General features: G+C 71.8%; 98 protein-coding genes, 1 pseudogene and 1 riboswitch (1 of these 100 running past the window's edge). Of the genes and pseudogenes, 36 read left to right on the forward strand and 63 right to left on the reverse strand.

Features of this window, described 5'->3' with window-relative positions; genetic code table 11:
- The first annotated feature begins 178 nt into the window (after positions 1-178).
- Positions 179-394: an RNA-binding S4 domain-containing protein gene (locus V6N00_RS10715; protein ID WP_334232262.1), complete on the forward strand. Its 216-nt coding sequence runs from the start codon at positions 179-181 to the stop codon at positions 392-394.
- 24 nt (positions 395-418) lie between these two features.
- Here the strand turns inward: V6N00_RS10715 and V6N00_RS10720 are convergent, their stop codons facing one another.
- Positions 419-1,090 (reverse strand): alpha/beta hydrolase, encoded by a 672-nt coding sequence (locus V6N00_RS10720; RefSeq protein ID WP_334232265.1) that lies wholly within the window; start codon positions 1,088-1,090, stop codon positions 419-421.
- A gap of 61 nt (positions 1,091-1,151) precedes the next feature.
- Between V6N00_RS10720 and V6N00_RS10725 the strand changes: the two genes are divergently transcribed.
- Together V6N00_RS10725 and V6N00_RS10730 are read left to right on the forward strand one after the other, a co-directional pair.
- Positions 1,152-1,973 carry an SGNH/GDSL hydrolase family protein gene (locus V6N00_RS10725; protein WP_334232267.1) on the forward strand — a complete coding sequence of 274 codons (822 nt, stop codon included), beginning with the start codon at positions 1,152-1,154 and terminating at the stop codon, positions 1,971-1,973.
- A gap of 99 nt (positions 1,974-2,072) precedes the next feature.
- Positions 2,073-2,366, forward strand: a complete 294-nt coding sequence (locus V6N00_RS10730; RefSeq protein WP_334232268.1) for a hypothetical protein — start codon at positions 2,073-2,075, stop codon at positions 2,364-2,366.
- Positions 2,367-2,545: 179 nt separating this feature from the next.
- Here V6N00_RS10730 and metX read toward each other — a convergent pair whose 3' ends face one another.
- Positions 2,546-3,682, reverse strand: a complete 1,137-nt coding sequence (gene metX / locus V6N00_RS10735; protein ID WP_334232269.1) for a homoserine O-acetyltransferase MetX — start codon at positions 3,680-3,682, stop codon at positions 2,546-2,548.
- Complete coding sequence (locus tag V6N00_RS10740) at positions 3,679-5,004, reverse strand: bifunctional o-acetylhomoserine/o-acetylserine sulfhydrylase (RefSeq protein ID WP_334232270.1); 1,326 nt, start codon at positions 5,002-5,004, stop codon at positions 3,679-3,681. The genes metX and V6N00_RS10740 overlap by 4 nt, the downstream gene beginning before the upstream one ends.
- A 62-nt stretch (positions 5,005-5,066) precedes the next feature.
- Positions 5,067-5,183, reverse strand: a riboswitch (SAM riboswitch).
- Between the two features lie 121 nt (positions 5,184-5,304).
- Here V6N00_RS10740 and V6N00_RS10745 point away from each other — a divergent pair.
- The gene (locus V6N00_RS10745) at positions 5,305-5,943 is read left to right on the forward strand and encodes a VOC family protein (protein ID WP_334232272.1); all 639 of its coding nucleotides are present in this window, start codon (positions 5,305-5,307) and stop codon (positions 5,941-5,943) included.
- Positions 5,944-5,967: 24 nt separating this feature from the next.
- On the opposite strand, the gene V6N00_RS10750 is transcribed toward V6N00_RS10745, so the two are convergent.
- The 3 genes from V6N00_RS10750 to V6N00_RS10760 all read right to left on the reverse strand — a co-directional run bounded on the left by V6N00_RS10750 (position 5,968) and on the right by V6N00_RS10760 (position 8,454).
- On the reverse strand, positions 5,968-6,684 hold the full coding sequence (locus V6N00_RS10750) for a C40 family peptidase (RefSeq protein WP_334232274.1): 717 nt from the start codon (positions 6,682-6,684) through the stop codon (positions 5,968-5,970).
- 157 nt (positions 6,685-6,841) lie between these two features.
- Complete coding sequence (locus tag V6N00_RS10755) at positions 6,842-7,624, reverse strand: zinc-binding dehydrogenase (RefSeq protein WP_334232729.1); 783 nt, start codon at positions 7,622-7,624, stop codon at positions 6,842-6,844.
- On the reverse strand, positions 7,621-8,454 hold the full coding sequence (locus tag V6N00_RS10760; RefSeq protein ID WP_416385073.1) for a CPBP family intramembrane glutamic endopeptidase: 834 nt from the start codon (positions 8,452-8,454) through the stop codon (positions 7,621-7,623). Before V6N00_RS10760 ends, V6N00_RS10755 begins: the two co-directional genes overlap by 4 nt.
- Positions 8,455-8,575: 121 nt before the next feature.
- Between V6N00_RS10760 and V6N00_RS10765 the strand changes: the two genes are divergently transcribed.
- Positions 8,576-10,882: a S9 family peptidase gene (locus V6N00_RS10765; RefSeq protein ID WP_334232276.1), complete on the forward strand. Its 2,307-nt coding sequence runs from the start codon at positions 8,576-8,578 to the stop codon at positions 10,880-10,882.
- A gap of 79 nt (positions 10,883-10,961) precedes the next feature.
- Here the strand turns inward: V6N00_RS10765 and V6N00_RS10770 are convergent, their stop codons facing one another.
- A complete protein-coding gene (locus V6N00_RS10770) occupies positions 10,962-12,131 on the reverse strand; it encodes an NAD(P)/FAD-dependent oxidoreductase (protein ID WP_334232277.1) in 1,170 nt (389 codons plus the stop codon).
- Positions 12,132-12,270: 139 nt separating this feature from the next.
- Positions 12,271-13,008: a hypothetical protein gene (locus tag V6N00_RS10775; protein ID WP_334232279.1), complete on the reverse strand. Its 738-nt coding sequence runs from the start codon at positions 13,006-13,008 to the stop codon at positions 12,271-12,273.
- A 243-nt stretch (positions 13,009-13,251) separates the two neighbouring features.
- On the opposite strand from V6N00_RS10775, the gene V6N00_RS10780 reads away from it, so the two are divergent.
- On the forward strand, positions 13,252-14,238 hold the full coding sequence (locus V6N00_RS10780; RefSeq protein ID WP_334232281.1) for an SDR family NAD(P)-dependent oxidoreductase: 987 nt from the start codon (positions 13,252-13,254) through the stop codon (positions 14,236-14,238).
- A 542-nt stretch (positions 14,239-14,780) separates the two neighbouring features.
- Here V6N00_RS10780 and V6N00_RS10785 read toward each other — a convergent pair.
- The 5 genes from V6N00_RS10785 to gatC form a co-directional block, all read right to left on the reverse strand.
- Positions 14,781-17,609 (reverse strand): MMPL family transporter, encoded by a 2,829-nt coding sequence (locus tag V6N00_RS10785; RefSeq protein ID WP_334232283.1) that lies wholly within the window; start codon positions 17,607-17,609, stop codon positions 14,781-14,783.
- 80 nt (positions 17,610-17,689) lie between these two features.
- Positions 17,690-18,334, reverse strand: coding sequence for a TetR/AcrR family transcriptional regulator (locus tag V6N00_RS10790; RefSeq protein WP_334232285.1), 645 nt, complete (start codon positions 18,332-18,334; stop codon positions 17,690-17,692).
- A 111-nt stretch (positions 18,335-18,445) separates the two neighbouring features.
- On the reverse strand, positions 18,446-19,948 hold the full coding sequence (gatB, locus tag V6N00_RS10795) for an Asp-tRNA(Asn)/Glu-tRNA(Gln) amidotransferase subunit GatB (protein ID WP_334232286.1): 1,503 nt from the start codon (positions 19,946-19,948) through the stop codon (positions 18,446-18,448).
- Positions 19,945-21,450, reverse strand: a complete 1,506-nt coding sequence (gatA, locus tag V6N00_RS10800; protein ID WP_334232731.1) for an Asp-tRNA(Asn)/Glu-tRNA(Gln) amidotransferase subunit GatA — start codon at positions 21,448-21,450, stop codon at positions 19,945-19,947. Before gatA ends, gatB begins: the two co-directional genes overlap by 4 nt.
- A gap of 38 nt (positions 21,451-21,488) precedes the next feature.
- A complete protein-coding gene (gene gatC, locus V6N00_RS10805) occupies positions 21,489-21,788 on the reverse strand; it encodes an Asp-tRNA(Asn)/Glu-tRNA(Gln) amidotransferase subunit GatC (protein WP_334232288.1) in 300 nt (99 codons plus the stop codon).
- Between the two features lie 150 nt (positions 21,789-21,938).
- On the opposite strand from gatC, the gene V6N00_RS10810 reads away from it, so the two are divergent.
- Complete coding sequence (locus V6N00_RS10810; RefSeq protein ID WP_334232289.1) at positions 21,939-22,835, forward strand: cytochrome c oxidase assembly protein; 897 nt, start codon at positions 21,939-21,941, stop codon at positions 22,833-22,835.
- 29 nt (positions 22,836-22,864) lie between these two features.
- Here the strand turns inward: V6N00_RS10810 and V6N00_RS10815 are convergent, their stop codons facing one another.
- Both V6N00_RS10815 and V6N00_RS10820 read right to left on the reverse strand, forming a co-directional pair.
- Complete coding sequence (locus tag V6N00_RS10815) at positions 22,865-23,485, reverse strand: hypothetical protein (protein WP_334232291.1); 621 nt, start codon at positions 23,483-23,485, stop codon at positions 22,865-22,867.
- Positions 23,486-23,733: 248 nt separating this feature from the next.
- Complete coding sequence (locus V6N00_RS10820; protein WP_334232292.1) at positions 23,734-23,946, reverse strand: hypervirulence associated TUDOR domain-containing protein; 213 nt, start codon at positions 23,944-23,946, stop codon at positions 23,734-23,736.
- Between the two features lie 139 nt (positions 23,947-24,085).
- Here V6N00_RS10820 and V6N00_RS10825 point away from each other — a divergent pair, with 139 nt between their 5' ends.
- Entirely contained in the window at positions 24,086-24,709 is a 624-nt protein-coding gene (locus V6N00_RS10825; RefSeq protein WP_334232293.1) for an NAD(P)-dependent oxidoreductase, read from the forward strand.
- Between the two features lie 148 nt (positions 24,710-24,857).
- Here the strand turns inward: V6N00_RS10825 and V6N00_RS10830 are convergent, their stop codons facing one another.
- Positions 24,858-25,484, reverse strand: coding sequence for a GlxA family transcriptional regulator (locus V6N00_RS10830; protein WP_334232294.1), 627 nt, complete (start codon positions 25,482-25,484; stop codon positions 24,858-24,860).
- Between the two features lie 138 nt (positions 25,485-25,622).
- Between V6N00_RS10830 and V6N00_RS10835 the strand changes: the two genes are divergently transcribed.
- Entirely contained in the window at positions 25,623-26,285 is a 663-nt protein-coding gene (locus V6N00_RS10835; RefSeq protein WP_334232295.1) for an MBL fold metallo-hydrolase, read from the forward strand.
- Here V6N00_RS10835 and V6N00_RS10840 read toward each other — a convergent pair.
- The 3 genes from V6N00_RS10840 to V6N00_RS10850 are packed head-to-tail and all read right to left on the reverse strand — an operon-like array spanning position 26,251 to position 28,754.
- A complete protein-coding gene (locus tag V6N00_RS10840; protein ID WP_334232296.1) occupies positions 26,251-27,051 on the reverse strand; it encodes a type 1 glutamine amidotransferase in 801 nt (266 codons plus the stop codon). The genes V6N00_RS10835 and V6N00_RS10840 overlap by 35 nt on opposite strands.
- A complete protein-coding gene (locus V6N00_RS10845) occupies positions 27,048-27,539 on the reverse strand; it encodes a DUF2087 domain-containing protein (RefSeq protein WP_334232297.1) in 492 nt (163 codons plus the stop codon). The genes V6N00_RS10840 and V6N00_RS10845 overlap by 4 nt, the downstream gene beginning before the upstream one ends.
- 9 nt (positions 27,540-27,548) lie before the next feature.
- Complete coding sequence (locus V6N00_RS10850; protein ID WP_334232298.1) at positions 27,549-28,754, reverse strand: DUF6226 family protein; 1,206 nt, start codon at positions 28,752-28,754, stop codon at positions 27,549-27,551.
- A gap of 153 nt (positions 28,755-28,907) precedes the next feature.
- Here V6N00_RS10850 and V6N00_RS10855 point away from each other — a divergent pair, with 153 nt between their 5' ends.
- Both V6N00_RS10855 and V6N00_RS10860 read left to right on the forward strand, forming a co-directional pair.
- Positions 28,908-29,051, forward strand: a complete 144-nt coding sequence (locus V6N00_RS10855; protein ID WP_334232300.1) for a hypothetical protein — start codon at positions 28,908-28,910, stop codon at positions 29,049-29,051.
- 27 nt (positions 29,052-29,078) lie between these two features.
- Complete coding sequence (locus V6N00_RS10860; protein ID WP_334232302.1) at positions 29,079-29,501, forward strand: hypothetical protein; 423 nt, start codon at positions 29,079-29,081, stop codon at positions 29,499-29,501.
- A gap of 3 nt (positions 29,502-29,504) precedes the next feature.
- Here the strand turns inward: V6N00_RS10860 and V6N00_RS10865 are convergent, their stop codons facing one another.
- The 11 genes from V6N00_RS10865 to V6N00_RS10915 all read right to left on the reverse strand — a co-directional run bounded on the left by V6N00_RS10865 (position 29,505) and on the right by V6N00_RS10915 (position 39,664).
- Positions 29,505-30,386 (reverse strand): inositol monophosphatase family protein, encoded by an 882-nt coding sequence (locus V6N00_RS10865; RefSeq protein ID WP_334232304.1) that lies wholly within the window; start codon positions 30,384-30,386, stop codon positions 29,505-29,507.
- The gene (gene ligA / locus V6N00_RS10870) at positions 30,386-32,578 is read right to left on the reverse strand and encodes an NAD-dependent DNA ligase LigA (RefSeq protein ID WP_416385074.1); all 2,193 of its coding nucleotides are present in this window, start codon (positions 32,576-32,578) and stop codon (positions 30,386-30,388) included. The genes V6N00_RS10865 and ligA overlap by 1 nt, the downstream gene beginning before the upstream one ends.
- A gap of 42 nt (positions 32,579-32,620) precedes the next feature.
- Entirely contained in the window at positions 32,621-33,514 is an 894-nt protein-coding gene (locus V6N00_RS10875; RefSeq protein WP_334232308.1) for a hypothetical protein, read from the reverse strand.
- Positions 33,515-33,555: 41 nt separating this feature from the next.
- Positions 33,556-33,843 carry a hypothetical protein gene (locus V6N00_RS10880; RefSeq protein ID WP_334232310.1) on the reverse strand — a complete coding sequence of 96 codons (288 nt, stop codon included), beginning with the start codon at positions 33,841-33,843 and terminating at the stop codon, positions 33,556-33,558.
- A 209-nt stretch (positions 33,844-34,052) separates the two neighbouring features.
- Entirely contained in the window at positions 34,053-34,550 is a 498-nt protein-coding gene (locus tag V6N00_RS10885; RefSeq protein WP_334232312.1) for a hypothetical protein, read from the reverse strand.
- Positions 34,543-34,986: a hypothetical protein gene (locus tag V6N00_RS10890; RefSeq protein WP_334232313.1), complete on the reverse strand. Its 444-nt coding sequence runs from the start codon at positions 34,984-34,986 to the stop codon at positions 34,543-34,545. The genes V6N00_RS10885 and V6N00_RS10890 overlap by 8 nt, the downstream gene beginning before the upstream one ends.
- Before the next feature lie 47 nt (positions 34,987-35,033).
- Positions 35,034-35,516, reverse strand: a complete 483-nt coding sequence (locus V6N00_RS10895; protein ID WP_334232315.1) for a hypothetical protein — start codon at positions 35,514-35,516, stop codon at positions 35,034-35,036.
- Positions 35,513-36,049 (reverse strand): hypothetical protein, encoded by a 537-nt coding sequence (locus V6N00_RS10900; protein ID WP_334232317.1) that lies wholly within the window; start codon positions 36,047-36,049, stop codon positions 35,513-35,515. The genes V6N00_RS10895 and V6N00_RS10900 overlap by 4 nt, the downstream gene beginning before the upstream one ends.
- Positions 36,033-36,323, reverse strand: a complete 291-nt coding sequence (locus V6N00_RS10905; protein ID WP_334232318.1) for a hypothetical protein — start codon at positions 36,321-36,323, stop codon at positions 36,033-36,035. The genes V6N00_RS10900 and V6N00_RS10905 overlap by 17 nt, the downstream gene beginning before the upstream one ends.
- A gap of 218 nt (positions 36,324-36,541) precedes the next feature.
- Complete coding sequence (locus V6N00_RS10910) at positions 36,542-36,988, reverse strand: hypothetical protein (RefSeq protein ID WP_334232320.1); 447 nt, start codon at positions 36,986-36,988, stop codon at positions 36,542-36,544.
- A gap of 72 nt (positions 36,989-37,060) precedes the next feature.
- The gene (locus V6N00_RS10915; protein WP_334232322.1) at positions 37,061-39,664 is read right to left on the reverse strand and encodes a hypothetical protein; all 2,604 of its coding nucleotides are present in this window, start codon (positions 39,662-39,664) and stop codon (positions 37,061-37,063) included.
- A gap of 344 nt (positions 39,665-40,008) precedes the next feature.
- Between V6N00_RS10915 and V6N00_RS10920 the strand changes: the two genes are divergently transcribed.
- Positions 40,009-40,596 carry a hypothetical protein gene (locus V6N00_RS10920; protein WP_334232324.1) on the forward strand — a complete coding sequence of 196 codons (588 nt, stop codon included), beginning with the start codon at positions 40,009-40,011 and terminating at the stop codon, positions 40,594-40,596.
- 549 nt (positions 40,597-41,145) lie between these two features.
- Here V6N00_RS10920 and V6N00_RS10925 read toward each other — a convergent pair.
- The 8 genes from V6N00_RS10925 to V6N00_RS10960 all read right to left on the reverse strand — a co-directional run bounded on the left by V6N00_RS10925 (position 41,146) and on the right by V6N00_RS10960 (position 47,623).
- Positions 41,146-41,667 (reverse strand): DNA/RNA non-specific endonuclease, encoded by a 522-nt coding sequence (locus V6N00_RS10925; RefSeq protein ID WP_334232326.1) that lies wholly within the window; start codon positions 41,665-41,667, stop codon positions 41,146-41,148.
- A gap of 378 nt (positions 41,668-42,045) precedes the next feature.
- A complete protein-coding gene (locus tag V6N00_RS10930; RefSeq protein ID WP_334232328.1) occupies positions 42,046-42,345 on the reverse strand; it encodes an antitoxin YezG family protein in 300 nt (99 codons plus the stop codon).
- Between the two features lie 166 nt (positions 42,346-42,511).
- Positions 42,512-43,027 carry a hypothetical protein gene (locus V6N00_RS10935; protein WP_334232330.1) on the reverse strand — a complete coding sequence of 172 codons (516 nt, stop codon included), beginning with the start codon at positions 43,025-43,027 and terminating at the stop codon, positions 42,512-42,514.
- A 328-nt stretch (positions 43,028-43,355) separates the two neighbouring features.
- Complete coding sequence (locus V6N00_RS10940) at positions 43,356-43,763, reverse strand: hypothetical protein (RefSeq protein WP_334232332.1); 408 nt, start codon at positions 43,761-43,763, stop codon at positions 43,356-43,358.
- A gap of 40 nt (positions 43,764-43,803) precedes the next feature.
- Positions 43,804-46,323 carry a DNA/RNA non-specific endonuclease gene (locus tag V6N00_RS10945; protein WP_334232334.1) on the reverse strand — a complete coding sequence of 840 codons (2,520 nt, stop codon included), beginning with the start codon at positions 46,321-46,323 and terminating at the stop codon, positions 43,804-43,806.
- A 15-nt stretch (positions 46,324-46,338) separates the two neighbouring features.
- Positions 46,339-46,746: a DUF6507 family protein gene (locus tag V6N00_RS10950; protein WP_334232336.1), complete on the reverse strand. Its 408-nt coding sequence runs from the start codon at positions 46,744-46,746 to the stop codon at positions 46,339-46,341.
- Between the two features lie 174 nt (positions 46,747-46,920).
- Positions 46,921-47,223 (reverse strand): pore-forming ESAT-6 family protein, encoded by a 303-nt coding sequence (locus V6N00_RS10955; RefSeq protein WP_334232337.1) that lies wholly within the window; start codon positions 47,221-47,223, stop codon positions 46,921-46,923.
- A gap of 61 nt (positions 47,224-47,284) precedes the next feature.
- Entirely contained in the window at positions 47,285-47,623 is a 339-nt protein-coding gene (locus V6N00_RS10960) for a hypothetical protein (protein WP_334232338.1), read from the reverse strand.
- 200 nt (positions 47,624-47,823) lie between these two features.
- On the opposite strand from V6N00_RS10960, the gene V6N00_RS10965 reads away from it, so the two are divergent.
- Genes V6N00_RS10965 through V6N00_RS10990 form a run of 6 tightly spaced genes read left to right on the forward strand, consistent with a single transcriptional unit; the run spans position 47,824 to position 56,183 of the window.
- A complete protein-coding gene (locus V6N00_RS10965; RefSeq protein WP_334232339.1) occupies positions 47,824-48,183 on the forward strand; it encodes a hypothetical protein in 360 nt (119 codons plus the stop codon).
- Between the two features lie 2 nt (positions 48,184-48,185).
- Positions 48,186-49,508: a type VII secretion integral membrane protein EccD gene (gene eccD / locus V6N00_RS10970; protein ID WP_334232340.1), complete on the forward strand. Its 1,323-nt coding sequence runs from the start codon at positions 48,186-48,188 to the stop codon at positions 49,506-49,508.
- Between the two features lie 12 nt (positions 49,509-49,520).
- Complete coding sequence (locus V6N00_RS10975) at positions 49,521-50,513, forward strand: hypothetical protein (RefSeq protein ID WP_334232341.1); 993 nt, start codon at positions 49,521-49,523, stop codon at positions 50,511-50,513.
- On the forward strand, positions 50,510-54,697 hold the full coding sequence (gene eccCa, locus V6N00_RS10980) for a type VII secretion protein EccCa (RefSeq protein WP_334232342.1): 4,188 nt from the start codon (positions 50,510-50,512) through the stop codon (positions 54,695-54,697). Before V6N00_RS10975 ends, eccCa begins: the two co-directional genes overlap by 4 nt.
- Positions 54,694-55,215 (forward strand): hypothetical protein, encoded by a 522-nt coding sequence (locus V6N00_RS10985; protein ID WP_334232343.1) that lies wholly within the window; start codon positions 54,694-54,696, stop codon positions 55,213-55,215. The genes eccCa and V6N00_RS10985 overlap by 4 nt, the downstream gene beginning before the upstream one ends.
- Positions 55,212-56,183 (forward strand): DUF6177 family protein, encoded by a 972-nt coding sequence (locus tag V6N00_RS10990; protein WP_334232344.1) that lies wholly within the window; start codon positions 55,212-55,214, stop codon positions 56,181-56,183. Before V6N00_RS10985 ends, V6N00_RS10990 begins: the two co-directional genes overlap by 4 nt.
- A 563-nt stretch (positions 56,184-56,746) precedes the next feature.
- Here V6N00_RS10990 and V6N00_RS10995 read toward each other — a convergent pair.
- From V6N00_RS10995 to V6N00_RS11065, 15 genes are all read right to left on the reverse strand, one after another.
- Positions 56,747-57,442 (reverse strand): FHA domain-containing protein, encoded by a 696-nt coding sequence (locus V6N00_RS10995; protein WP_334232345.1) that lies wholly within the window; start codon positions 57,440-57,442, stop codon positions 56,747-56,749.
- A 127-nt stretch (positions 57,443-57,569) separates the two neighbouring features.
- The gene (locus V6N00_RS11000) at positions 57,570-59,315 is read right to left on the reverse strand and encodes an FHA domain-containing protein (protein WP_334232346.1); all 1,746 of its coding nucleotides are present in this window, start codon (positions 59,313-59,315) and stop codon (positions 57,570-57,572) included.
- On the reverse strand, positions 59,312-60,535 hold the full coding sequence (locus tag V6N00_RS11005) for an RDD family protein (protein WP_334232347.1): 1,224 nt from the start codon (positions 60,533-60,535) through the stop codon (positions 59,312-59,314). Before V6N00_RS11005 ends, V6N00_RS11000 begins: the two co-directional genes overlap by 4 nt.
- Complete coding sequence (locus tag V6N00_RS11010) at positions 60,532-60,672, reverse strand: hypothetical protein (protein ID WP_334232348.1); 141 nt, start codon at positions 60,670-60,672, stop codon at positions 60,532-60,534. The genes V6N00_RS11005 and V6N00_RS11010 overlap by 4 nt, the downstream gene beginning before the upstream one ends.
- Complete coding sequence (locus tag V6N00_RS11015; protein WP_334232349.1) at positions 60,669-62,477, reverse strand: serine/threonine-protein kinase; 1,809 nt, start codon at positions 62,475-62,477, stop codon at positions 60,669-60,671. The genes V6N00_RS11010 and V6N00_RS11015 overlap by 4 nt, the downstream gene beginning before the upstream one ends.
- On the reverse strand, positions 62,474-63,760 hold the full coding sequence (locus tag V6N00_RS11020; RefSeq protein WP_334232350.1) for an FHA domain-containing protein: 1,287 nt from the start codon (positions 63,758-63,760) through the stop codon (positions 62,474-62,476). Before V6N00_RS11020 ends, V6N00_RS11015 begins: the two co-directional genes overlap by 4 nt.
- Positions 63,757-64,683 carry a PP2C family protein-serine/threonine phosphatase gene (locus tag V6N00_RS11025; protein WP_334232351.1) on the reverse strand — a complete coding sequence of 309 codons (927 nt, stop codon included), beginning with the start codon at positions 64,681-64,683 and terminating at the stop codon, positions 63,757-63,759. The genes V6N00_RS11020 and V6N00_RS11025 overlap by 4 nt, the downstream gene beginning before the upstream one ends.
- Complete coding sequence (locus V6N00_RS11030; protein ID WP_334232352.1) at positions 64,676-67,285, reverse strand: transglutaminase domain-containing protein; 2,610 nt, start codon at positions 67,283-67,285, stop codon at positions 64,676-64,678. The genes V6N00_RS11025 and V6N00_RS11030 overlap by 8 nt, the downstream gene beginning before the upstream one ends.
- Positions 67,282-68,670, reverse strand: a complete 1,389-nt coding sequence (locus V6N00_RS11035; RefSeq protein WP_334232353.1) for a DUF58 domain-containing protein — start codon at positions 68,668-68,670, stop codon at positions 67,282-67,284. Before V6N00_RS11035 ends, V6N00_RS11030 begins: the two co-directional genes overlap by 4 nt.
- Positions 68,667-69,644, reverse strand: a complete 978-nt coding sequence (locus V6N00_RS11040; RefSeq protein ID WP_334232354.1) for an AAA family ATPase — start codon at positions 69,642-69,644, stop codon at positions 68,667-68,669. The genes V6N00_RS11035 and V6N00_RS11040 overlap by 4 nt, the downstream gene beginning before the upstream one ends.
- A gap of 84 nt (positions 69,645-69,728) precedes the next feature.
- On the reverse strand, positions 69,729-75,941 hold the full coding sequence (locus tag V6N00_RS11045) for an Ig-like domain-containing protein (protein WP_334232355.1): 6,213 nt from the start codon (positions 75,939-75,941) through the stop codon (positions 69,729-69,731).
- Between the two features lie 253 nt (positions 75,942-76,194).
- On the reverse strand, positions 76,195-77,694 hold the full coding sequence (locus tag V6N00_RS11050) for an adenylate/guanylate cyclase domain-containing protein (RefSeq protein WP_334232356.1): 1,500 nt from the start codon (positions 77,692-77,694) through the stop codon (positions 76,195-76,197).
- Entirely contained in the window at positions 77,684-78,382 is a 699-nt protein-coding gene (locus V6N00_RS11055) for a PH domain-containing protein (protein ID WP_334232358.1), read from the reverse strand. Before V6N00_RS11055 ends, V6N00_RS11050 begins: the two co-directional genes overlap by 11 nt.
- Positions 78,379-79,263: a biotin--[acetyl-CoA-carboxylase] ligase gene (locus V6N00_RS11060; RefSeq protein ID WP_334232359.1), complete on the reverse strand. Its 885-nt coding sequence runs from the start codon at positions 79,261-79,263 to the stop codon at positions 78,379-78,381. Before V6N00_RS11060 ends, V6N00_RS11055 begins: the two co-directional genes overlap by 4 nt.
- Before the next feature lie 250 nt (positions 79,264-79,513).
- A complete protein-coding gene (locus V6N00_RS11065) occupies positions 79,514-80,386 on the reverse strand; it encodes an SDR family oxidoreductase (protein WP_334232360.1) in 873 nt (290 codons plus the stop codon).
- Positions 80,387-81,243: 857 nt separating this feature from the next.
- On the opposite strand from V6N00_RS11065, the gene V6N00_RS11070 reads away from it, so the two are divergent.
- Positions 81,244-82,827: an acyl-CoA carboxylase subunit beta gene (locus tag V6N00_RS11070; protein WP_334232362.1), complete on the forward strand. Its 1,584-nt coding sequence runs from the start codon at positions 81,244-81,246 to the stop codon at positions 82,825-82,827.
- Between the two features lie 58 nt (positions 82,828-82,885).
- Positions 82,886-83,119 carry an acyl-CoA carboxylase epsilon subunit gene (locus V6N00_RS11075; RefSeq protein WP_334232364.1) on the forward strand — a complete coding sequence of 78 codons (234 nt, stop codon included), beginning with the start codon at positions 82,886-82,888 and terminating at the stop codon, positions 83,117-83,119.
- Positions 83,120-83,261: 142 nt separating this feature from the next.
- Here V6N00_RS11075 and V6N00_RS11080 read toward each other — a convergent pair whose 3' ends face one another.
- Positions 83,262-83,888: a sunset domain-containing protein gene (locus tag V6N00_RS11080; RefSeq protein WP_334232366.1), complete on the reverse strand. Its 627-nt coding sequence runs from the start codon at positions 83,886-83,888 to the stop codon at positions 83,262-83,264.
- Positions 83,889-84,053: 165 nt separating this feature from the next.
- Between V6N00_RS11080 and V6N00_RS11085 the strand changes: the two genes are divergently transcribed.
- The 5 genes from V6N00_RS11085 (at position 84,054) to V6N00_RS11105 (ending at position 91,776) form a co-directional block, all read left to right on the forward strand.
- On the forward strand, positions 84,054-85,754 hold the full coding sequence (locus tag V6N00_RS11085; protein WP_334232368.1) for a DUF885 domain-containing protein: 1,701 nt from the start codon (positions 84,054-84,056) through the stop codon (positions 85,752-85,754).
- 230 nt (positions 85,755-85,984) lie between these two features.
- Positions 85,985-87,370 (forward strand): dicarboxylate/amino acid:cation symporter, encoded by a 1,386-nt coding sequence (locus tag V6N00_RS11090; RefSeq protein ID WP_334232732.1) that lies wholly within the window; start codon positions 85,985-85,987, stop codon positions 87,368-87,370.
- Between the two features lie 124 nt (positions 87,371-87,494).
- Positions 87,495-88,226 carry a Maf family protein gene (locus V6N00_RS11095; RefSeq protein ID WP_334232369.1) on the forward strand — a complete coding sequence of 244 codons (732 nt, stop codon included), beginning with the start codon at positions 87,495-87,497 and terminating at the stop codon, positions 88,224-88,226.
- Positions 88,227-88,360: 134 nt separating this feature from the next.
- The gene (locus V6N00_RS11100; RefSeq protein ID WP_334232371.1) at positions 88,361-90,133 is read left to right on the forward strand and encodes an acetyl/propionyl/methylcrotonyl-CoA carboxylase subunit alpha; all 1,773 of its coding nucleotides are present in this window, start codon (positions 88,361-88,363) and stop codon (positions 90,131-90,133) included.
- Between the two features lie 209 nt (positions 90,134-90,342).
- Positions 90,343-91,776: an MFS transporter gene (locus V6N00_RS11105; protein WP_416385075.1), complete on the forward strand. Its 1,434-nt coding sequence runs from the start codon at positions 90,343-90,345 to the stop codon at positions 91,774-91,776.
- A 121-nt stretch (positions 91,777-91,897) separates the two neighbouring features.
- On the opposite strand, the gene V6N00_RS11110 is transcribed toward V6N00_RS11105, so the two are convergent.
- The gene (locus V6N00_RS11110) at positions 91,898-93,355 is read right to left on the reverse strand and encodes an NAD(P)H-quinone dehydrogenase (protein WP_416385076.1); all 1,458 of its coding nucleotides are present in this window, start codon (positions 93,353-93,355) and stop codon (positions 91,898-91,900) included.
- Between the two features lie 116 nt (positions 93,356-93,471).
- On the opposite strand from V6N00_RS11110, the gene V6N00_RS11115 reads away from it, so the two are divergent.
- The 4 genes from V6N00_RS11115 (at position 93,472) to V6N00_RS11130 (ending at position 97,401) form a co-directional block, all read left to right on the forward strand.
- Positions 93,472-94,281, forward strand: a complete 810-nt coding sequence (locus tag V6N00_RS11115; protein ID WP_334232374.1) for a purine-nucleoside phosphorylase — start codon at positions 93,472-93,474, stop codon at positions 94,279-94,281.
- A 60-nt stretch (positions 94,282-94,341) separates the two neighbouring features.
- Positions 94,342-96,201 (forward strand): phospho-sugar mutase, encoded by a 1,860-nt coding sequence (locus V6N00_RS11120; protein WP_334232376.1) that lies wholly within the window; start codon positions 94,342-94,344, stop codon positions 96,199-96,201.
- 137 nt (positions 96,202-96,338) lie between these two features.
- Positions 96,339-97,043 carry a deoxyribose-phosphate aldolase gene (gene deoC / locus V6N00_RS11125; RefSeq protein ID WP_334232377.1) on the forward strand — a complete coding sequence of 235 codons (705 nt, stop codon included), beginning with the start codon at positions 96,339-96,341 and terminating at the stop codon, positions 97,041-97,043.
- Positions 97,044-97,113: 70 nt separating this feature from the next.
- A complete protein-coding gene (locus V6N00_RS11130; RefSeq protein ID WP_334232379.1) occupies positions 97,114-97,401 on the forward strand; it encodes a hypothetical protein in 288 nt (95 codons plus the stop codon).
- 189 nt (positions 97,402-97,590) lie between these two features.
- On the opposite strand, the gene mfd is transcribed toward V6N00_RS11130, so the two are convergent.
- Positions 97,591-101,250 (reverse strand): transcription-repair coupling factor, encoded by a 3,660-nt coding sequence (gene mfd, locus V6N00_RS11135; protein ID WP_334232380.1) that lies wholly within the window; start codon positions 101,248-101,250, stop codon positions 97,591-97,593.
- A gap of 326 nt (positions 101,251-101,576) precedes the next feature.
- Here mfd and V6N00_RS11140 point away from each other — a divergent pair, with 326 nt between their 5' ends.
- Both V6N00_RS11140 and V6N00_RS11145 read left to right on the forward strand, forming a co-directional pair.
- A complete protein-coding gene (locus V6N00_RS11140; RefSeq protein WP_334232382.1) occupies positions 101,577-102,074 on the forward strand; it encodes a DUF2505 domain-containing protein in 498 nt (165 codons plus the stop codon).
- A 2-nt stretch (positions 102,075-102,076) separates the two neighbouring features.
- Entirely contained in the window at positions 102,077-102,403 is a 327-nt protein-coding gene (locus V6N00_RS11145) for a hypothetical protein (protein WP_334232383.1), read from the forward strand.
- 95 nt (positions 102,404-102,498) lie between these two features.
- Here V6N00_RS11145 and mmsB read toward each other — a convergent pair whose 3' ends face one another.
- The 3 genes from mmsB to chvE form a co-directional block, all read right to left on the reverse strand.
- Positions 102,499-103,800 (reverse strand): multiple monosaccharide ABC transporter permease, encoded by a 1,302-nt coding sequence (mmsB, locus tag V6N00_RS11150; RefSeq protein WP_334232384.1) that lies wholly within the window; start codon positions 103,798-103,800, stop codon positions 102,499-102,501.
- Positions 103,801-103,804: 4 nt separating this feature from the next.
- Positions 103,805-105,331 carry a multiple monosaccharide ABC transporter ATP-binding protein gene (gene mmsA, locus V6N00_RS11155; RefSeq protein WP_334232385.1) on the reverse strand — a complete coding sequence of 509 codons (1,527 nt, stop codon included), beginning with the start codon at positions 105,329-105,331 and terminating at the stop codon, positions 103,805-103,807.
- An 85-nt stretch (positions 105,332-105,416) separates the two neighbouring features.
- A complete protein-coding gene (gene chvE / locus V6N00_RS11160) occupies positions 105,417-106,550 on the reverse strand; it encodes a multiple monosaccharide ABC transporter substrate-binding protein (RefSeq protein ID WP_416385084.1) in 1,134 nt (377 codons plus the stop codon).
- A gap of 438 nt (positions 106,551-106,988) precedes the next feature.
- On the opposite strand from chvE, the gene V6N00_RS11165 reads away from it, so the two are divergent.
- The 5 genes and pseudogenes from V6N00_RS11165 to V6N00_RS11185 all read left to right on the forward strand — a co-directional run bounded on the left by V6N00_RS11165 (position 106,989) and on the right by V6N00_RS11185 (position 111,524).
- Complete coding sequence (locus V6N00_RS11165; protein WP_334232387.1) at positions 106,989-108,011, forward strand: LacI family DNA-binding transcriptional regulator; 1,023 nt, start codon at positions 106,989-106,991, stop codon at positions 108,009-108,011.
- A 220-nt stretch (positions 108,012-108,231) separates the two neighbouring features.
- Positions 108,232-108,765, forward strand: a pseudogene (locus V6N00_RS11170) (Na+/H+ antiporter NhaA); the annotation flags it as partial.
- Positions 108,766-108,946: 181 nt separating this feature from the next.
- Entirely contained in the window at positions 108,947-109,507 is a 561-nt protein-coding gene (locus V6N00_RS11175; protein ID WP_334232388.1) for a Na+/H+ antiporter NhaA, read from the forward strand.
- Between the two features lie 62 nt (positions 109,508-109,569).
- Complete coding sequence (locus V6N00_RS11180) at positions 109,570-110,079, forward strand: VanZ family protein (protein WP_334232734.1); 510 nt, start codon at positions 109,570-109,572, stop codon at positions 110,077-110,079.
- 95 nt (positions 110,080-110,174) lie between these two features.
- The gene (locus V6N00_RS11185) at positions 110,175-111,524 is read left to right on the forward strand and encodes a UDP-glucose dehydrogenase family protein (protein WP_334232389.1); all 1,350 of its coding nucleotides are present in this window, start codon (positions 110,175-110,177) and stop codon (positions 111,522-111,524) included.
- Between the two features lie 33 nt (positions 111,525-111,557).
- Here V6N00_RS11185 and V6N00_RS11190 read toward each other — a convergent pair whose 3' ends face one another.
- The 4 genes in view from V6N00_RS11190 to rfbA are tightly spaced (at most 34 nt apart) and all read right to left on the reverse strand, a layout consistent with a single transcriptional unit that may run on beyond the window.
- On the reverse strand, positions 111,558-112,034 hold the full coding sequence (locus tag V6N00_RS11190; RefSeq protein WP_334232390.1) for a hypothetical protein: 477 nt from the start codon (positions 112,032-112,034) through the stop codon (positions 111,558-111,560).
- Positions 112,031-113,155: a glycosyltransferase family 4 protein gene (locus tag V6N00_RS11195; RefSeq protein ID WP_334232392.1), complete on the reverse strand. Its 1,125-nt coding sequence runs from the start codon at positions 113,153-113,155 to the stop codon at positions 112,031-112,033. Before V6N00_RS11195 ends, V6N00_RS11190 begins: the two co-directional genes overlap by 4 nt.
- A gap of 34 nt (positions 113,156-113,189) precedes the next feature.
- Positions 113,190-114,647 carry a glycerophosphodiester phosphodiesterase gene (locus V6N00_RS11200; RefSeq protein ID WP_334232394.1) on the reverse strand — a complete coding sequence of 486 codons (1,458 nt, stop codon included), beginning with the start codon at positions 114,645-114,647 and terminating at the stop codon, positions 113,190-113,192.
- Positions 114,648-114,651: 4 nt separating this feature from the next.
- A protein-coding gene (rfbA, locus tag V6N00_RS11205) for a glucose-1-phosphate thymidylyltransferase RfbA (RefSeq protein WP_334232395.1) crosses the window boundary here: on the reverse strand, positions 114,652-115,343 show its 3' portion. The gene runs 175 nt beyond the window's last position; 692 of the gene's 867 nt are visible here — the last part of the coding sequence; the start codon falls outside the window, past its right edge — the gene reads right to left on this strand; the stop codon is at positions 114,652-114,654.

Here is a 115,343-nt window from a genome sequence, read left to right on the forward strand (position 1 = left end):
CCTGCGCCGACCAGCCACCCGCCTCCCGCGTCCCAACCCGCGTCGCCAACGTCATGACCTCCTACACCTAGGCGCGGGACGGGGGCGCCCGGCCGCGTGACGTCACGCCGGGTCGCGCTCGGCCGGGGTCCCGGCGGCGTCATCCGAGCCGGGCACGCGTGCGTGGGACACTGGGCCGGTGAGTGACTACGAGGAGATCGGCCTGCGCGATACGACCATCCGGCTCGGTCAACTGTTGAAGCTGGCGAACCTCGCCGAGGACGGCATCGACGCCAAGCGCCTGATCGAGGAGGGCCTCGTCAAGGTCAACGGGGACATCGAGACCCGCCGCGGCCGGCAGGTGCGCTCCGGCGACGTCGTCGAGGTCAACGGCACCGGCGTCCGCGTCGCCTGACGCTGCGAGCACTCACCCGGGCCTTCAGCGCAGCAGGTGGTGGGTGAGGAACTCGCTCACGTGCCGCAGTTCCTGCTCGTTGATGCCGTGGCCCATCCCGGCGTAGAGCACCTTCATCAGGTCCACCCGGTCCCGCAGCCACGCCGCGGTCTGCTCGGCGAGCTCGGCGGGGATCACCTGATCCTCCTGGTCGCGGCCCCAGAACAGCGGGGAGCGGCGGGCGGCCAGGGCGGCGTCGTCGAAGAACCCGTCGGTGGAGGCGTCGAGGTCCCCGGCCTGGACGAGCACGAAGCCGGAGCAGCCGACGACGACGGCGAAGTCGTCCGGCGCGTGCCGCATCATCGACGTGGCGATCGCCATGCCCTGCGAGAACCCGAACAGGCTGACGCTGCTGAAGTCGCCGCGCACGCCGTCGAGCCAGCCCGCAACGGCGCGGGTCGCCTCGATGGCGCCGTCGATCGAGTAGCCGACCGCGCTGCCGGTGGCGTCGAACTGGAGGTCGAACCACGAGAAGCCCGGCTCCATCGGGTGCGGGGCGCGGACGGACGCGTAGGTGATGCCGGCGGGCAGGAACGGGACGAGGGCGGCGAGGTCGCGCTCGTCGGCGCCGTAGCCGTGGAGCAGGACGACGAGCGGCGTTCCGGCGCGTTCGGACTCGAGCGCGGACCACCACACGGACAGATCAGGGGACGTCACCGCGCCATTGTGCCATGGCCCCGGTGACCCGATTCGCCGGCGCCGGTGGCACCATGAGCGGGTGAGTGAGAACGCGACCGACCCGATCCAGCCCGCGCACCCGTGGACCCGTTACGTCGCCGTCGGCGACTCGTTCACCGAGGGCATCGGCGACCCGGAGCCCTCCGCGCAGGGCGGCAATCGCGGGTGGGCGGACCGCCTGGCCGAGGAGCTGGCCCGCACGTCGAGCGACTTCGCGTACGCGAACCTGGCGATCCGCGGCCGGCTGCTGGACCAGATCATCGCCGAGCAGATCGACCCGGCGTTGGAGCTGAAGCCTGACCTGGTGACCATCTCGGCCGGCGGCAACGACATCATCCGCCGGGCCGACCCGGACGCGGTCGCGGCCCGGCTCGACGGCGCGATCGGCCGTCTCGCGGACTCGGGCGCGACCGTGCTGCTGTTCACCGGCCCGGACATCCGCGACACCCCGGTGCTCGGGGCGATCCGCGGCCGCGTGGCGATCTTCAACGAGAACCTACACACGGTGGCGAAGCGGCACGACGCCGTGATCGCCGACATGTGGTCCCTGCGCGAGCTGGTGCAGCCGCAGATGTGGGCGCCGGACCGACTGCACTTCTCCGCACTCGGGCACCACACGATCGCGATGATGGCGCTCGACGCCCTGAACGTGCCGCACGACCTCCACCCGATGCAGGCGAGCCCGCTGCCGTCCCGTACCTGGCGGCAGGCGCGCAGCGAGGACCTCGTCTGGGCCCGAGAGTACCTGGCGCCGTGGGTGCTGCGCCGCATCCGGCGGGTCTCCTCCGGCGACCACATCTCGGCCAAGCGGCCCGTTCCCGGGCCGGTGTTCGGCCCGGGCATGCCGCCGGGTTCGGAGTAGGCCGGCCGGGTCCCCGGGGGGTGTGCCGGATGAGGTCGGACGGCGGACAGCCTCCGTCACGATTCGGTCGATACGCGCCTGACGTGGGACGATACTCCGATGCCCACCAACGATCCGTCGCAACTGGTTGCGCTGATGAGACTGATCCTGGAACGCGCCGACACCCCGGTCGGTGACCGTGATGCGGTCGTGGACGAGATCCGGAAGGCGGCGGGCGGCCGCTCCGACCTCCTCGGTGAGGCCGCCGGCCGCTATCGAGCCGCCATGGTCGACCCGCCGTCTATCGAGTGCCTGTCGGCCACCCGAGCACTGTGGCTCTGCGTCGATGCCGGCGCCGACATCGACGTGGCTCGCGCCGCGACCCCCGTGCACGCGGCCCGGTTGGCCGCCTGACGGTCACTCCGGACGCCGGTGCCCCGGCCGTCCGCTGACGGACCGGTTTGACGAACCGCAGGCGGAGCGTTCGCTACACCGAGTGTGACGGATGTGGCTGGTGTGACGCCGGACGCGCCTCATCCGTCCCACCGGTCACACTCGCTGTAGCCGTTGCACCGGTCCCGCGAAGCAACCCGTCAGCGGCCGAAGACGTGCGCATCCAGCAGCGCACCGAGCTGGTCCATCTCGGTGAGGAACCCGTCGTGCCCGATGGCGGCGTCGATCAGGTGCACCGGCACATCCCCGGGCAGCGCGGCGGCCAGCTCGAAGGACTGCTCGGGCAGGTAGAGCCGGTCCGAGGTGACGGCGGCGACGAGGAACTCGGCGCTCACGCCGGCGAGCGCCTGCTCGAGGCCGCCGCGGCCGCGGGCGACGTCGTGGCTCATCAGCGCGTCGGAGAGCACGATGTAGCTGTTCGCGTCGAACCGGGCGGCCAGCGACGTGGCCTTGTGGTCCAGGTAGCTCTCGACGGCGTACCGGCCGCGGGCGGCGTTGGTGCCGCTGAAGGGGTCCTCCCCCGCCTGTGCCTTGCGGCCGAACCGGGCACCCAGTTCCGCCTCGCTCCGGTAGGTGATGTGCGCGATCCGGCGGGCGATGCCGAGCCCCGCCGAGGGCGCCGGCCCGTCGTAGTAGTTCCCGTCCGCGAAGTCGGGGTCGTTGCGGATCGCGAGGAGCTGCGGCTGCGCCCACGCGATCTGCTCCGCGGTCGAGGACGCGCCGATGGCCAGCACCGCACACCGCTGCACCGCCTCGGGGTGTGTGACCGCCCACTCGAGCGCCCGCGCCCCGCCCATGGACCCGCCCATCACGAGCGAGAACACGTCGATGCCGAGCGCCTCGGCGAGCCGCTTCTCGGCGTTCGCCGCGTCCCGCAGCGTGATCTGCGGGAACCGTGAGCCCCAGGGTCGGCCGTCCGGGGCGAGCGAGGACGGCCCCGTCGACCCGTAGCAACCGCCCACCATGTTGATCGAGACGACGAAGACCTCGTCGGTGTCCAACGGCCGTCCCGGCCCCACCAACGTGTCCCACCAACCCGCCACGTCGGTATCCCCCCGGGCGACGTGCGAGGAGCCGGTCAGCGCGTGGTGGACCAGGACGGCGTTGGACGCGTCCGCGTTCAGGGTGCCCCACGTCTCGTACGCGAGCACGACGTCGGGCAGCACGCCACCGTTCTCCAGCGGCAGGTCGCCCACGGACGCGAAGCGCACGGCGCCCGCCGCCCCGCCCAGGGAGGCGAGGGCGGAGCGGGCGACGTGCTGCGGGAGCACACTCATGCGGCGCGGGCCTCCCGGAGGGCCGCGAAACCGGTCTCGAGGTCGGCGAGGATGTCGTCGATGTGCTCGAGGCCCACCGACAGGCGCACCAGCCCCGGGCTGACGCCGGCGGTCGCCTGGTTGACGTCGGAGAGCTGGCTGTGCGTCGTGGAGGCGGGGTGGATGACGAGCGAGCGCACGTCCCCGATGTTGGCCACGTTCGAGTGGAGGGTCAGCGCGTCGACGAACCGGCGGCCGGCGTCGGCGCCGCCGTCGAGCTCGAACGCGATGACCGCACCGGCACCCTTCGGCGCGTACTTGCGGCCGAGCTCGTACCACCGACTGGACGGCAGGCCGGCGTAGGCGACGGAGAGCACGTCGTCGCGCTCCTCCAGCCAAGCCGCCACCTTCTCGGCGTTGGCGACGTGCCGCTCGATGCGCAGGCTCAGCGTCTCGAGGCCCTGCGCGATGAGGAACGCGTTGAACGGGCTCGCGGCGGCGCCGGTGTCGCGGAGCCACTGGACCCGCGCCTTGAGGATGTAGGAGAGATTCGCGCCGAGCGCGCCGCCCTCCCCCAGGTCCCGCCCGAACACGAGCCCGTGGTAGGACTCGTCCGGCTCGGTGAAGCCCGGGAAGCGGCCCGGCTCGGCCGTGTAGTCGAACCGGCCGGCGTCGACGATCACGCCGGCGATCGCGTTGCCGTGCCCGCCCAGGTACTTGGTCGCGGAGTGGACGACGACGTCGGCGCCGTGCTCGATCGGGCGGATCAACCACGGGGTGGCCACCGTGTTGTCGACGATCAGGGGCACCCCGGCGGCGTGCGCGGCGTCGGCGACCGGGCCGATGTCGAGGACGTCCTGCCGCGGGTTGGAGATGCTCTCCCCGAAGAACGCCTTGGTGGTGGGCTTGACGGCGGCGGCCCAGGAGGCCGGGTCGTCGGGGTTCTCGACGAAGTCGACGCTGATGCCGAGCTTGGGCAGCGTGTAGTGGAACAGGTTGTGGGTGCCGCCGTACAGGGAGGGGCTGGCGACGATGTGGTCACCGGCCTCGGCGACGTTGAGGATCGCGTACGTGACGGCGGCCGACCCGGAGGCGAGCAGCAGAGCGCCGACGCCGCCCTCCAGGGAGGCGACCCGGTTCTCCACCGCCTCGTTGGTCGGGTTGCCGATACGGGTGTAGATCGGGCCCAGCTCGGCCAGGGCGAAGCGGGAGGCCGCCTGGTCCGCGTCGTCGAAGACGAACGAGCTGGTCTGGTAGATCGGCAGCGCCCGCGCCCCGGTGGCGGGGTCGGGCTGCTGACCGGCGTGGATCTGGCGGGTCTCGAAGGACCAGGAGTCGGACATGCCATGCCTCTCGGACAGGAGCCGGCGAGTCCGGGCCGGTCGAGCCGTCCCCGGGGCACACCGGCCCGCGCTTGCGACGCGCGTGTGCGCGGCGCCAGGTCTTCACCCGGGGCACCCCACCGCGGTAGGAGGGTTGCCGGTCAGCGAGCCGGGGCTGCATGTCGCTGACACTCATGACCTCGCACCAGTGTTCGGTGCACCGGCCCCAGCGCGCAAGTCGATGACTCTCGACGTCACCACCGGGACGTGATTAGGGTCACCTAACCAGCGTCGGCGGGGCGCCGGTGCAAGGATGTCGGCATGCGCCTGGATCACGTCTCGTTCGCCTGCGGACCCGCCGGACTGAGCGCCTGCGCCGACGAGATCGGCCAGGCCCTCGGCATGCGGCCGGTGACCGGTGGCATCCACCCCCGGTTCGGTACCCGCAACGCGATCTTCCCGCTCAAGAACGAGCGCTACATCGAGGTCGTCGAGGTGCTCGACCACCCCTCGGCCGACAGCGCCCCGTTCGGTCAGGCGGTCCGCGCCCGGTCCGAGCTCGGCGGCGGCTGGCTCGGCTGGGTGGTCAGCGTCGCGGACCTCGCCCTGTTCGAGAAGCGGCTCGGGCGGGATGCGGTGCCGGGCAACCGGAAGTTCCCCGACGGCCGTGAGCTGCAGTGGCGGCAGATCGGCGTCAAGGGCCTCATCGCGGACCCGCAGGTGCCGTTCCTGCTGTCCTGGATCAGCCCGCCGGATCTGCACCCCTCCAACGCGGCTCCGACCGACATCACGCTCGCGCGGCTGCAGATCGCCGGGTCCCCCTCGCGGGTCACGGACTGGCTGGGCCGGGACGTCCGGGACGCGCTGGAGGACCTCGACGTCGACTGGGTCGCCCCCAATGGCACCCCCGGCGTCCTGTCGGTCACCTTCGAGACCCCGCGCGGCACCGTCACCATCTGACGCCGCCGCTCGTCGCTCAGGAAGTCAGCTGTCCTTGACGGGCAGCCGGATCAGCAGTCCCCCGTGGTACGGCACGTGCATCGTGCCCTGCACCGGGTTGAGCGCCTCGTACACCCCGCCGTTGCCGTCGTAGATGCCGATGTGGTGACCGGGAATCCAGATGATGTCCCCGGGCCGGCCCTCCGCGAGCGGGATCTGCTGCGCCCCGAGCGCGGTGGCCATGGCGTCGCCGCCGAGCACGGGCAGATCGAAGCCGTGCTGGCGGAGCACCCAGCTGACGTAGCCGCCGCAGTCCCATCCGGTGACCGGCGACGTGCCGCCCCACAGGTAGCGATGGCCCACGCCGGTCTGGGCCGTGGCGATGATGGCGTTGCGCAGGGCCCCGGCGTTCCCGGTGGCGACCGCGGCCGTCGGCGTACGCCACGTGGTCACCGGCCCGAGCGTCGTCGGCAGGGTGGCGCGGATGCCGGTGTCCGGGATGGGCCACGCCTCCCCCGTGACCGGGGTCGTGGTGGTGGCGGATGCCGGTGCCGTCACGGGTGGCGGTGTCACCAGCCAGTGCGCCTGCGCGGGGGCCGCGAGCCCCAGGGTGGCGGCTCCGGTGACGGCCCCGACGACGACAACCGTGGCGGCGCGGCGGCCGTACCGGGTGAGGGCAGTGCGTCCCGAACGCGTGCTGCTGGAACCCGTGCTGCCGGAACGGATGGTGTCGGCGCGGTGCCGGGCGTGCTTCGTGCTCATGGATCCCCCGTCGGATTCCGCGATCCTGCATGCCCGGTTCGTTCCAGGGGACGGCTCGCGTGGCGGTCGACGACGTCGGCCGGTGATCCTCACCCTAGGACAGGCGATGTGCTCCTGACCATGGGCCGGCCCTGCGATCCTGCTGGGAATCCTCAGGTCACGGCGTGTCGCCCGGCATGTCGACGATGATATTGCCGACGTGCTGGTCCGGGTCCCGCATCGTCGTGAACGCCGCCACGAGGTCGGCCACCGCGAACCGGTGGGTGATGAGCCGGCGCACGGCGTCCTGGTGGCGGGCGATCAAGTCCAGCGCCTGCGGCATGAGGCCCTGGCTGTTGCGGCTGCCGAGCAGGTCGACCTCCTTGAACGGCGGCACGCTCAACGGGAAGGACGTGGGCCGCACCGAGATGCCGATCTGCACGACGCGGCCGACGGGGGCGACGACGTCGAGCGCGTCCGCCAGCACGGCGGGCACCCCCGTGGCCTCGAGCACGAGGGGCGGGCCGTCCGGAGCCGTGTCGCCCAGCGCGGCGGCGAGCCGATCGGCGGGAAACGGCGCGGCCGGGTCGATCAGCAGGGTGTGATCGGCGCCGAGTTCCCGCGCCAGGCCCAGCCGGCCCGGGAGGGTGTCGGCGGCGACGGCGTCGGCCCTGTCCAGCCTGTCGGCCCCGACGATGTCGTCGGCCACCTCGACCACCGTGCCGGAGAGTTCGTGGCCCTGGACGATCGGCAGCTCGGAGGCGTAGTCGTCCTCGTAGATATGCAGGTCGGTGCCGCACGGGCGACGTACTCGATGCGCACGAGCGCCTCCCCCGCGGCGGGCACCGTCCGGGGCAGGTCGACGTGCTCGAGGGTCTGCGCGGCGACGGTTCGCACGGCCAGCATGGTGCTCTCCTGGGGAGTTCGGGGTCGAGGGGTGTCGGTGACGCGAGGTGCTCAGCCGAAGCCGGTGGCCTTGCCGAGCAGCGCGAACCCGACGAAGGCGCTGATGTCGAGCAGGGCGTGCGCGACGATCAACGGCAACACCCGGCGCACCCGGAGGAAGAAGGCCACGAACACGAGGCCCATGACGACGTTGCCGAGGAACGGGCCGAAGCCCTGGTACAGGTGGTAGCTGCCGCGCAGCACGGCGCTGGCGACGAGGACGGCCGGGGTCGCCCAGCCCAGTTGCCGCCACCGCAGGGTCAGGTAGCCGACGACGATGACCTCCTCGAGCACGGCGTGGCGCACCGCGGAGAGGGTGAGGACGGGCAGCGTCCACCAGTAGGTGCCCAGTGCGGCCGGTACGAGCGTCGTCGTGATGCCCAACGCGTGACCGGCGGCGTACAGCGCCAGGGTGCCTCCGCCCATGACGGCGAAGAGGGCGAGGCCCTGGCCGAGGTCCCGCCACGGACGGGTGCGGTCGATGCCGAGCCGGGCGAGCGGCCGGATGCCCGCGCCATGGAGACGTCCGGCGCCTCCCCCCGAGACCGAGCCCGCGAGCAGGAACAGCACGAGCAGCACCGGCACGAGCGAGAAGCCGATGTCGAGCACCTGGTAGGTCAGGTCGAGGTACTCGCGGCTGCTGCGCGCCTGGTTCAGGGTGCTGGTCTGCCCCTGGAGGGGCCCGGTGGTCAGCTTGTCGATGAGCTGGACGACGGCGTACACGGCCGATTCGCCCAGGGACAGGCCGAGGACGATGAGGATCTCGAACCGCAGACGGCGGCGGTCCGGGCCGGTGGCGACCGGGAACGCCTCGAGGCGGTCGGTCGCGGCGGAGTCAGCGGGCACGCCCACACCCTAGACGACCGACCTCGGCGGTCTCCCGGCACATCGCGGCGCCTGCGGCGGGTGTTGTCCGCGGTGGGCGGATCGCGCCCCGTCCCGGGACCCCGGCTCCTAGGATCGAGGCATGACCGACCACTCCGCTCCGACTCCCGCCGACGGCACCACCCCGCCTCACGGTTCGCCCTCTGCCACCGGCTCCGGCACCACGCGCACGGCACTGCCCCCGGCACCCGTGGCCCGGAAGATCCCGAAGGAGCGCACTCACCACGGCGACACCCTGGTCGACGACTACGAGTGGTTGCGGGAGAAGACGGATCCCGAGGTGCTGGCGCACCTGACCGCGGAGAACGCCTACACCGACGCCGTCACCGCGGGCCAGCAGCGGCTCCGCGACACGATCTTCGACGAGATCAAGGGCCGCACCCAGGAGACCGACCTGTCCGTCCCGTCCCGCCGGCACGGCTGGTGGTACTACAGCCGCACCGTCGAGGGCGGCCAGCACGCCGTCCACTGCCGGGTTGCGGCCGAGGGCGACGGCAGCGAGCTGGCCCACTGGGAGCCGCCCGTGATCGAGCCGGGCGTCCCGCTCGACGGCGAGCAGGTGCTCCTGGACGGCAACGCGGAGGCCGACGGCCTGCCGTTCTTCTCGCTCGGCAGCTTCGCCGTCAGTGAGGACGGCGGTCTGCTCGCCTACGGGGTCGACAGCGCCGGCGACGAGCGGTTCACCATCCGCGTCAAGGACCTGCGCACGGGTGAGGCCCTGCCCGACGTCATCGAGGACACCTTCTACGACGCCCAGTTCCACCCCGACGGGCGCAGCCTCTACTACACGGTGGTCGACGCCGCCTGGCGGCCCCACGAGCTGCGCCGGCACGTGCTCGGCACACCGTCGTCGCAGGACCAGGTCGTCGCCCGCGAGAACGACCCGGGCCTGTGGCTCGGCGCCGAGATCTCCGCCAACCGGCGCTGGCTCGTCGTCACCTCCGGCAACTCCGAGTACAGCGAGACGCGGCTGCAGCGCCTGGGCAGCGCCGAGGACCCCGCGGGGGCGGACGGGAGCGTCGACGGCGCCTTCCAGATCGTCATCGACCGCGCGGACCGGGTGCTGTACGACGTCGAGCCGGTGCTGCTGGACGGGAAGGACATGTTCGTCCTGCTCCACAACCGGCACGCGGTCAACTCCGCGATCGCCCTGATGGACCCGGCCGACGCCGGCAAGCCGGTGGCCGAGCAGACGTGGACGCCCGTCGTCGAGCACCGCACCACCGTACGGCTGAGCGGCATCGCCTCCAACCGCTCGCACCTGTTCGTCGCGGCGCGGAAGGACACGACCGAGCGGGTCCAGGTCATCGAGCTCGCCGGTCTCGGCACGCCCGAGCAGCGGCCCGAGACGGAGCCCCGGTTCGAGGAGGAGCTGTACTCGGCGTCCCTCGTCGGCGCCGAGTACGAGGCGCCCGTCGCGCGGCTGACGTACACGTCGTTCCTCACCCCGCCGCGGGTCTACGACTACTTCCCGGGCCTCGACGGAGTCGCCGGGACCTCCGACGGTCCCACCGACGGCTCTGCCGCGCTGGCGCTGGCGCTGCGGAAGGAGACGCCCGTCCTGGGCGGCTACGACCCGAGCGCCTACCGGGCCGAGCGGGCGTGGGCGACCGCGCGCGACGGCGTGCAGATCCCGGTGTCGATCGTGCGGCGCGCCGACGTCGAGCCGGACGGGAACAATCCCGTCATCCAGTACGGGTACGGCTCGTACGAGATCAGCATCGATCCGAGCTTCTCCGTGGCCCGGCTCTCCCTGCTGGACCGCGGCGTCGTGTTCGTCGTCGCGCACGTGCGCGGCGGCGGCGAGCTCGGCCGACCCTGGTACGAGGACGGCAAGAAGCTCGCCAAGCGCCACTCGTTCACCGACTTCGTCGACGTCACGGACTACCTCGTCGAGTCCGGGTGGGCCGATCCGGCGCGGATCGTCGCGACCGGCGGCTCGGCGGGCGGCCTGCTCATGGGCGCCGTCGCGAACCTCGCGCCGTCGCGGTACCGGGCGATCGTCGCCGTCGTGCCGTTCGTGGACGCGCTCACGACGATCCTCGACCCGGAACTGCCGCTCTCGGCGCTGGAGTGGGAGGAGTGGGGCAACCCCATCACCGACCCCGAGGTGTACGCCTACATGCGCGACTACTCCCCCTACGAGAACATCGCGCCGGTCGCGTACCCGCGGATCGCGGCGATCACGAGCCTGAACGACACCCGCGTGTTCTACGTCGAGCCGGCCAAGTGGGTCGCCCGTCTGCGGGAGGTCGGCACCGGCAGCGAGCCGATCGTGCTGAAGACCGAGATGGACGGCGGCCACGGCGGCGCCAGCGGGCGGTACGAGAAGTGGAAGGACACCGCGTTCCAGTACGCCTTCATGCTGGATGCGCTCGGCGTCGCCTGACGGGGGCGTCGCGGCGGCGCGATCAGGGCACCGGGGGCGCGTGGTCGCCTGACGGGTCCGGCCACGTCACGGACCTCGGTCAGTGCACGGGCGCGGTGCGACCGAGGTCGGACGACGGGCGGGTCGGCACCCGGCGCACCGGGGAGAGCGCGGCGAGGATCGCCTCGGCGGCGGGCTCGTCGATGGTTTCGTCGGCGACGTCGGTCCTGGTCTGCCCGGCGCCGCGGTCGATGCCGTGGCGGTCGAGGATGAGTCCCGCCGCGAGGTCGGCGAGCGCGGGAGCGGCGTGCACGACGGCGTCGCCCTGGCCGGCGAGCCAGAAGAAGCCGTCCGCCTCACCGTCGTACCCGACGACGGGCAGCCCGTCGCGGCCACGGGTGCGGACCGCGGTCCAGGCCCGGTCCAGGTCGCCGAGGGGGTGGTCGGTCAGCGCGAGCGCGGCCCGGCGCAGCTGCTCGACCGCCGCCGCACTCGGCGGGACGGCCCCAGCGTTGCCCGGAGACCCCGCGACCTGCGTGACCAGCAGCCCGTCCCCGTCGGGCCGGATCGCGACATCGTCGCTCACCAGCAGCGGGGTGTCCGGGTCGATCGGGGCGGTGAGGCCGAAGACGGCGGCGGTGTGCCGGTGCGGTTGGAGGCCCTGGATCTCGACCGCGGCGACGACGGCGATCGGGTCCGCCCACGCACCCGCCGCATTGACGACGGTGTGCGCCTCGAGCCCCTCCTGGCCGGCGCCGATCAGCCAGCCGCCGCCGATGCGCGCGGCCGTGTGGACGTCGGCGACGGGGACGATGTCTGCGCCGGCGTCCAGGGCGGCATTGCGGTAGTGCTCCTGGAGGGCACCGGCATCGATGTCAAGGGCGTCGTCGAAGGCCGCCGCCGCGGTCGTGTCGCTGGCCCCGGCCGAGGCCAGCAGGGCAGCGGGGTCGTCGGCGACGGTCAACCCGCCGGCGACGGCGACGTCGTCCAGCCGGCCGTCGGCAGCCCTGAACACGCGACGGCGGGGACGGGAGACGTCCACCGCGGCGTCACCGAGGGTCTGCCCGATCAGGGCCGCCGAGCGGCGCTGCAGGGCACGCAGCACAGGCGGGTCGACGGTCGGTTCGAGTGCCCGGACGGAGCGCGCGGTCTGCCGATAGGCCACCACAGGGTCGGCCTCGACGACGACGACGCTCGTGTGCGGAGCGAGCGCGGCCGCCAGCGACAGTCCCGTGATCCCGCTGCCGATGATCAAGACGTCGGTGTCCATGGCCCCGATCGTGTCACACGGCGCCAGTCGGGGATACGGTCACCACCCGTGCACCGACTCGCCGACCGATGCTCACCGGGTCCCTCGCGGGCTCCCGGTTCCCTGCATCCGTCGACGAGTCGGCGTCACGCTCGGTGGGTCAGGAACTCGACCCCGACGGCGCGGGCGTGGCCGAGTCGCTGGACGACGGGGCCGGGGCCGGGGTCGACGCCGCCGCGCGGGCCGGCAGGACCATCAGCCGCTCGACGGTGCCCGTCGTGCCGGACTTCGCGGCGCGCAGTGCCACGCGCTCGCCGACCTTGAGGTCGCCGGCCGTGATCGCGGTGCGCTTGTGGTCGCCCTTGGCCTGCGGGCTCGCACTCGGGCTGGGGCTGGCGCTCGGGCTGCTGGAACTCGGCGTGCGCACCGGTCGCGTCGGAGCGGCGAAGAGCTTCGAGGACGAGTCGAGAGCGTAGGTCGCCGTGTAGCCGTCCGTGGACTTGACCGTCACCGACGTCGACGAGACCGCGGTGATCTCACCGCGCTGCACGAGGACGGTGGCCGTGCTCTTGCCCTTCGGCACGACCAGTTCGCCGTGCAACGGCGTCCGGGCGGTCGAGAGGAGGCCCCACTCGCCGCGGTGCCCGCGCCCGTAGTGCCCGGCGTGGGCGTTCTGACCGGCCGACGCGCTGGGGCTCGCCGTCGCGGTGCTCGATGCCGTCGCGTCGGTGCCGTTGCCGGCCGCCATCACCGCGGCTCCTCCCGCCCCGGCCAGGCCGAGGGTCAGCACACCGGTCGTCACCCAGCGCACCGTCGTCCGCGTGCGACGCGTGGACCGGCGTGGCACCCGGTGCTGGGTCGGCTCGCCGCCGGGTGTCGGTGTCTCGAACTCCTGCATGCTCTCTCTCCTGTGAACGAGGCGTCGCGACGATCCGACGATTCCGGCGGGAGACCTGCCGGGTCGCGGCGCCCCAGGTGAGCGCCCGTTGTGCGATGCCTCGACCAGTGTGCGAGCCGACACTGATGATCCCCTGTACCTCATCTGCCAGTTCGACGGCACCATGTGACGCCCAGCATCAGCTGTGCGTTCCGCTCGTGGGCTGCGCTTGTGCCGGCCGGAGCCGCTGGGAAGACTGACCCCATGACCGTCGCAGCCTCCTCCCCCTCGTCCCCCGGCACGTCGACCCGCGTCGCCCTCGTCGTCGGCGCCTCCCGCGGCCTCGGCCTCCTGATGGCCCGCGAGCTGCTCGAGCAGGGATATCGGGTCGTCATCGCCGCGCGCAACGAGCTGACCCTGCGGGCCGCGGCCCGGGACCTGGACCCGTCCGGCGCCCGGGTGGTGCCGCGCGTGGCCGACGCCGGGGATCCCGACGCCGTCGCCGACCTCGTCGCGTTCGCCGAGCGGCAGGGCGTGCTCGACGTCGTCATCCACGTCGCCGGCATCATCCAGGTGGGCCCGCTCGCCGCGATGAACCGGGGTCACTTCCGCGAGGCCATCGACGTCATGACGTGGGGTCCGATCAACCTGGCACTGGCGGCCGTCCCCGGGATGCGGGCGCGCGGCCACGGCCGGATCGGCATCGTCACCTCCCTCGGCGGGAAGGTCAGCGCGCCGCACCTGGTGCCGTACTCGACCGCGAAGTTCGGTGCGGTCGGCTTCACGCAGGGGCTGGCGGCGGAGCTCGCGGGCACGGGGGTGACGGCGACGACGCTGGCACCCGGCCTGATGCGCACCGGCTCGCACCTGCAGGCGGCGTTCGTCGGCGACACGGCGAAGGAGTACCGGTGGTTCTCGCTCGGGGCGACGCTGCCGCTCGTCGCGATGCCGGCCGAGCGTGCCGCCCAGAAGATGGTCGCGGCGACGCTGGCGGGCAAGCCCGTGGCCGCCATCGGCATCGCCGCACAGGCCGCGACCCGGTTCGGCGGCCTCGCGCCGTCGATCACCGTGCACGGCATGGGCCTGTTCAATCGGTTCCTGCCGGGCACGTCGGCCTCCGGCCCGAACGTCCGGTCCGACGACGCGAGCACCGTCAAGGGCGAGGACGCCCGACGCCGGCTGTCCTCGCCCCTGGTCAACTTCCTCACCGGCCTCGGCCACCGCGCGGCGCGGAGGAACCTGGAGCGGTAGGCGGCCTCCGGGGGCTGCACGACGGATGGGACCGTTCTTGCCATTTGGGACGGCACAAGCCCGGCGCAACGGTAACAACGGTCCCACTCGCCGTGGGATCCCGATCGCGGGCAGCGGCAAATCTCGGTGGACCGCCATCGGGACCGTTCTTGCCATTCGGGACGGTTACAACCTTGCGCAACGGCAACAACGGTCCCACTCGCACTCCCCGGTCGCTCTACTGGTCGGCGGAGCGGTGTCGTCGGGAGAGCTGCTGCAGTGCGCGGGGTTGCCGATCGGACGCTGACACGAACTGAAGAGGCGGCGGGCCTCCTCGGTCGCCGCCTTCTTCGTAGATTGCCGCGATCAATGTGGCAATCAACGAACAGTGTGGCAGTCGCGGTGATGCCGACGAGAGGCGTCGAGCGGACGAAGTGGTGAACTGGCGCAGCTTAACGGCCGAAGTGTGGACCGGATCCGCGAAAGCAAACCCGAGAACGACGACGGCCGTGCCGCCCGCCGGAGCGGGACAGCACGGCCGTCGTCGAAGGCGCGCCCGAGAGCTAGGCGCGGTGGCGCGGAGCCCGGCGCGGCTGGGCGTCGTCCGAGGTCGCAGCCGCAGCGTCGTCGGACGGGCCCGACGGCGCGGTCGCGGTCCCGTCGGACGGCGTCGCGGGCCCGGACGGAGCGGTTCCCGCGGACACCGACTCGTTCGGCGACACGGCAGCCGCATGGCGCCCGCCGCTCGACGGCGCGCCCACCGACACGAGGTCGTCATCGGCACGGTTCTCGTCGTCGCGGGCGGAGCCGGTCGTGCCGGCCGAGCCGGTGGTGCCGGCCGAGTCGGCCGAAGCCGCACCGGACGAAGCCCCTCCTGCCACCACCGGCATCGGGCCGGTACCGGGGTGCTCCCGCTCGAGCTTGGCACCCTCGACGTCGACGTCCGGCAGGATCCGGTCCAGCCACCGCGGCAGCCACCAGGCCGATCGGCCGAGCAGGTGCATCACGGCCGGGATGAGCAGCATCCGCACCACGAACGCGTCGACGAGGACGCCGAAGGCGAGGCCGAAGCCGATCGGCCGGATGGTCGAGGACTCCGAGAAGATGAACCCCGAGAACACCGACGTCATGATGATCGCCGCCGCGGTCACCACGGCGCGGCCGGCGTGCAGGCCCCGCTGGACCGCGATCTTCGCCGGGAATCCGTGCGCGTACGCCTCCCGCATGCCGGAGACCAGGAACAGCTGGTAGTCCATCGCGAGGCCGAACAGGATTCCGATCTCGATGATGGGCAGGAAGCTCAGGATCGGCGCCGGGTCGTGCACGCCGAAGATCGCGCTCAGCCAGCCGAACTGGTAGATCGCCGTGATCCCGCCGAACGCCGCGAGCAGCGACAGGACGAACCCGATCGTCGCCGTCAGCGGCACGAGGATGGACCGGAACACGAGGATGAGGATCAGCAGCGACAGGCCGACCACCACGATCAGGTAGACCGGCAGCACGTCGGCGAGGTTGGACGAGACGTCGATGTTGGCGCTCGCGTTGCCGGCGACGCCGAACGTGGCCTTCCCGCCGTCGACGTCCACCGAGGTGCCTCGCAGGTCCCGGACGAGCTGCTCGGTGGACTCGCTGTCCGGGCCGCTGTTCGGCACCACCTGGAAGGCGATGACGGTGCGGTCCGCCGAGGCGCCGATGGGGGCCACCGCGGACACGTCCGCCTGGCCCGCGATCGCGCGGCCGAGCGTGACCTCCATCGCCGTCACGTCCGCCTGGGCCACCGGCTTCGGCAGTTCGGCGACGGCGAGCAGCGGGCCGTTCTGGCCGGCACCGAACTTCTGCTCGAGCGTCTTGTACGCCTTGTACTGGGTCGAGTCCGTGGCCTCGGAAGCGCCCGACGGCAGGCCGAGACGCATCTGCGCGGCCGGCAGCGCGACGACGACGAGCACGATGATGCCGGCCACCAGGGTGACGATCGCCCGCCACGTGGACATCGGGGTCCGGGGCAGGCGCGGCGCGGTGCCGTCCCGCCCGATCGCCGCGCGCTCCTTCTTCCGCAGGATCCGCATCCCGACGAGGGAGAGCAGGGCCGGGGTCAGCGTGATTGCGATGATGATGGCCACCAGCACCGCGCCGGCCCCGACCGTGCCCATCAGCCCGAGGAACGGGATGCCGGTGATGTTGAGGGCGAGCAGCGCCACGATGACGGTGGACCCGGCGAACACGACGGCGTTGCCGGACGTGCCGTTGGCCAGGCCGATCGACTCGTGCAGCGACATGCCGCGCTTGAGCTGGGACCGGTGCCGGTTGAGGATGAACAGCGAGTAGTCGATGCCGACGGCCAGGCCCAGCATGACGCCGAGCACCGGGGTCACCGAGATGAACTCGACGAGGCTGGAGAACGAGAGCGCCCCGAGCGAGGCGACCGCGACGCCGAGGATCGCACTGACCAGCGGCAGCGCCGCACCGATCACGGTGCCGAGCATCACGAGCAGCACGATGGCGGCGATGACGACGCCGATCACCTCACCGGGACCGAGCACGCTGGGCACGCCCTGGGCGATGTCGTGGGAGACCTCGACGTCGACGCCGGCGATCCCGGCCGCGGCGGCCTTGTCGCTGATCGCCTGCTTGTCCTCCTGCGGCGTCGCGAAGGTCGACTGGTCGAACCGGACGGTGCCGACCGCGGCGCTGCCGTCCGTCGAGACGAACCGGATGTTCTTCGTCAGGTCGAGGACACCGGCACCCTGCTCCAGCTTGGTCTGCTGGGTCTGCAGCGTGGCGCGCCCGTCGGTGATCTGTTTCTGTCCCGCGGCGAGCTGTTGCTGCTGCGCGTCGATCTGCGACTGCGCGCGGTCCAGCTGCGGCTTCACGAAGGCGTACTGGCCGGCGGCCTGCGCCTGCGACTTCTTCTGGTCCAGCTGCTGCTGCGCCTGGGCGATCTGCGTGCGTCCGGAGTCGATCTTCTGCTGCGCGGCGTCGAGCTTGGCGCGGGCGTCGGTGATCTGCCGGCGCCCGTCGACGACCTTCTGACGCGAGTCGTCCAGCTGCTTCTGCTGGGCGAACGGGTCGATGGTGTCCTTGACCCCGTTCATGCCCTTGATGTCCGCGAAGAGGGCGGTGATCCGGCTCTTCTGGGCGTCGGTGAACGCGGATCCGTTCTGGGTCGCGACGACGATGCTGCCCGAGCCGCCCGTGGCGGCCGGGAACTTCTCCTGGAGCCGATCCTGCACCTTCTCGGTGGCGGTACCGGGGATGGAGATCGCCGAGGAGATGGCGCCGGAGAACAGCGCGAAGGTTCCGCCGGAGATCGCGAGGACGAGGATCCAGCTGATGATCACCAGCCAGTGCCTGCTGGCGCAGAACCGCCCGAGGCGGTAGAGGAGACCGGCCATGCCGTCTCGCCCCTTTCGTTAGTGGATCGTGTGTGAGTCTGTCGTGAAGCGGGAGGCGGGCCGGACCCGCGCGGATGGGCTCAGGTGGTGGCCGGCAGGTACCCGTTGCGGACGCTGCCGAGCAACCGGGTGAGCAGGTCCTGCCAGTCGGCGCGGGCGTCGGCGTCGAGTCGGCCGCCCGTCCGCTCGACCCAGTGGCGGGCGATGACGATGACGCCGCTCATCAGGGACTCGACGAGCAGTTCGGCCTCGAGGGGGTCGGCGGTGGGGTGCCGGCGCAAGACCTCGGCGAGGAGCCGCTCGGTCACGCGGGAGAACGCGGCGTCGGTCAGCGGCGCCTTCCGGTCGTTCGCGTTGGCGGCTCCGCCGAGGATGCGCAGGATGGTGGCGATCGCGGCCGGCAGGTCGGCGTCGTGCATCGCGGTGGCGATCTCGTCGAACATCGCGGAGCGGCTGCCGTCCCCCAGCGGGGTGCGGGCGATGCGGGCGAGGAAGTCGTCGACGACGACGGCGAGCGCGTCCTCGCACACGGTGAGGAACAGGTCGTCCAGCGACGGGAAGTGGTTGAAGACGGTGCGGCGGGACACGTCGGCGCGAGCGGCGAGCTCGTCGACGCCGAAGAACGGGCCGCCACGCTCGTCGATGAGGTCGCGGGCGGCCTCGAGGAGGGCGGTCCGTCGCTCCGCCTTCTGGGCGGCGCGACGGTCGAGGGTGGACCGGGTCACGCTCACTACACTAGGTGCAAGGTTGCACTCAATGCAAATAGAGCGCATGCCGAGACGACACTGCCCCGCACCCGGGACCGGGTGCGGGGCAGTGAGGCACTCACACCGGCGTCAGACGCCGAGCTTCTCCAGCACGATCTCGCGGACGCGGCCGGCGTCGGCCTGGCCGCGGGTGGCCTTCATGACGGGGCCGATCAGCGCGCCGACGGCCTGCACCTTGCCGCTCTTGATCTTCGCGACGACATCGGGCATCGACGCGATCGCCTCGTCGACGGCCGCACCGAGCGCACCGTCGTCGGACACGACGGCCAGGCCGCGGGACTCGACGATCTGGGCGGGCGTGCCCTCACCGTTCAGGGCGTGCTCGAGCACCTGGCGGCCGATCTTGTCGTTGATCCGCCCCTCGGTGATGAGCGCGTCGAGCTCGACGATCAGCGTCGGGGTGGCGCCGACCTCGGTGGGCTCGACGTCGCGGGCCTTCGCGAGGCGGGAGATCTCCCCCATCCACCACTTGCGGGCGACCGCGGCGGAGGCGCCGACGGCGATGGTCTCCTCGATGACCTCGAGCACCCCGGCGTTGACGACGTCACGGAACTCGGCGTCGCTGTAGCCCCAGTCGGCCTTCAGGCGCTTGCGGCGCTCGGCCGGCGGCTCGGGCAGGGAGGCGCGCAGCTCCTCGATCCACTCGCGGCTCGTGACCACGGGGACGAGGTCCGGCTCCGGGAAGTACCGGTAGTCGTCGGCGTCGGACTTGGGCCGCCCGGACGTCGTGGACCGGGTGTCCTCGTGCCAGTGCCGGGTCTCCTGCACGACCTTCTGCCCGGCGTTCAGCACGCCCGCGTGGCGGGAGATCTCGTGCCGGACGGCGTGCTCGACGGCGCGCAGCGAGTTGACGTTCTTCGTCTCCGAGCGTGTGCCGAACACGGTGGCGCCCTTGGGCATGAGCGAGACGTTGGCGTCGCAGCGGACGTTGCCGCGCTCCATCCGCGCGTCGGAGATGCCGAGGCCCTTGACGATCTCGCGGACCGCGGCCACGTAGGCGCGGGCGAGCTCGGGGGCGCGGGAGCCGGCGCCGACGATCGGCTTGGTGACGATCTCGATCAGCGGCACGCCGGCCCGGTTGTAGTCGACCAGGGAGTAGTCGGCGCCCTGGATGCGGCCGGCCGCGCCACCGAGGTGCGTCAGCTTGCCGGCGTCCTCCTCCATGTGTGCCCGCTCGATCTCGACGCGGAACACCTCGCCGTCCTCGAGCTCGACGTCCAGGTACCCGTCATGGGCGATCGGCTCGTCGTACTGGGAGGTCTGGAAATTCTTCGGCGTGTCCGGGTAGAAGTAGTTCTTCCGGGCGAAGCGGCACGACGGCGCGATCGAGCAGTTCAGCGCGAGGCCGAGCTTGATCGCGGACTCCACGGCGATCTTGTTGACCACCGGCAGCACGCCGGGCAGGCCGAGGTCGACCGGCGAGACGTTGGTGTTCGGCGTGTCCCCGAAGGCGTTGGGGGCGGCGGAGAACATCTTCGTCTTCGTGTTCAGCTCGACGTGCACCTCGAACCCGAGGACCGGGTCGTAGGTCGCCAGCGCCTCGTCGAACGGAACCAGGGTCTCGGTGCTCACTTCTCGCCTCCGGTGGTGGTCAGGGATGCGTCGGTGCCGGCCAGGTCGGGAGCGCGGTCCAGCAGGGGCCCGCCCCAGCGGCGCACGAGCAGTCGCTCGAGGGCGGCACCGGCTTGGTAGAGCCGCTCGTCCTCACGGGCGGGGGCGAGCAGCTGGATGCCGGCGGGCAGCCCGTCCTCGGTGGCCAGGCCGCTCGGCAGGGACAGGCCCGGCACACCGGCGAGGTTCGCCGGGATCGTGGCGACGTCGTTGAGGTACATGGCCAGCGGGTCGTCCGTCTTCTCCCCCAGCCGGAACGCCGTCGTGGGCGCCGTCGGGGAGATGAGGATGTCGGCCTGCTCGAACGCGGCGTCGAAGTCGCGCTGGACGAGCGTGCGCACCTTCTGAGCGGACCCGTAGTACGCGTCGTAGTAGCCCGCGGAGAGGGCGTAGGTGCCGAGGATGATGCGGCGCTTCGCCTCGTCGCCGAAGCCGGCGGCACGGGTCGCGGCCATCACGCGCTCGATGGTGAGCGGGCCCTCCGTCGGCAGCGTCCGCAGGCCGTAGCGGACCCCGTCGAACTTGGCCAGGTTCGAGGAGACCTCGGACGGCATGATGAGGTAGTAGGCCCCGAGGGCGTACTGGAAGTGCGGGCAGGAGACCTCGACGATCTCGGCGCCCGCCTCGCGCAGCAGATCCAGCGACTCGTGGAAGCGGTCCAGCACGCCGGCCTGGTAGCCCTCGCCCTGCAGCTCGGTGACGACACCGATGCGCAGGCCCTTCACGTCGCCGTCGGCCGCGGCCGCGGCGAAGGCGGCGACCGGGTCGGCCAGCGAGGTGGAGTCGCGCGGGTCGTGGCCGCCGATCAGCTCGTGCAGCACGGCCGCATCCCCGACGGTGCGGGCGACGGGGCCGATCTGGTCCAGCGAGGACGCCATCGCGATCGCGCCGTACCGGGAGACGCCGCCGTAGGTCGGCTTGACGCCGACGGTGCCGGTGACCGACGCAGGCTGGCGGATGGAGCCGCCGGTGTCGGTGCCGAGCGCCAGGGGCGCCTCGAAGGCGGCGACGGCGGCTGCGGACCCGCCCCCGGAGCCACCCGGGATCCGGTCCAGGTCCCACGGGTTGTGGGTGTCGCCGAACGCCGAGTGCTCGGTCGAGGAGCCCATCGCGAACTCGTCGAGGTTGGTCTTGCCGAGGATCGGCAGCTTCGCGGCGCGGATCTTCTCGATCACGGTCGCGTCATAGGGGCTCATCCAGCCCTCGAGGATCCTCGAGCCCGCCGTCGTCGGCTGGCCGACGGTGACGATGAGGTCCTTGATCGCGATCGGGACGCCGGCGAGCCGGTGCAGGGTCTCCCCCGCCGCGCGAGCGGCGTCGACCTCGGCGGCGACGGCGAGCGCCTCCTCCGTGTTGACGTGCAGGAAGGCGTGGACGGCGCCGTCGACGGCGGCGATCCGGTCCAGGTGGGCCTGCGTCAGCTCGACGGAGGTGATCTCACCGGCGGCGAGCTTGTCCGCCATCTGCGTGGCGGTCAGGGTGATCAGGTCGGCGCTCACGCTCACTGCTCCTCGTCCAGGATGGCCGGGACCTTGAAGCGACCGTCCTCCTCGTCGGGGGCGCCGGAGAGCGCCTGCTCCTGGGTCAGGGTCTGCCCCACCACGTCCTCGCGGAACACGTTGGACAGCGGGAGCGGGTGGCTGGTGGCGGGAACGTCGTCGCCGGCCACCTGCGAGATGGAGGCGATCGAGTCGACGATCACCGCCAGCTCGCCGGTCATGGTCTCCAGCTCCGTCTCGGACATCTCGATGTGCGCGAGTCGCGCCAGGTGGGCGACGTCGTCACGACTGATCTGAGCCACAGTCCTCCTCATGGGACACGGGTGGGTTTTCCGCAGTCCATCCTACGGCGGCCCGCTGATGCCCGTCGCAGCCGGCGGTGGGAAGATGGCCCTCGGACCCGCCGACCCGTGGGCCCCTCCACGCCCGCGCTCCAGATCCGAGTTCCGCCCATGCCGCCGCTGCCCGTCCTCTTCTCCTCCTGGACCGTCGACCCGGTCGCCCTGATCCTGGTCGTCCTGGCCGCGGTCGGGTACGGGCTCGGGCTGCGGGGCGTCCACCGCGCGGGCGGCCGCTGGCCCCTCTGGCGCACGCTGGCGTTCGTCGTCCTCGGCCTCGGCTCCTTCGTCGTGCTCAGCTGCGGCTTCGTCGGCGTCTACGGCCCGACGCTGCGCTGGGCCTTCGCGGTCAAGCTCAGCCTCTACCTGTTCCTCGTGCCGATCCTCGTGAGCATCGGCCGGCCCCTCACGCTGGCCCGCGCGGCCCTCGGGCCCACCGGACGCGGACGACTCGAGCGCTGGGCCACGAGCAGGCCGATGCGCCTCGTCAGCAACCCGATCCTCGCGCCGCTCATCGGGTTCGTGCTGTTCATGTCCTTCGTGACGCCGTGGTCGTACACGATGCGCACGTCCCCGGCGATCGGCGCCGTGCTCACGGTGCTGGTACCCGTCGTCGGGCTGCTGATGATCCTGCCGAACACCGAGGAGGCCTTCTTCGCCCGCGTCGGCGGCCTGCTCATGCTCGAGTTCGTGTTCGTCTTCGCCGAACTGCTGCTCGACGCGATCCCCGGCGTCGTCGTGCGGTTGAGCGGCCAGGTCCTCGACCAGCACCTGAGCACCGGGGCGCCCCTGCCGTGGTTCCCGAATCCGCTGCGGGACCAGCAGATCGCCGGCGACAGCCTGTGGTTCATCGCCGAGATCATCGACCTGCCGCTGATCATCCTCATGTTCGTCCGCTTCTCCCGCACGGACGCGACGGAGGCGCGGTCCTGGGACGAGTTGTCCGACGACGAGTTCGCCGAGCTCTCGCAGGCGCACCTCGATCAGCGGTTCGCGCCGCCGGAGCGCTGACGCCGGCCACGGGCGGGTGGGGCACCGAGTCAGTCGCGGGCGTCGTCCGACGGCCCCGTCCGCTCGCCGTCCTCCCGGGGCGTATGCAGGCGCTTCTCCATCCGCTGCAACCCGAGAATCGCCGCCACCACCAGGCCGCCGACGAGGGTCCCGCGCAGCACCAGCAGCAGCACGTCGGACGCATCAGTCAGACTTCGTGCCGGCGAGAGCCAGTTGCCGAGCAGCGTCATCAGCAGCATCGCTCCCAGGCAGATCACGGCAGTGACGGCGGTGGGGATACCCTCGCGACGGCCCGCACGGCGAAGGCGGATGTCCTGACGCACAGCCCGCAGGAGTGGAGCCAGGAGGAACGCGGCCCAGACCATCAGCGCGAAGAGGAGAGCGAGGGCGGCCCTGAGCCGGAACCCGATGACGAACACCGCCACGAGCAACGGGACCACCACGATGCCGGCGACGAGCGTCAGCGACAGCCGCCGATCGATCCGCGTCTGACCGGCGAACAGGTCGTCGATGACGCCGCGGACGCCACCGCGAGGCGACGGCGGCCGTCGGAAGCTGCCGTCCGGTTGGAGGACAGGGTCATCCCCGTCGTCCGGGCCGTCGCCGTCCGCGCTCGCCCGGTCGCGCCTGTCTCCGTCGTCCCGCCCCATCGCGCACTCCCCCGTCAGCGGCCCCCGGCGACATCCAGTCACCCGTCGCGGTCACTGACCAGATGGCTCGAGCTCCTGACCAGCGGCGATGCGATGGGAGTGCACTCTCGTCGCCCGGCGGCATGTCCCGACCCGGTACGGACGGCCAGTTCTTCCGCGATTGCCTCGGTGCTCGTTGAATGCCGCGAAGAACGGGGCAATCAACGAGCAATGTGGCAATCGGCAAGTACTGAAGTGCGCGGTGCCCGTCAGGCCTTGTCGAGCGACTCCGGCTTGTGGACGGCGTCCTTCCCGGACTTCTCGCTCTCCACCAGGTACTGCGGATCGTCCTTGTCGGCGCGCACCGTGCGGCCGGCCGCCTCGGTGTCCTCGGTGATCTTCTTCTTCACCGTGCCCTCGACCGTCTGACCGTGGCTCTGCCACTCGACCTTCTCGCCCTTGCGCAGGTTCTTCTCGCTCATGACGCCACCCTAGTAGGTAGCTGTCTCGAATATCGAGAGGTTGCGGAGGCGATGGGCCCCTTCTCAGCGCCAGCGTCCGGCACGAGAATGACGAGGAGATTCGTCGATCGCGGAATCGGCTCGAGAACGGAGTGACGTCATGAAGGTTCTCGTCGTCGGAGCGGCCGGGAAGACGGGCCGGCCCACTGTTGCGCGAGCCCGGGAGGCCGGCCACGAGGTGACCGCGTTCGTCCATCGGCAGCCGGAGTCCTCTCCTGATGGAGCACGCCTGGTCGTGGGGGACGCACAGGACCGGGACGCCGTCGACGCGGCGGTGCAGGGTCAGGACGCGGTGATCGACACCGTCGGCTCGGCCGTCCCCTGGCGACGCACCACGCTCGAGACCGAGACGGCCGTCGCCATCATGGGGGCGATGGAGCGGCACGGCGTCCGACGACTCATCGTCACCTCGTCCGTCGGCGTGGATGACAGCATGGCCGCCGTCGCGCCCGTCCTGCGCGTGTTCCTGCCGACGTTCCTGCGCGGCGCCATGCGGGACAAGGCCGCGATGGAGGCGGCGGTGCGGCGTAGTGGCGTGGACTGGATCATCGCCCGGCCGGCCCTGCTGACCAACGGCCGCGCCACCGGGGACATCCGGGTCCACCCGGAGGGCTCGCAGAACCGCACCCGTTCGCTCACCCGCAGCGATCTGGCCGACTTCCTCGTCGCCGAGCTCACGCGGGACGAGCACCTGCGCACCGCCGTCACCGTCGCCAACGGCTGATACGGGAGTACCCGTCCCGCAGGGGGGGACAGGTACTCCCGGTGAGGCGGTGACGGTCCCACCACTCACGGCAGGAACGCCCCCCCCTGCAACGCGAGGCCGACGACCGGGTCGCCGCGCCGAACCCGGCGCGCCCGCTGTCCGCGCGTCAGCGCGGGGCGCCGAGCGCCGTGCGGTAGCGCGTCGGGCTCGTGCCCACGAGCGAGCCGAACCGGGCACGCAGATTCGCGGCGGAGCCGAAGCCGGATGCGTCCGCGACGCGGTCGACCGACCAGTCGGTGGTCTCGAGCAGGCGGTGCGCGCGACGGACCCGGGCGCGGGTGAGCCAGCCGCTCGGGGTCGTCCCGAGTTCATCGGCGAATCGGCGGTTGAGGGTGCGGGTGCTGACGGCGGCGGCGCGGGCGATGTCCGTCACCGTCACGGGCCCGGCCGCGTGATCCCCGATCCACGCCAGGGTCGCGGCCAGTCCGGCGGAGCCGAGCTCATCGTCCCGGATGTACTGCGCCTGGTCGGCGTCTCGGGTGAGGGGGACGACGGCGCCGCGGGCCGCCGCGGCCGCAACGGCCCGCCAGCGCGTCGTCGCCCGGAGACCGTCGAGCAGTCCGGTCACGGCGAGGTCGAGTGCCCCGACGCAGATCGACGCGATCCGCGCGCCGCGCTGCGCCGCGTCGTACAGGGCCCGGACGGCCCCCGGATCGAGGGGAAGGCTCGGGTCCGCCCGCCCGGGGACGATGACGGTGTCCGCCTCGACGAGCCGGCCGAGGCGGTGCGGCACGGACAGCGTGGTCGGCCCGGCCGTGGCCGTACGACGATGGTTCCGTAGCGTGAGACATCTCACGTCCGGATGGGGGTATGCGCCGTGTCACGCCGGCGTCCGCACGACCCTCACCGATACGGAAGCGAAAGGAACCCCATGACCACGTCCGACACCGCCCTCCTCGCCACCCCCGTCGACGGCCTCATGGCCACTCCGACCGCCCGCCTGCCCTACCAGGCCGACGTCGGCGTGCGCTCCTTCCTGCTCGAACGAGCCCACGACCTCGTCATCGTGTACAACTCTCCGGGCATCACGACGGCCGCGACGGCGATCCGCACGCTCGGGCAACCGAGTCGGCTGCTGATCAACCACGGCCACGAGGCCATGTACGGCCCGTCCGGCCTCGAGGTGCCCGTGTTCGTCCACGAGCGCGACCGGGCAGAGACCGCCCGGGCCCTGCCGGTGGCCGGCGTCTTCGACCGGCGACAGCTGATCGAGGACGACCTCGAGGTGATCCCCACCCCCGGTCACACCCCGGGCACCACGTGCTACCTCTGGACCCACGATGGCCGGCGGATACTCTTCACCGGCGACTTCGTCTGGATCGAGCACGGCGAGTGGAAGGCCGTGGTTCTCGACCGCGGGTTGCGCGCGGACTACCTCGCCAGTCTCGCGCTGATCCGTGAACTCGACGTCGATGTGCTGGTGCCGTGGGGCACCTCGGACGACGGTCCCGCGCTGGCAGTCACGACCCGGGAGGATTTCCGGTCCCGGATCAACCGGATCATCGGCCGGGTGCGGGCCGGGGGCGACCGGTGACGGTCCCTCCGGGCGGCGTATCAGCTGTCGCGGCCTCCTGACGGGCGTTCGCGCACCGGCGCGCGAACGACGCGAAGACCGGCGAGAACCGGGCGGCGATCGCCGGGTGCTCCTCGGCGAACGCGGTGTGCAGGGCAGCGGCAGCGACGTCGGCGTCCTCACCCGGGCCGGCAAGGTCGGCCCGCATCTCCGGCTCCTCCAGCCAGCGGTCGAGCATCGCCGGGGTCAGCTCGGGGTGGAACTGCAGTCCGAGGGCGGACCCGACGGCGAGCGCCTGCACCGGGCACCCCGCCGAGGCGCCGAGGACGACGGCGCCGTCGGGCGCGTCGACGTTGTCGCCGTGCCAGTGCAGCACGCGGACCTCCCCCGCCGGTAGACCGAGCTCCGGCCGCGACGCAGCGTCGGTGAAGCGCACCGACGCGAGCCCCACCTCGTGCGTGGCGCCGGCATGCAGGTCCGCGCCGAGGGCCGTCGCGATGATCTGGTGGCCGAGGCACACGCCGAGCACGGGCAGCCCACCGTCGACGGCCGCCCGGACGAGGTCGGCCTCGCGTACCAGCCCGGGATGAGCGTCGTGGTCGGTGGCGCCCATCGGGCCGCCCATGAGCACGACGCCGGCGAGCTCGGCGACGCCGGGAAGGTCGTCCTCGGGCCGGTCGATCAGGTTGCGGACCACCAGCGCCAGACCGGCGGCCTCGACGGCGTCGCCGATCAGGCCGGGGCCCTCCCAGGCGTTGTGCACCAGGACCAGGACGGGGGCAGTCATGCGCTGCGCCAGTAGAGGCTGCCGTCGGTCTCGCGGGTGAGGAACCCGAAGTCGACGAGGGCGCGACGCAGCGACGGCACGTCGCGGGTGACGGTGGCGAGCAGCCGGTTGACCTCGCCCTCGGTCAGGACGTCCTCCGCCCCGAACAGGCGCACGGCGAGGTGACCGAGCAGTTCGTCGCGGTCCTCCGTCCGCCGCGGGACGGTGGTGATGCGCCCCTCGTGGAAGAACCGGTCGACGCCGGTCGGCTGCGGTGTGGCGGCCGCCGCGAGGGCGGCGGCGAACACGGAGCCGTCGACGGCGGTCGCGCCGTCGGAACCCGTCGAGAGCAGCCCGGCGCCGGTCAACTTGCGGGTCTCCCGCTCGTCGAGCCGGTCCACCCCGTGCACCACGGCGAGTCCGTACGCGAGGCGCAGTTTGTCATTGGCCAGGGCGGCGAATACCCGTTGCCACGGCACAGGTGTCGCCTTGTCGTCGGACATGGTCATGGCGCCATGCTAACGGCGCGGCCACGTCCGCCAGCCCCCGGGCACCACGGCCAACCGCGCGAGGACCGCGTCGAGGTCGGCCGGGGGCACGTGGTCGAACGATGTTCCGCTGGACGACCGGTCCGCCCCGACCAGACGGGTCGTCCGCTCCGTGCCGTCCCGGCTCAACCGCTCGGTGAACCCCCCTCCGGCCACGGTCAGCACCGTCCACTCGAGCCCCTCGACCTCGTGCTCCAGTGACTCGTCACATGCGTCGCAGCCGCAGGTCGGTGCCGGGATCTCGGTGAACACTCCCGCTCTGAGGACGACGGACGGGTAATCGGTGAAGCGAAAGCGCAGCTCGGCGCGGTCGGACATGCCGGTGCTGACGATGACGTCGCGCAGGGTCGCGTGCGAGGTCGCGACACCGCGAGCGGTAGGTCCCAAGGGCTCGCCGCCTGCGTCGCGGACGGAGCAGGCGAACGTCGCGACGAGGTACGCGACCAACGCATCGGCGACGTCGTGCAGGGGGCGGTAACGCTCAACATGCGTCGCCACGGAATACTCGTCCTCCCGCGGCATCGCCCCCATCGCTCGCGGCGGGTAACGGCGGGCATCCTCGACGATGGCGACGTCCACGGCGGCGGGGCGTCGGTAACCGGCCGTCGCCGCGATGAGGTCCGGGGTCACGGCCGGCTGCGGCAGGGCCGCGATCGGGTCGACCCACGGCGGGTCGGTGGTCCAACCATGCAGCAGCTCGGTCGCCTTCTCGACGATCTGTTCCGGCGCGGGGAAGTCCTCCGCACTGACTCCGGCGTCCGCCGCGGTTCGGACGCCGACGAGTAGATCGATGAGCGTGGACGGGCTGATGCCGCGTCCACCGTCCCCCACCATCGATCCGTCGCCCGGCTGCGGCTGCCAGGCGGCATTCCCTCGGGTGGCAACCATCGCGTTGCCCCAGAAGATGGCGGCGCTGCGGCGCAGCACCGGGTCCGCCGCGAGGAGCCCGGCGAGGTCACGGACCACCGGAAGGAGCAGGTCGGGACGCCGGGCGAGCTCGCGAACGCCGTGACCGCGGCTTCTCAGCAGCTCGACGAATGCGTCGTAACCGACGGCGTGATGCACGGCCGTCGGACTCTCCGACTCCGGTCGGTATTCCGCCCATCGTCGAGGCATCTCATCGGCGCCCGGCAGCGGCAGGGGCGGGCCCGCGAACACGGCGCGTTCGGACATCATGACCGCAGCGTAGCGGTCAGCGTCCCGCGTCCTCAGCGCCGGCGGGAGCACACCCCACCGACGCGCGGTGGCGTAGATTCGCGACCGAGGCAGCACGCTGCGAGCGTCCTGCGAGCGCAGGCACGCCCGGCCAGGACAGTCGAGGAGGCACCGATGTCGATCACCGATGCGGATCAGCGGATTCCCGCCGTCCTGCGCACCAGCGAGTTCGTCCTGCGACCGATCACCGTCGACGACGCCGCCCGGGACCACGACGCCGTGATGGAGACGCGGGAGAACCTGCGGCGGTGGGAATAGTCCACCTGGCCGGCGGACGACTTCACCGTGGAGGCGAACCGGCAGGACCTCGAGGACCTCGCGCCTCGGCACGCCGAGCGTCGGGCCTTCACGTACACCGTGGTCGATCCCGAGGACGTCACGTGCCTCGGCTGCGTGTACATCTTCCCGACGACCGCCACGTTCCTCTTGAGGTCCACCGTGGCTGCCGTCGGCGAGGCCGCCTGGGGCGACGTGGACGCGGTGGTCTACTTCTGGGTCCGCCGGTCGCGGATGCAGACGCACCTCGACGAACGCCTGCTCACGTCGCTGCGTGCCTGGTTCGCCGACGACTGGCGGCTGTCGCGCATCGTGTTCGTCACGAGCCAGCGGTTCGACCAGCAGATGGCCCTGCTCGGCCGCACCGACCTGCGTCCCCTGTTCGAGGTCGCTGAGCCGGGCAAGGCCGGCCGGTATGTCGCGTTCGGCTGAGCCTCACGACAGGTCGAGGTCCAGGCGCTGGGCCTCGTGCCGGCTCGTCGCCGCCGTGATGCCCTCCTCGCGCCACTGGTCGTCGGGGTCGGCCTGTGCGGTGGAAGCTGTGGGCCGGTGCACCCAGCACCCGGCCTCCTGCGCGATCAGCGCGCCGGCGGCCCAGTCGTGCTCGTGCAGGCCGCTCTCCCGGAACGCGTCGAGCGTGCCGTCCGCCACGAGGCACAGGTCGAGGGCGGCCGAGCCCAGCCGCCGCACGTCGGCGAACGCACTCATCAGGCCCTCGAGTTCGTTGAACTGCCGGGTCCGTGAGGTGCCGTTGTAGGAGAACCCGGTGGCGAGCAACCGGCCGGGGCGTTCCGGGTCCGGTCCGCCGAGGCGCGCGGGTCGACCGCGTTCGGCGTCGTCGGTCAGCTGCCGCCGCCAGGCGCCCCGCCCGGCGGTAGCCCAGTACTCGACCCCGAGCGCCGGGGCGTGCACGACGCCGGCGAGCCACCGCCCGTCCGCCGCCACGACCGCCACCGACGTCGCGTAGTAGACGATGCCGCGGATGAAGTTGGTCGTCCCGTCGAGCGGGTCGACGGACCATCGCAGCCCCGTCGTGCTTGCCGGGGACGCCCCGGCGTCGGACCCGGACGTCCCGAGCTCCTCGCCGCTGACGACGTCGTCCGGCCGCTCGTCGGTCAACACCGCGCGCACGGCCCGCTCGGCGGCCAGGTCGAAGGACGTCACCCAGTCCGAATCAGAGGACTTGGTGGTGGCCTCCATCCGCCGCTCGTCGCGCCCGGCGAGCACCGCGGCGCCGGCCGCGGCGGCCCGCCGCGCCGTCGCCAGCAGCTCGTCGAGGTCGACGGACTCACGATCCGGGGAACGGTCCACGGCCATCAGGCCTCCCCGGTGGCGAGCAGCGTCTCGAATCCGGCCTCGTCGAGCACCTTCACGCCGAGCTGCTCCGCCTTGTCCGCCTTCGAGCCGGCGTTCTCCCCCACCACCACGTAGTCGGTCTTCTTCGACACCGAGCCGGCGGCCTTGCCACCGCGGCTGAGGATCGCCTCCTTCGCCTCGTCGCGGCTGAAGTTCTCCAGCGACCCGGTGACGACGACGGTGAGGCCCGTGAGGGTGCGTGGCACCGATTCGTCGGACTCGTCCGCCATCCGCACGCCGGCAGCCGCCCAGGTCTCGACGATCTCCCGATGCCAGTCCTCGGCGAACCACTCGGTCAGCGCCTCGGCGATGGTCGGTCCCACACCGTCGACGTGCGCCAGCTCCTCGACGCTCGCGGCCCGGATCGCGTCCATCGACCCGAATGCCCCGGCCAGAGCCCGCGCGGCGGTCGGCCCGACGTGCCGGATGCTCAGCGCCACGAGCACTCGCCACAGCGGCTGGGTCCTGGCCTTCTCCATCTCCTCGAACATGTGGCGGGTGTTCGCGGTCGGCTCCGGAGGCTTCTTCGCGGTGCCGCGCGTGAAGAAGTAGGGCACCAGCTCGGTCTCGCCCGTGGCCACGCCCTTGACCTTCTTCTCGCGTTCGATCCGCACGTCGGCGAGCTTCTCCGGCGTCAGATCGAAGAGGTCGGCCTCGGTGGTCAGCGGCGGGGTCGCCGGTTCGGCGGGAGCCGTCAGCGCGATGGCCGCCTCCCAGCCCAGCGCCTCGATGTCGAACGCCCCACGGCCGGCGACGTGGAACACGCGCTCGCGCAGCTGGGCGGGGCAGGACCGGGCGTTGGGGCAGCGGATGTCCGCGTCGCCCTCCTTGGCCGGGGCCAGCTCCGTGCCGCAGGACGGGCAGTGGGTGGGCATGACGAAGTCCCGCACGGGCGGGTCCTGCTGATCGCGCAGGGCGACGACGGGCCCGACGATCTCCGGGATGACGTCTCCGGCCTTGCGCAGGACGACGATGTCGCCGATCTTCACCCCCTTGGCCTTGACGACGTCCTGGTTGTGCAGGGTGGCCATCTCGACGGTGGAGCCGGACACCTTGACCGGGACCATGACGCCGTACGGGGTGACCCGGCCGGTGCGGCCCACGTTCACCTGGATGTCCAGAAGCTTGGTGTTGACCTCCTCCGGCGGGTACTTGTAGGCCACCGCCCAGCGGGGCACCCGGGAGGTGTGGCCGAGGCGGCGCTGGGTGTCCAGGTCGTCGACCTTGATCACGATGCCGTCGATCTCGTGCCACAGGTCGTGCCGGTGCTCCCCGTAGTGCTCGATGAAGCCGAGCACCTCGTCGTAGGTGGCGAACACCTTCGTGTAGGGCGAGACAGGCAGGCCCCACCCGGCGAGCAGGTCGTAGGTGGCCGACTGGGTGGTGGCGGTCAACCCCTCGCGGGCGCCGATGCCGTGCACGTAGACGTGCAGGGGCCGGGAGGCCGTGACCTTCGGGTCCTTCTGCCGCAACGACCCGGCAGCAGAGTTTCGCGGGTTGGCGAACGGCGCTTTCCCGTCGGCGACCATCTGCTCGTTGAGGACGAGGAAGTCCGCGCTGGGGATGAACACCTCGCCGCGGACCTCGAGCCGCTCGGGCCAGTCGGACCCGCTCAACCGACGCGGCACGTCCTCGATGGTGACGACGTTGGCGGTGATGTCCTCCCCGGTGACGCCGTCGCCGCGGGTCGCCGCCCGGACCAGCACGCCGTTCTCGTAGAGCAGGTTCACGGCCAGCCCGTCGATCTTGACCTCGGTCAGCCACGCGGGCGCGGGCAGGTGCAGCTGCTCCACCTGGGCCTCGGCGCGGGTGAACCAGGCCCTCAGCTCCTCGAGCGAGAAGACGTCGTCGAGGCTGTAGAGCCGCTGCAGGTGCGTCACCGGGCTGAAGGCGGCCGACACCTCACCGCCGACCTCCTGCGTCGGCGAGTCGTTGGTCTGCAGCTCGGGGTGCAACGCCTCGAGCTCCTCCAGCCGCCGGTACAGCCGGTCGTAGTCGGCGTCGGAGAGGGTCGGCGCGTCGTTCGTGTAGTACGCGACGCGGGCGCTGCGGATCGCGTCGACGGTCTCGTCGTACTCGCGCTGCAGTTCGTCTGCCGGGGCCTCGGACTCGGGGATCTCCGCCTCTGTGCTCACGGCTCCATCTTGCCCCACCCCACCGACCGAACAGCAGGCACGCGGTCGAGGATCAGCCGGTCAGGCGTCGGCGTGCGGCAGGTCCTCGAAGCGCTCCTGGATGCCCTGCAGGCCCTCGATCTCCTCCTGCCGGGCGGCGGTCCAGTACCAGCCGGCGTCGAGCTTGTGCAGACTCATGCCCTCGGCGAACTCGGCGTCGTGCCCGACGTACGCGAGGCGCAGCACGGTGCCGGTCTCGTCCTGCCCGCTGTCCGTGACGACGCACGGCAGGCCCCGGTAACGGCACTCGAGCCGCATCCGGAAGACGTCGGTGACCTCCTCGGCCGGCACGACGCGGCGCCAGGCCGGGCCACGGGTGGCCTCGAAGCCCTCGAGCTGCTCGGCGGCGAGCAGGACGATGCCGTCCCTCGTGACGTCGGCGACGAAGTCCTGGCCCTGCCAGATGGCGTGCCACGCGAGCGTGGACGGCAGGATCGGCACCCGCGGGACCTCCTCCCCGCCGGCGACCTGCAACCAACCGGTGGCCACGTCGGGGTGGATGGCGAGCAGGTCCTCGGAGCCGTCGGCGGACACGCGCCACATCTCCGCGCCGGCGGGCAGCGGCGTCTCGTCGAGAAGGTAGACGGGGGCGACGTGATCCGGCCAGGGCGCGAAACCGGTGCCGGTGTAGGGCGGGTGGTCGACGACGGCGGGGGTGACCGCGTCGTGGGCGACCGGGCCGCGCGGCGGCTGGAAGCGGATGACATCGACGAAGGGAGCGTTCGGGTCGTACGGCGAGCCGGGGTAGCCGAGCGCGAACGCCTCGTGGAGCTGGGCCGGGGTCTGCGCGGCGACGGCGTCCTGCGCACGCAGGACGAACCCGCCGATGCGCTGGAGTCGGCCGGACAGGAACTCGTCGCGGAGGGCGGGATAGAGCACCTTCTGCAGGACCACGGTGGTGTTTCCTCTCGTCATGCGGGCACGGTCGGTGGTTTCACCCTACGGGGCGGGCGGGGTCACGCGAGCGGTCCGTGTTCCCAGCGTTCCTCCGGTTCGCTGGAGCTCGAGCCCTCATACCGCTGCACGAACGACACGACGTCGGCGACGTCGGTCTTCGGCAGGACGCCCTCGACGACGTCGTACGGGTCGCCGTCGATACCCGGCTGGTGGTGAGCATGGTGCGCCCAAGCCTCCCGGGCGCTCGCGAATTGAACGCTCCAGCCGTCATCCTCCGCCTCGCCGCTGATGATGACGTCGCACTGGCGCCACCTTCCCACTACCTGGACGGTGACGATGTCGCTCACCTCGGTGGCCTCCACGCTCAACTGATGACGGAAGCGGATCGGAGCTTCTCCACCCAGACGTGCGGACTTCCACGGTGATGGCAACGGATCATGGCTCCATCGGAGCAGCCACAACTTCCCTCCATCGGGCTCAGGCCCGAGCAACGCGTGGCGTTCTCCCCGCCAGGCGCCATAGGCGCCCGTCAGAAGGCGGCCGTCCCGCGTCGTCCTCATCGATCCCGCTTCCGACGATCCTGGCTCTCCGATGCGAAGTCGCTCAGCTCTTCCAGAGGGACCTCACCGGTGAAGTAGGCGCCCCCTTCGTGGGATTGGAGATAGGGATGGTTGTACAGGTCGAACGCGGCTGCGGCGCCTCGGGGAGCGGTGTCCACGGGTACGCCACCACGCAACGCGACGGTGTCGTCCTCGGGATAGTACGGGCCGACCTCGAATCGATAGCCGTCGAGGCAGGCCCAGAGGGTGTGGCCGAAGAAGGCGTCGACCTCTCGTGCATCGACCGCCCGACGCCATGCTCGAAGCGCAGCACCGAAGGAATATCGTGACCACTCTGTACCTGGCGCCTCGTCGTCGTCGCCCCAGAGAATGATCGTGTCGTCGTCCCTGGCACGGACGGCCCGGAAGACCCGTCCTCCATACTCCGCGAACTGTTCGGTGGTCAGCTGCCCGTCCGGCAGGAAATATCGCCGCCGCCGGACCTGCTCAACCACGGATGGCCTCCCATCGCTCCTCCGGTTCGCCGGCGAAGGAACGGCCTGTGTACCGCTGGACGTGAGACGTGAACGGTGCGAGGTCGTCCGTCGACATCCATCCGGTGAGGCGATCGTGCGGATCGCCGTCGATGCCCGGGAGTCGCTGAGCACCCGCGGCCCACGCTCGCGCGCCATCGGTGAACTCCACCTCCCACCGGCCCTCTCCCAGGGCCTCGTGGACCAGTACCTCGCAACCGCGCCACGAACTGGTCACCCGGACGGAGAACACGTCGGTCACCTCGGACTCGTTCACCGTCACCGACTCAGCCCGGCCGTGCCCGTCCGCCACGACGACGTACTCGCCCTGTGACGGCGTCGCCTTGACCAGTCGGCGCCTTCGGCCGGAATACGTCCCGTACGCGCCGGTGAGCAGATGGCCACCGCTACTCGGCACTCGCCCTCCCGGGTACCGGCATCCGCCTGGTGCTGATGTTCTCCAACTCAGTGAAGGGGATTGACCCGGTGTAGTAGACCCCGCCGTCGTGCAGGGGTCAGGCCAGCGGGCACCTCGTCGCGTGACATGTCGTTCCCTTGAGAGAGATACGCGACGACGAGCCCGGTCTCGGGCTCGTAGTGAAGCAACGTGCTGTCCATCGACTTCCATCGTGCGGCGGTTTCGTTGCGGAAGTGGTCGTCCACCTCGTCCCGGCCCACCCGGAGATACCAATAGAGCGGCAAACCCTGGGCGTCCCGCAGGCGCGACGGATGCCACCGGTCGTCGGGCCGATCGGGAAAGTAGTGCAGAATCCAGAGGTCGTCCGTGGACGTTTGGCGTGCGGGTTCGCTCGCCCGGTAGATTCGGCCTTCGAAGAAGGCGAATTCGGACGACGTGAGGTGACCGTCGGGCAGCGTGTAGGCGACACGCGGCCATGGGTCGTCATCCCCACGCTGCTCACCTCCCTGGATGACCATCGATCCCGTCATCCGAGTGGACCGTACTCCCACCGCTCCTCCGGGCTGCCCACCGGCTTGCCGTTATCCCAGCGTTGCACGAAGGATCGGAATTCGCCCAGGTCATCCCCGTCGATCCAGCCGGACACCCGGTCGTACGGATCGCCGTCGATTCCCGGCAGTTGCTGCGCGCCGGCGGCCCATGCCTGCGCGCCGTCCCGAAAGGTCACCTTCCGCCTGTTCTCGGTCAGGGACTCGTCGACCAGCACCTCACAGTGCCGCCACTCCGAGCGAACGCTGACCGAGAACACCTCCGGCACATCCGCGACGGGGACTTCCCTCGTGTTCTCCCACCGCGTCGTCCGGCCGGACGTGAATTCACGGCTCTTCCAGCCTTCGCGTGGCTCATTCGAGATCGAGACCACCAGGTAGGTGCCGTGGCTCGGTGACACCCGTGAAAGGGCGTGGACGACGCCGTCCCACCGTCCGTAGTTTCCCGTGAGCAGACGCTCGCCGACTGATCCATTCACACCCGATACACCGTCCAGCTCAAGCGAGCGGACCATACTCCCACCGCTCCTCTGGATCCCCCACCGGCTTTCCGTCCTCGAATCGTTGCACATGGGAAACGACGCTCTCGACATCGGCCTTCGGCAGCGTTCCGCCGACCGAATCGTAGGGTTCGCCATCGATTCCCGGCTGGTCCTGGGCGTGATGGGCCCACGCGTCGCGCCCATTCACGAATCCGACCATCCAGGAGAGATCATCCGGCTCGTCGTCGATCACGAGGGCACAGTCGTTCCAGCTGCCGTCCACCTGAGCGTTGAACACGTCGCTCACCTCGCTGGACTCGACACTGAGCTTGTTGCGATAACGAGGCGATGACTCCCCGGGGAGTTGAGCGGACTTCCATGGTGGCGTCAAGGCAACATCGCCCCATCGGAGCAGGAGCAACCTACCTCCGTCAGGCACCGCCCCGAGCAACGCGTGACGTTCTCCCCGCCAGGTCCCGTACGAACCGGTCAGGAGGCGGCCGTCCTTGCTCTCGGTCATGGCGTTCAGACCGGCAGCTCGTACCGCTCGGAGACGAAGTCACTCAATTCCTCGAGCGGCACCTCACCCGTGAAGTACGAGCCGCCCTCCTGTGGTTCGACATAGGGGTGGTTGAGCAGATCGATCTGCGGATACATCCCCCGTCCGGCAGAGCCGGTAGGGGGGGACCCGCCCCGAAGATCCACCGTGCCTTCCGCGACGTAGAAGGCACTCACTTGGAACCGGTATCCGTCGAGGACAGCAGACAGGACGTGGGCGAAGTACGCTCCCACATCCTTCGCGTCAACGTCCCGCCGCCACACCGGAAGGGCACCCACCCCCGGCGTGAACGGCTCCCATCCTGGTCCGGGAGGTTGCTCGTCGTCCCACCACAAGACGAACTGCTCCTGCCTCTTGATGCGGATCGCTCGAAATGGTTGGCCATCGAGCTCGACGAAATTGTTGGTGGTCATGGTGCCGTCTGGGAGAAAGTACCGCAGACGGCGAGCCGGTTCAGTCACAACAAGACACCCGCGTCTTCACAATCATCCGACTCGTCGCCAGATCTCGGACCGGCCGTCGAACACGCCGACCAGTACTTCTTCTCCGGAGGCGTTGAGTTCCCACATCTCGGCCCCGTCGTTCAACCTCACCTCTTGAATCCTGGGATCGATGACGTTGTACTCGGGCATCACCCTGTGCTGCTGAACCTCGCTTCCAGCGAAGCCGTGGCCGGTGTTCGGGTACCAATCGGTATTCGTGTGCCCCGGCGCCATGATCCTTCCATCCGTCATGCGCAGCGACCCGTCGGGCAGGAGGTCTCCCCCACCGGGCCGACTCGCCAGTTCATTGAGGAGCCGCTGATCCGGCGTGAGGACACCTCCGACGTTGTCGGTGGTGAACCGCACGGCGTAGACGGGTCGACTGTTGTCGGGAAGGAACTTCGAGCCGGTGTAGTCAAGACGCAGGGCGTCGTGGATCTCGGCCGGCGTCGAGAGCCTGATGCTGTGACGGGCATCGGTGATGAAACCGCCGGCACTGAGTCGATACTTGTTGTTGGGGTCGAACATCTTCGGCCCGAGGTCATGGGGCAAGACCTTCTGCAGGACGGTGGTGTCAGTGATCGGCGGAAGCGATCGACGGACTTCGAGCAGCGCCTGCAGGTCCGGCGTGGAGAGGGTCTCCACCTGACGATCGACGACCGAGGACAGCCACCGATAGTCTTTGCCCTGGGCCTTCAACGCGGCGTCGAGATCCTTCATCGCGAGGTGATCGGACAGCTGTGCCCGCGACGTCGAGACCTCATGACGCGTCCCGTCGTGGAACACGACCTCCGTCGGGTTCCCTACCCCATCACGGATCAGGTGACCGGGCGGATCGGCCGGACCGCTGCCCCCGCTCCCGTGCTGAGAGGTCGGATCAGACGGTTCGTGGACCTCGTTGGGCTTGCCCGCGACATCCGCGTCGTGCGGGTGGGTGCCAGCCGGGTGAGTGTCAGCGCCCGGCGTGTGCGTCTCCGCGGTCGAGGGGCCGTTCCCGTGGTCCGCGACATCGTGCGCGGCGGCCGGCTTGGCCGAGCCCTCCGGCGCTTCCGGGTGCGTCGTCGAAGCAGCCGGCTTGGCGGTGCCCGACTCCGGCGCGTCCGGGTGCGTGCCCTGCGTGACGGGCTTGCCCGTGGGCGTCCCGTCCTCGGTGCGGACGCCAAATCGCGGCTCGCCCTCCGGCACCGCCCGCGAACCGCCGCCGGACGTGCCCGGGTGCGCACCGGTCGTGCCGGTCGGCCGCGACGGGGTGTCCGCGCCCAGGTGCATCACCGTCGGACGCATGGACGCGCCGCCGGCCGCGTCCGCCAGCCCGTGACCACCGGCCGTCGCGACCCGGGGGCCGCCCAGGCCCAGCTGGTCCGCCATCGCCGCCATGCGAGTGCTGAGCGTGCTCGTGCCGCCGGAGATCTTCACCGGCAGCTCGGCGATCTTCGTGCCCGCGACCTTGATGCCGTCCGTGGCGATGGTGATGCCCTTGATCTTGAGCAGGTTCACCAGGTCCACGCCCTTGATGGTCACGTTCGCCAGGGCGGAGATCTTGGTCGCGTTCAGCACGGTCGCCATCTTCCCGCCCGCACTGGAGACCTCCGCGATCTTGCCCGCGATCGACCCGGTCTTCGCCACCGCACCGCCACCGGCGGTCAGCAGGATCGTCGCCAGGTCGAACGTCGTCTCCCCCGCCGCATAGGCCGGGTCCCGCTTCCAGTCGTCCCAGTGGATCGCGGCCTTGCCCACCGCCAAGAGCTCCTTGCCGGCCCTGTCCACCACGTCCCCGTGCCCGGTCGCCCGCAAAGCCACCTGCGCCAACGGCGTCGACACGATCGCCACGTTCAGGGCGAGCTTGCCCATGCCCTTCCACGTGGCCTTGAACGTGTCCATGTCGGTGACGTTGACCATGTTCCAGAGGCCCTTGAGCGTGCCGGTGACCCCGGACCACACACCCTTGCCGAACGAGCACACCCCGTCCCACGCGTCCTTGTACCAGGGCTTGTCCCACTCGGTCGGCTTACCCCAGGGGATGTTCCCCTCGTTCGACGCCGCGTCCAACTGCTCGTTGGTGTAGCCGTAGGCGATCTGGCCCGCCTTCGCCCCGTCCTGCGTCACCATCACGTACGTCGGGCCACCGTAGAGCGCGTTGATGGAGTTCGCGCACGTCATCTGCGCGGTCTGCAACTCCGCATACAGCCCGTTCAGGCCGTGGATGATGTCCTGTTCCTTCTTGACCAGGCCCTCGTCGTCATCCCAGTCATCCCGCGACCGGCCCGCGATCTCGCTCTCGAACGACGCCGCGTCCGCCTTGATCCCGGCCAGCTTGGTCCTGATCGTGTCCACATCATCGGCGAACCCGTCCGTCGCGGTCTTGACCGTCCCGATGTCGGTGACCAGGTCCTCCGCCGCCGTCGTGACCGGCCCGAACGCCGAGAACACCACCTCATCCCCCGGCGCCGAATACACACCCTTGCCCTGCAACTTCGCCCACGACGTGGACGTCGACGACGCCTTCGACGAGAACGAGGCCGCCTTCGTCTTCAGCGTGGTCCCCGCCGTGCGGATCGTCTCCGGGTCCGGCAGATTCTTCTCGAACGCCCCGATGTCGTAACTCACGAGTACTCCCCCGTCGCTCGTCGATCACGTGTCGCGCATCTCTCGGTCGCTCTCGATTGTGCCATGCAGCCCGCTCACATCGTCCGTCCAGCCTGCTGGGCCGTTGTTCCGTCCTGCCTGCGTCGTTGTCGCGGACCTTTTTCCGCAACCAGTCCGGCATGTGGTCGTCGCCGTTATTCCTCCCAACACCCATCGACCCGTTGGCGTCCACCTTCTCAGGATGACGACGACGGCCCGGCTCCGTTCGGGTCTCGCCGCGCCTGGGGGCCGTCCGGTTTCCTCGCGAGACCGGGGCCACCGCGCCTACCATCGTCGGCGAGCCGTTCCGATGGAGAGGACAGGACATGGACCCCGCGGTGACCTTCGAGAAGGAGGACGGGCTGTGGGCCCAGTTCCCCTACTCGCCCTACGTCCCCGCAGGCATTCCCTCGACAGCCGATCCGGGCGACCGCCGCGTGGTGGGGCGCACCTCCGACGGCGCCGTCGTGTGCGTCACCGACTTCCCGCGCTACTTCAGCCTCGACGACAGCCCCAGCGCGTTGAACCACCCCCTGCAGTTCTTCCCCACCGCCCGCACGTATCTGGACTGGCTCGCCGAGACGTGCCGACGCACGCGGTTCCCCGCCGGGCTCGATAGCGCGGATCCGGCGCGCCGCTTCGATCTGGCCCTCCAGGCGATGCTCTTCGGGCTGGAATGTGATCTGGACGGACTGATCCAGGTGCACCCGCTGGCCGTCGTGCCCTTCGGTATTCCTCGGCGCAAGGAGGAGTTCGCCTTCCGGCCGGTCGACGTCGACACCTGGGAGGTGCTCGACGCCGACGGACGCGTGCTGTCCCCGGAAGAACGAGAAGCGGTCCTCGACCGCGGTCTGTGGGACGTCGCGTCCGGCGGGAATCTCCGCTTCATCACCGAGGAGTTGGGCCAGAGCTGATCGGGCGTGAGGGCGGCGCTGTTCCGTCCTGCCTGCGGCGTCGTCACGGACCTTCCGCTTCAGCCACTCCGGCATGTGCGCGTCGTCCCTCGGGTACGTCTCCAGGTCGGTGACGTAGGTCTTCGGATCAACCGGAAAGTCCCAGTAGGGCTCGTCATCATCGTTGTACTGAGCGTCGAGCTTCCGCCGACTCGTGACCGTCACCACCGCGCCGAACCACGTACCGGGGCCCTGCCGGTACATGACGTCCCGCAACTCCGACGAAAGGACCGTCACCTCATCGTCCACGAGAAGCGACTCCCGACGGCCGTCCTCCGACGTGGCTACCAACGTCTCCCGGTAGAAGGACAGGGTCTTCGAGGTTGTGTACGTGACGACGTCAAAACCGTCGGGGATGAGCGCGTGAAGCTGCCGCCCGAGATGCATCAACCGCTCTGGAACATCGGCAGGGTTCCGCTCGGTGCTGTCATGTGAAGTTCTGGAAACCACTCTTGATCCAGACCCCGCCGTTCAGGCGATAATACGCATCGATCCTTTCGGGCACCGAATTCACCGAGGATATGTCGGCACGACTCTCAGATCCACGGAAGAATTGCCTTCGAGTTCGAGCAATTCCTTCAAGCCCTTTTCCAGATCACCGTAATTGTGGCCGGAGCTGACCTCTCGGAACATCGCGACGAGGTTGATGTCCACTGTCCCCGCCACCGAACATCTTGGCGAGAAGGTGTCCGCCTCATAGCCGACGCCGCCTTCCTTGCCCACCCGCGCGGTGGTGTGCTTCGACCGGTAGGCATCGCCGCGCAACAGGTCGTCGACGTGAGCGACGACGGTTCTCGACGAACTGTCGGTCTGGAAGACGTGGTTGTCGCCGACGACGTACGTGGTGTCGGGCGCCGGTCTCATCAGGTCCGGATTGAGGTGTCCCTTGGTTCCGTACTCGGTCTCGACGTAGTGAATGCGGCCTTCGGCGTTCGTGTAGTACGTCCCACGGCCCGGCACCTCGTATGCCGTCGAGGGCTGCAGAATTCTGTCGGTTCCAAAGGGCTGCTCTAGCCTTCGGGAGGTCGACATCCGGGACCTGGACGGTGTGCTGCACCTCCGCCCGCGCGGATACCTCTCCGTCCGGCAGGACGGGCAGGCTCCGCGCCGTCGCGCGAAGCCGGGTGCTCACCGCTGGCGCTGAAGCCGCTCCACCTGTCGAGCGCGGATCCCGATCCGGGGCTCGCACTCAGGCAGCGCCCGAGTGCCGGTCCAATCGGTACTCGTGCCCCGGGTGGGAACCGGTCGGTCCGGTCCCCCGACTCCGGGCCAGGCCGTGCGCGCCCAGGCGCACCACCGACGCACGACGAACACGATGAGATCCAGGAGCGCAACCTCTGGGATCTCCTACGACGACGGATAGCTGAGCACCATCACCGGAATCCCCACGAACGACCGATAGCTAGCGAGTCACTCCGTCTTGCCCGCCTCGTGGTCGCGGACCTTCTGCCGCAACCACTCCGGCACGTGTGCATCATCGCGTGGGAAAGCCTGGAGGTCAGTGGCGTAGATCTGAGGGTCCGGAGGGAAGTCCCAACCAGGCTCATCGTCGTAGTTGTAGGACGCGTCTGCCTTCCCCTCCGCAGTCACAGTGAAACGAGCGCTGAACCAGGTGCCCGCCCCGTCGCGGTACATCAACTGACGAAGCTCGCCAATAGCATCTGAGAGCTCCCGGTCACCGCGTATCGATTGCTCGATTCCGTTCCCCATGACGGCGATGACCTGACGAGATCCCAGTGCGACCGTTCGACTCGTTGAACATGACACACTCGTAGCTCCTACGGGCAAAAGCGCATGAAGACAACGAGCGACGTTGACGAAGGCGTCTTGCTCCGTCAAGTCTTCGCGAGTGTCGTCTGCGCCCGACGCATCCACGCTATTCCGTCTTCCCTGCCTCGTGGTCGCGGACCTTCTGCCGCAACCACTCCGGCACGTGTGCATCATCGCGTGGGAAAGCCTGGAGGTCAGTGGCATAGATTTGCGGGTCCACCGGGAAAGGCCACGTCGGCTCGTCGTCGTAGTCGTAGGATGCGTCGGCCTTCCCGGCCGCGGTCACCGTCAGTGCGGCGCTGAACCACGTTCCGGATCCGGGATTGTACATCGCGGCTCTAAGGTCGTCGACTGCGTCGTCGACCTCATCACTGCCTTGAAGCGACTGTCTGTTGCCTTCCTGATCCTCAGCGGTGATGACCGAGGTTTGAACAGCGTGTGTTGCCGACACCCTCATGTCGATCTTCTCGGATGCCGGTGGGATCAAGGCGTGAAGTTGTCTTGCAACGGCGATGAACTTTTCCTGCTCCCCTGACCCATCAGACATTTTTGAACCTGGCACGCTGCCACTCCCTTCCGTTGATCCGATACCCCGCTCGAATGAGCTGCGGAACGTCTCCATCTCCGCTGAAACGCGGCCGAACGTTGATTTCGATCGTTGGTTTGGAGGTCTCGTCCAGGAGTCGCCTCAAGTCTCCTTCGAGGTTACCGAAGCTGTGGCCGCTACCCGGTTGACCTCACGGAGCATGGCCACGAGGTCGATGTCCTCAGTACCGCCACCGAATGCCTTACCCAGCAGAGGATGAGTTGGGCAAGAACTGATCGTGCGGGAGTGCCGCGCTCTGCCGGCCCGGTGGTCACGGATCTTCTGTCACCACCACCCGGCATGTGCGCGTCACGCTCGAGAATTTGTCGAGGTCGGACACATAAACCTGGCGGTCCGGCGGTTGCTATTCGGTCTTGCCCGCCTCGTGATCGCGGACCTTTTGTTGCAACCACTCCGGCATGTGCGCGTCGTCCCTCGGATACGTCTCCAGGTCCGTGACGTAGGTCTTCGGATCAACCGGAAAGTCCCAATAAGGCTCGTCATCATAGTTGTACTGGGCGTCGAGCTTCCCCCGACTCGTGACCGTCACCACCGCGCCGAACCACGTACCGGGGCCCTGCCGATACATGACGTCCCGCAACTCCGACGAAAGGACCGTCACCTCATCGTCCACGAGAAGCGACTCCCGACGCCCGTCCTCCGACGTGGCTACCAACGTCTCCCGGTAGAAGGACAGGGTCTTCGAGGTCGTGTACGTGATGACGTCAAAACCGTCGGGGATGAGCGCGTGAAGCTGCCGCCCGAGATGCATCAACCGCTCTTGAATATCAGCGGGGTTTCGCTCAGCGCCATCACTTGAAGTTCTGGAAACCACCCTTGATCCAATCCCCGCCGTTCAGGCGATAAAATATGGCGATACTATCTGGCACGGAATTCACCGAGGAATACGTCGGTCTGATTCTCATATCCACTGAAGGACCGCCTTCGAGTTCGAGCAGTCTGCCCAAACCCTTCTCCAGATTACCGTAGCTGTGGCCGGCCCCGCGGTTGATCTCTCGAAGCATCGCCACGAGGTTGATGTCCTCGGTGCCGCCGCCGAACATCTTGGCAATCAGGTGTCCACCCTCGTAGCCGATGCCGCCTTCCTTGCCCACGCGCGCGGTGATGTGCTTCGACCGGTAGGCATCGCCGCGGAACAAGTCGTCGACGTGCGCGAGGACGGTTCTTGACGAACCGTCGGTCTGAAAGACGTGGTTGTCGCCGACGACGTAGGTCGCGTCGGGCGCTGGATTCATCAGGTCCGGGTTGAGGTGTCCCTTGGTTCCGTACTCGGTCTCGACGTAGTGAATGCGGCCTTCGGCGTTCGTGTAGTACGTCCCACGGCCCGGCACCTCGTACGCCGTCGAGGGCTGCAGAACTCTGTCGGTTCCAAAGGGCTGCGTGATCTTCGGAAGATCGGCGTTCGTGACGTGGATGGTGTGCTCCACCGCAGGCCGCGGGTGCCCTTCCGCACCAGCGGGAGTGAGATCTTCCGCGCCGCCTTGCGGCGTAGCGCCACCACCTCGCACGTCATCGATCTGGGCCGGACCGTGCGGGACGGCGCTGCCGGAGCGACCGTCGATCCCGAGATCCGCCTGCGCGCTGTGCGGGACCCCCGCGTCGTCCACGCGCGACACCGCGGCATCCGCCGGAGTTCCGTGACCCGTTTTGCTGTCGGGCACCTCCGGGTGCGTCGTCGTCGCGGCCGGCTTCGCCGAACCCGACTCCGGGGTCTCCGGGTGCGTCGTCGTCGCGGCGGGCTTGGCCGGACCCGACTCCGGGGTCCCGGGGTGGATGCCCTGCGTGACGGGCTTGCCCGTGGGCATGCCGTCCTCGGTGCGGACGCCGAACCGCGGCTCGCCCTCGGGCACCGCCCGGCCGCCTCCACCGGCACCGGTGCCCGGGTGGGAACCGGTCACACCGGTCGTCGCACGGGACGGCGCGTCCGCGTCCAGGTGCATCACCGACGCCCGGGCGCCACCGGTGTCGGCGACGTCGGCCAGGCCGCGCCCTGTCGAGCTCGCCAGCCCGGGACCACCGTGCGCACCGGCGGTCGCCAGACGCGGGCCGCCCAGGCCCATCGAGTCGCCCATCGCCGCGATCCGCGCATTGACGTTCTCGATGCCGCCGGAGATCTTCACCGGCAGCTCGGCGATCTTCGTGCCCGCGACCTTGATGCCGTCCGCGGCGATCGTGATGCCCTTGATCTTGAGCAGGCTCACCAGGTCCACGCCCTTGATGGTCACGTTCGCCAACGCGGAGATCTTGGTCGCGTTCAGCACCGTCGCCATCTTCCCGCCCGCACTGGAGACCTCCGCGATCTTGCCCGCGATCGACCCGGTCTTCGCCACCGCACCGCCACCGGCGGTCAGCAGGATCGTCGCCAGGTCGAACGTCGTCTCCCCCGCCGCATACGCCGGGTCCCGCTTCCAGTCATCCCAGTGGATCGCGGCCTTGCCCACCGCCAGCAGCTCCTTGCCGGCCCTGTCCACCACATCCCCGTGCCCCGTGGCCCGCAACGCCACCTGCGCCAACGGCGTCGACACGATCGCCACGTTCAACGCGAGCTTGCCCATGCCCTTCCACGTCGCCTTGAACGTGTCCATGTCCGTCACGTTGACCATGTTCCACAGGCCCTTGAGCGTGCCGGTGACCCCGGACCACACACCCTTGCCGAACGAGCACACCCCGTCCCACGCGTCCTTGTACCAGGGCTTGTCCCACTCCGTGGGCTTACCCCACGGGATGTTCCCCTCGTTCGACGCCGCGTCCAACTGCTCGTTCGTGTAGCCGTAGGCGATCTGGCCCGCCTTCGCCCCGTCCTGCGTCACCATCACGTACGTCGGGCCGCCATAGAGGGCGTTGATCGAGTTCGCGCACGTCATCTGCGCGGTCTGCAACTCCGCATACAGCCCGTTCAGACCATGGATGATGTTCTGTTCCTTCTTGACCAGGCCCTCGTCGTCATCCCAGTCATCCCGCGACCGGCCCGCGATCTCACCCTCGAACGACGCCGCGTCCGCCTTGATCCCCGCCAGCTTCGTCTTGATCGTGTCCACATCATCGGCGAACCCGTCCGTGGCCGTCTTCACCGTCCCGATATCGGTGACCAGGTCCTCGGCCGCCGTCGTGATCGGCCCGAACGCGGAGAAGACGACCTCGTCGCCCGGCGCCGAATACACACCCTTGTGCTGCAGCTTCGCCCAGGAGGTGGACGTCGACGTCGCCTTCGACGAGAACGAGGCCGCCTTCGACTTCAACGTCGTCCCCGCCGTGCGGATCGTCTCCGGATCCGGCAGATTCTTCTCGAACGCCCCGATGTCGTAACTCACGAGTACTCCCCCTCGTCACTGCGCGTCGGGTATCGGATGCCCCGGGCCGCGCGACGGACCGCCGCTGTTCGAGCCGCCCGTGGTGGCACCCGGCGCGTCGTCGGCCTTGGCCTGCTCGGCTCGCGCCGCGTTCTCGCGCGCCGTGGCGGACATCGTCGAATCCGCGTCCGTGAGGATGGTGACCACTTTGTTCACCGCGCTCAGGGCGGTGCCGGTGCGTCCCACGACGTTGCTGATGTCCGGGCTGAAAGCCTTCTCCGAGGCGCCCTTCAAGGCGGTGCCGATCGGTTCGGCCTTGGTGGCCGTCGCCAGCTCGCTGACGGCGGTGCCGAAGTCGGAGACGAGTGTCGTGTAGGTCTTGTACACGCCGTTGACCTCGTTGAGCACGCCGACCACGGCGCTCGTGGACACGTCGAAGGACATGGTTCACTCCTGCAGTTCTGGGCTGACCGTTCTGGGATGGCGGATCCGGGCTGGTGGATCCTCTCGACGCGTGGGGTCGGCGTCCGCCTACCTGATGGGCTCGCACGACCGCGACGCGACGGCGCGACCGGACCTGCCGAGGCGCCGTGTGGCGCCCCGGCAGACACGGTGGAATCAGCCGATGTTGCTGACCGCGGTGCGGGCCCGGTGTCCGGCCCCGGAGGCGGTGTCGTCGTTGAGGCCCAGGGTCTGCTTGACCAGGTGAATGATGTTCTTGACCTCACCGGCGGCGTTCTTCCACCGCTGCTCGACGGCGTGGTACTCGTCCGAGACGCCGTCGGCCTGGAAGTCGGCCATCGCGGCGGCGACGTCCTTCTCGCGGGCGGCGATGAGGGTCTCGAGCCGGCCGATGGTGGCCTGGATGTCGCTCTGGACCGAGCTGGAGACGCCGGTGTCGTACGAGATGCGATCGTTCATGGTGATTTCCCCTCTGGAGCCGGACGGTGATCCGGCGGACGACGATGGTGGGTGCGGCCGGTCAGGCGCGACGCGAACGGAAGTCGGCCGAGCTGAAGTCGGCGGAGCCCTGCGACTGGGTGGCGTTGTCCGCGGCCTCCTGGTCACCGGTCTGGAACGCGGTGTCCATGCCGCCCTGGCCCTCGAGGATCGCGCCGAGGGAGTTGTTCAGCTCGTTGGCGATCTCGTCGGTGCGGTGCTTGAAGTCGTCGAAGCGCGCGCGGCCGGATCCGTTGAACTTCCCCTCCAGCGGCGTTACGTCGGCGACCAGCTTGCGCACGAGCGACCCGAGGTCCTCGCTGTTGGTGCTGGTCTGGTTGGTCAGCGTGCTCAGGGTCTGGGCCCCCATGTCGAACTTCACGTCGATCCCCTCTCCGTTGTTCCGGGCCCGCGGACCCGGCGTCGTGCAGCTTCCATCTCCATGGAACCGGAAAGGACGCACCCGTACAAGCGCCGACGATGGGAAGAACTACCCATGTCCGCGGCGCGGTTCCGCCCCGTCGCGGCGGTGTGGGATGGAAGGATGGTGCCGACCGAGCACCGCATGGGGGAAGGAGATCGGTGGCCGCCGACTATGACAGCCAGCTCATCGAGTCCGTCGCCGTCCGACGAAACCGGCTGCTGACGGCGCTGCTGTACGGGAGCAACCCGTTGCAGCGCCGCTGGGCGGACGGTGTGCGGACGTTCTTCTACAGCGTCGCCGTGGCCGCCCTGGTCGCGGCCGTGTGCGTCGGCTACTCCTTCGTCTCGAACCTCCTGGCCCAGCAGAACGCGAAGCAGCAGCAGCAGGAACAGGACCAGCAGCGCCAGCAGCAGCTGAACCAGCAGCGGCAGGGCGCACCCGCGCCGGGCCGGCCCGGCGGCGTCGTCGTGCTGCCGATCGCGCTGACGCTGCCCCCCACGACGGCGGAGGTCGCCTGATCATGCCCACGGATCTCACGCGCGTCACCGTGCTCGGCAGCCACCGGCACGCGGACCTGCTGCTGCCCTCCGACCACCCCGTCGGCGCCCTCATCCCCCGGGTGCTGGACCTGCTCGAGGAGCCGGCCCGCGGACGCGCCGCCGAGAAACTGCTCGTCACCGGTACCGGTGCCACACTGTCCGCGGACGGGACGCTGGACGAGGCGCGCGTGCTCGACGGCGCCGTCCTCACCCTCGTCGACCGGGCGGACGCCCCGCCGCCGCCGGTCATCTACGACGTCACGGACGCCGTCGTCGAACGGACCGACGCGATGGGCGGCGTGTGGACGCCCGCCTGGCGCTCCGCCGTCGCCGCCGTCGCCGGCGCGCTGCTGCTCACCGGCGTGTTCTGGGTCCTCTCGCCGCTGCTGTCCCCGCACGGCCTGCTGCCGCTGATCGGCGCCGCCGCCGCCCTCGCCGTCGGCACGGCCGCCCTGCCGCGGTCCGCCACGCGGGTGGCCGGCGCCATGCTGCTCGGCACCGGCGTCGCGTCCGGGGTGCTCGGCATCCTGCTGCTGCCGGCCACCCCACCGCTGCACGCCGTCGGCCTGGCCGGCCTCGCCCTCGTCGTCCTGCTCCTGCTGACGCTGGTCTCCTCGACTCGCGCCGTGTTCCTCGGCGGCGCGATCACCCTCGCGGTGCTCGCCGCCCTGTGGGTGCTGATCTGGGTGTGGACGGCGACGCCCGCCCGCGCCGGCGCGGTGATGGGGATCGTGACGCTGATGGGGCTCGGCCTCGTGCCGAGGATCGCGCTCTCGGGTTCTGGCCTGGCCGCCCTCGACGACCGGCGGGCGGCCGGCGGCACCCTGCGCCGCACCGACGCGCTGGCGGCGATCGCCTCGGCGCACCGTTCCCTGACGATGGGCACCGTCATCTGCGCCGTCTCTCTCGGCGCGGCTCTGTGGCTGCTCGGCGGGGACCGCCGCGAGCCGGTGTGGAGCCTCCTGCTGTTGGCGGTGCTCACCGCCGCGACGGCGCTGCGGGCCCGGGCGTTCCCGCTCGCCGCCCAGCGTGCGGCGCTCTACGCGGCGGCCCTGACCGGGGTCGCGGCGCTCGTGCTCGATCTGATCGGCCGCGGCCCGGCGACGCGCTGGCTGGCGGTCGCGGCCCTGGTCGTCGTCGTCGCCGGCATCCTGATCGGCCTGCTCGTGCGGGCACCGGCACACGTGCTCGCCCAGTTGCGGCAGAACGGGAACCGCGCCGAGACGCTGCTGATCATCGCCTCGGTGCCACTGGCGGTCGGGATGTTCGGCGTCTTCGCGCAGCTGCTGACGAGCTTCGGATAGAGGGGGACGACGATGAGCACGTACACCACGGACGGCCGGTCCGACATCCGCGACGACTTCGAGTCGGTCCGCGACCAGCAGCGGCGGCGCCTGCGCGGCACGACCGGCGAGAGCTGGGCGGCCCGCGCCGTCCGGCAGGTCACCGGCATCGTCACCGCCGACCCCTACCCGCAACAGCTCACCGAGGCGGCCGCCGGCGTCCAGGGCGCCGTCACCACCGGCCGGCGCGTGGCCGTGGTCGGCACCCGCGGCGGCGCCGGGCGCACGACGACCGCCGCCCTGCTCGCCCGCGTGATCGGCTCGCTGCGCACCGACCCGGTGACCGTCATCGACGCCGCCGGGGCGCGCGGCACCCTCGCGCTGCGACTCGCGCCGGAGCAGGAGTTGCCCACCGGCGGCGAGGTCCTCGACGCGGCCGGCCGGGCGCCGGCCGCCCTCGCCGACCTGACGGGCGCGCTCGCCCCCGCCGGCCGCAACCTGTGGGCTGCGAGGTCCCGCCCGGGCCAGGACCTCGACGAGCTCGTCGTCGCCGTCTCCCGGTTCTGCGCCGTCACGCTCGTCGACGCGCCCACGCCGGACGCCGCGGGGACCGGTCAGCCGCTCGCCCCCTTCGCGGGCGCCCACGCCCTGCTGCATGTGGCCCCCTGTACGGTGGCCGGGCTCGACGACGCCCGCTGGCTCGCCGGGTCCGGGACGACGACGCCGCTCCTCACCGCGCTCGTCGACGTCCAGCCCGGTGCCGGTCTCGACGTCGTCGCCGAGGCACGGCAGCTGGACCACGACGGCGTCCCCGCTCTTCCCCTGCGGTTCGACCGGCACCTGGCCACCGGTGTCGAGTTCGACCTGTCCCTGCTGGCACGCACCACGCGGCTGCAGGCCACGGCACTGGCATCCGCCCTCGTCCGCACCGCGATCGGCGGTGTCCCCGTCACCACCCCCGCCCTCGGTGCGCCCGACGCGGCGCCGGCGGCTCCCGGCGCCCGTCCCGGGAGTGACGGCCGATGAGCGTCCGCCTCGTCCACCGCCCCGGCCGCACCACCCCGGCGTCCCGGACACCGGAGCCCTTCGTCCTGAACGCCCCACCGCCCGTCGAGGCCGGCCGGGGCGGGATGAACATGATGTCGCTCATCCCCCTGCTCGGGGCCGGCGCCTCGATGACGGTGATGATGCTGTTCCGCGGGTCGAGCCTGGCCGCCGTCGGCGCCCTGATGATGATCGTCACCGTGCTCGCGTCGATCGTCATGCTGATCAGCCAGCGCGGGAAGGCCGGACGCCACCGCCGCGAGCAGCGCGAGAACTACCTCGACTACCTCGAGCGGTCCCGCGCCGAGCTGCGCGCCGGGGAGCAGCAAGCCGTGCGCACCGCCCAGGACGGCAACCCGGCGCCCACCGCCCTGTTCGACATCGTCCGCAACCCGGCACGCCTGTGGGAGCGCCGGCGCGCCAACGAGGACTTCCTCCATGTGCGGCTCGGCACCGGCACCCGGCCGCTGCGGCCCATCACCGTCACCGAGTCGGCGGGCGCCCTGCAGCAGACCGACCCGTTCATGGACTCCGAGCTGCGGCTCCTCCAGCGCCGCTACGAGGCCTCCCCCGGGCTGCCCCTGACCGTGCCGCTGGACTCCGCGGGCAACGTCAGCATCGTCGGGGACCGCGCGTTCACCCTCGAGGTGGCGCGCATCCTCGTCCTTCAGGCCGCCGCGTTCCACTCCCCGGAAGACCTGCACCTGGCCGTCGCGGTGCCCGAGGACCGGCGCGACGACGTCGCCTGGCTTGCCTGGCTGCCGCACCTGGCCGACCAGCGGCACGCCCATGCGACCGGCCCCGTCCGGCGCCTCGCCCGTGACGCCGCCGAGCTGACGGACGTGCTCGCCGACGACCTGAACGCCCGGTCGACCATGGCCGCGGAGGCCCGCAAGAACTTCCTGCGCGCCGGCATCGGGACGGCCCTGCCGCGGCTGCTCGTCGTCTCCGACGCGTACGGCGACCTGCCCGGGGAGCTGCAGCTGACCGACAAGCGCGCCACGCCCGGCTCCCTGGGCATCACCACGCTGCATCTCGTGCGCGAGCGGAACCAGGAGCCCTCCGAGGTGGGCCTGCGCATCACCCAGACCGCCGACGGCTACCGGCTCGAGAACCACCTCGCGGACCCGCTCTCCCCCGCCGTCCAGGAGGGCGAGCTCACCGCGCTGCCCGTCGCGACCGCCGAGGCCCTGTCCCGCGAGCTCGCGTCGCTGCGCCTGTCCGCCGACTCCCTCGAGCACGAGACGTCCTCCGGCACGGACGACTTCCTGACCATGCTCGGGCTGAGCGTCGACGCGACCGCGGACGACGTGCGCCGGCTGTGGGCCCCCCGCGCCGAGGTCGACTTCCTGCGCGTGCCGCTCGGGCCCGACGACCGGGGCCGGCCCGTGCTGCTGGACCTGAAGGAGTCCGCCCAGTTCGGCATGGGCCCGCACGGCCTGTGCGTGGGCGCGACGGGCTCGGGCAAGAGCGAGATGCTGCGCAGCCTCGTGCTCGGCCTGCTCGCCACCCACGCCCCCGACGTGCTGTCCATGGTGCTCGTGGACTACAAGGGCGGGGCGACGTTCGCCCCGTTCGAGGGCGCCCCGCACGTCGCCGGCGTCATCACCAACCTGTCCGACGACGTCGCGATGATCGAGCGCGTCTACGCGAGCCTGGCCGGCGAGATCCAGCGCCGCCAGGAGGTGCTCAAGGCCGCCGGCAACATCGCGAACATCACCGACTACCAGCTGCTGCGGCGCGAGCGACTGGACCGCGGCGAGCACCTGCCGCCGCTGCCGCACCTCGTCGTCATCATCGACGAGTTCGGCGAGCTGCTGACCGCCCGGCCGGACTTCATCGAGCTGTTCCTCTCGATCGGCCGGATCGGCCGCTCGATCGGCGTGCACCTGCTGCTCTCCAGCCAGCGGATCGAGGGCGGCAAGCTGCGCGGACTCGACACCTACCTCTCCTACCGGATCGGGCTGCGCACCCTGTCCGAGGCCGAGAGCCGCACCGTGCTGGAGACGCCGGACGCGTTCCACCTGCCGCCCGTGCCCGGCTTCGGCTACCTCAAGGTGGACACGACCACGTACACCCGGTTCAAGGCCGGTTACGTCTCCGGCCCCGCCGAGGACGTCGCCCGGGCCGAGGAGGCCGAACCCGTCGAGGTCGAGCCCGAGGTGGCGCTCGTCCCCCGGTACGCCGCCACGCTCGACGGCGGGACGCCCGCGTCGGCCGCCGTCGGCTCGGCCGCGTCCGCGCCCGTCTCCGAGCAGACGTTCGCCGGCACCGGCGCGTTCGGCGGATCCCGGTCCCGGGCCCGGGCGTCCGCCCCCGAGGCCGACGTCCCCGCGGTTCCGGCCGCCGCCGCTGCCGCCCCCGGTTCCGGGCCGTCCCGGCGCACCACCGGGCCCACCGTCCTGTCCACGCTCATGGGCGTGCTGTCCCGGTTCCCCCGGGCCGTCGACCCCATCTGGCTGCCGCCGCTGCCCGTCGCGATGGCCCTGGACAGCGCGGCCGGGGCGCCGCAGAGCACCAGCGCCGGCCTGCGCATCCCGGGCGGGAACCTGCAGGTGCCGATCGGCCTGCTCGACGACCCGGCCCGGCAGTGGCAGGGCCTGTGGCAGCTCGACCTGACCGCCGCGGGCGGCAACGTGCACATCGTCGGCGGCCCGTCCTCGGGCAAGTCGACCCTGCTGCGCACCGTCGCCGCGTCCCTTGCGCTGACCCACAGCCCGGCTGAGGTCGGCATCTACGCCGTCGACCTGCTCGGCAGCGGGCTGCTCGCGCTGCAGGACCTGCCCCATGTGGGCGGCGTCGCGGTGCGCACCAACCGCGAGGTGGTCCGCCGCACCGTCGACGAGCTGATGGGCATGCTCGCCGTCCGCGAGCGCGTGTTCGAGGAGCGCGGCATCGACTCCCTCGCCACGCTGCGCCGGCTCGCCGGCCGCGGTGATCTGCCCGGCATCGCCAGCGCCGACGTCGTCCTGCTGCTCGACGGGTACGGGCAGCTGCAGGACGAGTTCGAGGACGTCGAGCGGAACGTGCACGCCCTGATCTCCCGTGGCGGCGGGTACGGCATCCACGTCGTCGTCACCTCCTCGCGGATGAACGAGGTGCGCCTCGCCCAGCAGGCGTTCTTCGGCACCCGCATCGAGCTGCGGCTCGGTGAACCGGCGGAGTCGGCGCACGGCCGGAAGCTGGCCGAGTCGATCGCCGCGGACCGGCCCGGCCGCGCCCTGACCGACCGCAAGCTGCTCGGCCACGTCGCGCTGCCGCGGATCGACGGGGTGGACGACGTCGACACGATGCAGGAGGGGCTGCGCTCCCTCGTCGCCGACGTCGCCGCGTCCACCGAGGACCGGGCGATGGCGGTGCGCGTTCTGCCGGCCCTGGTCGAGGCGGAGAGCGTCCCGACGCCGCGGCGGCGCGGCCGGGTGCCGCTGGGCATCCGCGAGAACGACCTCGAGACCGAGGTGCTCGACCTGCGGGGCGCCGACCGGCACCTGCTGGTGCTCGGCGACGACGGGTGCGGCAAGACCAACCTCCTGCGCACCCTCACCCGCCGGCTGCGCGAGCAGTACACGGCGGAGGAGATCGTCTTCGCCGTGTTCGACCCGCGGCGCGGCCTCGAGGGCGAGATCCCCGACGAGTACCTCGGCGGCTACGCGTCCAGCGCGGCCCTGGCCGAGCAGCTCGCCGGCGCGGTCTCCACCGAGCTGGCCGAACGCGTCGCCGACGCCGAGCACGCCGCGACCGCTCCCGCCGTCGTCCTGCTCATCGACGACTACGACATCCTCACCGCGGGCGGCACCGCCCCGCTCTCGCGGCTCACCTCGTTCCTGCCGCTCGGTGCGCAGATCGGGCTGCACGCCGTGCTGACCCGGCGGGTGCGGGGCGCGAGCCGCGGCATCTACGAGTCGTTCTTCACGGCACTGCGCGACTCCGGCGGCACCGGGCTGCTGATGTCCGGCGATCGCGGCGAGGGCGTCCTGCTCAACGGGCTCCGGGCTCGCCAGCTGCCCGTCGGCCGGGCCCAGGTGCTGCGGCCGGGCAGTGCCGCCGCGACCGTGCAGTTGTTCCACAACGAGGTGGCCGCGACCGACGAGGTCGGCGAGGGCACCGTCACCGGGCCGATCGGCCTGGTTCCGTCCGCTCGTTCTCAGGAAGGGAGCGCCTCGTGAGCGCCGACTGGGTGATCGCCTGCCGGACCCACCCGCAACCGGACCACCTGGCCGCGGCCGTCGGCGCCGTGGCCGGTGAGCGGTACGTGCGTCAGGACGCGGAGGGGCTGCTGCTGGAGGTGGCCGCCACCGTGACCGGGCCGGCCGACGTCATGGTCGAACTGCCGCGGCTGATCCGGGTGGGCGCCGAGGCAGGCCGCGTGCTTGCCGGCGCCACCGTCACCGAGTTCCCCGACGGTCCCGCGGGTTTCCCGTCCCTCTCGCCCGACGCCGAGCCGGTCTGGTGGGTCGAGGTGCACGCCGTCTCACCCGACGGGCAGCCGGTGGCCGAGCGGCTGGCGCTGACGATCGGCGGTGCGTTCGCCGGGCACGTCGCCGGTCCTCCGCCGGGCCTGGTGGGGACGCCCGGGTCGGTGCTGGCGCGGCCTCCGTCGGCGTCTGGGCCGGCTGACGGGCCCTCCGGGCCGTCGTCCTTGCCGGCTGACGCGCCGACTGACACCGCGGGAGGAGACCGATGAGCCTCTTCGACTTCGCCACCGCCGACACCGCGGTCCTCTTCCAGGACAAGCCGGTCGTGCACCGGTCGGCGTGGCTCGACCTCGCTGCCGCCCGGGCCGCCGAGGAGGGTCGCTTCCTCGCCGTCATCACCCCGCCGGACAGCGCCCTCACGCTGCCGGCCAACGACCTGCTCTCGCAGCCGGGCCGCCGGTGGCTGGTCACCCGCCACGACGGCCGGTTCCACGACGGCTACACCGGGCGGCTCTACGACTGGGACGGCGAGGTGTTCAGCATGGTCGACGAGCTGGCCGACGAGTTCCTCGTCGCCGACGCCGAGCCGGACGCTGCGCTGCACCTCCGGGCCGAGCTGCTGCACCCCGCCGCGCACGGCACGCGGGTCGGCGAGCTCGCGCAGACTCTGTTCATGCTGTTGACCGGGCAGGAACCGACCGGGTGGGGCACCCACGAACCGGCGAGCGAGCCGTGGGACGTCTCCGCACTCACGGACCACTGCTTCCGGATCGCGCCGCACCGGTCACGGCTGGTCGTCGTCGGTGCCCCGCAGCCGGGCAGCCAGGTGGCGGCGGTCGGCGTGCTCGAGGTGGTGCGCACGGCGACCGGTGTCAGCGAGTCGCTCGAACTGCTGGTCGAGACCGCGGAGCCGCTCGACGACCTGGCCCTCGACTACGTCGCCCGGGCGCTCACCCGGCACGCGGTGCGCACCGGGCTCGTCGGCCACGCGCTGGGGTTGCCGTCCCTGAACCGCCCGGCGCGGTTCACGGGGGCCTCGGTGCCGGCGCTGGCCGTGTTCGGTCCCGATGCGCTGCGATCCTCCGGCCCCGATGCGGCCCGGCGGCTGGCCGGGGACCGGGCCGAGCTGGTCGGCCCGTCGGCGGCACGGTCGCTCGTCGTCGCGTACGGGCAGGATCCCGACGGCGTCCACCCGCTCGAGCAGCATGCCCAGCTGGTGCAGCGCCTCGCGGGGTGAGGGTTTCGCCGCGTCGCGTGTCTCGCATCGTCGCGGGTGGTGCGCTGCCCACATCGGGCGTCGCCTCATCCGTGCGTCCGTCGGTTACGCCCTTGTCCCGTGGTCTTTGACCGGGACTGACGGGCGGAACTGACGGACTCACGGGACGCCCCGGGCGGAACTGACGGACTCACGGCATCGAGGCGCGGCTTGACGGGTCCGGGAGCTGAACCAAGACGCCGGACGTGCCGAAGTCACGTCACGTCGCTCGTCCCGAAGCGCCCTCCATCCCCTGACACGCGCACGACGGTGGGGATATAGCGCTCTATCCCAAGAAACCTCGGAGTGTCGCGGGATCGGGCGGATGGCCGCCACAGCGTCACCACCCCATCCCGACGCAACCCGGCGAGTCGCGGGACCGGGCGCCCGGCCGCCCTAGCACCGACACCCCCTCCCGACGCAACCCGGCGAGTCGCGGGACCGAGCGCTGAGCGGTGGCGGTGCAACCACGCCCTCCCCACCAATTCCGGCGTGTCCGGGGATCGGGTGCATCACCCGACGCCGCCGGCCGGAACGGCCGGACCTCAGTCGTCGATCGGGGTGTCGAGGATCGCGAGGTCGTCGGCGGTGACGAGGTGCGACGTGATGGCGTGCTCCACGAGCCGGGCGCGGCGATTCGACGCCGGTCCCCCGCCCGTCGCCCGCAGGCCGGTGACGCCGACGCGGTCGAGCTTCTCGCACACGTTGTCGAGCTTGCGGTTGAACTTGGACTGGGACCAGCCGAGCCGTTCGGCCGCCTTCGCCGAGGAGGGGATGTTGGCGAAACCGGTGCCGTCGCGACGCAGCGACGGTTCGGCGAGTGCCACGATGAGGGCCTTCTGGCTCGGCGTGAACACGACCATGCCGATCGTCGTCTCCCCCGAGGCGTCCGCGGTGCGGGGATCGGCCCGGAAGGTCGGGGTGGCGATGTGGATGGCCAGCTCGTAGGTCGTCGACCCGGCCGTGAACACGACGGTCGTCTGCCCGAACACCAGCGGCAGCTGGGCACCCGGTGCGAGCCAGGCCTGCATGCCGCCGGACCCGTCGGCGATGGTCGCCGAGAGCAGCGACCCGACGTTGGCGAGCCACCACAGCCGATCCCGGCAGACGATCTGCAGGAACACCCGGTGCAGGTAGGGGTTGTCGTCGATCCGCAGGTCGCCCTCGCGGCCGATCGTGAAGACCCCGTCCGGCGAGGGCGTGTACCACTCCCCGCAGAACTCGACGGTCAGCTCCGCCATGCCATCTCCCCCGGTGCGCCGCCGTCCGCGGATCCCCCCTGGACCCGGCCCGACGGGCGAACGCGGCACCAGTCTGACACAGCGCCCACCGCCGGCCGGCGCATCCGTCGGCGTGGTGCGGCGGCACTCACGCGAGATCCTCCAGCACGGCGGTGACGCCGTCGCCCAGGTCGATCCCGTCGCCCGATCGCAGCGGCAGTGAGGCGCCGCCCTGGAGGCGCCGGGCCGGCTGTCCCGGGTGGGTGAGCACGGTGCCGTTCGTCGAGTGCAGGTCGGTCGCGCGCCACCCGTCCGCGACCCGCTCGATGCGCAGATGGGATCGGGAGACGTCCGACTGCGGGCTCGGCACGGTGACGAGCCGGACGTCGGACGGGTCCGCTCCGGCGGGCAGCGCCGGACGGCGACCGAGGATCGTGATGCCGTCGAGCGGCACGACGTCGCCCGTCGCGAAGACCGCGCACGGTCCGCCCGGGGCGCGACGGCTTGCGGTACGCAGCGCCTGTTGCTCCGCGCCCGTGAGGGTGAGACCGTCGTGGTCCTCGGCGTCGGCCGGTGCGGCGGCCGGACGGACGGCTGCGGAGGCGACGGGACCAGTGGCCGCGGGAGTCGCAGCGTCGGGCGAGGCGGATTCCGACGACGGGCGCCGGGCGTCGTGACTCACGGGCGATCCCGACTCCGGTGACCGCGATGTCCCAGGGGACGGCACAGACGACGACGCCGCCCCAGGTGCGGCGAACCGGCTCGCGTCCAGCCGCCAGGGCACGGCATCGATGAGGCTGCGCGGCCGGGAACTCGGTGCCGCGGTGTCGGTGGACAGGGTGCCGGCGGCCGCGGTGTCGGTGGCCGGGGCATCGTGAGCCGGGGTGGCGACGTCCGGGGCATCGGGAACCGCCGTGGCCTCCGAGGCCGATGCCGTTGTCGACGCCGACTCGTCCGACCGCTCGCGGTCAGCCACCGGCTCCACCGTGGCCGGTCCATGAAGCGACCGTGCACCGGTGGCCGCGCCGAAAGGTGCGGCGCGGGTGACCAGCGGCTGCTCTCCCGTGGGCGGCGCGATCATCGTCTCGCCGGACACGGGCACGTCGTCCTCCGCCGCGGTCTCCGGTTCCTGCGTATGGCTGCGGGCGACGTCGTCGACGGTGTCGTTCACGCGGACCGCGCCGGCTCGTGCGGCGCCGTCGACGAGGAGACGCCATACCGTGTCGTCGATGTCGACAGCCTCGCTACCCGAGGGACCACCCGGAGAACCGGAGGCCCCGTCACCGTCCAGAGCGACGATGTACCGCCCACCGCGGGGCAGGCGCCGTTCCGTCCACGTGAATGCCTCGGCGCCCGAGACGACGTCGGTGGCTCCCGCTGCGTCGCTCCGGGCGTCCTCGTGGCGCACCGTGGCCGTGCCTCGGACGAGCACCCGCACGGCGTCGTCGTCGAATCGCAGCACCGCGAACGCCGGCAGGGCCAGGAGGTCGCCGCGAGACGTCGAGGATCGGGAGCCGGGAGAGTCCGACGGCGCGGGGCCCGAGACGCCGGAGCCCGCCACCGCAGCGCTCGACCCTGCCGGGATCTCCACCGCAGCGCCCGACGCCGCAGCGCTCACCACGACAGCGCCGAGACCCGTCTGGATCGCCCCGAGGACGCCGGCCAGGTCGCGGACCGACTCGAGGCCGGACCACACCGCGTCGGCGGCTGTCGCAGTGTCCTCGGGCAGCAGGAGCACGGTGGAGCCGTGCACGATCAGGATGGCCGTGCCGGCCGTGGAGGCGACCGACGGGGCGAAGCGGTTGCCGTCGCTCACGGTCGACTGCTCGGAGGCCGGCTGGACGGCAGTCGGCTGCGTTCCGGCCGAGCCGGCGGCCGGTGTCGACGCGCTCACGTGCGGCTCACCGCGATGGTCCGGTCGCCGAGGTGCACGAGCGCGCCGTCGACGGCGAGGACGGGCACGCCGGGGTCCGCCGTCGTGCGGTCGCCGTTCGGCGGGGTGACGGCGGTGCCGTTCGTCGAGCGCCGGTCCGTGACCCAGACGCCCTCCGCGTGTGCGGAGAGGTGGGCGTGCGTCTTCGAGATGCTCCGACCGGGGTCCGGCAGGTTGACGAGCAGCACGTCGCCCTCCTCGGGGGCGTTGACCGGGTTGCGGCCGACCAGCGCCTCCCCCCGGAGCGTCAGCGCGCTGCCGTCGTCGAAGGCGAGCCGCCAGGCCGTGGACCGCGGGCGCGCCATGCGGGTCTGTTCGAGGTCGTCGTCCCCGGCACTCGGTGCGGTGGGAGCGGCCGGGGCGACGGCGGCCCGCTGTGCCGTGACCGGTGCCGAGCTGCCCGGTGTCGAGGTTCCCGGTGCCGCGAGGGAGACGCCGAGGTCGATGGACGACGCGTGCGTCCGGTACGCAGCGGCGCCCGTGGACGTCTCCGACCCGGCGTCCGCAGCGGTCGGAGCAGTGTTCACCGACACGGGAGACGAGCCGGCCGGAACAGCGGCGGCCGCGCTGGAGGCACGGCCGTGGTCGCCCGCGGCGGTCCGGTCGACCGAGCCGCCGCCGTCGGCCGTTCCGCGGTCGTCCCCGCGTCGGCCGGCCGTCCGACCGCGGTCGGCCGCGTTGCCCGCGAGCGGGTCGCGGCCGAGCGTCGCGTCGACCACCCAGGTGCCGGCGGCCTTGTCGTGCCAGCCCTGCCGCTGCCGGTCGCGGTCCCAGACGTTGGAGACGGTCACGAGCAGCGGCCCGATCACGGGCACGATCCCGGCCACCACGACGATGGCCGTGCGGACCAGGACCCGCCACCAGCCCGGTGCCGCCTCCCGCGCGTCGACCGTCCGGATGCCGACCGTGACGCCGCCGACAGTCCGCCCGCGCGTCGCCTCCCACCACCACTGCACCAGCACGACGAGCAGGGCGACCGCGGAGCCGACGACGACGACGGGCGTCACCGCACCGTCGGGCCCCTGCGCTGCGGCGATCACCGCGGTGGCCGCACCGACGACCACGAGGATCACGGCGTCGATGAGGCGCGCGACGAGTCGCTTGCCGGTGGACGCGTTGACCAGCCGGCGGCGCGCCGCGGCGTTCGCCTCACCGGCGGGGGTGGTGGTCGCCGCGCTCATGGCATCCTCTCGGTCCGGATGGTGTCGGGGATCGTATCGGCGATCAGGATCGGGATCACGGCAGCCGACAGCCGGCGGATCGACGACCCGATACTCGCGGCGAGCGAGGCCGCCCGCGTCCGGGGTGCCGTCGTCATGGTGACCAGCATGCCCGGGCGGGCGTCTCGGAGCCGCGGCCGCTCTGGCGCCGGATCGAGACCTCGAGGCAGGTCTGGCCCTTCGCCGGCCGCGGCACCACGACGCGCGCGGAGGCGACGCGGACCGGGTCGGCCGAGAAGTCGGTGGCCGTGTACTTGCGCACCATGTAGGAGTCGCCGGCGAGGGGCTGCGGGTTGCGCCAGGTGAAGACGATGCCGCCCGTCCCGGGCACGCCCTTGAGGCCGGCCGGGGTGGGAACGGTGCCGTAGATCAGCGGGTCGGCCGGGCTCGGGGAGAGGGCGGGCGCGCTGCGGGTCGTGGCGGTCGGGGCCGGTCCGCTGGTCAGCGAGACGATCACGACGACGCCGGCGACGACGATCGCGAAGGCGAGCACCGCGAGGGCCAGGAGCCGGCCGCGCCGGGAGCGGGGCGCGGCGGGCGCGGCGATCTCCGGTCGGTCCGTGAGCCCGGTGCCCGGCTCCGTCGACGGCCCGGCGTCCGTGGCCGTGCCGGCAATGACCCCGGGTACCCGGCTGATGACGGGCCCGGCCGCCGTCGTGCGGGCGGCGGTCGACGCCGCGCCGGCCTCGGCTGTCCGCGTCTCGTCGCCACCGGGGACATCCGTGGCACCCCGACGGTCGGCCCGGCGCCGATCCGTGCCGGCCTCCGAATCAGGCCCGGGCCGCGCTCCCGGACCCGCGATCGTGTGCTCGTCGTCGGGCGTGCCGACGACGCCGCCGAAGTGGGTCTGCGTTCCCGTCCCGGGCCCGAACGCGGGTGCCGGAGGGGTCGCCGGCCGGCGCCGCACCTCGACCCGCTCGGGTCCGGCGACGTCGGTGGTCCGGGCGTTCGTCGTGCCGTCGGGGTCGATCGAGACGACGCCGCGGACCCGCGTGGCCTCGCCGTCACCGGTCTCGGCCCACCCGGATGCCGGTTCGGCGAGGACCTCGAACGGGGTGACCGCGAGGGCGAGCTCGGCCTGGATGCGCTGCAGGTCGTAGGCGAGGGCCTTGGCGCTGGGATACCGGGAGTGCGGATCCTTCGCCATCGCCGTCGCGAGCACCCGCTCGAGGGAGCCGGGAACGTCCTCGCGGCCGATCGGCGGCAACGGCGTCGAGGTGATCCGCCGGATGACCTCGGCCTGCCCGTTGTCGCCGCCGGTCACGGAGAAGGGCGAGCGGCCGGCGAGCAGGGTGTAGAGGGTCGCGGCGAGGCCCCACACGTCCAGCCGCACGCCGTCGGTCGCGCCGCCGTCGAACGCCTCGGGCGGGGACCACGGGATGGACATGCCCGCGTCGGTCTCGGCCGCCGCGTCCATGGTGCCGGAGATGCCGAAATCGGTCAGCGCCGGCCGGTTGTAGTCCGTGACCAGGATGTTGGCGGGCTTGATGTCGCGGTGGACGATGCCGGCCCGGTGGGCGGTCTCGACGGCGGAGGCCACCTGCACGCCGATCGCGAGGACGTCGCTGACCGCGAGCGGGGACTGCCGGGCCCGCACGTTCAGGCTCGGCCGCGAGCAGTACTCCATGGCGAGGTACGAGTGGCCCGCCTCGGTCACGTCCGCCTCGTAGATCGTGACGATGTAGGGGTGCGTCGAGACCTGCGCCATGAGGTCGGCCTCACGCTCGAACGCGGCGCGGGCGTCGGCGGTGCGCAGGTCGGCCAGCTGCACCTTGATCGCGACCCTCCGGCGCGGGCGCTCCTGCTCGTACAGGTAGACGTCGGAGAAGCCACCCGAACCGAGCACGTTCAGGTAGCGGAAGCCGGGGATCTCGGGCGGAGGCGCGGCGCGGCGCGTGCTCACGGGCGTGCCTCGAAGGTCAGGACGACGCCGTCGCCGAGGTCCACCACGTCGCCGTCGAGGAGCATCGTCGACTCCCCGCGGCCGAGCCGGCGTGGAGGCTGTCCAATGCGGCGCAGCAGGGTGCCGTTGGTGGACTCGAGGTCGTCGAGCAGCACGTGCCAGCCGTCCAGCCGGACGCGGACGTGCGAGCGGGAGACGTCGCCGTTCGGGCTGGCGACGGTCACGATGCGCGGCATGTCGGCCCCGGCGCCGCGGGTGACGGCGGGCTGGCGGCCGACGACGGCCGGCCGGTCCAGCTCGACCCGCCGGCCGTCGGCGAGAGTGAGCACGCCGAGCGACGGGCGCGGCACGCGGCGCGGATCCGCGGCCAGGGGCCGGCCGCAGCGGCCGCAGTCACGGGCGGCCGGCGGGTTGGCGTGGCCGTCGGGGCAGACGCGGGCGAGCACGAGTGGCCCGGTCGACGGACGGTCGGCGGCCTCACCGGTGCCGATGGTGGGCGCGGACGACGGCGGGGCGGGGATCGCCGTCGGGGCCGGAACAGGCGACGACGACGGCGGTTCGCCGGGCTCGGCCGCCGATGCGGTGTCCGGCGACGGCAGCTCGAAGGCGTCGGGTGTCGACGGCTCCGATGCCTCGGACGGCCCGACCGCGTCCGACGCCGGGAGGTCCACCTGCTCCGGCGGCTCGACCGCGTCGGATGCCGCCGCAGATCGCTCGGGCACCGCGCCGGCATCGGCATCGCCGTCCGACACCGCGTCCGACACCGCCTCCGACACCGCGTCCGACACCGCCTCCGGCAGCGCGAACGTGAGCTCGGACGCGGCGACGATGCCGGCGCGCAGGGGTAGCCACACGCCGTCGTCCTCGCCAGGACCGCCGCCGGCTGAACCGGGGGCCGAGGGCCCGGTGGACGCCGTCACGGACCGGGCGTCGGCGACGATCTCGGAGTCGGTGCCGTCCTGCCACTGCCGGTCTCCGTCGGCGTCGGTCACGGTGACCGTGCCCGCCCCGCGGACGGCCGGGGTCACGGTGCGGCCGGCCACGCGCAGCACGATCCCGTCGGCACTGCCGAGGACGGCGCCGGCGAAGGCGCCGATACTCGTGGGGTCGCCGACGGGCAGGCCGCCGGTCCCGGAGTCGACGGTGAGGGCGTCCCAGATGCGCGCGCCCGTGTCCGCGGGGGTGCCCGGTGGCAGCAGCACCATGGCCCCGGCGTCGTCACCGGCGGAGGGCAACCGGGCCAGGAGCGTCCAGTCGCCGGAGCGGTAGCGCGCCGCGGTCATGGACCCGGATGGTCCCCGGAGGCGGGGGCGGGCTCACTGTCGGCCGGTCGCGGCACCGCCGTCGACCCGGTGGAGCCGCGTCGCGGCAGGGTGTCCTCGTCGTCCTCGCGCGGGCGCGGGGCCGTCGTGTGCACGTCGTCCTCGTCGCCGGCACCGCCCACGGCGTCGATGACGACGACCGTGACGTTGTCCCGCCCGCCGTTTGCGACGGCGGCCTGGACGAGGGCGTCGGCGGCGGTCTGCGGGTCGGCGACGGCGTCGAGCACGCGCCCGATGGCGTCGTCGGGCACCTCGACCGTCAGCCCGTCCGAGCACAGCAGGATCCGCTCCCCCGGTTCGACCGGGAGCAGCCAGAAGTCGGCGGCGATGTCGACACCGGTGCCGAGCGCGCGGGTGACGACGTGCCGGCGCGGGTGGACGAGCGCCTCCTCGGGCGTGATCTGCCCGAGGTCGACGAGCTCCTGCACCTCGGAGTGGTCGACGCTGATCTGCCGCAGCCGGTGCTGGTACAGCCGGTAACTGCGGGAGTCGCCGACGTTGAAGAACAGCCAGTACGGTCGTCCGGCCTCGCGGGTCAGGACGACGCCGGTCAGTGTGGTGCCCGCGCGGGACTCGGTCTCCTCGCGGATGGCCGCGTCGGCGCGCTCGAGCAGCTCCTGGACCTGGGCGGCCGTGATCTCGCGGTCGGCATGCCCGTCTCCGGAACCGTTCAGCAGCTCGGATTCGCCCAGGGTGCGCACGCAGACGCCGCTGGCCACCTCGCCGGCCTCGTGTCCGCCCATCCCGTCCGCGACCGCGAACAGGGTGTCGGTGACGATCAGCGAGTCCTCGTTCAGTTCCCGCCGCAGACCGCGGTCCGTGGTGAAGCCGGAGACGATGCGCACGGTGCCGTCGGTACCCTCGGCGGTGGTCGTCTCACTCATCGTCCGACATCCTAGCCGGGGAACCGTTCGCCGCCGTGTCGGTGGCGCCCGGTGTCGGCGCGGCGGCCGGGCGGACCGGTACCGTGCCGCGGGCCACGGCCGTACCGCCCCGGCGCGTGCCCTCGTCCCTGGCGCGTCGCCGTCGTTCCTCAGCCCGTCGTCCGACCTTCTCGGCGCGGCGTCGTGCGCGCCGTTCGGCACGGTCCGCGCGCAGGGAGCGCAGGGAGAACCGGGAGCGCCAGCGCCGGCCCCGCGACACCGAGCCGCGGATGCCCGCCAGGGAAGCGTCCACGCTGTCCCAGTAGTGCGTGATCTGCTCCTCCGTGGGCTCCGCACCGCCGAAGACGGCCGCGTCCGCCCGCCGTGCGAGCGTCGTCGTGCCGCCGGCCGCGTAGGGGAACGCGCCGGCGACCGTGGCCGCGTGCTCACGCCGGGTGGCCCCGGACGGGACACGGGTGCCGAGGTCGGCGGCCAGGCTGAGCACCTCGCTCCACCCACCGCTGATCCGCTGCACGGGCGCACCGAGACGGCGCCGTCGCCGGTAGCGGCGCGACTTCAGGCCCGCGATCACGAGCAACGGCGTGAGGATCACGACGAGCGGGATGCCCACGGTCAGCCCGATGGCGAGCAGCGGACCCCAGTCCTGGCGAGTCGCCTGCTTGTTCTCGTCCGTGTTGAGGGCGTCGGGGTCCGACTCGGGCGGCACTTCGGCCGGCTCCTGCGGCGGGGGCGGCGGCTGCAGCACCTGCGGCTTCGGCTTGGCGAGCGGCTGCTTGGGCGGCGGCAGCGGCTCCTTGTTCTCCTCCGGTGTCGGGTTGAACGGCACCCAGCCGGCCCGCTCGAACTTCACCTCGACCCAGGCGTGCACGTCGTCGCCGGTGATCCGCAGCGGGGCCGTCGGGTCCTTGACCGCCGACCAGTCCGGCGAGAACCCCATGACCACGCGGGCGGGGATGCCGAGGTTGCGGGCCATCAGCGCCATGGCGACGGCGTACTGCTCGTCGTCCCCGACCATCGTCTTCGCCCCGAGCAGCGCCTCGATCCGGGCGGCGCCGTGACCGGACAGGGAGCGGGTCTGGCCCTCCAGGCCGTGGCTGAAGTAGCCGTACTTCGCCAGGCCCTGTTCGAGGTTGCGGACCCGGTCGACGGCGGCGGCGTCCGCGCCGGCCAGGTCGCCGGCGCGGGAGGCGACAGCCTCGGGCACGTTCGAGGAGTCGGGCAGGGCGACGTCGGCGAAGCCGAGCGGGGCGAGCTGGTCGTGGCTCCACGACTCGGGGTAGGCGACGTCGAGCGTGTAGCTGTCCCCCTTCTGCACGCCGCTCGTCGTCAGCGCCGTCTCCGCGTCCGCGTTGTAGAACAGGGAGTCGCCGATGCCGGTGCCGCGGGGACCGGTGAAGGACGCGCCCTCGATCCTGCCGCTCGCGGGCAGCCACGGGGAGGCGAAGTCGTCGATCGTGAAGTGCACGGTCGCGTGGCGGCCGTCGCCGGACGCGCCGGTGCCGGCGAGCGTGCCCGTGTCGCCCACCGGGGCGAAGGCGCCCGAGGACGCGTCGTCGACGTTGTAGACGATCCCGTTGTAGGCGTCCATCGCCGCGAGCCGCACCCGCTCCCCCTTCGGCAGGCCCTGCACGGTGAACAGCACGTCGTCCTTCCGGTCCTTGACGTACTGCCGGAAGCTCATCAGGGGGCTCGGGTACTGGTGCAGGTCCAGGGGCGGGACGAGCGCGTCGCGGACGACGGCGCGTTCCCCGGCGGGCGCGAGGACGGGCGCGATCAGCGCCGTCAGCAGGGCGGCGCCGGTGAGCACCGCCGCCCCGCCGAGGAGCCGCCGACGGCGGCCCGAGCGGGCGACGGCGCCGGGCAGTCCCGGCGTCGGCGTCGAGACCACGGCGGAGGACGTGGCGGAGGCCGGTGCGGCGACGGCGGCGGCGGTGTTCCGGCGGCCGGCCTCGAGCCGCCAGGCCAGCCAGGCGACGGCGACGAGGACGACGGCGACCCCGCGCAGCACCGGCAGGGCCGTCGTGTCCGCGCCGAGCGCCGCCCCGGCGACGAGCACGGCCGTCACCGGCAGCAGCGCCCACGCGGGGTGGCGCACTCGCCACGCCAGGGTGCCGGCGACGATCGCGCCGACGTACACGCACAGGAACGGCACGATGAGCATGCCGCGGGCCACGCCGACGGGCGGCGCCACGGTCAGGAAGTCCTTCCAGGACTGGACGACGCCGAAGACGAGCACGCGCCACGCCTCGAGCGTCGGGAAGACCCCGGCACCGGCCTCGGCGGGGGCAGCGAGGCCGGGACCGGCCACGAGGTAGCCGACGACGGCCAGGCCCACGACCCACAGTTCGCCGAGCCGCCAGCGCGCGCCCGCGGCGGCGACGGCCAGGCCGAGGACGAGCGCCCCGACGACCGCGACGACGAACCGCGGCTGGGCGCCGAAGCTGGTCTGGAAGCCGAGCGCGCCGAACCACAGGAGCAGCCCGAGCGCGAGGACGTCGAGCGCCCGTGCCCGCACCACGGGCGGAATCGCCGCGAGCCGGCCGGCCAGGGTCTCCCCCGGGCGGCCGGCGCCGGCCGCGCGCCGCGGCGTCGCGCCGCTCACGAGGCCGCCCGCCGCAGCACCGAGCCGAGCTCGTCGAGGGAGCCGACGGTCAGCACGACGAGGTCGCCGATGGTGGCCCGGGCGGCGGGACGGCCGGCCCCGCACCGCACCGCGAGGGTCCGGATCCCGACCGGCACCCAGGCGGCGGCCCGGCGCAGGTCGGCTGCGGAGACGTGCATCCCGACGACGAAGAAGATGACCGACGCGTTCGGCAGCGTCTCGGCGGTGGTGCGGGCCAGGTCCACGGCGGCCATACCGGTCGTGCCGGTGAGCCGGGTCGCGTCGTCGAGCAGCGTGCGGCCCGTCCGGGTGCGCAGCGGCCCCGAGGACGTGATGACGTCGAGGTTGCGCTGTTCCCGGGCGGCCTGCAGGCCGATCGAGGTGGCCACGGAGATGGCGAGCTCGAGGTCCGCCTCGCCGTCGTACTCGCTCGCCTCGGTGGACAGGCCGATGCCGATGTGGGAGCGGCGGGTCTGCTCGAACTGGCGGACCATGAGGGTGCCGGTGCGGGCGGTGGAGCGCCAGTGGATGTGCCGGCGGTCGTCGCCCGGCTGGTAGTCGCGCAGGGCGTGGAAGGAGACGTCGGTATTGGCCAGGTCGTGGGTCGGCAGGCCCTCGAGGTCCCGGATGAAGCCCGGCGTCGACGCCCCGAGGCCCACGGTGCGCGGGTGCACGAACAGCTCGACCGGCTCGGTCCACGTCACCTCACGGCGCAGCAGGTGCAGCGGGTCCGCACGGACGGACCGCACCGGCCCGATGGTCAGCACGGTGCGGCGGCTGGTCGGGATGGTGAAGAGGTCCTCGTAGGACTGGCCGGGCTCGAGCCGCGGCAGGTAGAACGCGGCGGTCGCGGCGCCGACGGGCAGTTCGAGGGACGCCGGTCGCAGCGGGCGGGACGCGGCGGAGGCGACGGTGACCGCGCCGACCGCGCGGTCCCCCACCGCCACCCGGGTGCGGGTCAGGTCGAGGTCGACGTCGTAGGCGGAGCGGCCGAGCACGAACCCGACGGCGCTGACGAGCAGGAGGGTCCCGAAGATCGCGCCGACGCCGGCCTCCTGCCAGCCGAGGCTCAGACCGAGGACGGCGAGCACGACGACGGCGGCGACGACGAGGCGACCGAGCGGGCCGACGACGCCGACGACCGGCCGGACGTACCGCCGCGTCAGGCCACCGGTGGCCCGACCGACCCGGCGGGCTCCGCCCTGCACGCGGCCGTACCAGGGGTGGCGGGTGATCCGGACCGCACCGCGCCGGGCAGCGGCGCCGAGCACCGGGACCGCGCGGGAGAACGCGGCGGGAATCCCGCGGCGACCCGGCTCGGCGGCCGCGCCCGTCGTGCGGGTGTGCGGTCGGGTGCCCGCGCGTTTGCTCGTGCGGTTCGTCATCCGGGGACGCCCGCGCGGTGCTGGGGAGCCGGCACCGCGGCCATCACCTCGGCGAGCACGTCCTCCGCGGTCGCCCCGGAGAACTCGGCCTCCGGGTCGAGGACGAACCGGTGCGTCCACACGGCCGGGGCGAGCTCCTTGATGTCGTCGGGCAGCACGTACGGGCGGCCGTCTGCGGCGGCCCACACCTTCGCGGCCCGCACCATGGCCAGGGCCCCACGCACGCTCACGCCGAGGCGGGTCTGCGGCGCCTGGCGGGTGCGCTCGGCGAGCACGGCGACGTACTCCAGCACCGCGTCCTCGACGTGCACGGTCGTGGCCAGGTCCGCCATCTCCCGCAGCGCCTTCGTCGTGATCACCGGTTCGAGAGCCGCCGAGCGGTCCCGCACGGAGGCGCCGGAGAGCAACCGGACGGTCGCGGCGGCGTCGGGGTAGCCGATGGACGTCTTGATAAGGAAGCGGTCCAGCTGGGCCTCGGGCAGCCGGTAGGTGCCGGCCTGCTCGATGGGGTTCTGGGTGGCGAGCACGAGGAAGGGCCGCCCGACGTCGTGCGTCGTGCCGTCGACGGTCACCCGGGACTCCTCCATCACCTCGAGCAGCGCGGACTGGGTCTTGGGCGAGGCGCGGTTGATCTCGTCGGCCAGCACGATGGTCGCGAAGACGGGTCCCCGGTGGAACTCGAAGGCCTGCGTCTTCTGGTCGTAGATGGTGACCCCGGTGACGTCGCCGGGCAGCAGGTCCGGGGTGAACTGGATGCGCGAGTGGCTGCCCTGCACGGTCGCGGCCAGCGCCCGTGCCAGGGACGTCTTGCCCGTGCCCGGGGCGTCCTCGAACAGGACGTGCCCCTCGGCCAGCAGCGCGGTCACCGTCAGCCGGATGACGCGCTCCTTGCCCAGGACCGCCTCCCCTACGTTGTCCACGAGGCGGGTGACGGTCTGGGCGAACCACTCGGCCTGCTCGGGAGTCATGCTCATGGGGTTCGGTGTCCTTCGGTGTGGTGACGGTGGTCGGTCTGCGGTGCTCTATCGGCGGCCGTGCTGATCGAGTAGGGCGGCGGGTCAGCCGCAGGGCGACTTGCCGGAGGTGAAGTAGACGTTCGTGGCCTTCACCCAGCGGCCGGTGTATCGACCGTCGAACGCGTCGCCGATCTTGTACCAGCCCGAGGTGCCCCACGGGCTGCCGCACTGGGTCACCTCGACGGCTCGGTCGTTCTGGCTGAGCCAGGGGTAACGGGCACCCGCGCCTCCGAGGACGCCACCGCACTTCTTCGGCGGCCCCGCGTCCCAGGCCCCGCCGCCGTTGGGCTCGGTGCAGGTGTTGATGACGGTGTCGCCGGCCGCCGTCTGGGCGCGCACCCGGACCATGTTCTTCTCGGGCGCCGGCGGGGGCGGCGGGGCCTTGGTCCCGGTCTTCACCGTCGTCGTGGAGACCGACCCGGACGTACCCACCGAGTTGACCGAGCGGATGTCGACCCGATGGGTGGCGTCGTAGTCGCCGAAGGTCCGGCTGCCCGCCGAGGCGCCGACGTTCTGCCAGCTACCGCCGTCGACGCGCACCTCGAGGTGGTCGACGTCGGCGTTGCCGGGCGGGGACCAGGTCACGGACGCCCGGTGCCGGGTGGTGTCCGAGCGGGTGTCCTGGGTGCCGTTGCTGCCCGAGCTGGACGGCGTGCCGGGGCGGCCGTAGGGCCGGGTGCTGTTGGACGTGCGGCCCGGGCTCGAGTAGCGGGCACCGTTGGCGCTCGTGTCGGCGACGACGGTGACGGTCGTGGCCTGCCCGTTGGTGAATCCGCCGAGCACCTGGCCCGGCTGGATGGGGCCGGACTGGCCGGTGCTGGCCGAGTACCGGTAGCTGACCTCGCCGGCCTGGGCGCCGTTGCGCTGCGCGGCCGTCAGCGGGCTGAAGTCCACGCGGACCTGACCGCCCGTCGTGTCCGTGTTCGCGGGGCTGAGCCTGACGGAGGACACGGCCTGCGGGGTGCCGAACGCGCGGCGCGGCGCCGACGGGGCGCTGACCTGACCGGTGCCGGCCTTGTTCTTCGCGACGACCCGGAATGTGTAGTCCGACTCGGCGTTGGGCACCGTGACGGTCTGGCCGGTCCTCCCGCCGCTGACCGGGACGGTCTGCACGGTCGCGCCGCCACGCAGCACGGTGAGGGTGTACGTCTCGATGGGGTCGCCGTTGGGGGCGGCCGCGGCCCACGAAACGGCGATCTGGTTCTGGCTGCCGACCGAGGAGACCCGCTGCGTCGTCACCGACGCCGGGGCGCCCGGCTTGCCGGCCGGCACCTCGGACGCGGAGAACGCGCTGAAGTCGGAGGGATCCTTGGCCTCGTTGTGGGCGCGGACCCGCACCTGGTAGGCGGTGCCGTTGCTCAACCCGGTCCACGTGGTGGCGGTCGAGGTGAGGCCGGCCTTCTGCACGCCACCGCTGGGCGGGGCTGGGGAGATCTCCAGGTCGTAGCTGCTCACGGGCGAGCCGTCGACGTGCGGCGGGGTCCAGGCGACGTCGAGCCGGCCGTCGCCGAACTTCAGGCGCGGGGCGGCGGGCTGGTCGGGCCGCTGGTCGGGACGGGCGACCCCGGACGTCGGCGACGCGTCGGATTCCCCGACGGCGTTCTTCGCCGTCACGGCGAACGTGTACTCGCGGTCGTTGGTGAGCCCGGCCAGGGTGCACGTGGTGCTCGCGCACTGCTGGCGGAAGCCGCCGGTCCCGGTCACGGTGTACCCGGTGATCGGGGACCCGTTGTCGCTCGGCGGTGCCCAGTTCAGCACCACCGTGTGGCTGCGGGTCTCGACGGCGCGTGGGGTGGACGGGGCGTCCGGCCGCGCCTTGACGGTCAGGCGGATGGCGCCGTCGACCTGCCGGTCCGGGTCCTTCGTGCGGTCCCCCACCGTGTAGCGCACGACCATCACCCCCGCCACGTCCTTCGCGGGCGTGACCGTGACCTTCGACCCGGACACCGTGACGGTCCCGGGCCCGGTCTCGCGGACGGCGTCGACGATGGACAGGGGCGTGCCCGGGAACGGGCTGACGTCGTTGGCCAGCACGTCCACGGTCGTCGGGCTGCCGGCCTTCGCGTCGGCGACGACGTCGTCGTTGACCACGGCCAGGGGCCGGGACGAGGAGACGACGGCGACCGTGACGGTACCGGTTACGGGGTCGGACTTGCCGTCGGTCACCGACACCTGGATCGGGATCGCGGTGTCCTTGGCCGCCGAGTCCTTCGCGGAGACCCTCAGCTTCGAGCCGTCGAGGCTGACGTTCAGGTCCTCCGGGCGGGCGCCGTCGAGGGTGTAGCGCAGCCGGTCCTTGTCCCCGGTGTCGACGTCCGCGGCCGCCGGCGCGAGGTCGAACTCGGTGGCCGGCTCGGCCTGGGCCACCGTCATCGACCCACCGGCGAACGTCGGGGCATGGTTCTGCGCGGGCTTGGGCTTGACGTCGATCATGATCGTCAGCGTCGCGGTGCGGCCGTTCGGGTCGTCGGGCCCGGAGCCGTCGGTGACCTCGAAGGTGATGGAGCCCGGGCCGTAGAAGTCGTCGGCGGCGCGGTAGCGCAGCGTGTGCTCGTCGGCCACGAGGTCCCCACCGGACGCGCCGATGGCCTTGACCCCGGAGACCTGGGTGATGCGCACCGAGCGTCCGTCGCGCACCCGCACCTCCTTGGCCAGGTCGATGTCCAGCCGCTGGCCGGCCGTCACCTGCTTGGCGCGGCGGTCCACGAGCGTCGGGTACTGGTCGGCGCGTCCGGGCACCCAGATCAGGGCGGTCCCGGTGAGCCCGTCGACGTCGGTGACGGTGTACGGGATGAGCTGCTCGGTCTCGGCCAGGGGCACGGTGGCCTTGCCGCCCGCGAACGAGACACCCTTGTTCTCCGCAGAGGCGGCGCCCGCCGGGAACGAGACGTCCAGGGCATCGGCGATCCCGTCGGGGTCGGAGTCGTTGTCCAGCACCGGCACCTGCACGGTGTTCCTGCCCATCGTCTCGGCGACCTCCACCCGGTCGTCCTGGGCGATCGGCGCCACGAGCGGCGCGGTCGCGGAGACGTCGAGCCGGATGGTGCCGACGGCGCGGGCACCCCGGGAGTCGCGGACGGTGTACCGGACGGCGACGGGTCCCTCGGCCCTCGGCGCGGTCAGGACGATCTTCCCGCGGCGCACGTGGGCGGCCACCCCCTCGGGGGCCTCGAGCCCGTTGTCGACGAGGAGGAGCTGGTCCCCGTCCGGGTCGTTGTCGTTGCGCAGGGCGTCGACGGCCACCTGCCGGCCGGGCCGGACGCTGACGGCGTCGTCCACCGGCACGGGCGCCTGGTTCGTCTTCGTCGGCGGGGCGACGCCCACCAGCACGGAGGCGGTGGCGCGTGCGCCGAGCCGGTCGCGGACCTCGTAGGTGAAGGAGTCGGTGCCGGTCGCGTTGCCGGCCGCGGTGTAGTCGATGTAGTCGGCGCCGAGGATCGCGGTGCCCTTCTCGGGGGCGCGGTCGACGTCGGAGATGCGCACCGAGTCGCCCTCGGGGTCGATGCCGTCCAGCGGCACCGGGATGCGGACGGTCCCGCCGGCGAGCACCCGCGCGGTCAGGTTCTTCGGTTGCGGGCGGCCGTTGTGCTCGTCGTCGCGGGCTTTGACGTGGATGGTGATCTGCGCGGAGTCCTTCTGGCCGCGGCTGTCGACGACGTTGTAGATGGCCCGGTAGGAGCCGGGTGTCTGCCCGGCGAGGAAGCGCACGGTGTCCTGGGAGACCCAGGTACGGCCGGCGGCGCCGTCGGGCACCTGCGTCAGCTTCGGGTCCAGGTGCAGGGTGTCGTTCTGGGGGTGCTTGTCGTTGCCGAGCACGGGGATCGTGGCGACGTCGCCCACCCGCACGGTCACCTCGTCGGGCGCGGCCTCGGGCGGCTGGAGCCTGGCGGGTGGCGCGACGGGGACGACGTTCACCTCGCCGGTGGCCGACTGGGTGCCGTTGGAGATGGTGTACTTCAGCGTCACGGGTGCTGTGATGCCCCGCACGTCCGAGATCCGCAGCACACCGTGGTCGACGATTGCGACGCTGACGGGCGAGGACGCGCTCGCCGAGACGGACTGGACCACGAGCACCCCGCCGGCCGGGTCCGAGTCGTTGCCGAGCACGTCGACCAGCACGCTCTGGTGGGCCGGCAGCAGGGCGGTGTCCCGGACCGCCACCGGTCCGCCCTCGGCCGTCGACGGCACGACGTCGGCCCGGACGAGGCCCACCGTGCTCTTCGGCCCGTTGTTGGCCAGGTACTCGAGGTAGTAGGTGCCCGGCGCGTTGGCGCGGAAGGCGAAGGTGCCGGCGTCGTAGTTGGGGCTGACCGACGTCCCGGCCGGCGCGTTGACCTTGGGCATCCGCAGGGTGCCACCGGCGGGGTCGAGGTCGTTCTTCAACGGCGCGACGGTCGCGGTCTCCCCCGCCCGGACGGTGATGTGGTCCGGCGTGGCCACCGGCGCGAGCGCCGTCGCGGGGGGTCGGACGTCCATGACGACGGTGCCCGCGGTGGTCGTGCGGCCGTCGGAGACGACGATCGCGACCGTCTTCTTCCCCGCGGACTTGTCGACGTCCTGGTAGGTCAGCAGGCCGTCCGGCCGGGCGCGCACCCGGTCCCCGTCCTTCGTGGGCGAGGCGCTGACGAGGAACAGGTCGTCGCCGTCGGGGTCCGTCCAGTCGGAGAGGATGTTCTGGCTGACCGACTTGCCCTGCTGCACCGGGATGGTGGTCGGGTCGGCCGGCCGCTTGGGGCGCGGGGCGCCGTTCTCCGCCTGGCCGCGCACGGCGAGCCGCACCGTCGCGGTCGCGCTCTTGCCGCGGCCGTCGGAGGCCGTGTACCGGAACACGCCGGTGCCGTGGGCGTTCTCGGGGACGGCGACCTGCAGGCCGGTGTTGTCGTAGATGGGCTGAACGGTGCCGAGGTCCGGGCCCTTCCCGGCGACGGACGCCGTGAGCACGTCGCCGTCCGGGTCGGAGTCGTTGTCCATGATCGGCAGCGTCGTCGTCCGGCCCGGCCGCACCCCGAAGCTGTCGTTCTTCGCGACGGGCGGCCGGTTCGGCTTCGTGCGGTCCGGCAGCGCCCGCTCGACCGACTGGTCGTGCGAGTCGTCCTTGGCCTGGTCGGCGACGTCGGGCGGCGGGATGATGTCCTGCCAGTTGTTGACCAGTTCCATGTCCTGCGCCACGAGCCAGGTGTTGCCGGCGGCGACGTCGTTGAGGACGACGACGTCGCGGTTGACCCGGAACTGCAGGTCGGCGCGAGCGGCCAGCGACGGGATGTCCCGGCGCATCGAGTCGGACGGATTCGCGCACTCGCGCACGTACTGACCCGAGCCGGCCCACGCGGCGTGGATGCACCCGGCGAGCTGGACGGGGGCGGTGGGGGTGCCGGCGACGGCGTTGGCGGTACGGGTGGCGTCGCCGCCGTCGAGCGGCTGCCGCACGAGCTCCTTGCTGGTGGCGACGACGACGGTGTCCGCCTCCCCGCTGTTGTCTGCTGCACTGGGCAGCTGCACCTTCCCGTTGCGCCCGTCGGGCACGGTGACGGTGCGGCCACCGGGCAGGTGCAGGGTGGACGCCGCGGCGTCGAACAGCACCGGCTCGTCCCCCACGGCGGTGACCTGCAGCGTGTCGCCGGCGGTGATGCCGGCCAGGTCGGACTCCTGCCGGCCGGTCACGGCGCCGTCGCCGTCCACGTGCAGGGAGAGCAGCTTCTTCCCGGCGACGTCGGCGACGTGCACGGTGTCGTCGGTCCCGACGGCGGCGACGACGCCGCGGGCGTGGTCGACGACGGGCGTCGTGCCGTCCGGGTCGAAGCTGCCGAGCCGGTCCGAGGGGATGGCCCACACCTTGCCGGCCTGCGGGTCGGTGATGGCGACGATCGTGGTGCCGAAGGACAGCCGGGCTCCCCCGGGGATCTTCTGGTCGGCGCCGAGGGCCACCGCGGCCGGGTCGAGCGGGGTGAGCGCGGACCGGCCGGTGTCGTCGACCAGCACGCGGGCACCGGCCTGGAGCACGTCGAAGTCGGGGCTGCCGGCGACGACACCGCCGTCGAGGAGCTTGGACTGATAGTTCAGGTGCCCCACGAGGTTCTTCGAGGAGTTGGTGACCCAGACGCCGCCGTCGTGCAGGTCCACGTCCGCGGTCTTAAAGCCGGGGTAGAGGACGGCGCCGGTCACGAGCACCGCGGTGACGACGGCGAGGACCAGCGTCGACACCAGGGCACGGCGTCGGCGCGCGGCACGACTCCGGAACCCGGCGAGCAACTTCACGAATGTCCCCCTGCGACACGTCGGCCGGGCGAGACCCGTCCGAGCCCGGCGCGTCCCATGGTAGCGGTACCTCTCGCCGCGGTGGGGTGCGGCCCGTCGCGCCGACCGCGGCAGCTCGTCGATAGACGGCCCACGGCGCGTTCACTGGTCGATACCCGACCGTTTCGCGCGGCCGGGCCGCGTCATTCCGTCATCTGGTGACCAGTGACGGAGAGGAGCACCCGCACTGATGGGCATCAGGAAGCCGGAGCGGTCAGTCGATGACGAGGCCGGAGCCCTTGCCGGCCGTCAGCAGCACCGGGTGTACCTCGCCGAAGCCGCGCAGGTTGGCGGTCTCCTGCGGGGTGAGGACGAAGCGCTCGTTGCCCGAGAGCATCCGGGCGGTCGACTGGTCGGTCAGCACGGTGCCGGCCTCGGCGATCGATGTCAGGCGCGAAGCCATGTTGACGGTCGGACCGTAGACGTCGCCCAGGCGCGGCAGGATGCGGCCCCACACGACGGCGCCACGGGTGGCGGGCATGTCGGGGTCGTTGGCGAACCGGGTGGCGAGGGCGAGCGCGATGTCGGCCCCGGCCTGCGGGGTGTCGGCGATGTAGAGCACCTCGTCGCCGATCGTCTTGACCATCCGGCCGCCGCCCACCGAGATGATCTCCGCGCACCGCGCCTCGAAGGTCGTGACGAGGCTCGCGAGCGTCCTCTCGTTCATCCGTCGGGACAGCGACGTGTAGGAGACGAGGTCGGCGAAGCCCACGGCACGGGCGATCGGCAGTTCGGTCTCCCCGCGCGCGGGGTGGCGGCCGCCGCTGGCCCACCGCCGCTGGGACTCGGTGCGGACCGCGAGCCGCTGCACGCCCTCGTTGAGCTGGCGGCGCCACGCATAGCTGAGCAGTTCCTGCAGCGGGTCGATCATGGCCGGCAGTTCGGCGATGAGCCGCTCGCGGGCCTCGGTGTCGGAGATGCCGAGCTGGGCGACCATGTCCTCGACGATCGCCTCGATCTGCCAGATCACCATGCGGTCCGTCATCTGGCCGAAGGCGCGGGCGATGGAGATCGTCGCCTCCTCGCTCAGCTTGCCGTCCCGCACGAGGCCGGTGGCCGTGCGCAGCGCCTCGAGGTCGCGGTCGGTGAAGGCGACGGCGGACTCGCTGACGTTGGCGAAACCCATGGCGCGCCACAGCTGGCGTGCCCACTTCAGCGACACCCCGCCCTCCCGGGCGATCTGCCGGCGGCTCAGGCGGTGTTCGCCGCCGAGGATGCTCGCCTCGATGGTCGTCGCCTGCCGCGGGCCGATGCGGGGCAGTTCGGTGGTCAGCGGCATGGGCTCGCCGTCGATGCCGACGAGGCGGTCGTTGCCGTCGTCGTTCCGGACCAGGCGTGCGCCGGGCCGCACGCGGTCCCCGGGCTCGACGGGGCGACCGGAGCGGTGCGGCCCGGGCACGGGGCCGTCGTCCGGCGTGGGCAGCGGCGAGGTGTCCACCGGAGCGTCGGCATCGATGGTGTCGGCCGTTCCGACAGGGGCAGCATCGGTGGACGCGGGCTCCCCCGGCTGACCCGACGACGGGACGGGAGGGATCGCGGCCGACGGGGGCATGGCGTCCGGCGCCGGGGCCTCGACGGGCACCTCGGCGACAGGCCCGACACCGGGCGTGCCGGCCTCCGGGGACGTCGTCCGGGCATCGTCCGACGCGGGACGCCGCGAACCGCGCGGCTGCAGCAGCCGGGACCAGCGGCTGCGGGAACGGTCAGCGCCCACGCCCACCTCCCGAGAACGAGGGAGCCGGCATCGACGCGGCGACCATCGGCCGACCCGCGGGCGGCACGGCCGTCGACCCGGACGTCAAGCCCGGCACGCCACCGGACTGGCCGTAGCCGGACCGGCCGTAGCCCGCTTGTCCGTACCCTGCTTGGCCGTAGCCCGGCACACCGGGCCGGGAGCGGTCCACGGCGTCGGAGACGATGCCCGCGAACCGCCGGGCGTGAGGCGCGTCGGGCAGCACGAGCCGGCCGGACACGGAGTCGACGTACAGGTCGCCGGCGCGCACCATCCGCTGGGCGAGGCTCTGGGCGACGTGCACGTGCAGGACGGCGGGCAGCCACACCTCGGTGGGGGTGCGGCGTCGCCCGTCGCGCCGGATCATCCGCGCCGACGTCAGCACGTACCTGGTGCGGTACCAGCGCAGGAAGGGCCGGACCACGAAGACGCCGGCGGCGGCCACCGCGCCGATGACGACGGCGAGGAGCAGGACAGGCTGCATCGACGTCAGCACGGGGTCCGCGTGGCGTCGGCTCAGCCAGCCGGCGGCCAGACCCGCGGCGGCGACGATGACGACCATGGCCACGAACGTGCGGACGAGCCGGTGGGCGCGCGGGCGGGTGACCACGAGCAGCTCCTCGCGCGGGTCGGTGCCGCGCAGCAGCCGGCGCAGGGCGCGCGAACTCACCGGCTCTCCTCGGCGCGCAGGTGGACGATGTCGGCGGCGTGGATGTCGTGCTGGGCCAGGTCCGAGCCGATCACCTGCAGGGCGCCGTCGACCGCGAGCCCGGTCGCCTCCCCCGTGAGCTCGGACCCGTCGGGCAGCTGCACCCGCACGCGCCGGCCCAGGGTGTCCATCCACAGGGAAGTGCTCCGGATCAGGCTCGACCCGCGTTCCCCGGCACGCGTGGCATCGCCCGAGCAGGCGCAGAAGTCGCGGTAGTGGGCGGCGAAGGTGGAGAGGAAGGCGGTCGCGACGTCGTTCGCGTCGAGGCGCCGCGCACCGGAGGCGGCCAGCGACGTGGCCGTGGGCACGGGCAGCGCCGCGAGCTCCTGCGTGACGTTGATGCCGCAGCCGAGCACGACGGCCGGCGGGGTGCCGTCGGGGCTTCCGGTCAGCTGGGCGAGGATCCCGGCGATCTTCTTGTCGTGCACGAGGACGTCGTTCGGCCACTTGATCGTCGCCGTGACACCCTCGGGGCCGCCGAGGGACTCCGCCAGCGCGAGGGCGGCGAGGAGGGTCAGCCAGCCGTAGGTCTGGGTGGGCAGCGGACGCCCGGTCGGATCGGTGGGCCGCAGGACGAGGCTGATGGCCAGGCCCTCACCGGGCTCGATCTCCCACGACCGGTCCAGCCGGCCGCGCCCGGCGTCCTGATGGGTGGTCAGCAGCGCGCTCAGGTCCGGCCACGCCGTCGGGTCGGCGACGGCTCCCGCCGCGGCGTCGGCGTTCGTCGAGCCGGTGCGCTCCACGACCGTGACCCGGTTCCACGGGCCGGCGGGGGCGAGAAGAGAACCCTCCAGCCGCCCCTGGTCCAGCGGAGCCGGAGGCACGGGTGAGGACGGGGTCATGCTCGCAGTCTAGCCAGTAGGGCTGGGCCGCCGGGGTGGTTCGCCACGCCGTCGGCCCGCGTATCGGGCTGGCCGCGCGGCACCGACCGGGCCGACGGATCGCCGGGTCGGCACGCCGTGACCGATCGCCGTCGACTACCGCCGATTCGATCGGTGATCGAACCGGTGATGGACCGGTGATCGACCGGCGACGCCGGGCGAGGCCAGCAGCAACCGTCGGCCACCGTCGGACGACGGTCGGCCGTGACCGTCAGCGGCGGTCGGGGTCGTCCGATCCGTCCGAGAGGAAGATGTCCGGCAGCAGCCGCGCCGGCTCCTGACCCGGGCCCGCCTGGACGACGCTGTAGCCGCTGAGGTCGGTCACGCCCTCCGCGTGCAACACCTCCTCGTCCGTGAAGAAGTTGCCCGTGGTGGTCGCGGCGTCGCGGGTCAGGACGGCGTACGCCGCGTCGGCCATGATCTCGGGCGTGCGGGCGGCGCGCACCAGCTGCTCGCCGCCGGGCATCGCGCGGATCGCCGCGGTGTCGATGAGGGTGCAGGGCCACAGGGAGTTGACGGCGATGCCGCGGGGCGCGAGCTCCTCGGCCAGACCCAGCGTCGTCAGGCTCATGCCGTACTTGGCCAGCGTGTAGGCCAGGTGCTTGCCCGCCCAGTAGGGGGTGAGGTTCAGCGGCGGCGAGAGGGTGAGGATGTGCGGGTTGGCCGAGCGGCTCAGCGCCTCGATGCTCAGCTTCGAGAGCAGGAACGTGCCGCGCACGTTGATGTCGGCCATGAGGTCGTAGTGCTTCATGTCCATGGCGGTGGTCGGCCGGGTGTCGATCGCCGAGGCGTTGTTGACGACGATGTCGATCCCGCCGAACCGCTCGACGGTCTGCTCGACGGCACGGGCGACGTCGTCGTCGTTGCGCACGTCGCCGACGACGGCGAGGCCGGCGCCCCCGGCCGCCTCGATCTGCTCGACCGCGGTGTGGACGGTGCCCGGCAGCTTCGGGTGCGGGGTGTCCGTCTTCGCCAGCAGGGCGATGTTGGCGCCGTCGCGGGCGGCGCGCAGGGCGATGGCCAGGCCGATGCCGCGGCTGCCGCCGGACATGAGGATCGTGGTCCCGGAGAGAGTGCTGCTCATGCGCCCATGGTAGCCGCGATGTTACTGGTGAGTAACCTGCCGTGCGGCGCCGATTCACGTGGTCGGCGGTCGCGCGAAGGTCCGTGACGTATGGCGACTTTCCCTCGAGTGGACGGACGACGCGCGGGATACGGGCGCGGCAGCGACATCATCGGTCCACTCGACGTCCTTCACGCGCCGAGTGGACGGACAACGCGGCGAACGGGCGCGGCAGCGACATCCTCGGTCCCCTCGACGTCCTTCACGCGCCGAGTGGACGGACAATGCGGCGAACGGGCGCGGCAGCGACATCCTCGGTCCACTCGACGTCCTTCACGCGCCGAGTGGACGGACAACGCGGCGAACGGGCGCGGCAGCGACATCGTCGGTCCACTCGACGTGAGCCTCGGGCCACACCGACGCCTCTCCGCCCAGTGTGCGGTTGACGCAGGCATTCGACCCGAATGACACCGCCATCCGCACGCTCGACGACGGCGGCGCCACCGACGACCCCGACGCCGGCCGCACCGGTGCACTCGAAAGCCCGCGCGGCCCCGCGTCGACACCGGCGCCCACCAGTCCCGCCGTCGCCCTCACCCACCAGCCCCGCCTCCGCCGTCGACCGAGCCCGCAGTCGTCCGAGCCCTTCCGAACGCGCCCGAGAATCGCCTCCGACTTTGTCGGCTTCCTACAACAGTCGCCCCGACGGTGCTGGCTAGACTGGCTCGGAGCCTGACTCCGACGACGTGCCGGCCACCGTGATGTTGTACGGAACCTCCAGCGGCGGCCGCCCCCGCCGGGACGACTCAGCACACGGATGAGCACACGAGCGTCACCCAGGATCAGCACGAGCGGACGAGCAGGGAGCCGGAAACCACATGAGCATCGATCTGACCACCACCGCCGGCAAGATCGCGGAGTTCCGCCGCCGGCAGCAGGAGTCAGAGCTCCCCTCCGGTGAGGCCGCCGTCGAGCGCCAGCACGCCCGCGGCAAGGGCACCGCCCGCGAGCGCATCGACCAGCTCGTGGATGAGGGCTCCTTCGTCGAGTTCGACGCCCTCGCCGTGCACCACTCCACCGCGTTCGGCATGGAGAAGAAGAAGCCGCTCGGGGACGGCGTCGTCTCCGGCTACGCCACCATCGACGGCCGGATGGTGGCCCTCTACAGCCAGGACTTCACCGTCTACGGCGGCTCGCTCAGCCAGGTCAACGGCGAGAAGATCGTCAAGGTGCAGGAGTTCGCCCTGCGCAACGGGTGCCCCGTGATCGGCATCAACGACGGCGGCGGCGCGCGCATCCAGGAGGGTGTCGCCTCGCTGGCGATGTTCGCGGACATCTTCCGGAACAACGTCCACGCGTCCGGCGTCGTCCCCCAGATCAGCCTGATCATGGGCCCCTGCGCCGGCGGCGCCGCCTACTCCCCCGCCCTGACGGACTACATCGTCATGGTCGACAAGACCAGCCACATGTTCATCACCGGGCCCGACGTCATCAAGACGGTCACGGGTGAGGACGTGGACATGGAGTCCCTCGGCGGCGCGCGGCAGCACAATGCGACCACGGGTACCGCGACCTACCTCGCCACCGACGAGACGGACGCGCTCGACTTCGTCCGCGAGCTGCTCGAGTTCCTGCCCTCGAACAACCTGGCCGAGGCGCCACACCTGGACTTCGCCGACGAGCCCGAGCCCACGCCCGAGGACGAGGAACTCGACCTCCTCATCCCCGACTCAGCGAACCAGCCGTACGACATGCGCACGGTGATCGAGACCGTCGTCGACGACGGGCACTTCCTCGAGATGCAGGCCCTCTACGCGCCCAACGTCATGATCGGCTACGCCCGGATCGAGGGCACGACGGTCGGCATCGTCGCGAACCAGCCGATGCAGTTCGCCGGCACGCTCGACATCAACGCCTCCGAGAAGGCGGCCCGCTTCGTGCGCCACTGCGACGCGTTCAACATCCCGGTCGTCACGCTCGTGGACGTGCCCGGCTTCCTGCCCGGCAAGGACCAGGAGTTCAACGGCATCATCCGCCGCGGTGCCAAGCTGCTGTTCGCCTACGCCGAGGCGACCGTGCCGCTCGTCACCCTCATCACCCGCAAGGCGTACGGAGGGGCGTACATCGTCATGGGGTCGAAGAAGCTCGGCGCCGACATCAACCTCGCCTGGCCGACCGCCCAGATCGGCGTCATGGGCGCGCAGGGCGCCGTCAACATCCTCTACCGCGCGGACCTCAAGGCGACCGCCGACGCCGGGGACGACGTCGACGCGCGGCGCGCCGAACTGATCGAGCACTACGAGGAAGCGCTGCTCAACCCCTACCAGGCCGCCGAGCTCGGATACGTGGACGCGGTCATCGCGCCCGCCGACACCCGGCTGCAGATCGTCAAGGCGCTGCGCGGGCTGCGGGACAAGCGTGCCGCCCTGCCGGCCAAGAAACACGGCAACATCCCGCTCTGAGCCCCGTCACCCTCAACCCTGTCATCACCATCGGCACCGCACCGTCGAGGAGAACCCCATGACCGTCACCGTTCCCGTCCTCAACGACATCCACGGCGAACCCCTGCTGCAGGTGCTCGCGGGCAACCCCACGCCGGAGGAGCTCGCGGCCCTCGCCGCGGTCGTCGCCACGCTCGGCAGCGCCGAGGAGGAGACGGCGGAGCACGACCGCTCCTGGCAGCGGCGCGCGGCCCTGCGCATGCGGCCGGCGCCCGGCCCCGGCGCGTGGCGCCGCAGCACGCTGCACCGCTGAGCCGCTGATCTACTGATCCCTGCTCTCTGACCGTCCGGCTCAGACCGGATCAGCACGACAACGACCGAGGCCGCCTCCCGCATCTGCGGAAGGGCGGCCTCGGTCGTTGTCGTCCGACGGGATGACCGGAAGCGAGCGAGCGTCAGACCTTCGACGCGCGGTACCCGTTGGCGACCGCGGCGGCCGAGCTCGTGAAGCACACCTCCGGCTTGGTCACGGCGTAGTAGCGCTGGCCCGGCCGGTGGAAGATGCCGCTGGACGCGTTGCCCTTGATCGGCGCCCACGACGGGCACGTCCACGGGCTCGACGGACGGGCCGTGCCGGCGCGCGAGGTCACGACGGTCACGGTGCGGCGCACGCTCACGGCGGACGCCTTCAGCGTCGTCGTCGCCGCGGACCGCACGGTCCACACCCCGCTCCGCGTGGCCGTGAAGCGGGTGCTGAAGCTGCCGTTCGTCGCCGATCTGACGGTGCGCACCAGCGCGTCGGGCGCCGTGCCGGCCGGGTCGAAGTACACCGCGACCGGGGCGGACGCGGACGCCCGCCAGGCACCGGCCGTGTACTTCTGCACGGACCCGGCGACGGTGATCTGCCCGTACTTGACGACCGTGGACGGCCCGCCCGTCATGGACGCCACCCGGGTCGAGACGGTCGGCGTCGCCTGCGCGGGCACCGCGGCGGCAAGGCCGGCGAGCGCGAGCACGCCGGCGACGGCGAGCGAGGTGAGCGAGCGCGCGTGGCGCGAGACAGCGTGCGGCGATGACGCCATGATTCCCCCGATGATGATGTCGCCCGACGGCGACGGCCCCCGACGTCGAACGCTCGACGTCACCGGAAGAATAGCCCGCTGACGTGCGACGACGCCAACGGCACGACGGCCGGCACGACTGCCGGGCGGCGTCGCCCGCTCGCCGGTGCCGCTAGGCTCGGTTCCGTGACCGACACCACACGTTCCGACGCCCCCCGCACCCCGACCACCCTCGACGGACTGGCGGACAGGTACACCCAGACCCTGTTCGACCTGGATCCCGCCTTCGCCACCATGATGGGAAAGCCCGGCCGCGAGACCGAGTACCGCGACTACTCCCCCGACGGCTACCGGGCCGCCGCCGACGCCGCGCGCGGCACCCTCGACGCCGCCGGGCGCCTGCGCCCCGAGGACGACGTCGACGTCGTCACCCTGGACGCCCTGAACGAGCGCCTGGGCCTGGCCCTGGAGATCCACGAAGCCGGCCACGACGTCGGCGAGCTGAACAACATCGCCTCCCCGGCGCAGGAGATCCGCAGCGTCCTCGACCTCATGCCGACCGACACGGCCGAGCAGTGGTCGCACATCGCCGGCAAGCTGGCCAACATCCCGGCCGCGCTCGACGGGTACGTCGCCTCCCTGCGCGACGCCGCCGGCCGGGGCCAGGTGGCCGCCGTCCGCCAGGTGGACACCGTGATCGAGCAGATCGGCCGCTACGTCGCCGACGAGGGGTACTTCGCGAGCCTGGTCTCCGGTGCGCGCGCCGGCGACAGCGAGCTGCCGGCCTCCGTGACCGCGGACCTCGAGCGCGGCGCCGACGCGGCCCGCGCCGGCTACGGGAAGCTCCGCGACTACCTCGCGACCGAACTGCGGCCGCAGGCACCGGCCAAGGACGCCGTCGGGCGCGAGCGGTACGCCCTGCACTCCCGCGAGTTCCTCGGTTCGGCCGTCGACCTGGACGAGACCTACGCCTGGGGCGTCGCCGAGCTGGACCGCATCATCGCCGAGCAGGAGCAGGTGGCCGGGCAGATCAAGTCCGGCGCGAGCATCGCCGAGGCGATCGAGATCCTCGACGCGGACCCCGCCCGCCAGCTCAACGGCACCGAGGCGCTGCGGTCCTGGATGCAGTCCACCTCCGACGAGGCGGTCGCCGCCCTCGGCGGCACCCACTTCGAGATCCCCGAGATCATGCGGACCCTCGAGTGCCGGATCGCCCCCACGCAGGAGGGCGGCATCTACTACACCCCTCCCGCCGACGACTTCTCCCGGCCCGGCCGCATGTGGTGGTCCGTGCCCGCGGGCGAGGACTCCTTCACCACGTGGAAGGAGAAGACGACCGTCTACCACGAGGGCGTTCCCGGTCACCACCTGCAGATGGGCTACCAGACGGTCAAGAAGGACGTGCTCAACAGCTGGCGCCGCAGTGCATGCTGGGTCTCCGGCCACGGCGAGGGCTGGGCGCTCTACGCGGAGCGGCTGATGGCCGACCTCGGCTACCTCGACGACCCGGGAGACCGGCTCGGCATGCTCGACGCCCAGCGGATGCGCGCCGCGCGCGTCGTGTTCGATCTCGGCGTCCACCTCGAACTGCCGGTGCCCGAGCAGTGGGGTTCCGGGACGTGGGACGCCGACAACGGCCGGGCCTTCCTGCGCAAGAACATCGCCATCTCCGAGGGTCAGCTCGACTTCGAGTGGACCCGCTACCTCGGCTGGCCGGGTCAGGCGCCCGCGTACAAGATCGGCCAGCGCCTGTGGGAGCAGACCCGCGACGACGTGCGGGCCCACGAGGGCGACGCCTTCGACCTGAAGGCGTTCCACACCCGCGCGCTCTCCCTCGGGTCCGTCGGCCTCGACACCCTGCGCCGCGCGCTGCTGCCCGTCTCCTGACGCACCACGCGTGACCCGCCGGCTCGTCGACAGACCCCTGTCGACGGGCCGGCAGTGCGTCGGGAATGGAACGGCGGGACGCGCCGTTGTCGCTCCCGGTGGTCGTGTGACGCAGCCGACGTCATAATTCGACATCTTACCTGTACTTTGATATAACACTCGACTAGCCTCTTTCGGTGACTTCCCAGACTTCCGCGGCGGATCGCCGCACTCGCACCCTCCGGCGGTGGATGACGTCGTTCGGCATCCAGATCATCGCGGCCCTCCTGGTGGGCCTCGCCCTCGGCCTCATCGCCAAGTCGCTCGGCGGGGACCCCAAGACCTCCCCCAACGGCCTCACCGCGACGCTCGACACCATCGGCACGGACTACGTGTGGCTGCTCAAGGCCGCCGTCGTCCCGCTCATCTTCACCGCCGTCGTCAGCTCCATCGCCAATCTGCGCCAGGTCTCCAACGCGGCGCGCCTGGCCTGGAACACCCTGCTGTGGTTCGCCATCACCGCCCTGATCGCCGTCGTGATCGGCATCGGCCTCGGTCTCCTGTTCCGCCCCGGGTCCACGGCCAGCGGCCAGGCGCCCGCGCAGTACACGGGCCACACCGGCAGCTGGACGGCCTTCCTCGACGGCCTGATCCCCCACAACTTCCTCGGCCTCGGCGCCACCACCACGGTCACGGACGGCGTCGCGGCGACCGACGTCAGCTTCAACGTGCTGCAGATCCTCGTCGTCTCGATCGCCGTCGGCATCGCGGCCCTGAAGGTCGGCAAGCCCGCCGAGCCGTTCCTCGACCTCGTCGCCTCGGCCCTCGCCGTGATCCAGAAGGTGTTGTGGTGGATCATCCGCCTGGCCCCGATCGGCACCGTCGGCCTCATCGGCCGCGCTGTCGCCGAGTACGGCTGGGACACCATCGGCTCCCTCGGCCTGTTCATCCTCACCGTGTACGTCGGCCTCGCCCTCGTCGCCTTCGTCGTGTACCCGATCCTGGTCAAGTCGCACGGGCTGAGCGTCAAGCAGTTCTTCTCCGGCGTCTGGCCGGCCGCCCAGCTCGGCTTCGTCTCCCGCTCCTCGATCGGCACCATGCCGCTGACCCAGCGGGTCACCGAGCGCAACCTCGGCGTCCCCTCCGGCTACGCCTCGTTCGCCGTTCCGCTGGGCTCGACGACGAAGATGGACGGCTGCGCGGCCATCTACCCGGCCGTCGCGGCGATCTTCGTGGCGCAGTTCTTCCACGTCGACCTGAACATCGGCCAGTACCTGCTGATCGTCTTCGTCTCCGTCCTCGGCTCGGCCGCGACCGCGGGCACCACCGGCGCGACCGTCATGCTCACGCTGACCCTCTCGACCCTGGGCCTGCCGCTCGAGGGTGTCGGCCTGCTGCTGGCGATCGACCCGCTCCTGGACATGGGTCGCACCGCCTTGAACGTGACCGGTCAGGCCCTCGTGCCGACGATCGTCGCCAAGCGGCAGGGCATGCTCGACGACGCCCTGTACAACGCGCCCCGCAACGGTGACCCGTTCAGCGAGGACGTGCGCGAGGTTGCTCACGAGACCGTCGACGCCCCGGCCGAGTCCGCCGACGACGGGCAGCGCACCGGTCTGGTCGGCTCGCGCGCCTGAGCCGAACCGCCGACACACGAACGGGCCGGGTCGTCCTCCACGGAGGGCGACCCGGCCCGTTCGGTTTCCCCGGAGCAGTCACTCCGCGCGCGCTCGGCAGATCCGGCCGGGCTACGCTGAGCGGATGCCCGAGATCGTCTCCACGCCCGCACTGATCCTCGCCTCCGCGTCCCCCGCCCGCACCAAGCTGCTCACCGACGCCGGCATCGCCCACCGGATCCAGGTCTCGGACGTCGACGAGGACGCCGTCGTCGCCCGGCACGGGGTCACCGACCCGGCCGACACGGCCCTGCTGCTGGCCCGCGCGAAGGCGGAAGCGGTCGCCGCGTCCCTGGCCGACGAGGTGGACGGCGCGCTCGTCCTCGGCTGCGACTCCGTGTTCTCCTTCGACGGCGTCGCCTACGGCAAGCCGCACACGCCCGAGCGGGCCACCGAGCGGATCACCGCGATGAGCGGCCGGTCCGGGACCCTCTACACGGGTCACTGGCTCATCGACACCCGGCCCGGACGGGTGGCCGTTCCCGAGCCGGGCGGCGAAGCCGAGCCCGAGCCCGGGACCGACGCACCCGTCGCCGTCGAGCCGGCCGCCTCCGACGTGCAGCCGCGTGCGGCCGCCACCGGAGCCATCGCCAGCGCCGAGGTGCACTTCGCGACCATGACCGACGCGGAGATCGCCGCCTACGTCGCCACGGGCGAACCGCTCGCCGTCGCCGGGTCCTTCACGATCGACTCCCGCGGCTCCGCCTTCATCCGCCGCGTCGACGGCGACCCGCACGCCGTCATCGGCCTCTCGGTCACCACCCTGCGCACCCTCCTGACCCGCCTCGGCGAGGACATCACCGCCCTCTGGGCGTGACGGCGCGGCCCCGCAGCGATTTGTAGGGATCCCACAACGATCCGGCCGTCGCAACGCGTGAAACCGGTGATCCGTAGGCCGAAGCCACCAAGAGCGGTAGGGTTCCGGAAGGTCACCGAAGGAGTTCACGTCCCGTGTCACGAGCCATCTCGAAAGTCCTCATCGCCAACCGTGGGGAGATCGCCGTTCGCGTCATCCGCGCAGCCCGGGACGAGGGCCTCGCCTCGGTCGCCGTGTACGCGGACCCGGACCGGGACGCCCTGCACGTCCGCCTCGCCGACGAGGCGTACGCCCTCGGCGGGACGACGGCGGCGGAGTCCTACCTCGTGATCACCAAGCTGCTCGACGTCGCCCGCCAGTCCGGCGCCGACGCCGTCCACCCCGGGTACGGCTTCCTCTCCGAGAACGCCGAGTTCGCCCAGGCCGTCATCGACGCGGGCCTGACCTGGATCGGCCCGCCACCGGCCGCGATCGCGGCGCTCGGCGACAAGGTCTCCGCCCGGCACATCGCCGAGAAGGTCGGCGCCCCGCTCGTCCCCGGCACCGCGGACCCGGTCGGCTCCGCCGACGAGGTGGTCGCCTTCGCCGACGAGTTCGGGCTGCCGGTGGCCATCAAGGCCGCCCACGGCGGCGGCGGCCGCGGCATCAAGGTCGCCCGCACCCGCGAGGAGATCCCCGAGCTGTACGAGTCGGCCGTCCGGGAGGCCACCGCGGCGTTCGGCCGCGGCGAGTGCTTCATCGAGCGGTTCCTCGACGCGCCCCGGCACGTGGAGACCCAGTGCCTCGCGGACGCGCACGGCGACGTCGTCGTCGTCTCCACCCGCGACTGCTCGCTGCAGCGGCGCAACCAGAAGCTGGTCGAGGAGGCACCGGCCCCGTACCTGAGCGAGGAGCAGGTCTCCCGCCTGTACGCGGCGTCGAAGGCCATCCTCAAGGAGACCGGCTACGAGGGCGCCGGCACCTGCGAGTTCCTCGTCGGGCAGGACGGCACCATCTCCTTCCTCGAGGTCAACACCCGCCTGCAGGTCGAACACCCGGTCTCCGAGGAGGTCACGGGGCTGGACCTGGTGCGCGAGCAGTTCCGCATCGCCCGCGGCGAGGCCCTCGGCTACGGCGACCCCGAGATCCGCGGCCACTCCTTCGAGTTCCGGCTCAACGGTGAGGACCCGGGCCGGAACTTCATGCCCGCCCCCGGGACCCTGACCACCCTGACCTTCCCCTCCGGACCCGGCGTGCGCGTCGACTCCGGCGTCGAGGCCGGCGAGACCGTCAGCGGCAACTTCGACTCCATGTTCGCCAAGCTCATCGTCACCGGCGCCACCCGCGAGCAGGCGCTCGAGCGGTCCCGCCGCGCCCTGGCCGAGCTCGTCGTCGAGGGCATGCCGACCGTGGCCCCGTTCGACCGGGCCGTCGTCGTCGACCCCGCGTTCGCCCCGACCGACGGCCAGCCGTTCCGCATCCACACCCGCTGGATCGAGACCGAGTTCGTCAACACCATCCCCCCGCACGGCCCGGCCGGCGCCGACGCGGGCGAGGACGAGCGGCAGCGGGTCACCGTCGAGGTCGGCGGCAAGCGGCTCGAGGTCGTCCTGCCCTCCTTCATCACCTCGACGGTCAAGTCCGCGTCGACCGCCGTCCGTGCGTCCCGCAAGCCGCGTACCAGCCGCTCGGCGGCCACCCCGGCCGCGAACGGCGACGCCCTGACCTCGCCCATGCAGGGCACGATCGTCAAGGTCGCGGTCGCCGACGGCGATGCCGTGAGCGAGGGTGACCTGATCGTCGTGCTCGAGGCGATGAAGATGGAGCAGCCCCTGACCGCCCACAAGTCCGGCACGGTCACCGGCCTGTCGACGACGCCGGGCACCACCGTCTCGGCCGGCGCGGTGATCGCGACCATCGCCGACTGACGCCGTCAGCGACTGACACCGATTCTGCGGGTACCGCGCGAGCGAGTCCGCACGAGGGCCGGCCCGGACCACCGGGCCGGCCCTCGTCGTCGGCGCAGTGTTCGCGACGCGGGAGACGGCGGCAACCGACGTCCAGATGACGGACACTGTTGTCCGCGATGTGGTCGCGGGCGTAGATTTCCTGCGTCTCACTCGCACAAGGAGCACCCGTGTCCACTTCACATCCGGGTCCCGCGGACGCCGCCGCCACCGACGACGCCGCGCCCCTCACCGTCCCCCGCCGCCGCATCATCGTCGCGAGCCTGGTCGGTACCTCGATCGAGTTCTACGACTTCTACGTCTACGCGACCGCGGCGATCTCCGTCTTCCCGCTGCTCTTCTTCCCGAAGGGCAACGACGGCGCCGCCGTCCTCGCGTCCCTGGCGACCTTCGGCGTCGCCTTCGTGGCCCGCCCGATCGGGTCCGTCCTGTTCGGCCACTTCGGCGACCGCATCGGCCGCAAGGCCACCCTGCTCGGGTCCCTGCTGACCATGGGCATCGCGACGTTCCTCATCGGCCTGCTGCCCTCGTACCAGCAGATCGGCGTGTTCGCCCCCGCGCTGCTCGCCATCATGCGCTTCGCCCAGGGCCTCGGGCTCGGCGGCGAGTGGTCCGGCGCGGCCCTGCTCGCCACCGAGACCGCCGCCAGGGGCAGGCGCGCGTGGGCGGCGATGTGGCCGCAGCTCGGCGCCCCGATCGGCTTCTTCGTGGCCAACGGCCTGTTCCTCGTCCTGACCGTCGTCTTCGGGCACGACTCGACCAAGCCGCTGTTCGACGGCCCGTTCCTCACCTGGGGCTGGCGCCTGCCGTTCCTGATCTCGATCATCATCGTGGCCATCGGCCTCTACGTGCGGATCCGGCTCGAGGAGACCCCGGTCTTCGCCCGCGCCGTCGCCCGCGGCGAGAAGGTCAAGGCGCCCATCGGCGAGGTCTTCCGGCGCAACTGGGTGCAGGTCGTCCAGGGCACGTTCATCATGCTCGCCACCTACGGCGTGTTCTACCTGATGACGACGTGGATCCTCTCCTACGCCATCGGTCCGGTCGCGCAGGGCAAGCTCGGCATCGGCTACCGCGACTTCCTCGTCCTGCAGCTGATCGCGATCCTGTTCTTCGCCGCGTGCGTGCCCCTGTCGGGCTGGCTCGCCGACCGGTTCGGCCGACGCTCCACCCTGCTGGTGATCACGGGCCTCATCATCGTCTTCGGCTTCACCTTCACCCTGTTCCTCAACCGGAACGTGATGGGGACCGGGACCGGCGCCAACATGGGCCTGATGCTGCTGTTCCTGTGCATCGGCATGGCGCTCATGGGTCTGACCTTCGGCCCGATGTCGGCCGTGCTGCCCGAGCTGTTCCCGACCAACACCCGCTACACCGGTTCCGGTGTCGCGTACAACGTCTCGTCGATCCTCGGTGCGGCGATCACCCCGTTCGTCGCGGACGCGCTCGTGCAGAGCGTCGGCGTCGGCTGGGTCGGCGTCTACCTGGCCTTCATGGGTGCCCTGACGTTCATCGCCCTGTGGTTCACCCGGGAGACCCGCAACCGGAACCTCGACACCCTCGAGGACGAGGCGGCGACCATCGCGGTGGAGACCACCTCCCCGTAGGGGTCAGTCCCTCACACGATGAACGCCAGCTCGCGGACTCTGGCTGCATCGGCCCTCGACACGAGGACGAATGCAGCAGAAGTCCGCGAGCTGGCGTCGTCTGTGGGGTGTGCCCGGAGTGTTACTGGTGGACGTGCAGGCGGCGGGCCGCCTCGGCGATCGAGCCGGACAGCGAGGGGTAGACGGTGAACGTCGAGGCGATGTCGTCCACGTTCAGCTTCTGGCTCACGGCGATGGCGAGCGGGTAGATCAGCTCCGAGGCGCGCGGCCCGACGACGACGCCGCCGATCACCGTGCCGGAGCCCTGGCGGGCGAAGACCTTCACGAAGCCGTCCTTGACGTGCATCATCTTCGCGCGCGCGTTCGAGTTCAGGGAGAGGGTGAAGACGTCGGCCTGGTACCGGCCCGACTCGACGTCCGCTTCCGTTACCCCGACCGTCGCGATCTCCGGGGACGTGAAGATGTTGGACGAGACCTGCTTGATCCGCAGCGGCTTGACCGCGTCGCCGAGCAGGTGCGCGACGGCGATCCGGCCCTGCATCGCGGCGACCGAGGCGAGCGGCATGACGCCGGTGCAGTCCCCCGCCGCGTAGACGTTGAAGGCCGTCGTACGGGACACCCCGTCGACGACGACGTGGCCGGACTCGGAGACCGCCACGCCGGCGTCGTCGAGCCCGAGGTCCTGCGTGTTCGGCACGGCACCCACGGCCAGCAGGCAGTGCGAGCCGTCCACCGTGGAGCCGTCCTCGAGGGTGACCGTGACGCCGTTCTCGGTGCGGGCGACGGCCTTCGCACGCGAGCGCGGAAGCAGGTTCAGCCCGCGCTTCTGCAGCACGTCCTCCAGCACGGCCGCGGCGTCGGGGTCCTCGCCCGGCAGCACGCGGTCGCGGGAGGAGACGAGCGTGACCTCGGCCCCGAGTCCGACGTACGCCGACGCGAACTCGGCACCCGTGACACCGGAACCGATGACGATGAGGTGTTCCGGCAGCAGATCGAGGTTGTAGACCTGCTTCCAGTTGAGGATCCGCTCCCCGTCCGGCGTCGCCGAGGGCAGCTCGCGGGGGCTCGCGCCGACGGCCAGCAGCACGGCGTCGACGTCGATCAGCTCGGTGCCCGCGTCGGTCGTCGCCTCGATGGTGTGGTCCGGCAGCAGCCGGCCGCGGCCGCAGATGATCCGCACGCCCTTGCGCACGAGCGTCGCGTGGATGTCCGCGGACTGGTCCTTCGCCAGCTTGAGCAGGCGCTGGTTCACGCCGGCGAGGTCGGCCCACATCGCGGGGGCCGGCGTCGTCGTGTCCAGTCCCGGGGTGTCGCCCGTGGCGCCGCCCGCGGAGGCGAACTTGATGCCCAGGGCGTCCGCGTCGGCGGCGGCGGTCATGGCGTCCGCGGTGGCGATCAGCGTCTTGGAGGGGACGACGTCGGTGAGCACCGCGCTGCCGCCCACGTCCTGCGACTCCACGATCGTCACCTCGGCCCCCAGCGAGGAGGCGACCATGGCGGCTTCGTAGCCGCCGGGGCCGCCGCCGATGATCCCGAGACGCAACGACGAATAGTCCAGCTGATTCTTCACGGCGACCATTCTCGTCCATCCGCTTCGTCAGGGGCAAAGCCCGGGTTTCGCCACGCCGGGCGGACGTGCGCGGACGCGCCCGGGCGTGAGCAACCTCATTCCCGGCAGCCGGTAGGGTCGGACGGGTGAGCACCCCCACCGACGATCCCTTCGCCCTCGCCGCGTCCGCCGCCGCCGTCATCGCCGACCGCACCGGCGTCGAGCAGCACGACATCGGCCTCGTCCTCGGGTCGGGATGGGGCGGCGCAGCCGAGCTGATCGGGGAGACCGTCGCCGAGCTGGACGCCACCGACGTGCCCGGGTTCGCCCGACCGGCCGTCGCCGGCCACGTCGGCACGCTGCGGTCGCTGCGTACCGAGACCGGCCGCCGCGTCCTGGTCCTCGGCGCCCGCACGCACTACTACGAGGGTCGCGGCGTCCGGGCCGTCGCCCACGGCGTGCGCACCGCCGCCGCGACCGGTGCCACGACCATGATCCTGACCAACGGGTGCGGCGGCCTGCGTCCCGAGGTGGGCCCCGGTTCCCCCGTCCTGATCGCCGACCACCTCAATCTCACCGGGGCGTCCCCGCTCGAGGGGGCGACGTTCGTCGACCTGACGGACCTCTACTCCCCGCGCATCCGCGCGATCGCCCGCGAGGTGGACCCGGAGCTGACCGAGGGCGTGTACGCCCAGTTCCCCGGCCCGCACTACGAGACGCCGGCCGAGGTGCAGATGGCGCGCCGGCTCGGCGCCGACCTGGTCGGCATGTCCACCGCGCTGGAGGCCATCGCTGCCCGCCACGCCGGCCTGGAGGTGTTCGGCATCTCGCTGGTCACCAACCTCGGGGCGGGCATCAGCGAGACGCCGCTCAGCCACGCCGAGGTGCTGCAGGCCGGGCAGGACGCCGGGCCGCGCATCAGCGCGCTGCTCGCCGGCATCGTCCGTCGGCTCTGACCGGCCGCACCGCACTCCCTCCACCACCTCTCCCCCGCACCGCCCACCCGAGGAACCCGCATGAGCCAGCAGCGGACGTCGTCGTCCCCGCCCTCCTCCCCCGCGACCACCGGACCCGGCTCGGCAGAAGCGCCGGATGCCACGGACTCGACGCTCGAGGCACGCGCGCGCGCGTGGGCGGCCGCGGACCCCGACCCGCACACGCGCACGGCCCTGCTCACCGACCTCGACGCGGCGACGACCGGGGACGAGGCCGCGCGGGAGCGCCTCGCCGACGAGTTCGCCGGCCCGCTGACCTTCGGTACCGCCGGCCTGCGTGCGGCTCTCGGACCCGGCCCGAACCGGATGAACCGGCTCGTCGTGCGGCAGGCGGCCACCGGGCTCGCCCGGTACCTGCTCGACGTCGCCGGCGGGGCCTGGACACCCCGCGCGGTGATCGGTTTCGACGCCCGGCACGGCTCGGCGGACTTCGCCGCCGACACCGCCGCCGTCTTCACCGCGGCCGGCATCGACGCGCTGCTCATGCCCGCGGCCCTGCCGACCCCCGTACTCGCATGGGCCGTGCGCCGGCTCGACGCGGACGCCGGCGTCATGGTCACGGCGAGCCACAACCCGCCGCAGGACAACGGCTACAAGGTCTATCTCGGCGGCCGGGCCGTCGACGACGACGGCCGCGGCGCGCAGATCGTCAGCCCCGTCGACGCCGCGATCGCCGAGCGGATCCGCGCCGTCGACCCGACCGACCCCGCCGCCATGCCGCTCGCCGAGGACGGCTGGACGGTGCTCGACGCGTCGATCGCGGACGAGTACCGCGCCGACGTCACCGCCCTCGCCCGGCCCGACGTGTACGAGGCGCGGAACCTCGGCATCGTGCTGACCCCGATGCACGGCGTGGGCGGCGCGACGATACGCCGGGTGCTGGCCGACGCCGGCTTCGCCGACGTGCACGTGGTGGCCGAGCAGGCCGAGCCGGACCCGGACTTCCCCACCGTCGCCTTCCCGAACCCCGAGGAGCCCGGGGCCCTCGACCTGGCCCTCGCCGCCGCCCGCGAGCGGGAGGCCGACCTCGTCATCGCCAACGACCCCGACGCGGACCGGGTGGCCCTGGCCGTCGCGCACGACGGCCACTGGCGCGTCCTGACCGGGGACGAGACCGGAGCGCTGCTCGGCGCGCACGTGCTGGACCGCGAGCGCCGTGCCGCCGCCGACGACGACGCCGCCGCCGGCCCGAGCGGCAGTGGCCCGGCCCGCCTCGTGTTCGCCAACTCGATCGTCTCGTCCCGGCTGCTCTCACGGATCGCCGCGGGCGCGGGTGTGGAGCACCGGGTCACCCTGACCGGCTTCAAGTGGATCACCCGAACCCCCGGGCTGACCTTCGGCTACGAGGAGGCGCTCGGCTACTGCGTCGACCCCGCCGCCGTGCGGGACAAGGACGGCATCAGCGCCGGGCTGCTCGCCGCGGAGCTGGCCGCTGACGCGAAGGCCGAGGGCCGCACCCTCGTCGACGTGCTGGAGGACCTGTTCCTGCTGCACGGCGTCCACCGCACCCGGCAGCTCTCCGTGCGCGTCTCGGACCTCGGGCTGCTCGACGCCATGATGCACCGGCTGCGGGAGACGGGCCCGACGGTGTTCGACGGCTCGGCCGTCGTCGTCGCCGTCGACCTGGCCGCGGGAGAGGCGGTGCCCGGCCTGCCGGCGCTGCCCCCGACCGAGGGGCTCTACTGGGTCACCGAGGCGGGCAACCGCGTCATCGTGCGCCCCTCCGGCACCGAACCGAAGCTCAAGTGCTACCTCGAGGTCGTGGTCCCGGCCGCGTCCCGCGCCGAGCTGCCGGCCGCCGTCGAGGCCGCGGACGCGTCCCTCGACGCGATCGCCGCCGACCTGCGCGACCTGCTCGACCTCTCGCCCCGCGAGGACTGACCCGCGGGACCGAACGGACGGCGAACCGCCCAGCCGAACCGCCCAGCCGCTCGCACCAGCCGCATGCACTGACGGCACGACCGGCGCGGGCTCACCGGTGTGCGAGCATGGATCCGATCCCCGACGAAAGGCCCGCCATGCCCTCGAACAGCGTCGACGCGGCGTCCCTGACCGCCTCCGAGCTCGCCGGCTACATCGACCACACCCTCTTGAAGCCGAACGCCTCGCGGCAGGACATCCTCACGCTGTGCGAGGAGGCCATCGACCACGGCTTCCGGTCGGTGTGCGTCAACCCGCTGTGGGTCTCGACCGCCCGGCAGGCGCTGCGCGGCACCGACGTGCTCACCTGCTCGGTCGCGGCGTTCCCGTTCGGGTCGACCCCGACGGACGCGAAGGTCTACGAGGCGCGCGGCGCGTGCCTGGACGGCGCCGACGAGGTGGACATGGTCATCACCATTCCCGCGGTGATCGCGATGGACCGCAACGCCGTCGTCGTCGACATCGCCGCGGTCGCCGAGGCGGTGCACGTCAGCCAGGCCACGCTCAAGGTGATCCTCGAGACGTCGATGCTGACCGACGAGCAGAAGGAGTTCGCCTGCCGCTGCGCGGTCGACGCCGGCGCGGACTTCGTCAAGACCTCCACCGGCTTCGGCGGCGGTGGCGCCACCGTCGAGGACATCGCGCTGATGCGCCGCGTCGTGGGCGAGCAGCTCGGCGTCAAGGCCTCCGGCGGCGTCCGCACCCGCGAGGACGCGCTCGCCATGATCAGCGCCGGCGCCTCCCGGATCGGGGCGAGCTCCGGCATCGCCATCGTCACCGGCGGCACCGGCAGCGGGTACTGACGCGGCCGGTCCTGCCGCACGGCGTGGGTACCATGAGAGCAGTCACCGATCGCGAACCACCGGAGGAATGATGAGCACAGCAGCGACAGGTCGGGCGCCCCGCGACGACTGGGAGGACCGGCGCGAGCCGATGGAGACCGAGCATCGTCAGCACTCCGGCGAGGGTCGCTTCGTCAGCAACCTGGTGACGTTCATCGTGCTGTTCGTCGTCTTCCTGGTGGGCATCTACCTGATGAGCTTCGTCGACCACAGCAACCCGGCCACCTGGTGGGCGATGCCGGCCGCGATCATCATCGCGTCCCTCGCCTACTTCGTCGGTTTCTCCCGGCCCACCCGCAAGGAGCACGCCGGCCGCTGAGCGCGCCCAGCGCGCCGCAGCACAGCAGTACGACGCAGCAGGACCCCGGCCACGTGGCCGGGGTTCTTCTGCGTTCTCAGGCGCCACCCTCTCGTGAGACAGCGGGTTCCGCCCGAAAGCGGTGCTCTCAGAGCATGCCTTTCGGGAAGAACCGGCTGACTCGGCGCGGATGGGCAACAGGGCCGACGCTCAGCCGGCGACGACCGGCTCCTTCGCGAAGACGGCCTCGACCACGCCGCGCGCCCACGTCAGGATGGCCTCGTCGGTCAGGTCGACGCCGCTGATCGGTGCGGACTTCGGCTTCGGGATGAGCACGGCGTTCAGCGCCGGCTTGACCAGCGCCCCCGGGTACATGCGGGTCAGGCGCATCTGCCGTGACTCGGGCAGGTCCGCGATCGGCCCGAAGCGGACCATCGCGCCCTGCGCGATCACCTCGGTCAGCCCCGCCGCACGGGCCGCGATCCGGAACCGGGCGACGGCGAGCAGGTTCTCCACCTCGGCCGGCGGCTCCCCGTAACGGTCGGTCAGCTCGGTGCGGACCTCGTCGATCGACTCCTCCGAGTACGCGGCGGCGAGCTTGCGGTACGCCTCCAGGCGCAGCCGCTCGCCGGGCACGTAGTCCTCGGGCAGGTGGGCGTTGACCGGCAGCTCGATCTTCATCTCCGCCGGCGTCTCGTCCTTCTCGCCCCGGAAGTCGGCGACGGCCTCCCCCACCAGGCGCAGGTACAGGTCGAACCCGACGCCGGCGATGTGGCCGGACTGCTCCCCGCCGAGCAGGTTGCCCGCCCCGCGGATCTCGAGGTCCTTCATCGCCAGCTGCATGCCGGCGCCGAGCTCGTTGTGCTGCGCGACGGCCTTGAGTCGTTCCAGCGCGACCTCGCCGAGCGGCTTCTCCGACGGGAACAGGAAGTACGCGTACGCCCGCTCCCGGCCACGGCCCACGCGCCCGCGCAGCTGGTGCAGCTGCGAGAGCCCGTAGGAGTCGGCCCGGTCGATGATCAGGGTGTTGGCGTTGGCGATGTCGAGGCCCGTCTCGATGATCGTCGTGCAGATCAGCACGTCGAAGCGCCGCTCCCAGAAGTCGACGATGATCTGCTCGAGCCGGGACTCGCTCATCTGCCCGTGGGCGACGGCGATGCGCGCCTCGGGGACCAGCTGCTGCAGGTGCGCGGCGGTCCGCTCGATCGAGGAGACCCGGTTGTGCACGAAGAACACCTGGCCCTCGCGCATCAGCTCACGCCGGATCGCGGCGGTGACCTGCTTGTCCGTGTAGGGGCCGACGTAGGTCAGCACGGGGTGGCGCTCCTCCGGCGGGGTCGCCAGGGTCGACATCTCCCGGATGCCGGTGACCGCCATCTCGAGCGTGCGCGGGATCGGCGTCGCGCTCATGGCGAGCACATCGACGTTGGTGCGCATCTTCTTGAGCTGTTCCTTGTGCTCGACGCCGAACCGCTGCTCCTCGTCGACGATCACCAGGCCGAGGTCCTTGAACCGGACCTGGTCCGAGAGCAGCCGGTGCGTGCCGATGACGACGTCGACGCTGCCGTCCCCCAGACCCGCGACCGTCTCCTTCGACTCCTTGGCCGTCTGGAACCGGGACAGGGCGCGGATCCGCACGGGGAAGCCGGAGAACCGCTCCGAGAACGTCTCGAAGTGCTGCTGGACGAGCAGCGTGGTGGGCACCAGGACGGCCACCTGCTTGCCGTCCTGCACGGCCTTGAACGCCGCCCGCACGGCGATCTCGGTCTTGCCGTAGCCGACGTCGCCGGAGACGAGCCGGTCCATCGGCACCTCGCGCTCCATGTCGGCCTTGACCTCGTTGATCGTGGTCAGCTGGTCCGGCGTCTCGACGTACGGGAACGCCTCCTCCAGCTCGCGCTGCCACGGCGTGTCCGGACCGAAGGCGTGCCCGCGGGAGGCCATCCGGGCCGAATAGAGGCGGATCAGCTCGCCGGCGATCTCCTTGACCGCCTTCCGCGCCTGGTTCTTGGTGCGTGTCCAGTCGCTGCCGCCCATCTTTGACAGCGCCGGGGCGTCGCCGCCGACGTAGCGGGTCACCTGGTCGAGCTGGTCGGTGGGCACGAACAGGCGGTCGCCGGGGGCGCCGCGCTTGGCCGGTGCGTACTCGATGACGAGGTACTCGCGGGTGGTGCGGGACTTGCCGGCGCCCGTGGTGCGCTGGATCAGCTCGACGAACCGGCCGATGCCGTGCTGTTCGTGCACGACGAGGTCCCCGGCGGTCAGGCTGAGCGGGTCGACGGCGTTGCGCCGGCGCCGGGCGGGCATCTTGCGCATCTCGCGGGTGCCGTAGGCGCTGGCCCGGCCGAGCAGGTCGGTCTCGGTGAGCAGGCCCAGCTTCAGCGGTTCGACGACGAAGCCGCCGTCGGCCGCGCCGGTCGTGATGTGGACGATGCCGGGCTCGGGGACGGCGGGGATGTCGTCGACCCGCGCGGCGGGGATGTCGGCGTCGTGCAGCAGCTCCGCGATGCGCTGCGCCGGCCCGGGCCCGGGGGTGGTGACGACGATCCGCCAGTCGTCGCGGACCCGGCCGCCGAGGAAGGCGAGCATCTGCTCGACGTCGCCCTGGAAGCGGATCGGCTCCCGCGCATCGACCCGCAGGGTGTCCACGTCGGGGAGCAGGTCGTCCGGCTGGACGAACGAGGACATCGCCCACCACCGCACCCCGGCGGCGAGGGCCGTCGTCCGGGTGTCCGCCAGGGAGGCGAACCCGCCGGCCTGCAGCCCGCGCCCGGCGTCGCTGAGCTGCAGCGGGGCCTCCCCGCCGTCGGACGCCGTGGCCCAGGCCGCGGCGAGGAACTCGGCGTCGGTGTTCTCGAGGTCGTGGGCGCGCGTGCGCACCTTCTCCGGCTCGATCAGCACGAGCACGGACCCACCGGGCAGGTGTTCGACGACGGGCACCATCCCGTCGGCCAGCACGGGGGCGAGCGACTCCATGCCCTCGACGGCGATGCCGGCGGCGATCTTCTCGAGCATGGCGACGGCGCCCGGCATCGCGGGCATCAGGGCGGCGGCCCGCTGCGCGACGGCCGGAGTGATGAGCAGTTCTCGGCAGGGCGGCGCGTAGAGGCTGCGCAGCTCATCCCCGGGCAGGGACCGCTGGTCCGCCACGGAGAAGTACCGCATGTTCTCCACCTCGTCGCCGAAGAACTCGATCCGCACGGGGTGGTCGGCGGTGGGCGCGAACACGTCGAGGATGCCGCCGCGGACGGCGAACTCGCCCCGCCGGGTGACCATGTCGACCCGCGCGTAGGCGGCCGCGGACAGCGCGGCGACGAGGCCGGAGAACTCGTGGTCCTCACCGACGGCCACGGTCACCGGTTCAAGGTCCTCCAGGCCGGCGACGACGGGCTGCACGACGGCGCGGACGGGTGCGACGACGACGCGCAACGGCGCGGTGGCCTCGCTCGACGCCGGGCCGGCCGGCTTCTCGGGGTGCACCAGCCGGCGGAGCACGTGCAACCGGGTGCCCACCGTGTCCGAGCGCGGGGACAGCCGCTCGTGCGGCAGGGTCTCCCACGCGGGGAACACCTCGACGGACCCCGCCGGCAGGTAGCAGCTGAGCGCGTCGACGAGGTCGTTGGCCTCGCGGTCCGTCGCCGTGACGGCGAGCGCAACGGGGGCGCGGCCCGCGTCGGTGTCACCGGGCCGCGGTCCGTCCCCGGCGTCGGCCATGCCGGTGACCAGCTCGGCCAGCAGGGCGGCGCGCAGGCCGGCGGGGGCGCTGATCTCCAGCGACTCGGGCGCGTCGGCGCCCGCGCGGGACAGGCGGGCGAGCCGGGCGACCCCGGACTCGTCCGCCAGGGCGGTGCGCAGACCGGTCAGGCTCATGGGAAGGACTCCTCGGGACACGGCGTGAGGGACACGGCGTCGCAGGCGTACGGCGTCGGTCGAGGACAGTGCGCTCGTGGCATCGACCTCTCAATGCGACCGATTCAGGGTCGGGACACAGGACGGGCAGCACGAACGCCCGAGGTCCAGCACGGACCCCGGGTACGTCTCCAGCCTACCAACGCGCCCCCGTCGGAAGTGGGGCGCCGGCGCTCTGTCCGCTGCGGGTGGAATCGGCGCCGGACGGGCGGCGCCTAGGATGGGAGACCGAGCCGGGCGCCCTGCCCGCGCGTTCCCACCCCCACCGCTTCGAAGAGGACCGCCGCATGAGCCTGACCGCGACCGCCACCATCGACGCCCCGGTCGAGACCGTCATCCGCGCCTTCGCCGACCGCGGCTTCGCGCAGTATGCCGGCGACGCCGCGGGCGGTTCGCTCGAGGACTTCCGGGTGGACGGTGACCCGGCGGGCGCCTTCACCGTCATGATCAGCCGGGCCGTCGACGACGCGCGCATCCCGGACATGGCGAAGGCCTTCATCGGCGGGCGCCTGCTGCTGACCCAGGAGGAGCACTGGTCCGCGCCCGCCGGGGAAGGCGGCCGCACCTCGGACGTGGTGATCTCGTTCGGCAGCGTGCCGCTCAAGGTCACCGGGACCGAGCAGCTGACCCCGACCCGCGACGGGTGCACGCTCACGGTCACCGGTGACGTGACGTCCGGTATCCCCTTCCTCGGGGGACGGATCGCGCAGATGGCGGAGCCGGTGATCGGCAAGGCCGTGCAGCACCAGGCCGACGCGGTCGCGCGATGGATCAAGGAGCACTGACGGTGTCCCTGCCCACCCCGCTGGCCGTCCTGCTCATCATCGCGGGCCTGTGGTCACTCGTGGCCTGGGGAATCCTCGCCGCCCGCACCCTGCGCACCGCCCGCCACACCCCGACCACGACACCCGGCTCGACGACGGGATCGACGGCTGGGTCGACGACGGAGGCAAGTCCGGCTGCCGCGCAGCGCACCGACGACGCCGCCCACACGACAGCAGCCCCGACATCGACCCCGGCGACCACCGCGCCGGCGCTGCCGCTGCTCGTCGTCGCCGTCTCCATCACCCTGGCCCTGGCCACCCTGGTGATCGGTTTCCGCGCGCTCGGCTGAAAACGGCTGCGACATGAAGACGGCCCCGGCCACCGCGCGCAGCGGTGACCGGGGCCGTCGTCGTCCCGGGGCGGAGGTCGGCCCCGGAGCCTGTATCAGGAGGCGCTCGCGCCGGAGCCGGTGGTCACCGGTTCCTGCTGGGGCGTCCCGCTGGTCGCGGCGGCCGGAGCCGGGGCCGTGCCCCCGCGCCGGAAGGCGAACAGCCGGCCGAGGCCGCCACCGCCCCCGCTGCGGTTCTTGTTGAAGATGTCGAAGGCGACGGCGACCAGCAGGACGAGGCCCTTGATCAGCTGCTGGTAGTCGGTGCCCAGGCCCAGGATCGACATGCCGTTGTTGAGCACGCCCATGATGAGGCCACCGATCATCGCGCCGGCCACCGTGCCGATGCCGCCCGTCACCGCCGCGCCGCCGATGAAGGCCGCCGCGATGGCGTCGAGCTCGAACCCGTTGCCGCCGGCCGGCTGCGCCGAGTTCAGGCGGGCGGTGAAGATGAGGCCGGCCAGCGCCGCCAGCACGCCCATGTTGACGAACAGGAGGAACGTGACGCGCTTGGTCTTGACGCCGGAGAGCTCGGCCGCGTGCAGGTTGCCGCCGACCGTGTAGATGTGGCGGCCGAAGACGCTGTTGCCCATCACCGCGCTGTAGCCGACGATCAGCACGCCGAGCACGATGAGGACGATCGGCGTGCCCCGGTAGCTGGCCAGCAGGAACGTCATGAACAGCATGAGCAGGGCGCTGAAGCCGATCTTCACGGCGAACCAGGAGGTCGGCTCGCTCTCGAGGTTGAAGCGGATCCGGATGCGGCGCTGGCGCAGTTCCCGCGTCACGAACGCGGCGGTGGCGCCGACGCCGAGGATCACCGTGAGCCACTCGAGCACCGAGTTGCCGCCGGACAGGTCCGGCAGGAAGCCGCCGCCGAGGGCCCGCAGCTCCTCCGGGAACGGGGTGATCTGCTGGTTGCGCAGGGTGATGAGGGTCAGGCCGCGGAAGACGAGCATGCCCGCGAGGGTGACGATGAACGCGGGGATGCCGACGTAGGCGATCCAGTAGCCCTGCCACGCCCCGACGAGGGCGCCGACGACGAGGCACGCGACGATGCCGGCCCACCACGGCCAGCCCCACTGGACGATCAGGACGCCGGCCACGGCGCCGATGAAGCCGGCGACCGACCCGACCGACAGGTCGATGTGCCCCGCGATGATGACCATCACCATGCCGATCGCCAGGATCAGGATGTAGCTGTTCTGGACCACGAGGTTGGTGACGTTCTGCGGTTCGAGCAGGATGCCGTCGGTCAGCCCCTGGAAGAGCAGGACGATCAGGATCAGCGCGATGAAGATGCCGATCTGACGGAGGCGGCTGGCCAGGAAGCCGAGGGAGTCTCGGAGGGCGGACATGGGGCTATTCCTTCTCTCGGGTCATGTGGTGCATGAGGGTCTCCTGGGTGGCCTCCGCGATCGGGACCTCGCCCGTGACCCGGCCATCCGCGAGGGTGTAGATGCGGTCGCAGATCCCGAGGAGCTCGGGCAGCTCGGAGGAGATGACGATGATCGCCTTCCCCTCACTCGCCAGCCTGGCGATGATCGAGTAGATCTCGTACTTGGCGCCGACGTCGATGCCGCGCGTGGGTTCGTCGAGGATGAGCACGTCCGGGTCGGAGAACATCCACTTGCTCAGCACGACCTTCTGCTGGTTCCCGCCGGAGAGCTTGCCGACGACAGCGGCCACCGACGGGGTCTTGATGTTCATGCTCTTCCGGTAGTCCTCGGCCACGAGGGTCTCCCGGTTGCTGTCCACCCAGCCGCGCGGCGCGAGCTTGCGCAGCCCCGCGGTGGAGATGTTCCGCTTGATGTCCTCGATGAGGTTCAGCCCGTAGTACTTGCGGTCCTCGGTCGCATAGGCGATGCCGTGGCGGATCGCGCCGGCCACGGTCGACGTGTCGATCTCCTGCCCGTCCTTGAGCACCCGGCCCGAGACGGCCTGGCCGTAGGTGCGCCCGAAGACGCTCATCGCCAGCTCGGTGCGACCCGCGCCCATCAGCCCGGCCAGCCCGACGACCTCGCCGCGGCGGACGTTGATGGTGGCGTTCTGCACGACCATGCGGGTGGCGTCCTGCGGGTGGCGGACCGACCAGTCCTCGATGCGCAGGGCTTCCTCGCCCGGGCGCGGATCGCGCTCGGGGTACAGGCTCGCCAGCTCGCGGCCCACCATGCCGCGGATGATCCGCTCCTGGGTGACGCCGTCCGCCAGGCGGAGGGTCTCGATGGTCCGCCCGTCACGGATGATCGTGACCGCGTCGGCGACCTTGCGGATCTCGTTGAGCTTGTGGCTGATGATGATGCTCGTGACGCCCTGCGCCTTCAGGTGCAGGATGAGGTCGAGCAGGTGGCTCGAGTCCTCGTCGTTCAGCGCCGCGGTCGGCTCGTCCAGGATGAGCAGCTTGACCTGCTTGGACAGCGCCTTGGCGATCTCGACGAGCTGCTGCTTGCCGACGGTGATGTGCTGGACCGGCGTCGCCGGGTTCTCGTCGAGGCCGACGCGGGCCAGCAGCTTCGCCGCCTCGAGGTTGGTCTTCTGCCAGTTCACCCAGCCGCGCCTGGCCTGCTCGTTGCCCAGGTAGATGTTCTCGGCGATCGAGAGGTAGGGGCTCAGCGCGAGCTCCTGGTGGATGATGACGATGCCGCGCTTCTCGCTGTCCGAGATGCTCGAGAACCGGCACTCCTCCCCCTCGAACAGGATCTCGCCGTCGAAGGAGCCGTGCGGGTAGACCCCGGAGAGCACCTTCATGAGGGTGGACTTGCCGGCGCCGTTCTCCCCGCAGATCGCGTGGATCTCGCCGCGGGCGACGTCGAGGCTGACGTCCTGAAGCGCCTTGACGCCGGGGAACGTCTTGGTGATGCTGCGCATCGAGAGGATGGGGGTCGACATCGGGGCCGCTGCCTCCTGGCACTACCGAGGGGAATGGTCGGGCACGGTGGGGGCCGCCGCACGGCGACGGCCCCCACCGCCGAGGTCACTTGAGGTCCGAGGCCTGGTAGTAGCCCGAGTCCACGAGTTCCTTCTGGTAGTTGTCCTTCGTGATGACGACGGACTTCAGCAGGTAGGCCGGGACGACCTTGACCTTGTTGTTGTAGCTCTTGGTGTCGTTCACCTCGGGCTGCTTGCCCTTGAGCAGGTCGTCGACCATGGTGACGGCCTGGGCGCCCAGCTTGCGGGTGTCCTTGAACACCGTGGAGTACTGCTGGCCCGCGATGATCGACTTGACCGAGGCCTTCTCGGCGTCCTGGCCGGTGATGACGGGCAGCTTGGAGGGGCTGTAGCCGCCGGCGCCGGTCAGCGCGGAGATGATGCCGATGGACAGGCCGTCGTACGGGGAGAGCACGCCGTCGAGCTTCTTGCCGGAGCTGTAGGCGCTGGAGATGATGTCCTCCATGCGCTTCTGCGCCACGGAGGCCTGCCAGCGCAGGATCGCCGCCTGGTTGAAGTTCTTCTGGCCGCTGGGGACCTTCAGGGTGCCGGCGTCGAGGTACGGCTTGAGGGTGTCCATCGCGCCGTTCCAGAAGAAGCCGGCGTTGTTGTCGTCGGGGCTGCCGCCGAACAGCTCGATGTTGAACGGACCCTTCGCGTCGGTCTTCTTGCCGTTCGCGTCCACGAGGCCGAGACCGGTCAGCAGCGACGTGGCCTGCTGGACGCCCACCTGGTAGTTGTCGAACGTCGTGTAGTAGTCCACGTTCGGCGAGCCGTTGATGAGGCGGTCGTACGCGATCACCTTGACGTTCTGCTGCTTGGCCTTGTCGAGGACGTCGGTCAGCGTCGTGCCGTCGATGGCGGCGATGATCAGGGCCTTGGCGCCTTTGGTCAGCATGTTCTCGATCTGCGACACCTGCGTGGGGATGTCGTCGTTGGCGTACTGCAGGTCGGTCTTGTAACCGAGCTTCTTGAGCGAGTCCTGCACGTTGTTGCCGTCGGCGATCCAGCGCTCCGACGTCTGGGTGGGCATCGAGATGCCCACGAGGGAGCCGTTGGCGTCGGCGCTGCCGCTGTTGCCGGAGCCGGCGGCGCTGCCGCGGGCTCCGCAGCCGGTCAGGGCCACGAGGACCGCCAGGACGAGGGCGAGCACGCCCCAGGACTTCTTGAACTTCACGATGGTCTCCTCCCGCAGGCCGAGTGCCTGCGAACTGGTGCTGTGGGACTAGCGCCCTTGCCGGTCCGGTTCCGCGGCTGCCGCCCGTCGGCACCCGGCTCGCCGGACATACCCCCTGGCAGCTCCCGTTTCACCAGTTCCGCGGCTGCGCTGCCGGCGGTGAGAACGTTCACAACGGCACCACAGTAGGGGCGGCCCCCATGTGAGTCAAGACACGTTGTGAACGTTCTCACCATCGTGTCGAATGCTTGACGTTTCACGCTGTGAGCGTTCACACTGAGCGCGGTCCCTCCCGACCGGTGTGTGCGGCCGGCCTCGTGCCGTACGAGGCGACGCCTCCGCCGGTCCCCGAGCTTCCACGCCGACGGCGGCGCTGCCTCCGCGGCGTGCTGTCGTCGGCGGAAGCACCGACATACCGTAGGCAGGACGAGAGAGGGACCCATGAGCATCCATCCCGCCTCACGGCGCGCACCGGTCATGAAGGACGTCGCCCGGATGGCCGGCGTCTCCTACCAGACCGTGTCGCGGGTGCTGAACCAGCACCCCAACGTCAGCGCCGGAGCCCGCGAGCGCGTCGAGGCCGCGATCGCCGAGCTCGGCTACCGGCCCAACCCGGCCGCGCGCAGCCTCGTCACCCGCCGCTCCCAGACCATCGGCGTGCTCGCCTCGGAGCTCGCGCAGTACGGGCCGGCCCGCACGCTGCTGGGCCTGGAGCAGGCCGCGCGGGACGTCGGGTACTTCGTCAGCATCGCGACCCTGCGCACCGTGACGCCGCAGGCGGTCCGGGACGCGGTCGACCACTTCGGCGACCAGGGCGTGGACGGACTCGTCGTCGTCGTCCCGCACCCCGGACTGCTCGAGGAACTGGACCGGGTGGCCCCCGCCTTCCCGGTCGTCGCCGCGACCTCGGACCCGGAGCGCCTGCTCGCCGGCGCCGGCGTCGACCAGCGCCTCGGCGCGCGGCTGGCCGTCCAGCACCTGATCGGCCTCGGGCACACGAGCATCGGCCACCTCGCCGGTCCCTTCGACTGGTACGACGCCGCCGAGCGCGTCGCGGGCTGGCGGGACGCACTGGCCGGGGCAGGGCTGGCCGCGGACCTGCTGGTCGAGGGCGACTGGACCGCCGCACGCGGGTACGAGGTGGGCCGCGAACTGGCCGCGAGCCGTGCCGTCACGGCGGTCCTCGTCGGCAACGACCAGATGGCCCTCGGGCTGCTGCGCGGCGTCCAGGAGGCGGGGCTGCGCGTGCCCGAGGACATCAGCGTCGTCGGCTTCGACGACCAGCCCGAGGCCGCCTACTTCTTCCCGCCCCTGACCACGGTCCGGCAGGACTTCGAGGAACTGGGCCGGCGCTGCATCGGCGCGCTGCTCGCCGCCCTCGACGCCGACGCCCAGCAGGCCCCCGGCGTCGTCGAGCCCCGGCTCGTGGTCCGCTCGACGACGGGGCGTCCGGTAGCCTCGTAGGAGGTGTGCCGGGAAGTCTGGTCGGCGTCGATTCGTCCTGCGCGCCTCACGGCGCACGACCCCGGAGCCGCCCGTGACCGAACAGAATCCCACTCCCGATGCTGCCCCCTCCCCCGCCGCCCGCGTGACGGAAGCCGTCCAGCGCACGATCCTCGGCCGCGGGAGCCGCCGCGAGGACCGCCGCATCGGCGAGATCCTCCGGCGCGAGACCGTCGGTGGGATGCTCCTGCTGGCCGCCACCGCGCTCGCCCTGCTGTGGGCCAACTCCCCCTGGGCCGACGGGTACACGACGCTGCGCGACCTGCACCTGAACATCGACGCCCTGCACCTGGACCTGACCGTCGGCGAATGGGCCGCGGACGGCCTGCTCGCCCTCTTCTTCTTCCTCGTCGGCCTCGAGCTGAAGAAGGAGTTCATCGTCGGCGACCTGCGGGACCTGTCCCGCGCGATCGTCCCGGTCGCCGCGGCGTTCGGCGGTGTCGCGGTCCCGGCCCTGATCTTCGTGATCGTCACCGCCTCGTCCGGGCCGGAGGCGCTGCGCGGCTGGGCCATCCCGACCGCCACCGACATCGCGTTCGCCCTCGCCGTCCTCGCGGTCATCGGCTCGCATCTGCCGTCGGCGCTGCGCACGTTCCTGCTCACGCTCGCCGTCGTCGACGACCTGATCGCCATCGTCATCATCGCGCTCGTCTACACCGCGGAACTCCAGCCGCTCTACCTGCTGGCCGCCCTCGTTCCCCTGGGGCTGTTCGCCGTGATCGCCCAGCGCAGGGAGCGCCTCTTCCGCACACGCCCCGGCGCGGCGACGCTCCTCCTGCTCCCCCTGGCGCTCGTGACCTGGTGGTGCGTGCACGCCTCGGGTATCCACGCCACCATCGCCGGCGTCCTGCTCGGGCTGACCGTACCGGTGCGGGGGGGGACANACCTGGTGGTGCGTGCACGCCTCGGGTATCCACGCCACCATCGCCGGCGTCCTGCTCGGGCTGACCGTACCGGTGCGGGTGCGCACCCGCACACCCGAGACCCACGACGAGGAGGGCCTGGCCGAGACGTTCGAGCACCGGCTCCGGCCCCTCTCCACGGGTGTCGCCGTGCCCGTCTTCGCGTTCTTCTCCGCCGGGGTCGCGCTCGGCGGCTGGCAGGGCGTCCGGGCCACCGCCACGGACCCGGTGGCGATCGGTATCGCCGTGGGCCTGGTCGCGGGCAAGACGATCGGCATCCTCGGCACCACCTGGCTGCTGACCCGCACGACGCGGGCCCGGCTGGACCCGACGGTCGGATGGGCCGACCTGGCCGGCATCGCGGTGCTCGGCGGCATCGGCTTCACCGTCTCCCTGCTCGTCGCGGAGCTGAGCTTCGCCGCCTCCAGCCCGCACCACGACCACGCCAAGGTCGCGATCCTCACCGGATCCCTGACCGCCGCGGTGCTCGCGGCGATCGTGCTGCGCCTGCGCAACCGGCACCACCGCCGGCGCGCCATCCACCGCGTCGGTTGATCCACAGCCCGCGCGTGGCTCGGACACGGAGCCCGTGCGGCGGGCCTCAGTATCCTGAGCGCATGCCCCCACGCCCCGGCGCCGGCGCCCGGCTCCGGGCGTTCCGCCACACGCTGGCTGTGCTGCTGGCGATCGCGTACGGCGCCGCGCTGGCGTTCATCACCCTGCGCCCCGAGCGCGCCGACGCCGGCATCGACGCCTCCCTCCTCGCCCTGCTGGACCGGTGGCGTGCCGCCGGGTTCGCCTGGGCCGAGTACGGCACGGTCGAGTGGCTGGCCAACGTGGCCCTGTTCGTCCCCGCGGGCCTGTTCCTCGCCCTCGTGCTGCCTCCGCGCGCCCGGTGGTGGGGCGTGGCGGTCGGCGCCGTCGTGTCCGGGGCGATCGAGACGGCCCAGGCGCTGTTCCTGCCCACCCGGGTGGCCTCGCTCGGCGACGTCGCAGCCAACACCGTCGGGACCGTGATCGGGGTGGCCGTCGTCGTCCTCGTTGCCCGCGTCTGGTCGGCGACGGTCTCCCGCCGGCACGCGTCCACTCCGGCCTCCCGTCCCGCCGGCGACGCCGCGTCACGTTGACCCGCAGGTCATCCGCCATTCACGCGCTGGTCGAGTCGCGGCTCCTGCACCCCATATGCTGACCGCGGCAGGTCGTTGGGCGAAAGGCTGGTGGCGTGAAGATCTCGGTGATCGGGTGCGGCTATCTCGGAGCGGTGCATGCCGCGTGCATGGCCAGTCTGGGCCACGACGTCGTGGGGGTCGACGTCGACGAGGGCAAGATCGCCGCCCTGCAGTCCGCGGCGGCGCCCTTCTACGAGCCGGGTCTGAACGAGCTGCTGGCCGACATCCAGGCGCGCGGTTCCGGTGAGTCCGCTACCGACGGCGGACACACCGGCAGCCTGCGCTTCACCACCGACCTGGCGCAGATCGCCGGGGCGCGGGCCCACTTCGTCTGTGTCGGGACCCCGCAGCGGCGCGGGGAGAACGCCGCGGATCTGCGGTACGTCGACGCGGCCTTCTCCTCCGCCGCCGAGCACCTCGCTCCCGGGGACCTCATCATCGGCAAGTCGACCGTGCCCGTCGGCACGGCCCGCCGGCTGGCCGAGGACCTGCACCGCGCCCACCCGGACGTGCGTCTGGTGTGGAACCCCGAGTTCCTGCGGGAGGGTCACGCGGTCACCGACACGCTCCACCCGGACCGGCTGGTCTACGGCATCGCCGACGACGCCGACCGGGACGCGACCGCCGCGGTGCTCGACGAGATCTACGCGGCCCCGCTGGCGAACGGCTCGGCGCGGCTGATCACCGACTACCCGACCGCCGAGCTGGTCAAGACCGCGGCCAACTCGTTCCTGGCCACCAAGATCTCCTTCATCAACGCGATGGCGGAACTGTGCGAGGCCTCCGGTGCGGACGTCACCGAACTCGCCGACGCGATCGGCCTGGACGACCGGATCGGCCGCAAGTTCCTCAACGCCGGCCTCGGCTTCGGCGGCGGCTGCCTGCCCAAGGACATCCGGGCCTTCATGGCGCGGGCCGGCGAGCTCGGCGCGGACCAGGCGCTGACCTTCCTGCGGGAGGTCGACTCGATCAACATGCGCCGCCGCATCCGCATGGTCGAGCTCGCGCGCGAGGTGTGCGACGGTTCGTTCCTGAACAAGAAGATCGCGGTGCTCGGCGCCGCGTTCAAGCCCGAGAGCGACGACGTTCGGGACTCCCCCGCCCTCAACGTCGCCGCCCAGATCCAGCTGCAGGGTGGCAACGTCGTCGTCACCGACCCCAAGGCCCTCGCCAACGCCGAGCACCGGTTCCCCGACCTGACGTACGAGCCGGACGTGGACGCCGCCCTGGCCGGGGCGGACGCCGTGCTGCTGCTGACCGAGTGGAAGCAGTTCACGGGCCTGGACCCGGAGGCGACCGGTGCCCTGGTCCGCGCCCGGCGCATCCTCGACGGGCGCAACGTGCTCGTCCCCGCCACCTGGCGTGCCGCGGGCTGGACGTACCGGGCACTCGGCCGCCCCTGAGGCCCGCCCCCTGAGCCCCGGCCGAGTCCGACGTCAGCCCTTGGTCGGCACGGCCTCGACGACGGCGTCCTGCAGCGTGAACACCCAGCCGACGTGCGTCTCGTCGCCCTCGGTGAAGACAGGGAAACCGATGCCGTACTGGTGGCCCTCGGCGTCCGATGGGCTCAGCGGCTGCCAGTCGATGCGCTCGGCAGGCTGCCGCGTGGCGGAGGTCGCGGGGACCGGCTCCGTCCATTCGGTACCGGGCCGCAGGCTCCAGCTACCGTCCTCGAGCTCGGTCAGCCGGGCGTAGACGGCGTCGATCGCGCTCACCCGGCCGCCGACGAGCGACACCGGATCTCCCACGTACTCGGCGTACTGGTCGAAAGCCCACGGCAGGGCGTCCACGGTCCCGAGCCGGTGATCGATCCGCGGCGTCGCCATGCGCCGGACGTGGTCACCGGTCCGGACGACGAGCCCGTCCTCGGCCAGCTCCGTCTCCGGGCAGAAGACGCGCAACGAAGTCGTCACCGCCCGGTGAGCCGGCGCGCCACCGCCACCAGCGCCCGGCGGAACTGGTCCGGTGAGAAGTCCCGGACCGCGCGTTGCCGGGCGGCGCGGGCCCGCTCGAGGGCGGCGAGCCACCCGTCGACGAGCTCGGCGATCCGGTCGGCCAGGTCCGCGGCGTCGCCGGGTGCGGCCAGGGCGCCGTACCGCCCGTCGTCGACCGTCTCGACCAGGCCCTGCGTCGCACTGACGACCACCGGGCGCAGCCCCAGTTGCGCCTCGATCGCCGTGTTGCCGAACGGCTCGACCCGGGAAGGCACGAGCGCGATGTCCGCCGCCGTGAGCGCGACCGACGGGTCGGGGACGAACCCCGTGAACGTGACCGCGTCGTCGAGCCCGAGGCGCCGTACCTGCTCCCGCAGCTGCTCCTCGAACCACTCGTACCCGGGGAACACGGACCCGACGAGGGTCAGGCACGCCGGCAACCCGCGGTCCCGCAGCCGGGCGAGGGCGTCGATCGCGACGTCGGTGCCCTTCCGCGGGGAGAGCCGGCCGACGACGGTCAGCCGGACCGGGCCGTCCAGCCGTTCGCGCGGCGGTGACGGGTGCGCCGGTCCGGGCACCCCGTTGTACACGAGGTCGATGCGCCCGCGCAGGGCGCCGACGGCGTCGGTGAGCACCCGGCCCGTGGCCCGCGAGTTGACCACGACGCGGTGCGCGGCCATCAGGGGCGCCGCGAGGCCGACCGCGACGGCGCGGGGCACGCCGGATTCCGCCTCGTGGACGTGGGCGAGCACACGGCGCCCGGTCACCCGGCCGGCGAGCAGCCAGCCGGGGATGGTCAGGGTGTTCACGTAGACCAGGTCGGGCTTCGAGGAGGCGATCAGCCGCAGCGTGGGCAGGACCGAGCGGGCACTGCGCACCGCCAGCTCGGCCAGCCCGGAGGGCCGCAGGAACGCCTTGCGCAGGACGAGCATCGGCGCCACCGCGACCCGACAGCGGTGGCGTGCCAGCTCCGCCACCAGCGGGCCGTCGGCGGGCAGGACGACGTCGACGTCCCACCCGTCCTCCTCGAAGGCCGCGACCGCCTCCAGCAGCATCCGGTCCGACCCGTAGAGATCGGGCGAGGGGTGGGCGATGAGCACCCGGGGCGCCGACGAGCGCCCGATCGGCGGGCTGTCATGCAATGCGGACGTCCCGGAATTCCACCGGGACCGTGCCCGCATAGTTCTTGTACAGCGACAGGTAGTCGCCGCGATATGTCTCGTCCCGCGCACCCGCCGACCAGGCGTCGTTGCCCAGCCGGCGGAAGACGACGGTGGTCCGGGTGACCTCGATGACGAACGAGACCCATTCCCCCGGCTTCGGCGCCGGACTCCGGAAATCGCCGAGCAGTTCCCCCGACCGGACGCCGGCGGCCCGTCGGTAGAGGCCGCCCTCACCGTTTGCCCGGAACAGCACGTGGTATCCCGATGCGGCGGACACTTCGAGGGGCCGGTAGGGCTCGTCCGTGTCCTGCCCGAAGGCAACACCGGCGTGGTCGCGGGCTCCCGGCATGGCGTCCGGCCAGCTCAGCTGCCACTGGATCGAGTAGATCGGCCGGTCGTCCAAGGTCATCGAGCCAAGTACGTAGCTCGACGGCATCTTCTGGTCGAAGCGACAGGCGCGCTCCTTCGGCAGGAGGAGCGGCTGGTCGGTCCAGTCTCCACCGACGTTCTGAGGAAGGTCGCCGGCGGCCCGCAGCCCGCTGGCGAAGGCATCCTGGGCCGCCGGTTTGAAGGTCCGGGCCACGTACGGGTAGTTCGAGCACATCAGCCCCCGCACCCCCAGCTTCTCCAGGCGTTCCCGCTCACTGCGGCGGTGGACCTCCCAGGCGATCACGGGCTTCCCCGTGGCGACCGCTCGCTCGAACGCCCGATCGTCGGCCTGGACGATCATGCCGATCAGGTCGAATCTGCCTTGGTACTCGTCGAAGACGTCGAGTTCGTCGGTGGTGAAGTACCCCCAGCTCTTCAGTCCCCGGCTCTTCGCCAAGGCGAGGTTCGGCGCTCCTGCGTGCTGTTTCCAGATCACGCGCTCGCGGGCAGTCGGGTGGGAGAGGACCATGTCGAGCACCTGCCGTGGGTTCTTTCCGCTCTTGTCCTCGACGAACAGCACGTGGGTGTCGATGAAGGCGTCGAGCACGTCGGCCAGTCGCGGGATCGGCTGGAGAGCGGCCGCCGGGCCCAGCCAGGCACGGGCGTCGTTTGGCAGTGTCGACAGCTCGGCCCACGTGGTCTCCGCGATCTCCAGGTCGGTGCCGGTCATCCGTTTCGTGTTGCCGTCGTGGTGGCAGACGAGGACACCGTCCTTGGTGGCATGGACGGATATCTCCAGCGCCATTGCTCCGGCGTCCACCGATCGCCGGTACGCATCCATCGTGTGTTCGGTCCACGTGTCTCCGCTCCCGCGGTGCGCGATGAGGAAGGGGACCTGGGCCAGCAGCTGATCGATGGTGTACGGAGGTGCAGCGGTTCCGGACGAGGGTGCCGGAGCGGACACCGGCGCGCTGCACGCCGCGAGGAGCAGCGCCGAGCCCACGGCGCCGAGCACCGTCCGCCGTGACGGGCCGGCCGGAGAGCTGGGTGCTCCGCTCACCGTCTCACCCCTGTTCCAGCAGGTTCAGCAGGTACCGGCCGTAGCCGCTCTTGACCAGCGGTTCCGCGCGCTCCCGCAGGCCCTCGTCGTCGATGAAGCCGCGCCGCCAGGCGATCTCCTCGGGGCAGCCGATGGACAGGCCCTGCCGTTTCTCCACTGTGCGGATGAAGTCGGAGGCGTCCAGCAGCGAGTCGAACGTGCCGGTGTCCAGCCAGGCGGTGCCGCGGGGCAGGATCTCCACCTGCAGCTTGCCCGCGCACAGGTAGGTCCGGTTGACGTCGGTGATCTCCAGCTCGCCGCGGGCGGAGGGCTGGAGGCCGCGGGCGATCTCGACGACGTCGTTGTCGTAGAAGTACAGGCCCGGGACGGCGTAGTTGCTCTTCGGCTCGGCCGGCTTCTCCTCGAGGGACACCGCCCGACCGTTCTCGTCGAACTCGATGACGCCGTACGCCGTCGGGTCGGCCACCCAGTAGCCGAAGACGGCGGCGCCGTCGACGTCGGCGAAGCGGCGCAGCTGCCGGCCCATCCGCGGGCCGTAGAAGATGTTGTCGCCGAGCACGAGGGCCACCGTGTCGTTGCCGATGTGCTCGGCGCCGAGCAGGAACGCCTGCGCCAGCCCGTCCGGGCTCGGCTGCGTGACGTAGCTGAAGTCCACACCGAACCGGGAGCCGTCCCCGAGAAGGCGGTGGAACTGGT

The organism is Tersicoccus mangrovi (assembly GCF_036881825.1).
In the GTDB taxonomy this organism is placed as follows: domain Bacteria; phylum Actinomycetota; class Actinomycetes; order Actinomycetales; family Micrococcaceae; genus Tersicoccus; species Tersicoccus mangrovi.

Bases quoted from the DNA above. Each gene is read 5' to 3' on its own strand.
- V6N00_RS10730 (WP_334232268.1), top strand. From the start codon at position 2,073: ATGCCCACCAACGATCCGTCGCAACTGGTTGCGCTGATGAGACTGATC.
- metX (WP_334232269.1), bottom strand. From the start codon at position 3,682: ATGAGTGTGCTCCCGCAGCACGTCGCCCGCTCCGCCCTCGCCTCCCTG.
- V6N00_RS10740 (WP_334232270.1), bottom strand. From the start codon at position 5,004: ATGTCCGACTCCTGGTCCTTCGAGACCCGCCAGATCCACGCCGGTCAG.
- V6N00_RS10745 (WP_334232272.1), top strand. From the start codon at position 5,305: ATGCGCCTGGATCACGTCTCGTTCGCCTGCGGACCCGCCGGACTGAGC.
- V6N00_RS10750 (WP_334232274.1), bottom strand. From the start codon at position 6,684: ATGAGCACGAAGCACGCCCGGCACCGCGCCGACACCATCCGTTCCGGC.
- V6N00_RS10765 (WP_334232276.1), top strand. From the start codon at position 8,576: ATGACCGACCACTCCGCTCCGACTCCCGCCGACGGCACCACCCCGCCT.
- V6N00_RS10770 (WP_334232277.1), bottom strand. From the start codon at position 12,131: ATGGACACCGACGTCTTGATCATCGGCAGCGGGATCACGGGACTGTCG.
- V6N00_RS10775 (WP_334232279.1), bottom strand. From the start codon at position 13,008: ATGCAGGAGTTCGAGACACCGACACCCGGCGGCGAGCCGACCCAGCAC.
- V6N00_RS10780 (WP_334232281.1), top strand. From the start codon at position 13,252: ATGACCGTCGCAGCCTCCTCCCCCTCGTCCCCCGGCACGTCGACCCGC.
- V6N00_RS10785 (WP_334232283.1), bottom strand. From the start codon at position 17,609: ATGGCCGGTCTCCTCTACCGCCTCGGGCGGTTCTGCGCCAGCAGGCAC.
- gatA (WP_334232731.1), bottom strand. From the start codon at position 21,450: ATGGCGGACAAGCTCGCCGCCGGTGAGATCACCTCCGTCGAGCTGACG.
- V6N00_RS10810 (WP_334232289.1), top strand. From the start codon at position 21,939: ATGCCGCCGCTGCCCGTCCTCTTCTCCTCCTGGACCGTCGACCCGGTC.
- V6N00_RS10815 (WP_334232291.1), bottom strand. From the start codon at position 23,485: ATGGGGCGGGACGACGGAGACAGGCGCGACCGGGCGAGCGCGGACGGC.
- V6N00_RS10820 (WP_334232292.1), bottom strand. From the start codon at position 23,946: ATGAGCGAGAAGAACCTGCGCAAGGGCGAGAAGGTCGAGTGGCAGAGC.
- V6N00_RS10825 (WP_334232293.1), top strand. From the start codon at position 24,086: ATGAAGGTTCTCGTCGTCGGAGCGGCCGGGAAGACGGGCCGGCCCACT.
- V6N00_RS10835 (WP_334232295.1), top strand. From the start codon at position 25,623: ATGACCACGTCCGACACCGCCCTCCTCGCCACCCCCGTCGACGGCCTC.
- V6N00_RS10840 (WP_334232296.1), bottom strand. From the start codon at position 27,051: ATGACTGCCCCCGTCCTGGTCCTGGTGCACAACGCCTGGGAGGGCCCC.
- V6N00_RS10845 (WP_334232297.1), bottom strand. From the start codon at position 27,539: ATGACCATGTCCGACGACAAGGCGACACCTGTGCCGTGGCAACGGGTA.
- V6N00_RS10850 (WP_334232298.1), bottom strand. From the start codon at position 28,754: ATGATGTCCGAACGCGCCGTGTTCGCGGGCCCGCCCCTGCCGCTGCCG.
- V6N00_RS10855 (WP_334232300.1), top strand. From the start codon at position 28,908: ATGTCGATCACCGATGCGGATCAGCGGATTCCCGCCGTCCTGCGCACC.
- V6N00_RS10865 (WP_334232304.1), bottom strand. From the start codon at position 30,386: ATGGCCGTGGACCGTTCCCCGGATCGTGAGTCCGTCGACCTCGACGAG.
- V6N00_RS10875 (WP_334232308.1), bottom strand. From the start codon at position 33,514: ATGACGAGAGGAAACACCACCGTGGTCCTGCAGAAGGTGCTCTATCCC.
- V6N00_RS10895 (WP_334232315.1), bottom strand. From the start codon at position 35,516: ATGACGGGATCGATGGTCATCCAGGGAGGTGAGCAGCGTGGGGATGAC.
- V6N00_RS10900 (WP_334232317.1), bottom strand. From the start codon at position 36,049: ATGGTCCGCTCGCTTGAGCTGGACGGTGTATCGGGTGTGAATGGATCA.
- V6N00_RS10910 (WP_334232320.1), bottom strand. From the start codon at position 36,988: ATGACCACCAACAATTTCGTCGAGCTCGATGGCCAACCATTTCGAGCG.
- V6N00_RS10920 (WP_334232324.1), top strand. From the start codon at position 40,009: ATGGACCCCGCGGTGACCTTCGAGAAGGAGGACGGGCTGTGGGCCCAG.
- V6N00_RS10925 (WP_334232326.1), bottom strand. From the start codon at position 41,667: ATGTCGACCTCCCGAAGGCTAGAGCAGCCCTTTGGAACCGACAGAATT.
- V6N00_RS10930 (WP_334232328.1), bottom strand. From the start codon at position 42,345: ATGGGGAACGGAATCGAGCAATCGATACGCGGTGACCGGGAGCTCTCA.
- V6N00_RS10935 (WP_334232330.1), bottom strand. From the start codon at position 43,027: ATGGAGACGTTCCGCAGCTCATTCGAGCGGGGTATCGGATCAACGGAA.
- V6N00_RS10940 (WP_334232332.1), bottom strand. From the start codon at position 43,763: ATGCATCTCGGGCGGCAGCTTCACGCGCTCATCCCCGACGGTTTTGAC.
- V6N00_RS10950 (WP_334232336.1), bottom strand. From the start codon at position 46,746: ATGTCCTTCGACGTGTCCACGAGCGCCGTGGTCGGCGTGCTCAACGAG.
- V6N00_RS10955 (WP_334232337.1), bottom strand. From the start codon at position 47,223: ATGAACGATCGCATCTCGTACGACACCGGCGTCTCCAGCTCGGTCCAG.
- eccD (WP_334232340.1), top strand. From the start codon at position 48,186: ATGCCCACGGATCTCACGCGCGTCACCGTGCTCGGCAGCCACCGGCAC.
- V6N00_RS10975 (WP_334232341.1), top strand. From the start codon at position 49,521: ATGAGCACGTACACCACGGACGGCCGGTCCGACATCCGCGACGACTTC.
- eccCa (WP_334232342.1), top strand. From the start codon at position 50,510: ATGAGCGTCCGCCTCGTCCACCGCCCCGGCCGCACCACCCCGGCGTCC.
- V6N00_RS10990 (WP_334232344.1), top strand. From the start codon at position 55,212: ATGAGCCTCTTCGACTTCGCCACCGCCGACACCGCGGTCCTCTTCCAG.
- V6N00_RS10995 (WP_334232345.1), bottom strand. From the start codon at position 57,442: ATGGCGGAGCTGACCGTCGAGTTCTGCGGGGAGTGGTACACGCCCTCG.
- V6N00_RS11005 (WP_334232347.1), bottom strand. From the start codon at position 60,535: ATGAGCGCGGCGACCACCACCCCCGCCGGTGAGGCGAACGCCGCGGCG.
- V6N00_RS11010 (WP_334232348.1), bottom strand. From the start codon at position 60,672: ATGACGACGGCACCCCGGACGCGGGCGGCCTCGCTCGCCGCGAGTATC.
- V6N00_RS11020 (WP_334232350.1), bottom strand. From the start codon at position 63,760: ATGACCGCGGCGCGCTACCGCTCCGGCGACTGGACGCTCCTGGCCCGG.
- V6N00_RS11025 (WP_334232351.1), bottom strand. From the start codon at position 64,683: ATGAGTGAGACGACCACCGCCGAGGGTACCGACGGCACCGTGCGCATC.
- V6N00_RS11035 (WP_334232353.1), bottom strand. From the start codon at position 68,670: ATGACGAACCGCACGAGCAAACGCGCGGGCACCCGACCGCACACCCGC.
- V6N00_RS11040 (WP_334232354.1), bottom strand. From the start codon at position 69,644: ATGAGCATGACTCCCGAGCAGGCCGAGTGGTTCGCCCAGACCGTCACC.
- V6N00_RS11060 (WP_334232359.1), bottom strand. From the start codon at position 79,263: ATGACCCCGTCCTCACCCGTGCCTCCGGCTCCGCTGGACCAGGGGCGG.
- V6N00_RS11065 (WP_334232360.1), bottom strand. From the start codon at position 80,386: ATGAGCAGCACTCTCTCCGGGACCACGATCCTCATGTCCGGCGGCAGC.
- V6N00_RS11070 (WP_334232362.1), top strand. From the start codon at position 81,244: ATGAGCATCGATCTGACCACCACCGCCGGCAAGATCGCGGAGTTCCGC.
- V6N00_RS11075 (WP_334232364.1), top strand. From the start codon at position 82,886: ATGACCGTCACCGTTCCCGTCCTCAACGACATCCACGGCGAACCCCTG.
- V6N00_RS11080 (WP_334232366.1), bottom strand. From the start codon at position 83,888: ATGGCGTCATCGCCGCACGCTGTCTCGCGCCACGCGCGCTCGCTCACC.
- V6N00_RS11090 (WP_334232732.1), top strand. From the start codon at position 85,985: ATGACGTCGTTCGGCATCCAGATCATCGCGGCCCTCCTGGTGGGCCTC.
- V6N00_RS11095 (WP_334232369.1), top strand. From the start codon at position 87,495: ATGCCCGAGATCGTCTCCACGCCCGCACTGATCCTCGCCTCCGCGTCC.
- V6N00_RS11110 (WP_416385076.1), bottom strand. From the start codon at position 93,355: ATGGTCGCCGTGAAGAATCAGCTGGACTATTCGTCGTTGCGTCTCGGG.
- V6N00_RS11120 (WP_334232376.1), top strand. From the start codon at position 94,342: ATGAGCCAGCAGCGGACGTCGTCGTCCCCGCCCTCCTCCCCCGCGACC.
- deoC (WP_334232377.1), top strand. From the start codon at position 96,339: ATGCCCTCGAACAGCGTCGACGCGGCGTCCCTGACCGCCTCCGAGCTC.
- V6N00_RS11130 (WP_334232379.1), top strand. From the start codon at position 97,114: ATGAGCACAGCAGCGACAGGTCGGGCGCCCCGCGACGACTGGGAGGAC.
- mfd (WP_334232380.1), bottom strand. From the start codon at position 101,250: ATGAGCCTGACCGGTCTGCGCACCGCCCTGGCGGACGAGTCCGGGGTC.
- V6N00_RS11140 (WP_334232382.1), top strand. From the start codon at position 101,577: ATGAGCCTGACCGCGACCGCCACCATCGACGCCCCGGTCGAGACCGTC.
- mmsB (WP_334232384.1), bottom strand. From the start codon at position 103,800: ATGTCCGCCCTCCGAGACTCCCTCGGCTTCCTGGCCAGCCGCCTCCGT.
- mmsA (WP_334232385.1), bottom strand. From the start codon at position 105,331: ATGTCGACCCCCATCCTCTCGATGCGCAGCATCACCAAGACGTTCCCC.
- V6N00_RS11165 (WP_334232387.1), top strand. From the start codon at position 106,989: ATGAGCATCCATCCCGCCTCACGGCGCGCACCGGTCATGAAGGACGTC.
- V6N00_RS11180 (WP_334232734.1), top strand. From the start codon at position 109,570: ATGCCCCCACGCCCCGGCGCCGGCGCCCGGCTCCGGGCGTTCCGCCAC.